98 protein-coding genes and 4 pseudogenes are annotated in these 111,251 nt (G+C 69.2%); 43 read left to right on the top strand and 59 right to left on the bottom strand.

The window, feature by feature from the left end; genetic code table 11:
• Nucleotides 1–194: 194 nt before the first annotated feature.
• Entirely contained in the window at nt 195–512 is a 318-nt protein-coding gene (locus tag NS2_RS04560; RefSeq protein WP_370737321.1) for a DUF3017 domain-containing protein, read from the bottom strand.
• Between the two features lie 26 nt (nt 513–538).
• On the opposite strand from NS2_RS04560, the gene NS2_RS04565 reads away from it, so the two are divergent.
• Nucleotides 539–1,015, top strand: coding sequence for a tRNA (cytidine(34)-2'-O)-methyltransferase (locus NS2_RS04565; RefSeq protein WP_155239976.1), 477 nt, complete (start codon nt 539–541; stop codon nt 1,013–1,015).
• Nucleotides 1,016–1,025: 10 nt separating this feature from the next.
• On the opposite strand, the gene NS2_RS04570 is transcribed toward NS2_RS04565, so the two are convergent.
• Nucleotides 1,026–1,256, bottom strand: a complete 231-nt coding sequence (locus NS2_RS04570) for a DUF167 domain-containing protein (RefSeq protein ID WP_033086041.1) — start codon at nt 1,254–1,256, stop codon at nt 1,026–1,028.
• Nucleotides 1,257–1,384: 128 nt separating this feature from the next.
• On the opposite strand from NS2_RS04570, the gene NS2_RS35810 reads away from it, so the two are divergent.
• Nucleotides 1,385–2,416 (top strand): hypothetical protein, encoded by a 1,032-nt coding sequence (locus tag NS2_RS35810; protein WP_052086025.1) that lies wholly within the window; start codon nt 1,385–1,387, stop codon nt 2,414–2,416.
• Between the two features lie 145 nt (nt 2,417–2,561).
• Here NS2_RS35810 and NS2_RS04580 read toward each other — a convergent pair.
• Nucleotides 2,562–5,899 (bottom strand): annotated as a pseudogene (locus NS2_RS04580) (error-prone DNA polymerase).
• A 247-nt stretch (nt 5,900–6,146) separates the two neighbouring features.
• Here NS2_RS04580 and NS2_RS04585 point away from each other — a divergent pair.
• From NS2_RS04585 to NS2_RS04605, 5 genes and pseudogenes are all read left to right on the top strand, one after another.
• A pseudogene (locus NS2_RS04585) lies at nt 6,147–7,082 on the top strand (SDR family NAD(P)-dependent oxidoreductase); the annotation flags it as partial.
• Between the two features lie 211 nt (nt 7,083–7,293).
• On the top strand, nt 7,294–8,505 hold the full coding sequence (locus tag NS2_RS04590) for a sensor histidine kinase (protein ID WP_052086024.1): 1,212 nt from the start codon (nt 7,294–7,296) through the stop codon (nt 8,503–8,505).
• 3 nt (nt 8,506–8,508) lie between these two features.
• On the top strand, nt 8,509–9,165 hold the full coding sequence (locus NS2_RS04595) for a response regulator (RefSeq protein ID WP_033086040.1): 657 nt from the start codon (nt 8,509–8,511) through the stop codon (nt 9,163–9,165).
• A gap of 132 nt (nt 9,166–9,297) precedes the next feature.
• On the top strand, nt 9,298–10,746 hold the full coding sequence (locus NS2_RS04600; protein ID WP_052486763.1) for a nitrilase-related carbon-nitrogen hydrolase: 1,449 nt from the start codon (nt 9,298–9,300) through the stop codon (nt 10,744–10,746).
• Between the two features lie 57 nt (nt 10,747–10,803).
• A complete protein-coding gene (locus NS2_RS04605; RefSeq protein WP_033086039.1) occupies nt 10,804–11,163 on the top strand; it encodes a hypothetical protein in 360 nt (119 codons plus the stop codon).
• Nucleotides 11,164–11,306: 143 nt separating this feature from the next.
• On the opposite strand, the gene NS2_RS04610 is transcribed toward NS2_RS04605, so the two are convergent.
• Genes NS2_RS04610 through NS2_RS04620 form a run of 3 tightly spaced genes read right to left on the bottom strand, consistent with a single transcriptional unit; the run spans nt 11,307 to nt 13,668 of the window.
• Nucleotides 11,307–12,305, bottom strand: a complete 999-nt coding sequence (locus tag NS2_RS04610; protein ID WP_033086038.1) for a ferredoxin family protein — start codon at nt 12,303–12,305, stop codon at nt 11,307–11,309.
• A 13-nt stretch (nt 12,306–12,318) separates the two neighbouring features.
• Complete coding sequence (locus NS2_RS04615; protein WP_033086037.1) at nt 12,319–12,879, bottom strand: YdeI/OmpD-associated family protein; 561 nt, start codon at nt 12,877–12,879, stop codon at nt 12,319–12,321.
• 24 nt (nt 12,880–12,903) lie between these two features.
• Nucleotides 12,904–13,668: an alpha/beta fold hydrolase gene (locus tag NS2_RS04620; protein ID WP_033086036.1), complete on the bottom strand. Its 765-nt coding sequence runs from the start codon at nt 13,666–13,668 to the stop codon at nt 12,904–12,906.
• 245 nt (nt 13,669–13,913) lie between these two features.
• Between NS2_RS04620 and NS2_RS04625 the strand changes: the two genes are divergently transcribed.
• On the top strand, nt 13,914–15,485 hold the full coding sequence (locus NS2_RS04625; protein WP_147207082.1) for an ArnT family glycosyltransferase: 1,572 nt from the start codon (nt 13,914–13,916) through the stop codon (nt 15,483–15,485).
• A gap of 14 nt (nt 15,486–15,499) precedes the next feature.
• Here the strand turns inward: NS2_RS04625 and NS2_RS04630 are convergent, their stop codons facing one another.
• Together NS2_RS04630 and imuA' are read right to left on the bottom strand one after the other, a co-directional pair.
• On the bottom strand, nt 15,500–17,110 hold the full coding sequence (locus tag NS2_RS04630; protein ID WP_033086034.1) for a DNA polymerase Y family protein: 1,611 nt from the start codon (nt 17,108–17,110) through the stop codon (nt 15,500–15,502).
• Between the two features lie 68 nt (nt 17,111–17,178).
• Complete coding sequence (gene imuA' / locus NS2_RS04635) at nt 17,179–17,952, bottom strand: DnaE2-dependent mutagenesis accessory factor ImuA' (RefSeq protein WP_033086033.1); 774 nt, start codon at nt 17,950–17,952, stop codon at nt 17,179–17,181.
• 266 nt (nt 17,953–18,218) lie between these two features.
• Here imuA' and mraY point away from each other — a divergent pair, with 266 nt between their 5' ends.
• Entirely contained in the window at nt 18,219–19,295 is a 1,077-nt protein-coding gene (gene mraY, locus NS2_RS04640; RefSeq protein ID WP_033086032.1) for a phospho-N-acetylmuramoyl-pentapeptide-transferase, read from the top strand.
• 218 nt (nt 19,296–19,513) lie between these two features.
• A complete protein-coding gene (locus NS2_RS04645) occupies nt 19,514–20,641 on the top strand; it encodes a serine/threonine-protein kinase (RefSeq protein WP_373867305.1) in 1,128 nt (375 codons plus the stop codon).
• A 23-nt stretch (nt 20,642–20,664) separates the two neighbouring features.
• Here NS2_RS04645 and NS2_RS04650 read toward each other — a convergent pair whose 3' ends face one another.
• From NS2_RS04650 to NS2_RS04660, 3 genes are all read right to left on the bottom strand, one after another.
• Nucleotides 20,665–21,306 carry a response regulator gene (locus NS2_RS04650; protein WP_033086030.1) on the bottom strand — a complete coding sequence of 214 codons (642 nt, stop codon included), beginning with the start codon at nt 21,304–21,306 and terminating at the stop codon, nt 20,665–20,667.
• A gap of 78 nt (nt 21,307–21,384) precedes the next feature.
• A complete protein-coding gene (locus NS2_RS04655; protein WP_147207088.1) occupies nt 21,385–22,689 on the bottom strand; it encodes an ATP-binding protein in 1,305 nt (434 codons plus the stop codon).
• Nucleotides 22,690–22,789: 100 nt separating this feature from the next.
• Complete coding sequence (locus NS2_RS04660) at nt 22,790–23,002, bottom strand: cold-shock protein (protein WP_036545150.1); 213 nt, start codon at nt 23,000–23,002, stop codon at nt 22,790–22,792.
• Nucleotides 23,003–23,314: 312 nt separating this feature from the next.
• On the opposite strand from NS2_RS04660, the gene NS2_RS04665 reads away from it, so the two are divergent.
• Both NS2_RS04665 and NS2_RS04670 read left to right on the top strand, forming a co-directional pair.
• Complete coding sequence (locus NS2_RS04665) at nt 23,315–23,959, top strand: MspA family porin (RefSeq protein WP_033086028.1); 645 nt, start codon at nt 23,315–23,317, stop codon at nt 23,957–23,959.
• A gap of 118 nt (nt 23,960–24,077) precedes the next feature.
• Nucleotides 24,078–24,491 carry a nitroreductase/quinone reductase family protein gene (locus NS2_RS04670; RefSeq protein ID WP_033086066.1) on the top strand — a complete coding sequence of 138 codons (414 nt, stop codon included), beginning with the start codon at nt 24,078–24,080 and terminating at the stop codon, nt 24,489–24,491.
• Here NS2_RS04670 and NS2_RS04675 read toward each other — a convergent pair.
• Entirely contained in the window at nt 24,488–24,988 is a 501-nt protein-coding gene (locus tag NS2_RS04675; RefSeq protein ID WP_052086022.1) for a hypothetical protein, read from the bottom strand. The genes NS2_RS04670 and NS2_RS04675 overlap by 4 nt on opposite strands.
• Before the next feature lie 100 nt (nt 24,989–25,088).
• On the opposite strand from NS2_RS04675, the pseudogene NS2_RS04680 reads away from it, so the two are divergent.
• From NS2_RS04680 to NS2_RS04695, 4 genes and pseudogenes are all read left to right on the top strand, one after another.
• Nucleotides 25,089–25,331 (top strand): annotated as a pseudogene (locus tag NS2_RS04680) (transposase); the annotation flags it as partial.
• A 57-nt stretch (nt 25,332–25,388) separates the two neighbouring features.
• Nucleotides 25,389–25,604: a WD40 repeat domain-containing protein gene (locus tag NS2_RS04685; RefSeq protein WP_033086027.1), complete on the top strand. Its 216-nt coding sequence runs from the start codon at nt 25,389–25,391 to the stop codon at nt 25,602–25,604.
• A gap of 111 nt (nt 25,605–25,715) precedes the next feature.
• Nucleotides 25,716–27,521 carry a PspC domain-containing protein gene (locus NS2_RS04690; protein WP_052086021.1) on the top strand — a complete coding sequence of 602 codons (1,806 nt, stop codon included), beginning with the start codon at nt 25,716–25,718 and terminating at the stop codon, nt 27,519–27,521.
• On the top strand, nt 27,514–27,723 hold the full coding sequence (locus NS2_RS04695; protein ID WP_033086026.1) for a hypothetical protein: 210 nt from the start codon (nt 27,514–27,516) through the stop codon (nt 27,721–27,723). The genes NS2_RS04690 and NS2_RS04695 overlap by 8 nt, the downstream gene beginning before the upstream one ends.
• Nucleotides 27,724–27,871: 148 nt before the next feature.
• Here the strand turns inward: NS2_RS04695 and guaA are convergent, their stop codons facing one another.
• On the bottom strand, nt 27,872–29,470 hold the full coding sequence (gene guaA / locus NS2_RS04700) for a glutamine-hydrolyzing GMP synthase (RefSeq protein ID WP_033086025.1): 1,599 nt from the start codon (nt 29,468–29,470) through the stop codon (nt 27,872–27,874).
• Between the two features lie 534 nt (nt 29,471–30,004).
• Here guaA and NS2_RS04705 point away from each other — a divergent pair.
• Nucleotides 30,005–30,847 (top strand): alpha/beta fold hydrolase, encoded by an 843-nt coding sequence (locus NS2_RS04705; protein WP_052086026.1) that lies wholly within the window; start codon nt 30,005–30,007, stop codon nt 30,845–30,847.
• Between the two features lie 267 nt (nt 30,848–31,114).
• On the opposite strand, the gene NS2_RS04710 is transcribed toward NS2_RS04705, so the two are convergent.
• Together NS2_RS04710 and guaB are read right to left on the bottom strand one after the other, a co-directional pair.
• On the bottom strand, nt 31,115–32,248 hold the full coding sequence (locus NS2_RS04710) for a GuaB3 family IMP dehydrogenase-related protein (RefSeq protein ID WP_033086062.1): 1,134 nt from the start codon (nt 32,246–32,248) through the stop codon (nt 31,115–31,117).
• 79 nt (nt 32,249–32,327) lie between these two features.
• On the bottom strand, nt 32,328–33,872 hold the full coding sequence (guaB, locus tag NS2_RS04715; RefSeq protein ID WP_045436493.1) for an IMP dehydrogenase: 1,545 nt from the start codon (nt 33,870–33,872) through the stop codon (nt 32,328–32,330).
• A 325-nt stretch (nt 33,873–34,197) separates the two neighbouring features.
• Between guaB and NS2_RS04720 the strand changes: the two genes are divergently transcribed.
• Nucleotides 34,198–34,602, top strand: coding sequence for a DUF5319 domain-containing protein (locus NS2_RS04720; RefSeq protein ID WP_033086024.1), 405 nt, complete (start codon nt 34,198–34,200; stop codon nt 34,600–34,602).
• A gap of 99 nt (nt 34,603–34,701) precedes the next feature.
• Here the strand turns inward: NS2_RS04720 and NS2_RS04725 are convergent, their stop codons facing one another.
• The 3 genes from NS2_RS04725 to NS2_RS04735 form a co-directional block, all read right to left on the bottom strand.
• Complete coding sequence (locus NS2_RS04725) at nt 34,702–35,841, bottom strand: anti-sigma-D factor RsdA (protein ID WP_033086023.1); 1,140 nt, start codon at nt 35,839–35,841, stop codon at nt 34,702–34,704.
• Nucleotides 35,834–36,415: a sigma-70 family RNA polymerase sigma factor gene (locus NS2_RS04730; protein ID WP_033086022.1), complete on the bottom strand. Its 582-nt coding sequence runs from the start codon at nt 36,413–36,415 to the stop codon at nt 35,834–35,836. The genes NS2_RS04725 and NS2_RS04730 overlap by 8 nt, the downstream gene beginning before the upstream one ends.
• Before the next feature lie 158 nt (nt 36,416–36,573).
• Complete coding sequence (locus tag NS2_RS04735) at nt 36,574–37,500, bottom strand: hypothetical protein (protein ID WP_045436462.1); 927 nt, start codon at nt 37,498–37,500, stop codon at nt 36,574–36,576.
• A 609-nt stretch (nt 37,501–38,109) separates the two neighbouring features.
• Here NS2_RS04735 and NS2_RS04740 point away from each other — a divergent pair.
• The 5 genes from NS2_RS04740 to NS2_RS04760 all read left to right on the top strand — a co-directional run bounded on the left by NS2_RS04740 (nt 38,110) and on the right by NS2_RS04760 (nt 41,328).
• Nucleotides 38,110–38,403: a WhiB family transcriptional regulator gene (locus NS2_RS04740; protein ID WP_033086020.1), complete on the top strand. Its 294-nt coding sequence runs from the start codon at nt 38,110–38,112 to the stop codon at nt 38,401–38,403.
• 625 nt (nt 38,404–39,028) lie between these two features.
• Nucleotides 39,029–39,604 (top strand): sigma-70 family RNA polymerase sigma factor, encoded by a 576-nt coding sequence (locus NS2_RS04745; protein WP_033086019.1) that lies wholly within the window; start codon nt 39,029–39,031, stop codon nt 39,602–39,604.
• 1 nt (nt 39,605) lies between these two features.
• Nucleotides 39,606–39,920: an RskA family anti-sigma factor gene (locus NS2_RS04750; RefSeq protein WP_228102516.1), complete on the top strand. Its 315-nt coding sequence runs from the start codon at nt 39,606–39,608 to the stop codon at nt 39,918–39,920.
• A gap of 150 nt (nt 39,921–40,070) precedes the next feature.
• Entirely contained in the window at nt 40,071–40,298 is a 228-nt protein-coding gene (locus tag NS2_RS04755; RefSeq protein ID WP_033086018.1) for a hypothetical protein, read from the top strand.
• A 49-nt stretch (nt 40,299–40,347) separates the two neighbouring features.
• The gene (locus tag NS2_RS04760; protein WP_033086017.1) at nt 40,348–41,328 is read left to right on the top strand and encodes a hypothetical protein; all 981 of its coding nucleotides are present in this window, start codon (nt 40,348–40,350) and stop codon (nt 41,326–41,328) included.
• 211 nt (nt 41,329–41,539) lie between these two features.
• On the opposite strand, the gene groL is transcribed toward NS2_RS04760, so the two are convergent.
• Together groL and groES are read right to left on the bottom strand one after the other, a co-directional pair.
• Nucleotides 41,540–43,147, bottom strand: coding sequence for a chaperonin GroEL (gene groL, locus NS2_RS04765; RefSeq protein WP_071344619.1), 1,608 nt, complete (start codon nt 43,145–43,147; stop codon nt 41,540–41,542).
• A 141-nt stretch (nt 43,148–43,288) separates the two neighbouring features.
• Nucleotides 43,289–43,591 carry a co-chaperone GroES gene (groES, locus tag NS2_RS04770; RefSeq protein ID WP_033086015.1) on the bottom strand — a complete coding sequence of 101 codons (303 nt, stop codon included), beginning with the start codon at nt 43,589–43,591 and terminating at the stop codon, nt 43,289–43,291.
• Between the two features lie 637 nt (nt 43,592–44,228).
• Here groES and NS2_RS04775 point away from each other — a divergent pair.
• Nucleotides 44,229–45,650: a DUF7159 family protein gene (locus NS2_RS04775; protein ID WP_052086020.1), complete on the top strand. Its 1,422-nt coding sequence runs from the start codon at nt 44,229–44,231 to the stop codon at nt 45,648–45,650.
• A gap of 149 nt (nt 45,651–45,799) precedes the next feature.
• On the opposite strand, the gene tsaD is transcribed toward NS2_RS04775, so the two are convergent.
• From tsaD to dapA, 6 genes are all read right to left on the bottom strand, one after another.
• Nucleotides 45,800–46,831, bottom strand: a complete 1,032-nt coding sequence (gene tsaD / locus NS2_RS04780; RefSeq protein ID WP_033086014.1) for a tRNA (adenosine(37)-N6)-threonylcarbamoyltransferase complex transferase subunit TsaD — start codon at nt 46,829–46,831, stop codon at nt 45,800–45,802.
• Nucleotides 46,828–47,337 (bottom strand): ribosomal protein S18-alanine N-acetyltransferase, encoded by a 510-nt coding sequence (rimI, locus tag NS2_RS04785; protein ID WP_045436465.1) that lies wholly within the window; start codon nt 47,335–47,337, stop codon nt 46,828–46,830. The genes tsaD and rimI overlap by 4 nt, the downstream gene beginning before the upstream one ends.
• Nucleotides 47,334–48,044 (bottom strand): tRNA (adenosine(37)-N6)-threonylcarbamoyltransferase complex dimerization subunit type 1 TsaB, encoded by a 711-nt coding sequence (tsaB, locus tag NS2_RS04790; RefSeq protein ID WP_033086013.1) that lies wholly within the window; start codon nt 48,042–48,044, stop codon nt 47,334–47,336. The genes rimI and tsaB overlap by 4 nt, the downstream gene beginning before the upstream one ends.
• Nucleotides 48,045–48,126: 82 nt before the next feature.
• On the bottom strand, nt 48,127–48,609 hold the full coding sequence (gene tsaE / locus NS2_RS04795; RefSeq protein ID WP_033086012.1) for a tRNA (adenosine(37)-N6)-threonylcarbamoyltransferase complex ATPase subunit type 1 TsaE: 483 nt from the start codon (nt 48,607–48,609) through the stop codon (nt 48,127–48,129).
• On the bottom strand, nt 48,606–49,742 hold the full coding sequence (gene alr, locus NS2_RS04800) for an alanine racemase (protein WP_045436468.1): 1,137 nt from the start codon (nt 49,740–49,742) through the stop codon (nt 48,606–48,608). Before alr ends, tsaE begins: the two co-directional genes overlap by 4 nt.
• A 36-nt stretch (nt 49,743–49,778) precedes the next feature.
• A complete protein-coding gene (gene dapA / locus NS2_RS04805) occupies nt 49,779–50,672 on the bottom strand; it encodes a 4-hydroxy-tetrahydrodipicolinate synthase (protein ID WP_147207084.1) in 894 nt (297 codons plus the stop codon).
• Nucleotides 50,673–50,742: 70 nt separating this feature from the next.
• Here dapA and NS2_RS04810 point away from each other — a divergent pair, with 70 nt between their 5' ends.
• Nucleotides 50,743–51,666 (top strand): LysR substrate-binding domain-containing protein, encoded by a 924-nt coding sequence (locus NS2_RS04810; RefSeq protein WP_147207085.1) that lies wholly within the window; start codon nt 50,743–50,745, stop codon nt 51,664–51,666.
• A 143-nt stretch (nt 51,667–51,809) separates the two neighbouring features.
• Here the strand turns inward: NS2_RS04810 and NS2_RS04815 are convergent, their stop codons facing one another.
• Nucleotides 51,810–53,342, bottom strand: coding sequence for an NAD(P)H-hydrate dehydratase (locus tag NS2_RS04815; RefSeq protein ID WP_147207089.1), 1,533 nt, complete (start codon nt 53,340–53,342; stop codon nt 51,810–51,812).
• 180 nt (nt 53,343–53,522) lie between these two features.
• Here NS2_RS04815 and NS2_RS04820 point away from each other — a divergent pair, with 180 nt between their 5' ends.
• Nucleotides 53,523–53,948, top strand: coding sequence for a plastocyanin/azurin family copper-binding protein (locus NS2_RS04820; RefSeq protein ID WP_045436471.1), 426 nt, complete (start codon nt 53,523–53,525; stop codon nt 53,946–53,948).
• Here the strand turns inward: NS2_RS04820 and glmS are convergent, their stop codons facing one another.
• Nucleotides 53,949–55,817 carry a glutamine--fructose-6-phosphate transaminase (isomerizing) gene (gene glmS, locus NS2_RS04825; protein WP_033086008.1) on the bottom strand — a complete coding sequence of 623 codons (1,869 nt, stop codon included), beginning with the start codon at nt 55,815–55,817 and terminating at the stop codon, nt 53,949–53,951. It lies immediately after the preceding gene.
• A 100-nt stretch (nt 55,818–55,917) separates the two neighbouring features.
• Here glmS and NS2_RS04830 point away from each other — a divergent pair, with 100 nt between their 5' ends.
• On the top strand, nt 55,918–56,781 hold the full coding sequence (locus tag NS2_RS04830; protein ID WP_033086007.1) for a dienelactone hydrolase family protein: 864 nt from the start codon (nt 55,918–55,920) through the stop codon (nt 56,779–56,781).
• A 98-nt stretch (nt 56,782–56,879) separates the two neighbouring features.
• Here NS2_RS04830 and NS2_RS35815 read toward each other — a convergent pair whose 3' ends face one another.
• The 4 genes from NS2_RS35815 to NS2_RS04850 form a co-directional block, all read right to left on the bottom strand.
• Entirely contained in the window at nt 56,880–58,946 is a 2,067-nt protein-coding gene (locus NS2_RS35815) for a hypothetical protein (protein ID WP_033086006.1), read from the bottom strand.
• On the bottom strand, nt 58,943–59,281 hold the full coding sequence (locus NS2_RS04840) for a hypothetical protein (RefSeq protein WP_033086005.1): 339 nt from the start codon (nt 59,279–59,281) through the stop codon (nt 58,943–58,945). Before NS2_RS04840 ends, NS2_RS35815 begins: the two co-directional genes overlap by 4 nt.
• A gap of 50 nt (nt 59,282–59,331) precedes the next feature.
• Nucleotides 59,332–59,661 (bottom strand): DUF6802 family protein, encoded by a 330-nt coding sequence (locus NS2_RS04845; RefSeq protein WP_033086055.1) that lies wholly within the window; start codon nt 59,659–59,661, stop codon nt 59,332–59,334.
• 104 nt (nt 59,662–59,765) lie between these two features.
• Complete coding sequence (locus NS2_RS04850; protein WP_045436474.1) at nt 59,766–59,984, bottom strand: PspC domain-containing protein; 219 nt, start codon at nt 59,982–59,984, stop codon at nt 59,766–59,768.
• A gap of 116 nt (nt 59,985–60,100) precedes the next feature.
• Here NS2_RS04850 and NS2_RS04855 point away from each other — a divergent pair, with 116 nt between their 5' ends.
• Both NS2_RS04855 and NS2_RS04860 read left to right on the top strand, forming a co-directional pair.
• Entirely contained in the window at nt 60,101–61,744 is a 1,644-nt protein-coding gene (locus NS2_RS04855; protein WP_033086004.1) for an ABC-F family ATP-binding cassette domain-containing protein, read from the top strand.
• 6 nt (nt 61,745–61,750) lie between these two features.
• Entirely contained in the window at nt 61,751–62,887 is a 1,137-nt protein-coding gene (locus NS2_RS04860) for an aminotransferase class I/II-fold pyridoxal phosphate-dependent enzyme (protein ID WP_147207086.1), read from the top strand.
• Between the two features lie 116 nt (nt 62,888–63,003).
• Here the strand turns inward: NS2_RS04860 and glmM are convergent, their stop codons facing one another.
• The 3 genes from glmM to rplM form a co-directional block, all read right to left on the bottom strand.
• Entirely contained in the window at nt 63,004–64,380 is a 1,377-nt protein-coding gene (gene glmM / locus NS2_RS04865; protein ID WP_033086002.1) for a phosphoglucosamine mutase, read from the bottom strand.
• Nucleotides 64,381–64,560: 180 nt separating this feature from the next.
• Nucleotides 64,561–65,076 carry a 30S ribosomal protein S9 gene (gene rpsI, locus NS2_RS04870; protein WP_033086001.1) on the bottom strand — a complete coding sequence of 172 codons (516 nt, stop codon included), beginning with the start codon at nt 65,074–65,076 and terminating at the stop codon, nt 64,561–64,563.
• Complete coding sequence (gene rplM, locus NS2_RS04875; protein WP_033086000.1) at nt 65,073–65,516, bottom strand: 50S ribosomal protein L13; 444 nt, start codon at nt 65,514–65,516, stop codon at nt 65,073–65,075. Before rplM ends, rpsI begins: the two co-directional genes overlap by 4 nt.
• Before the next feature lie 344 nt (nt 65,517–65,860).
• On the opposite strand from rplM, the gene NS2_RS04880 reads away from it, so the two are divergent.
• Nucleotides 65,861–66,466 carry a hypothetical protein gene (locus NS2_RS04880; protein WP_052086019.1) on the top strand — a complete coding sequence of 202 codons (606 nt, stop codon included), beginning with the start codon at nt 65,861–65,863 and terminating at the stop codon, nt 66,464–66,466.
• Here the strand turns inward: NS2_RS04880 and NS2_RS37140 are convergent.
• Both NS2_RS37140 and NS2_RS04890 read right to left on the bottom strand, forming a co-directional pair.
• Nucleotides 66,383–69,268: a hypothetical protein gene (locus NS2_RS37140; RefSeq protein WP_235263940.1), complete on the bottom strand. Its 2,886-nt coding sequence runs from the start codon at nt 69,266–69,268 to the stop codon at nt 66,383–66,385. The genes NS2_RS04880 and NS2_RS37140 overlap by 84 nt on opposite strands.
• Nucleotides 69,269–69,347: 79 nt before the next feature.
• Nucleotides 69,348–72,110, bottom strand: coding sequence for an ATP-binding cassette domain-containing protein (locus NS2_RS04890; RefSeq protein ID WP_033085998.1), 2,763 nt, complete (start codon nt 72,108–72,110; stop codon nt 69,348–69,350).
• A 157-nt stretch (nt 72,111–72,267) separates the two neighbouring features.
• Here NS2_RS04890 and NS2_RS04895 point away from each other — a divergent pair, with 157 nt between their 5' ends.
• Nucleotides 72,268–73,698: a neutral zinc metallopeptidase gene (locus NS2_RS04895; protein ID WP_033085997.1), complete on the top strand. Its 1,431-nt coding sequence runs from the start codon at nt 72,268–72,270 to the stop codon at nt 73,696–73,698.
• 148 nt (nt 73,699–73,846) lie between these two features.
• Here NS2_RS04895 and NS2_RS04900 read toward each other — a convergent pair whose 3' ends face one another.
• Nucleotides 73,847–75,223, bottom strand: a complete 1,377-nt coding sequence (locus tag NS2_RS04900; RefSeq protein ID WP_033085996.1) for an FHA domain-containing protein — start codon at nt 75,221–75,223, stop codon at nt 73,847–73,849.
• 155 nt (nt 75,224–75,378) lie between these two features.
• On the opposite strand from NS2_RS04900, the gene NS2_RS04905 reads away from it, so the two are divergent.
• From NS2_RS04905 to NS2_RS04930, 7 genes and pseudogenes are all read left to right on the top strand, one after another.
• Nucleotides 75,379–76,932, top strand: coding sequence for a serine/threonine-protein kinase (locus NS2_RS04905; RefSeq protein WP_071344624.1), 1,554 nt, complete (start codon nt 75,379–75,381; stop codon nt 76,930–76,932).
• An 88-nt stretch (nt 76,933–77,020) separates the two neighbouring features.
• Nucleotides 77,021–77,368: pseudogene (locus tag NS2_RS38705) on the top strand (DUF7373 family lipoprotein); the annotation flags it as partial.
• Nucleotides 77,369–77,380: 12 nt separating this feature from the next.
• Nucleotides 77,381–77,854 carry a DUF7373 family lipoprotein gene (locus tag NS2_RS04910; RefSeq protein WP_033085994.1) on the top strand — a complete coding sequence of 158 codons (474 nt, stop codon included), beginning with the start codon at nt 77,381–77,383 and terminating at the stop codon, nt 77,852–77,854.
• 43 nt (nt 77,855–77,897) lie between these two features.
• Nucleotides 77,898–79,130 carry a DUF7373 family lipoprotein gene (locus tag NS2_RS04915; protein ID WP_033085993.1) on the top strand — a complete coding sequence of 411 codons (1,233 nt, stop codon included), beginning with the start codon at nt 77,898–77,900 and terminating at the stop codon, nt 79,128–79,130.
• Between the two features lie 16 nt (nt 79,131–79,146).
• On the top strand, nt 79,147–80,373 hold the full coding sequence (locus tag NS2_RS04920; protein WP_033085992.1) for a DUF7373 family lipoprotein: 1,227 nt from the start codon (nt 79,147–79,149) through the stop codon (nt 80,371–80,373).
• 181 nt (nt 80,374–80,554) lie between these two features.
• On the top strand, nt 80,555–80,884 hold the full coding sequence (locus NS2_RS04925) for a WXG100 family type VII secretion target (protein WP_033085991.1): 330 nt from the start codon (nt 80,555–80,557) through the stop codon (nt 80,882–80,884).
• Between the two features lie 47 nt (nt 80,885–80,931).
• Nucleotides 80,932–81,234, top strand: a complete 303-nt coding sequence (locus NS2_RS04930) for a WXG100 family type VII secretion target (RefSeq protein WP_033086050.1) — start codon at nt 80,932–80,934, stop codon at nt 81,232–81,234.
• Nucleotides 81,235–81,429: 195 nt separating this feature from the next.
• On the opposite strand, the gene NS2_RS04935 is transcribed toward NS2_RS04930, so the two are convergent.
• A complete protein-coding gene (locus tag NS2_RS04935; protein ID WP_033085990.1) occupies nt 81,430–85,458 on the bottom strand; it encodes a type VII secretion protein EccC in 4,029 nt (1,342 codons plus the stop codon).
• Nucleotides 85,459–85,559: 101 nt separating this feature from the next.
• On the opposite strand from NS2_RS04935, the gene eccD reads away from it, so the two are divergent.
• Nucleotides 85,560–87,032, top strand: a complete 1,473-nt coding sequence (gene eccD / locus NS2_RS04940) for a type VII secretion integral membrane protein EccD (protein ID WP_033086049.1) — start codon at nt 85,560–85,562, stop codon at nt 87,030–87,032.
• 20 nt (nt 87,033–87,052) lie between these two features.
• Nucleotides 87,053–88,468, top strand: a complete 1,416-nt coding sequence (gene mycP / locus NS2_RS04945) for a type VII secretion-associated serine protease mycosin (protein ID WP_033086048.1) — start codon at nt 87,053–87,055, stop codon at nt 88,466–88,468.
• Between the two features lie 6 nt (nt 88,469–88,474).
• On the opposite strand, the gene eccB is transcribed toward mycP, so the two are convergent.
• A complete protein-coding gene (eccB, locus tag NS2_RS04950) occupies nt 88,475–89,959 on the bottom strand; it encodes a type VII secretion protein EccB (RefSeq protein ID WP_147207087.1) in 1,485 nt (494 codons plus the stop codon).
• 108 nt (nt 89,960–90,067) lie between these two features.
• Here eccB and eccE point away from each other — a divergent pair, with 108 nt between their 5' ends.
• Nucleotides 90,068–91,711 carry a type VII secretion protein EccE gene (gene eccE / locus NS2_RS04955; RefSeq protein ID WP_081985671.1) on the top strand — a complete coding sequence of 548 codons (1,644 nt, stop codon included), beginning with the start codon at nt 90,068–90,070 and terminating at the stop codon, nt 91,709–91,711.
• A gap of 24 nt (nt 91,712–91,735) precedes the next feature.
• On the opposite strand, the gene NS2_RS04960 is transcribed toward eccE, so the two are convergent.
• The 3 genes from NS2_RS04960 to NS2_RS04975 all read right to left on the bottom strand — a co-directional run bounded on the left by NS2_RS04960 (nt 91,736) and on the right by NS2_RS04975 (nt 94,821).
• Nucleotides 91,736–92,314, bottom strand: coding sequence for an NADPH-dependent FMN reductase (locus NS2_RS04960; RefSeq protein ID WP_033085988.1), 579 nt, complete (start codon nt 92,312–92,314; stop codon nt 91,736–91,738).
• Nucleotides 92,315–92,338: 24 nt separating this feature from the next.
• Nucleotides 92,339–93,658, bottom strand: coding sequence for an NAD-dependent epimerase/dehydratase family protein (locus NS2_RS37145; protein ID WP_256255891.1), 1,320 nt, complete (start codon nt 93,656–93,658; stop codon nt 92,339–92,341).
• Between the two features lie 329 nt (nt 93,659–93,987).
• Nucleotides 93,988–94,821, bottom strand: a complete 834-nt coding sequence (locus NS2_RS04975) for an S-methyl-5'-thioadenosine phosphorylase (RefSeq protein ID WP_033086045.1) — start codon at nt 94,819–94,821, stop codon at nt 93,988–93,990.
• Between the two features lie 94 nt (nt 94,822–94,915).
• Between NS2_RS04975 and NS2_RS04980 the strand changes: the two genes are divergently transcribed.
• Nucleotides 94,916–95,260: a metal-sensitive transcriptional regulator gene (locus NS2_RS04980; protein ID WP_033085987.1), complete on the top strand. Its 345-nt coding sequence runs from the start codon at nt 94,916–94,918 to the stop codon at nt 95,258–95,260.
• Here NS2_RS04980 and NS2_RS04985 read toward each other — a convergent pair.
• From NS2_RS04985 to infA, 16 genes are all read right to left on the bottom strand, one after another.
• A complete protein-coding gene (locus NS2_RS04985; protein WP_081985669.1) occupies nt 95,257–96,243 on the bottom strand; it encodes a nitrilase-related carbon-nitrogen hydrolase in 987 nt (328 codons plus the stop codon). The two genes, NS2_RS04980 and NS2_RS04985, sit on opposite strands and share 4 nt — an antisense overlap.
• Nucleotides 96,244–96,322: 79 nt before the next feature.
• A complete protein-coding gene (locus NS2_RS04990; protein WP_143837536.1) occupies nt 96,323–97,195 on the bottom strand; it encodes an AraC family transcriptional regulator in 873 nt (290 codons plus the stop codon).
• A 201-nt stretch (nt 97,196–97,396) separates the two neighbouring features.
• On the bottom strand, nt 97,397–98,251 hold the full coding sequence (locus NS2_RS04995) for a nitrilase-related carbon-nitrogen hydrolase (RefSeq protein WP_033085985.1): 855 nt from the start codon (nt 98,249–98,251) through the stop codon (nt 97,397–97,399).
• An 84-nt stretch (nt 98,252–98,335) separates the two neighbouring features.
• Entirely contained in the window at nt 98,336–99,316 is a 981-nt protein-coding gene (locus NS2_RS05000; RefSeq protein WP_033085984.1) for an AraC family transcriptional regulator, read from the bottom strand.
• A gap of 269 nt (nt 99,317–99,585) precedes the next feature.
• Nucleotides 99,586–99,882, bottom strand: a complete 297-nt coding sequence (locus NS2_RS05005; RefSeq protein ID WP_033085983.1) for a helix-turn-helix transcriptional regulator — start codon at nt 99,880–99,882, stop codon at nt 99,586–99,588.
• A 24-nt stretch (nt 99,883–99,906) separates the two neighbouring features.
• Nucleotides 99,907–100,509: an AraC-like ligand-binding domain-containing protein gene (locus NS2_RS05010; protein ID WP_071344632.1), complete on the bottom strand. Its 603-nt coding sequence runs from the start codon at nt 100,507–100,509 to the stop codon at nt 99,907–99,909.
• A gap of 104 nt (nt 100,510–100,613) precedes the next feature.
• Nucleotides 100,614–101,543: a hypothetical protein gene (locus NS2_RS05015; RefSeq protein WP_143837538.1), complete on the bottom strand. Its 930-nt coding sequence runs from the start codon at nt 101,541–101,543 to the stop codon at nt 100,614–100,616.
• A gap of 209 nt (nt 101,544–101,752) precedes the next feature.
• Nucleotides 101,753–102,049 carry a hypothetical protein gene (locus NS2_RS05020; RefSeq protein WP_033085980.1) on the bottom strand — a complete coding sequence of 99 codons (297 nt, stop codon included), beginning with the start codon at nt 102,047–102,049 and terminating at the stop codon, nt 101,753–101,755.
• A 346-nt stretch (nt 102,050–102,395) separates the two neighbouring features.
• Nucleotides 102,396–103,310, bottom strand: coding sequence for a tRNA pseudouridine(38-40) synthase TruA (gene truA, locus NS2_RS05025; protein WP_081985666.1), 915 nt, complete (start codon nt 103,308–103,310; stop codon nt 102,396–102,398).
• Nucleotides 103,311–103,329: 19 nt separating this feature from the next.
• Nucleotides 103,330–103,836, bottom strand: a complete 507-nt coding sequence (rplQ, locus tag NS2_RS05030) for a 50S ribosomal protein L17 (RefSeq protein WP_033085979.1) — start codon at nt 103,834–103,836, stop codon at nt 103,330–103,332.
• Between the two features lie 52 nt (nt 103,837–103,888).
• A complete protein-coding gene (locus tag NS2_RS05035; RefSeq protein WP_033085978.1) occupies nt 103,889–104,947 on the bottom strand; it encodes a DNA-directed RNA polymerase subunit alpha in 1,059 nt (352 codons plus the stop codon).
• Between the two features lie 106 nt (nt 104,948–105,053).
• Nucleotides 105,054–105,659 (bottom strand): 30S ribosomal protein S4, encoded by a 606-nt coding sequence (rpsD, locus tag NS2_RS05040; RefSeq protein ID WP_033085977.1) that lies wholly within the window; start codon nt 105,657–105,659, stop codon nt 105,054–105,056.
• A gap of 21 nt (nt 105,660–105,680) precedes the next feature.
• Nucleotides 105,681–106,094 (bottom strand): 30S ribosomal protein S11, encoded by a 414-nt coding sequence (gene rpsK / locus NS2_RS05045; RefSeq protein WP_029923717.1) that lies wholly within the window; start codon nt 106,092–106,094, stop codon nt 105,681–105,683.
• Between the two features lie 9 nt (nt 106,095–106,103).
• A complete protein-coding gene (gene rpsM / locus NS2_RS05050; RefSeq protein WP_033085976.1) occupies nt 106,104–106,475 on the bottom strand; it encodes a 30S ribosomal protein S13 in 372 nt (123 codons plus the stop codon).
• A gap of 181 nt (nt 106,476–106,656) precedes the next feature.
• Entirely contained in the window at nt 106,657–106,770 is a 114-nt protein-coding gene (gene rpmJ, locus NS2_RS05055; RefSeq protein WP_033085975.1) for a 50S ribosomal protein L36, read from the bottom strand.
• Nucleotides 106,771–106,890: 120 nt separating this feature from the next.
• Entirely contained in the window at nt 106,891–107,112 is a 222-nt protein-coding gene (gene infA / locus NS2_RS05060; protein WP_033085974.1) for a translation initiation factor IF-1, read from the bottom strand.
• A 340-nt stretch (nt 107,113–107,452) separates the two neighbouring features.
• Here infA and NS2_RS37150 point away from each other — a divergent pair, with 340 nt between their 5' ends.
• Nucleotides 107,453–111,094: a nucleotide-binding protein gene (locus NS2_RS37150; protein WP_235263939.1), complete on the top strand. Its 3,642-nt coding sequence runs from the start codon at nt 107,453–107,455 to the stop codon at nt 111,092–111,094.
• Nucleotides 111,095–111,251 lie beyond the last annotated feature (157 nt).

Genomic DNA, 111,251 nt, shown 5'->3' on the forward strand with positions numbered 1-111,251 from the left:
GTACTAGGCCGCCGCATCACCTCGGTCTAGCGATCGAGACCCGGCCGCCGGTCGACGCCGACGGCCACCCGTGACCACACTTCAGTGCCGCGACTCCGGTCGCGGCCACGACCCCGGCGAGAACGCCACGACCTCTGCGAGGTCCATAGGCGACACGCCTCGGCGAGGTCCAGGTGACTCGGCCTCCACGAGGTCTAGGTGACTCCCAGGCTGCTGATGGTCTTCGCCAGCACGATGATCGCGACGCCCAGCACCGTCAGCCACGCGACATCGAAGGCCTTGCTGCGCACCGCGAGCAGACCCGCCCGATCGGTCGGCAACACCAGCCGCAGCGCCGCGGCCAACAGCGTCGCCCCGCCGAAGAAGAACGTCCCGCGCCGCCACCGATCCCAAGCCAGGAACACCACCGCCACCACCAGCACCGCGGCCACCAGCAGCATGGGCAGATTGTCGCGGATGCACTCCCCCGCACGACTACTGCGACTCGCGGGTGCGGCATGGGCTGGACTCACCGCACGAGCTTAACCGCCCCTCTGGAATGCTGAACCCCGTGTTCCATCTCGTGTTCTTCGAACCGCGCATCCCACCGAATACCGGCAATGCCATTCGACTGGCCGCCGGTACCGGCTGTGAGCTGCACCTGATCGAACCGCTCGGCTTCGACCTATCCGAGCCGAAGCTACGCCGGGCCGGGTTGGACTATCACGACCTGGCCGTCGTCACCGTGCACCGCAGTCTGGCCGCCGCGTGGGAGGCCATTGCGCCCGAGCGGGTCTTCGCCTTCTCCGCGGGCGCCACCACGAACAACACCGAGATCGCCTATCGCAAGGGCGATGTCCTGCTCTTCGGGCCCGAACCCACCGGGCTGCCCGATGAGGTTCTCGCCGATCCGCGCATCACCGAGCAGCTACGCATTCCCATGCTGCCGGGACGCCGCTCGATGAATCTGTCCAATGCCGCCGCCGTCGCCGTGTACGAAGCCTGGCGGCAGCTGGGCTTCCCGGGCGCGGTCTGAGAAGCGCGAACTAGTCGTCGATTTCGAAGCGTTTGAAGCGGGAGGTCGCGCCGCCGGTGAGGCGGACCGAGGACTTGGGGACGCCGTAGTGGGCGGCCAGGAGTTCGATGGCGGCCTTGTTGGCCTTGCCCTCCACCGCCGGGGCACGGACGTACAGCTGGAGCGCCCCGTCTTCGAGAATCTCGACCAGGGGGCCTTTCTTGCTGCCGGGTTTGATGGTCGCCCGGACCACTGTGGACACGCCTTGCTCCTCTCCTGAAGTCAGCCCCATTGTCCCGGACGATATTCGGGTAAGCGATCGAGGTCCCGAAGCCGTAGTGTCGCGAGTGCCGCGGTGGCAGGGAGGTCGCCCGGGAAGGAAAAGGCAAGATGGTCAAGCGTTTCGTATTACTGCTGACGGCCGTGCTGGGGGTGATCCTGTTGGCGATGGGGACGGCCGCGGCCGGACCGGTCACCGTGCACGACGATTCGAAGGTGCTCGATGTCGCCAAGGTGACGAACGCGGCGAATCAGCTGTCGAACCCGGTGCAGATCTTCACCACCGAGAAGTTCGCCGGCGATCGCGGCAAGTTCGATCAGGAGACCCAGCGCAAGATCACGGGTCAGAGCGACGTGGTGCTGGCCATCAACACCAAGTCGAAGTACTTCACCGTTCGCACCGGCCCGAACTCGCACATCAAGGAAACCGATTCCGCCGGTGCGGCATTCAAGGCCGCCTTCGGCACCGGCGACTACACCGCCGCGACGATCGCCGCCCTCGGCGCGTTGAAGGTGGCCGGTGAGCAGTCCGCGCCGACCAGCGCCAAGGCGGGCAACCCTGCTCCGGTCCCCGCACCCGCGGCCAAGCACGAATCCAAGAGCGGCGGCTGGGGCTGGGTCGGCTTCCTGTGCCCGATCGTGATCATCGGCGGCATCATCGCCGCCGTGTTCGCCTTCATCCGCCGCCGTCGCAACCCGCCGCCTCCTGCCCAGTTCACCGGCGGTCCCGGCGGCGGTTACGCCCCCGGCGGCCCCGGCTACGGCGACCCGGGCTTCGGCGGCCCCGGCTACGGCCCGCCGCCCGGCCGTCCGGGCATGAGCCCAGGTGCGGCAGCCGGTCTCGGCGCGGTCGGCGGCGCTCTCGGCGGCGGCCTGCTCGGCTACGAGCTGGGCCGGATGGAAGGCGAACGCGAGGAACACGATCGCCACCCCGACAACCCGCCCCCGCCGCCCGGCGGCGAGTACGGCGGCTACGACCCGGGCCCCCAGCAGTGGGGCGGCGGTGGCGGCGACTACGACTTCGGCAGCGGCGGAGGCGATTCCGGCGGCGGAGACTTCGGCGGCAGCGATTCCGGCGGTGGCGGAGACTTCGGTGGTGGAGACTTCGGCGGCGATTCCGGCGGTGGTGGCGGCGACTTCTGACCCTCCGTACCACCGACCGACGCTCTCCGCCGCCCCCGGCGGAAACCCTTGGCGCGCCCCGCACTTCACTCGAAGTGCGGGGCGCGCCGATTCGGTGGTGGCGGACTTCCGAGGGAGGGCAGCCGAGCACTGAACCGGTCGGCGTTCAGCGGAAGTCGCGGGAGCGGCCCTCGATGCGCAGGTCCATGCGTTGCAGGTGGTCGGCGACGATGGTTACCGCGCCCTCGGCATTCTGGACGCGGCCGCGGATGAGCAGGGCGGGGGCGGTGGTGGCCAGGCGGCGGTAGCGGGCCCACAGGCCGACCGAGCAGACCACGTTGACCATGCCGGTCTCGTCCTCCAGGTTGAGGAAGGTGACGCCGCCCGCGGTAGCGGGGCGTTGCCGGTGGGTGACCGCGCCGCCGACGAGAACCCTTGCACCGTCGCGAATGTCGAGCAGGCGGGCGGCGGGGACGGCACCGAGCGCGTCGAGGCGCTCGCGCAGGAATTCGGTGGGGTAGCTGCCGGGTGAGACGCCGGTGGCCCACACGTCGGCGGCGGCCAGTTCCAGGGCGCTCATGCCGGGCAGGGCGGGTGCGGCGGTGGCCGCGCCGGTGCCGGGCAGGCGGTCGGGACGCTCCCCCGCGGCCGCGCCCGCCGCCCACAGCGCCTCGCGCCGGGTCTGGCCGAGGCTACCCAGCGCACCCGCCGTGGCCAGCGATTCCGCCTGCGGCACACTCAATTCCACGCGCCCGGTGAGGTCCAGGAACGAGGTATAGGGCCCGGTCTCACGGGCGGCCACGATCTGCTCGGCCACCTCGGTGCCGATGTGGCGGACCGACGCCAGCCCCAGCCGGATCTCCATGCCCTTCGCCTCGAGGGTCGCCTCGGCCAGGCTGTGGTTGATGTCGGGCCCGTGCACCGCCACCCCGTGCCGCCGCGCGTCGGCGACCAGGGACTGCGGCGAGTAGAACCCCATCGGCTGGGCACGCAGCAGCCCCGCGCAGAAGGCCGCCGGGTGATACAGCTTGAACCAGGACGAGTAGAACACCAGCGAGGCGAAACTCTGCGAATGACTTTCCGGGAAGCCGAAATTCGCGAAAGCGTACACCTTCTCGTAGATGCGGTCGGCGATCTCGCCGGTGATGCCGTGCAGGTCCCGCATGCCCCGATAGAACCGTTCCCGCAGCCGCTCCATCTTCTCCGGCGAGCGTTTGGAGCCCATGGCGCGGCGCAGCTGATCGGCCTCGGCGGCGCTGAATCCGGCGATGTCCACGGCCATCTGCATGAGCTGCTCCTGGAACAGCGGAATGCCGAGGGTGCGTTTCAGTGAATTCTCCAGTGCCGGATGGTCGTATTCGACCCGCTCCCGCTCGTTCCGGCGGCGAATGTAGGGGTGCACCGAGCCGCCCTGGATCGGTCCGGGGCGAATGAGCGCCACCTCCACGACCAGGTCGTAGAAGGTGCGCGGCTTCAAACGCGGCAGGGTCGCCATCTGCGCGCGGGATTCCACCTGGAACACACCCACCGAGTCGGCGCGGCAGAGCATGTCGTAGACGGCCGGTTCGCCGAGATCCAGCTGGTGCAGTTCGACGGTCTGCCCCTTGTGCTCGGCCACCAGGTCGATCATGTAGTGCAGCGCCGAGAGCATGCCGAGCCCGAGCAGGTCGAACTTCACCAAACCCGCTGCGGCGCAGTCGTCCTTGTCCCACTGCAGCACGCTGCGGTCGGCCATGCGCGCCCATTCGGTCGGGCAGACGTCGGCGATGGGCCGGTCGCAGATCACCATGCCGCCGGAGTGGATGCCCAGATGCCGTGGCAGCCCCTCCAATTCACCGGCCAGGGCGAGTACGTCGTCCGGGATCTCGGTGTGCTGCTCGGCCGCCACCCCCGTCCACCGGCTCACCTGCTTGCTCCAGGCGTCCTGCTGCCCGGTTGAAAAGCCCAGGGCGCGTGCGGCATCCCGGACCGCGGACCGGCCGCGATAGGTGATCACATTGGCCACCTGCGCCGCGTACTCGCGCCCGTACTTGGCGTAGACGTGCTGGATCGCCTCCTCCCGGCGATCCGATTCGATGTCCACGTCGATGTCCGGCGGCCCGTCCCGTTCGGGTGCCAGGAACCGTTCGAACAGCAGCTGATTGGCGACCGGGTCCACCTTGGTGATGCCGATGGCGTAGCAGACCGCCGAATTGGCCGCGGAACCCCTTCCCTGACACAGGATGTCGTTGTCGTGGCAGAACTTGACGATGTCGTGCACGACCAGGAAGTAGCCCGGGAACTTCAGTTCGGCGATGACTCGCAGCTCGTGCTCCAGCTGCCGATAGGCCGCCTCGTTGCCCGGGCCGCGCCCGCGAAGGTGAGCTCGCGCAGCCACGAGTTCTCGTCGTGCCCGGCCGGGACGTCGAAGGGCGGCAGTTGCGGCGCGATCAGGCGCAGGTCGAAGGCGCATTCCCGGCCCAGCGCAACGGCATTGGCCACCGCTCGGGGACAGGCCGCGAACAGTCGCGCCATCTCGTCGCCGGAGCGCAGGTGCTCGCCGCCGGTGGGGGCGAGCCAGCCCGCCATGTCGTCGAGGCTGGAGCGGGCCCGGATGGCGGCCAGCGCCATGGCCCGGCGGCGCTGCGGTGGCGCGGCGAAATGCGCTCCGGTGGTGGCGAGTACGGGCAGCCCGACGCGGTCCGCGCGTTCGATGAGCCGGGCATTGCGCTCGTCGTCCTCGGGGATGCCGTGATGGGTGAGCTCCACGCTCACGTGCTCGCGCCCGAAGCGCTCCACCAGCTCGCGCAGGGCCGCCTCGGCCGCCGCGTCGCCCTGTGCAAGCGCCTGCCGCACAGGGCCTTTCCGGCATCCGGTGAGAATGTGCCAGTGCCCGCCCGCCGCCTCGGTGAGCCGGTCCAGGTCGTAGCGCAGAATGCCCTTCTCCCCCGCCGCCATGTGCGCGGCGGCCATCTCCCGCGACAGCCGGCGGTAGCCTTCCTGGCCGCGGGCCAGTACCAGCAGGTGCGGTCCGGCGGGGTCGGGGGTGCCGGTGCGCGGTTCGGAATTCAGTGCGTCCGTGTCGTTTTCGCGGCCGCGTCGCCGACCGCGCGGCACCAGGTGGGCCCCGGCCCGGGCGGCGGTGCCGATGGACAGCTCGGCCCCGAAGATGGTCGGCATGCCCCATTCCCGCGCCGCCTCCGCGAACCGGACCACCCCGTAGAACCCGTCGTGGTCGGTGAGTGCGAGCGCCTCCAGGCCCAGCCGTACGGCCTCCTCCACCAGTTCCTCGGGCTGGCTGGCCCCGTCGAGGAAGCTGTAGGCCGAGTGCGTGTGCAGTTCGGCGTACGGCACCGCGGACCGTTCGACCCGCCCGAGTTCCCCCGCCTCGTACCTGTCCCGCTTCCGGGACCAGGCCGGACTGTCTCCTCCGTCACCGTCGACCTGCTTGCGCGCCGGATCGGGCCGCCCGGACAGCACCCGTTCCATTTCCGCCCAGGACGGCGGGCCGTTGTGCCAGCCCACGACCCACCTCCCTGCAAATCCGACCGGTCTCGAGTATCGAACATACATTCGAAACCGATTGGTCTCTACAGCGGCTCGCCGATCGGTCGTGGCGGACTAACTGACTCTGGAGTAAGTTCGAGGCAATTCCACCTGCAAGGGAGCCGAAATAATGACATCGCGAAGCGATTCGAACAGGGGCGGCGGCGGGGCGACGGGCGGGCCCGACCACTCCGTCGACAACGGCACCGGTTACCTGGCCCGTCGGCGCGCCCGCCGCGATCTGACCGGCAAGCATGTCGTCATTACCGGCGCGTCCTCCGGCATCGGCCGCGCGGCCGCCTTCGCCGTCGCGGAGAAGGGCGCGGTCGTCATCCTGCTGGCCCGCCGCGCCGACGAGCTGTCCACCGTCGTGGACGAGATCACCGCCGCGGGCGGCACCGCCTTCGGCTACCCGTGCGACGTCACCGATCAGGAGTCCGTCGACGAGACCCTGAAGACCATTCTCGACACCCACGGCCACGTGGACATGCTGGTCAACAATGCGGGTCGCTCCATCCGCCGCGCCGTGCACCGCTCCACCGACCGCATGCACGACTTCGAGCGCACCATGGCCGTCAACTACTTCGGCGCGGTCCGCATGACCCTGGGCCTGCTGCCCCAGATGCGGGAGCGCAAAGACGGTCACATCGTGAACATTTCGAGCGCGGGCGTGCAGGTCGCCACCCCGCGCTTCGCCGCCTACCTGGCCAGCAAGGCCGCCCTGGACAAGTTCGCCGAGGTGACCGCCGCCGAAATGCGTTCCAGCAATATCACTTTCACCACCATCCACATGCCCCTGGTGCGCACCCCCATGATCACCCCCAGCGGCGACCAGGGCGCGGGCACCCAATCCCCCGAATGGGCCGCCGCCCTCATCGTCCGCGCCCTCACCGAACGCCCCCGTCAGATCGACGTCCCCATCGGCACCCTCGCCGAATACGGCCAGCTCTTCGCCCCCGGCATCAAGGAGCGAGTCCTGCACCGCTACTACCGAGCCCTCCCCGACTCCGCCGCCGCCAAGGGCGAAACCGCCCCTCAGCCCGAACCCACCGCCATCGAAATCGTTGCGCCCCAACGCCGCCGACCGGTCCCGCCCGCCGTCCGCGCCACCGGCACCGTCCTCCGCCGCGCCGCCCGACTGGTGCCGGGAACCCACTGGTGAGCACCCTCGGAGCAACGAAACCCTGAGCCCGACGAAGTAGCGCCCGGATCGGCCGAGCATGTCGGCGCGGGCGGTACTCGCCATCCGGTGCGTTCAGCCGAGATCTCCCACGGCACGGCGAGTCCCGGCAAGCTAGCTCTCGCGTATGAGGTGGGGATCATCCTTGCGCGGGAGGCGGCTCGGGGCTGGGGCGGGGCAGACTCGATGGGCTATGGGTATTCGCGAGGGCACTGAGATTCGCGGCGGCGCCGGGACCGGGGTGCGGGTGTGGTTGCGGCAGGTGCCGGACCGGGTGGTCGATGCCGCCGTCACCGTGCTGGTGACGGTGTTGACGGTCGCGCCCCAGGTGGCGGCGGGGCGGCCCTGGTGGGTGGTTGCGGCGGCAGCGGTGGCGGCGGTGCCATTGTGGTGGCGGCGGAGAGCGCCCTTGCTGACCGGGGCGGTGGTGGGTACCGCGATCACCGTGCTGGCGTGTGCGCACGCGCTGCCGGCGCTGCCGTACGGAACCGTGGTGTGCGCGTACACGATTGCCGCGTACAGTCCGCCCGCGGCGCGGTGGGCGGCCATCGTGGTGGGGGGACTCGGGATTCTGGCGTCGCTGGCACTGCCCGCCGAACCGGTCGAGGCTTATGCCTATGCGGCGCTGTCATTTTCGACGGCTTGGACGCTCGGGACCGGGGTGCGGGCGCGGCAGGCGCAGATCGAGTTGTTGCGGGAGCGCGCCCGGCGGCTGGAAGAGGAGCGGGGAGCGGCGGTGGCGCGGGAGCGGGTCCGGATCGCGCGGGACGTGCACGATATCGTCACGCACGCACTGGGTTCCATGATCGTGCAGGCGGAGACGGGACCGCTGCTGACCCGCGCCGATTCCGGTCGGGCCGATGCTGTATTCGCCGGTATCGCGGATACCGGGCGGGCGGCGGTGCGCGATCTGCGGCACAGTCTCGCCGTGCTGCGGGACGGTTCGGTACAGGCGCGACATCAGCCGGGCATCGCGGCCATACCCGACCTGGTGGATGGCTCGCGGCGCGGCGGGATGAGCGCCGAACTGGTCGAGAACGGCACGCGCCGAACGATTTCCAGTGAGGTCGAGGTGACCGCGTATCGAGTGGTGCAGCAGGCGCTGGCGAATGCGCTCGAGCATGCGCGGGCCGGTCGGGTGGAGGTGACGCTCGACTGGTCCGAGGACCGGCTCTGCGTGCGGGTCGGCAACGACGGCCTCGCACCGGTAGGTATCAGCGGCAGCCGCCCGGCCGCCGGAAATCACCTGCGGACAGGACCGATTCCTGACGAACCTTTCCGTGCCGGGTCGGGTCTGGCCGGGATGCGCGAACGTGTCGAGTCCTGCGGCGGGCAGCTGACCTACGGCCCTTCGGGCTCCGGTTTCATCGTCCGCACCGAACTGCCTCTGGTCCAGGAGGATTGAGCGGTGCGCGTGCTCGTGGTCGACGACCAGGACCTGTTCCGCGGCGGGTTCTCCCTGATCCTGTCCGCCGAACCCGACATCACGGTGGTCGGTGAGGCCACGGACGGGCTCGAGGCCGTCGCCCAGGCCGAGACGCTCGCACCCGACGTAGTGGTCATGGACATCCGCATGCCCCGGCTGGACGGCGTCGAGGCCACCGCCCGGATCTGTGCCCGCACCGCCGCGAAGGTGCTGGTGCTCACCATGTTCGACGTGGATGAATACGTCTATGCCGCGCTGCGAGCCGGTGCCAGCGGGTTCCTGTTGAAGGATGCCCGGCGGGAGGAACTCGTCGCCGCCGTACGGGTGGTGGCGGCGGGCGAGGCGCTGCTGGCCCCGGCGATCACCCGCCGCGTCATCGCCCAGCTGGCCGGGCACGGCGGACCGCGACCGGAATTGGCGAATCGGCTCGCGGAATTGACCGATCGGGAACGCGACACCCTGCGCGAACTCGCCCGCGGGCAATCCAACGCCGAGATCGCGCGGGCTCTGACGGTCACCGAGCACACGGTGAAAACCCATGTGAGCGCCGTGCTTTCGAAGCTGGATCTGCGAGATCGCGTGCAGGCGGTGGTGTTCGCCTACGAGGCCGGGCTGGTGGTCCCGGGCCGCGAGGGCTGAACCTCACCCGTGGGAGCGAGGCCCGATTCGCTCTCGTCGGCGATGTGCGCGGACGGCGGCCGGACCAGCATCGATGGGGTGACGAATTCCTCCACCGAAGCTCGACCCTGGACTTCCGTTGCACTACGGGGTGTGTCGGCGGTTCTCGCGGTCGTGGTCTCCGCGGTGCTGTGGGCGCTCGGGACCGGAATGCATCCGTGGCCCGGCGCGGTCGCGCTCGCACCGCTGCCCGTCCTGCTGCTCGCACCGAGAGTATCGGCCCGGCTGTGCTTCGCCGCCGGATTTCTGTCCTGGTACGGCGGGGCGCTCCCCTATCTGCCCTACTTCCTCGGCACGGTCGAACAGCCGCCGTCGGCGGCGTACGGATTGCTCACGGGTACGGCGACGGTGTACGCCGGACTGGTCGTGTCGACCCGGGCGCTGATTCGCCGTGGCCGACTCGGTGCGGCAATGCTGGCCCTGCCGTCCGGGTGGGTTCTCATGGAGTACCTGATCTCCCTGGGCGGTCCGTTCGGGGCGTGGTGGAGCCTGGCCTACACGCAATCGGATGTGCTGCCGCTGATCCAGATCGCCGCGCTGACCGGGTGGCTGGGCATCTCCTTCCTGATCATGCTGGTACCGGCGACCCTGGCCGTGCTGCTCACGTCCACGACTCCGCTCAGGGCTCGAATGCGCTGCGCGGCAGCGGGACTGACAGTGCTGATCGCGGTGTTCGGCTACGGCTTCCGGCAGTTGTCGACGCCTTCCGGCGCCACGGTCCCGGTGGGCCTGGTCGCCGTATCGCAGCCCGAGGACTACGTCCCGGTCGATTCACCGGACGGCCGGGACATGATCACCCGGGTGGCGGCCGAGGTGGAACGCCTCGCCGATCGCGGCGCACAGGTCGTCGTACTGCCCGAAAAATCCTGGCGCGCCACCGAATCCAGTCTGCCGGCCCTCTCCGGTCCGCTCACCGAGGTAGCCACCCGCCGCCATGTCCACATCATCGCGGGCACACTCCTCACCCGCGGCGACGCCACCGTGAACGCCGCCATCGACTACCCCTCCGGCGTCATCTACGAAAAGCACTACCTGGTCCCGGGTCTGGAGGACGACCTGCGTCCCGGCCACACCTGGACGCAGGTCCCCGGCACCTCCTGGGCCCTGGCGATCTGCTTCGACCTGGACCGCCCCGCCCTGGTCCGCGCCAACCGGGCCCGCGGCGCAACCCTGCTCCTGGTCCCCGCCCTGGACTTCCGCGAAGACCGCTGGCTGCACAGCCGCATGGCAGTCCTGCGCGGTGTCGAATCCGGCATCGGCACGGCCCGCGCCCCCCAACTCGGCCAACTCGTGGCCGGCGATGCCAACGGCCGCATCCTCGCAACCGCCGACACCGACATCACCCGGACCCGTTCGGTCCTCGCCGCCATCCCCCAGCCCACCGGCGAAACCCTCTACGCCCGCTTCGGCGACTGGTTCGCGGCCACGGCCGCCCTCCTGTTCGCCTGCGCACTCGCCGCCCTACTGATTCGCCGACCGATCCGAATCGAGCCCGGGCGTGGCATCATGCGCCCCGGGGTGGAGCAACTCCCCCCGCTATGAGATCCCCTGTCCCGCAAGGGATGGTGCTAGTCCCGCAAGGGAATGAGAAGGACCCTGATGATCCGCAAGTTTGCTGCCGCCTCGCTACTCGGCTTCGCCGCCGTGGGAGTCGCGGCGGTGCCCGCCCACGCCGATGACGCCGACAAGGTCTATGAGTGGCCCATCGACTACTCGGGCGAGTCGTACGCCATCCGCCCCGGCTCGTGGCTGCTGGAGCCCTTGCCGCGCAGTTCCGAATGCCTCTACGCCTTCGAGCCGTACGCGGACGCGCCCAGCGACCAGTGGTGGGGCGGCGGCAGAATCACCGGCCCCACCTGGATCAAGATGCCCGCCAACGCCTACCTGATCTCCGACTGCTACCCCTTCGACAACGCCAACAACCGCCCGGCCCGCCCGAGCACCGGCTCGTTCGGCTAGTTCACACCCGTGACGGCCGCGGTGTGTCATCGCGGCCGTTCGCGCGCCGAAAGTCCGTGCGGCCCATGGGTTCGCGACATTCGCAGACGATCCAGCCCGCGACACCGGCGTATCGCGGTGCCGCTCGGCCGAGTTGGCGCCGTTCAGTCGAGTTGGCGGATTTCGTCGGCGACCACGGCGGTGGCGACCTTGGGTCCGGCACCGCAGCTGGCCTGCCGCGGCGGGTAGGCGAGGGTGCGGGTGGTGACCAGCCAGCGGCGGCCGTCGCGGTGGGTGACGTGCGCCGCGCCCGCGAAAGTGGCCGGGTCGGTGGAGTATTCGGTGTGATCGGGGGCGGGTTCGACGGTGAGGTCGTCGATGCCCGCGGACGAGTCCACGTCACCGGGCGGGGTGGTGTCCAGACCCGAGTCGTCGATGGTGGGGGTGGCCAGGGTGTAGGAGGCGTCCGCTATGCGTTGGCGGACAGCGACTTCCGCGACCTGTTCGACGGGGGTGTAGCAGCTGCGGCCGCGGAATCCGGTGAGCGAGACCTCGCCCTGGTCGGCGGCGGCGAGCATGACGTGCGCCGAATCCTCGTCCAGGCGGCCGTAAGTGAGGCCGGTGGGCAGGACGATGACGGCGGGCGCGAAGCGGTGGCCACCGGTGTGCGAGCACTCCCAGACCCGATCCGGATGGGATTCGGACAGACTCGCGGCGATCGGACGGCCCAGCAGCGCGCAGCACTGATCCCGCTTGCCGTGCGCGCAGACCAGCACCAGCGGATCCGTCACCGCCGCACCGATTCCCGGGGACGGGCCGTTCAGCAGGTGCAGGTCGATGTCCAGCAGCTCACGCAGGTCACTGATTTCGAAGCGCTCGCACCAGGAACCCTCGGGACGCGAGCTCGCGAGGAGAACCGTTCGGACACCGGTGAATTCATTGCGTCCCGGCCGCCGGATGAGCGTCGGCCGGACGTGCGCGGCCTTGGTGCGGGCCGCCAGCTCCGGCGTGATCGCGGGCCCCAGCACCTCGTCGCCGATCACATCGCGACCCCAGGCCCCGGGCTGCTCGACGCACAGCCAGCCGGTGATCCGGGTCGCGCTGCCCGGTAGCGGAATCTCCGCCGCCGCGGCCGAACACGACAATCCCTCGAATCCCGTCACAGTGCCTTCCCGATCACAGTGGCTTCCCGTCGATCAATTTCCGAATCACCTGCTCCAGCCGCCGCTGCCGCGTCTCCGGCCGCACCGCGCTGCCCAGGTGATAGCCGACCGCGATGCGGGACTGCACGGGCAGCGTCTCGAAGAAGGCGGCCGCCTCCGGATGCCGGGCCAGCGCGGCCAGGAAGTCCGGTGGCAGATCGCGGCCGACGGCGTTCTCCCAGCGACCGTCGGCCCTGGCCCGGTCGATCTCGGCCTGCCCGGCCGGGTGCATGAGCCCGGCGGCGATCAGCTCGCCCGCCAACCCGACATTGCGCTGCGACCATTGGCTGCGCTGCCGCCGGGGCGTGAAGCCCATGACGAAGAAGTCGTCGTCGAGCTTGCGCGACTGCCCGTCGATCCAGCCGAAACACAGGGCCTGCCGCAGCGCCCCGTCATAGCCGAGGGACACGAAGGCCGAGTCCCTGGTGGCGAATTTCAGCCAAATCCCGTCCACCGCCGCGTGATTGGCCGTCAGCCAGTCCCGGAAGGACTGCTCGTCGGGAAACCACAGCGTGGGACGCTCGGATGCGGACACCGTTCAACTGTAGATACCGGCAGCTCAATGCCCCAGAAAGGGGAGCACTTCGGCCTCGAATTCGCGATAGCGGTCGCGGTGGATGCTGTGGCCGGAACCGAAGCCGCGGACCGTGCAATCGGCGATGGCGGCCCGAACCTGTTCGAGTTTCTCAGGATCCACCATGCCGCCCGGACCGCCGCGCAGGAACAGGGTGGGCGCGGTGATCTCGTTCAGTCCCTCCCACCATTCGGGATAGGGTTTGCGGAACTGTTCGAGCGCCGCGCCGGTCATGGACCGGTCGAAGGCCAGTACCGCGCGCGGGTGCCGGATCAGGCTGGTGGTGGCGTGCCACAGTTCCGGCACCGACGGCAATCGGCGGGTGAATCGCAGCTGCTCGTCGCCCGAACGCAGCGGCAGCGGCTGCTCCTCGATCACCAAGCGCCGCACCAGCTCCGGGCGTTCCATGGCGACCCAGGAGATGGCGTATCCGCCCAGCGAGTGCCCGACCAGATCTACGACCCCGAGTCCGATCCGCTCGCACAATCGCAGCAGATCGGCCCCGAATTCCGGGAAGCGGTAGGAGGCGGCGTGCGCGCTGCGCCCGTGCCCGCGCAGATCGGGGATGATGACCCGGCGTCCGCGCCGCACCAGCTGTGCCGCGAACCGATCCCAGGTGTGCCCGTCGCCGCCCATGCCGTGCACCAGAATCACGGGGGTGTCGCTGTAGAGATGCCCGCCCGTCGCCCCGGAATCCCGGTAGGCGATCGCGACATCATCGAACTCGACCCTGCTGACCGCTGACTCCACGAGGATCCAGAGTACGGATCGGCGGGCTCGGGGTGACCTGGTTTGTGCGCACCCTCATATCGGGCCGAGCGGGTTCCGCTTCCTATTCATTCCCGTAGTGAATGACCGCGAAACAGTACTTGTCCTGCGGTAATGCGCAGCATTTCGGGCTGTGAAATATATCACTTTCACATCATGGAAAATTGGACAAGCGCCCCGGTAGCGTCTTCGGCAATTAGAAACACTGCCTTTTCTGTCGGGGAAATATGGTTCTCAATGCTGCCGCCCCCGCGGTCGATCTCGAGGAACCGAGCCCGCCGCGGCCACCCTTCGCAACGGTCTGGGTCCTTCTGATCGCCACGCTCAGCGGGGCATTGCTGGCCATTCCGACGCTGCGCTACGACTACTTCGGGGACGAACTGTACTTCGTCGCCGCCGGAGCCCACCGCAGTTTGACCTACGCCGATCAGGGCGTGCTCATCCCGCTCATCGCCCATCTCGCCGATGCGCTGGCCCCCGGTTCGGCCCCGGTGCTGCGCCTGCCCGCGGTGCTGATGACCATGGGCGCGGTCGCGATCAGCGCCGCGGTCGCCCACGAACTGGGCGGTTCGCGCACCGCGCAACTGGTCGCGGCCACCGCCTACGGCATCTCGCCGCTGGCCGCCACCCAGGCCGTCCAGCTCAGCACCTTCTCCTTCGACGCCACCCTGCAGGCCGCCATCATCTGGCTGCTGATCCGCTGGATCCGCACCCGCGACTACCGGCTGATCGTGGCGCTGGGCCTCGTCGCCGCCATCGACCTCCAGGTCAAATGGTTCATCCCCACGATCCTGCTCTGCCTGGCCGGGGGCGTGCTGGTCGCGGGGCCGCGGCAACTGCTGTGTTCGCGCGCGCTGTGGCAGGCCGTCGCCATCTTCGGGGCCTCCGCGGTGCCCGGTCTGTGGTGGCAGCACACGCACGGCTGGCCGGCGCTGGCCATGAGCAAGGTGATCGGGGCCGAACAGGACGCGGCGGGCGGCGGACCGCTCGCCTGCCTGCCGCAAATGATCGGACTGAGCGGTCTGATCGGCGGGTTGCTCGCCGGGTGGGCACTGTTCTGGTGCCTGCCCCGGCAGCGCTGGCTGCGGCCCTACCGGTTCATGCTCGTCGCCTCGGCGCTGCTGGTGCTCGTCGTGTTGCTCGGGCACGGACGGCCGTACTACACGGCGGGATTCCTGCCCGCGCTGTTCGGCATCGGCGCTGCCGCACTGCCCTATTCGGTGAACGACCGCGGCGGGCGGCTGCTGCGGGTCGCCGCGTGGCCGGTCATCGGACTGTCACTGGCCATCATCGCCGCACTGCTGGTCACCCTGCCGCAGCCGCCCTCCCGGGTGCACGGCGCCATCCGGTCCCAGGCCGACTTCGCGGTCCGGACCAGCATTTTCGGATATTCGGGCTGGTCGGAACTGACCGCGAAGGTGGCCGACGCCTACCGGCGGCTGCCGGAGTCCGAGCGGCCCAAAGCGATCGTGGCGCAGAACTATTGGCAGGCGGCCGCGATCCAGAACTTCGGCCGCGACTACGACCTGCCGCCCGTCTACAGCCCCAACCGCGGGTTCGGCTACTTCGGCCCGCCGCCCGCGGAGACCGGCGCGGTCCTCTACGTCGGCCTCGACAGCGCCGAGCAGACCCTGCCGCGGCAGTTCACCTCCGTGACCGTGCTGGCGCATCTGAACGTGCCGAACGGATTCCCGGGCGTCAACAACGACATCTCGATCTCGATCTGCCGCGGGCCCGTGCACCCCTGGCCCGAACTGTGGCCGGACATGATGGATCTGCGCCTGCCGCTGGGCATTTGAACCACTCTTCCGAGCTACTCGTAGAGCCCCTCCACATGCCAGGTCCGGTCGTAGCCGATCAGTAGCAGCGCGCGCAGGCGGCGCACATCCTCGGCGTGGATCTCGACCTGGGCGCGGGCGGAGAAACCGTGCCGATGGGTCCACCAGTGGTCGTCCAGCGGCCAGGGCCCAGCCCAGCCGGTGAGCCGCCACGAACTGCTACCCCAGTGCAGCAGCGCCGGATCGGCGGTGAACAGGCCGCGGTCGGTCACCCAGATCGGGGTGCCGTCGGCGGCCTCCAGGCGGATCTTCGGGTGATGGGTGAGCACCAGCGCGGGGGCGGGCTCGGGCAGCCTGCCCGGCCACGGCTGAGCCGGATCGGCGGCGGGCACGGGCTCGTCGCCGAGGGTCACCATGGTGATCCGCTCATCCGGGCCGCGCCCGCCGCTGAGCACGCCCATGCGGACGGCATCACCGCCCAGCAGCCCCTGCACCCGGATCAGCGCGCGCCGAGCCCGCTCCTCGTCCTCGCCGACACCGCCCCACAGGCCGAGCTGGAGCGCACCGGCCGAGACCACCTCGACCGGTTCCAGGCGCAGCAGGGTGACGGCGGCGTCCGGGCCGGAGTCCCAGTCGGCGTTGCGGTTTGCCCGGCCGCGGGCGAGGGCGCGGCGGGTGAGCCAGCCGTCGAGTTGCCAGCGGATGCGGTCGGCGGTGCTGTCCGGGGTGAGAGGTTCGGCGCAGCGCCAGATGCGGGAGAATTCCTCGCCCGCTTCGGTTTCGGCGTGGATGACCAGGCGGGTGCAGGCCACGGCGGCGGCGGAGAGCTTGGTGTGCAGTTCGGTGGCGAGCAGGCGGCCGACGAAGGCGGCCATGTCGACGCGTTCGATCGGGGGGTCGCAGCGGTGCTCGACGGTCAGATCGGCGGCGGGCAGCCGCGCCGCGGGCGGGCGCTCCGGGACCGCGCGGGCACAGCGGTGCGCGATGATCGCGTCCGCGCCGAAGCGCGAGGACACCTCGGCGGGGGTGAGCGCCGCGAAATCACCGATCCGGCGCAGGCCGAGGCGGTGCAGCAGATCCACCAGCTCGACCCGCTGCGGCGCGGCCAGCACCGGCTCCACCGCCAGCTCCGAGACCGGCATGGGCGCAAGGAATTCCGCCCCCTTCCCGGGCGGGACCAGGATGCCGCGCCGGGCCGCGAACACCGCCGTGGACAGCTCGTCGGCAATCCCGACCTGGCATTCCACGCCCACCGCCGCCACCGCGTCCACCAACCGCTCGGCGGCCGCTGCCTCGGACCCGAAGAACCGCGCCGCCCCGCGCGCCGACAGCGCCAGCATCCCCGACCGCAGCACCTCCACCCCCGGCACGGTCGCGTCCACGGCCGCCACCACGGCCTCGAACAGCCGCGCGTCCCGATCCGAATCCTCCGGCAGCACCAGCAGATCCGGGCACCGCCCCTGCGCCTCCCGCTTCCGCAGCCCGCGCCGGATCCCCTCCGCCCGCGCCACCGCGGTACAGGCCACCACCCGATTGTCGGCGATCACCGCCACCGCCCGCATGGCCTCCACCCCCGCCTCGGCCGCCGCCGCCACCGCGGGCCAATCCGGGCACCACACCACCAGCACCCGCCGCGCCTTCACCACAGCCCCGCTCTCGCGGCTCCACCGCGTACTCGAAAATTCATGCCGCGCAGCGCGTTCGCGGCGACCGGTCAGGCATGGCGTGCCAGCCGCAGCGGTTCGGGAGCGGCAGCGGGTTCGGCGGTGGAGATCCATTCGACGCGGCCGTCGGTGGGGCGCAGGGCCAGATGTCCGGAGCGGGGCTGGGCGGAGCGCCCACGAACGGAGACGTCGAGGCGGACGGTACGCAGTCGCCCGCAACCGCGGCCCAGACCGGAGTAACCGGCGACGCGGGTATCGATGTGCAGGGCCGACCCGGACCAGGAACCGTTGGTGACCAGCAGGGTGGAGTTCTTGCCGCGGGCACGGGCGGCCAGCACCCGGGCCCGGGACATGGGCACAGCCAGCCCGTTCAGCCCGAGCACCACCAGGTCCAGCCCATCCAGCAATACGGAGGCAACTTCGAGCGGATCCGGCCCGGGATCGGACACCACGGCCAGCCGATCCAGCCGCGCCCCCATCTCGGCGGCGGCCAGCCGATCCAGCCGCGCCCCCATCTCGGCGGCGGCCAGCAGCCCCAGCCGCGGCAGCCCCACCACGGCCGCATGCCCGCCCGCCCCCGTCACCGCGGCCAGCACCCCGGCGATCAGCGAGCCCGCGCCGTTGTAGACGACCACCGACCCCTTCGCCAATCCGCCGTCGGGCAGCAGGTTTTCGAGCGCGGCCGGCACCGGAAGCGCCTCCCGCCGCGCCTCCTCGGCCACCGGCGCCCGCCCCGCCGCCTCCACCCCCCGCGCCGGTATCGCGGCCATCCGCCGCCGCAACTCCGCCAACCGCTCCTCCCCGACCTCCGCAGCCGAACCCATCTATTGACCACCTCTCCCGGTCGACGGATATCAACCCTCGGAACCCACGAGCCAGCACCGACCCAGCTACCTGACATAATCGAAAGTATGTTCGATCAATGCACAGTAGAACTCGAGTCGCAGGACGCGTCAAGAGGCATGCCGCGAAGCAGCACAGTTGGCATTTCGGCAACTCGTGCGCTTGGCTAACATCCGACGGTTTCGGGTAGCGCGTCAGGTCGGAGCGCCGGGCCGGTCGGCCCGGTGATTGATCCCCAGGGGGACGGATGAGGCAGATCCTTTTCGCGGCGATGATCGCCCTGGTGGTGTCGATCGCATTGACACCGTTGCTGGTTCGGTTGTTCACCCGCAGGAACCTCGGCCAGGAGATCCGCGTCGAGGGACCCCGAAGTCACCAATCCAAGCGCGGCACCCCGACCATGGGCGGGATCGCCATCCTGATCGGCATGTGGGCCGGATATCTCGGATCCCACCTGATCGGCCTGCGTTACGACGCCCCCGGCGTGTCCGCCTCCGGGCTGTTGGTCCTCGGACTGGCAACGGCCATGGGCGTGGTCGGATTCCTCGACGACTTCATCAAACTGCGCAAACGACGCAACCTAGGACTAACCGCGACCGGCAAATACATCGGCCAACTCGGTGCCGCCATCGTTTTCGGCGTTCTCGTCCTCCAGTTCCCCGGCAACACCGGACTGACACCGGCCAGCCGGCACGTGTCCATCGTGCGAGATCTCTCCTGGCCCTCGCTCCTCCCGGTGCTGTTCCTGCTCTGGGTCGTCTTCCTGGTGGCGGCCTGGTCCAACGCGGTGAACATCACCGACGGGCTCGATGGACTGGCCGCCGGTTCCATGGGCCTGACGTTGGGCGCCTATGTGCTGATCACGTTCTGGCAGTACACGAATGCGTGCTCGACCCGCCCCGGCGCGGGGTGCTACAGCGTGCGCGATCCGCTGGATCTGGCGCTGGTGTGCGCCACGGCCGGTGCCGCCTGCGTCGGATTCCTGTGGTGGAACGCCGCACCGGCGAAGATCTTCATGGGCGACACCGGATCCTTGACACTGGGCGGACTACTGGCCGGACTCTCGATCACCACTCGCACCGAACTGCTGATGGCCCTCGTCGGCGCGTTGTACGTCGCCGAAATCCTCTCGGTCCTCCTGCAGATCATCGTCTTCCGCACCACCCGCAAACGCCTCTTCAAGATCGCCCCGTTCCACCACCATTTCGAGCTCGGCAACTGGCCCGAAATCACCGTGACCATCCGTTTCTGGCTACTGGCCGCCATCTCCGCAGCCGCCGGGCTCATGCTGTTCTACGGCGAACACCTCGCTGCCACCACGTAGCCGAGGAATACGGGCCCGCCGACGGCGCCGAGTCGTTTCGTCCGGAAGGTCGGAAAGTTCGGGAGAAACTCGCCGAATGTTCGGCGTGGGTTCCGGTGAGCGAAACGCGCTGTGTCCGTATGGGTCTGGAGGGGAGCTCGCGGGGCCCGGGGCGAAGGCCAGCAAACCTCAGGTTTCGAAGCAGGCCAGTCAGGATGGTTTTCCGATACCCTGCACCCGTGACCGAACGCGCCCGTCCCATCGTCGGCCCCGATTATCTGGTGGCCGGTCGTTACCGTCTGCAGTCCAAGCTGGGTGGCGGCGGCATGGGTGCCGTGTGGCTGGCCATGGATCGGCTGCTGCATCGGGATGTGGCCATCAAGCAGGTGCTCTCCACCGCCGGCCTGAGCGAGGAAGAGGCTCGGGAGGTGCGCTCCCGGATCATGCACGAGGGGCGGGTGGCGGCCAAACTGTCGCACGAGCACGCCATCGCCGTGTACGACGTGGTGCTCGAGGCCGGTGAGCCGTGGCTGGTGATGGAGTGCCTGCCCTCGCGCAGTGTGGCCAAAGCGCTTGCGCTGGTGGATCAGCTGTCGCCGATCGAGGTGGCACAGATCGGCGCGCAGGTGGCCGACGCGCTGTCGACCGCGCACTCGGCGGGCATCGTGCACCGCGACATCAAGCCCGGCAATATTCTGGTCGCCGATCGCGGTGACGAGGTCGGCATGGTGAAGCTGTCCGACTTCGGCATCTCCAGCGGCGCCAACGACGCCACCGAGGAGATCGGCGACGTCATCACCGGCACCCCGGCCTACCTGCCGCCGGAAGTCGCGCGCGGGGCCCGGCCCACCACGGCCAGCGACGTATTCTCGCTCGGCGCAACGCTGTACACCGCCATCGAGGGTCAGCCGCCCTACGGTTTCGACGAGGACAGCAATGTCATCGTGGAACGCGCCGCCATGGCCCAGATCATTCCGCCCGCCCGCAGCGGCCCGCTCACCGACGTACTGCTGCACATGATGGAGCCCGCCCCGCAGCGCCGCCCCACCATGACCGAGGCGCGCAATGAAATCCTCACCGCCGCCTTCGGACCCGGCACCGCGCCCTACATTCTGAACGCGCCGGTGCGCACCGAGGACGGCACGATTCCGGCGTGGGCGGCCCGCAATGCGGCGGCCGGACTGCGCAGCCCGCACTCCGCCCCGCTCCCCCGGCCGCAGCGCGCCCAAGCGGCTCCGGCTGCCCCGCAACCGAAGTCGAAGGGCTTCGACTTCAGCGCCCTGGGCCCCAACGCGGGCCCGCTGGCGGTGGCGATCGGCCTGCTCATCGGGCTGCTGATCATCATCGTGCTGGTTGTGCTGCTCTGAACCTCGAGCGGTGAACAGCGCCCTCAGTCGATGCGGCGGCGGTGGGCCCAGCGCGTGAGGGCATTCCGGTTGGACTGCTGGGTCTTTCGCAGCACGTTCGAGGCGTGGGTTTCCACGGTCTTCACCGAGATGAACAGGGTTTCGGCGATCTCACGGTAGGTGTAGCCGCGCGCCAGCAGCCGCAGCACCTCGAGCTCGCGCGGGGTGAGCGAATCCAGTTCCGGATCCAGCGGCGGCTCCGGCACCGGCGATTTGCCGGTGAAGGAATCCAGCACGAATCCGGCCAGCCGCGGAGAGAACACGGCATCGCCGCCGGAGACCCGCCGAATGCCGTCGGCCAGTTCGGGTCCTGAGATGGTCTTGGTGACGTACCCGCGCGCCCCCGCCCGGATCACCGCGATCACGTCTTCGGCGGCGTCGGACACGCTGAGCGCCAGGCACACCGGCCCCGGGTCGATCCCCTGCAGCACCGCGACCCCGCCCCCGTCGGGCATGTGCACATCCAGCAGCACCACTTCGGGCGCGGTCGCCTTGATCCCGGCGATGGCCTCGGCCACCCCGCCCGCCTCGCCGACCACTTCCATGTCGGACTCGCGGCTCAGCTCCGCCCGCACCCCGGACCGGAACACCGCATGGTCGTCCACCAGAAAGACCCGGACGCTCACCTAGTTCTCCTCATGTCGACGCCGACCCCACCCACATCGGTACCACAATTCCAGCATCCCAGCCGCGTGGCTCCACCATCACAGCTGCGCGGGATCCCCGGTGACCGGCTGCTCGGTCTGCACCACCAGCCGCTCGTCGCCACCGTCCTTGCGCGGCATATAGATTCGCACCTCGGTGCCGTTGCCGGGCGCGGATTTGATCTCCACGTGCCCGCCGCGGCGTTCGATGCGGCCGTGGATGGCTTTGGCCACGCCCTGCCGATCCTTCGACACCGCGTCCGGGTCGAAGCCCTTGCCGCGGTCGCGCACGAACACGCTCACCTGATGCGGCTCCACCTCGGCGTACAGGTCGATGGTCGGCACCCCGGCATGCTTGGCGGCATTGACCAGCGCCTCGCGCGCGGCCCCGAGCACCGCGGTGAAATGTTCCTTGGGCAGCCCGATTCCGCTGTCGTCGACGTCCATCGACACATCGCCCACGGTGACCGGCGTGACCTTCACCCCGTGCTGATCCTCCACCTCACCGGCGATGGTGCGCAGCGCCGCGGCCAGACTCGACTGTGCCGGACCGGTGTCCTCGAACAGCCACTTGCGTAGCTCGCGTTCCTGACTGCGGGCCAGCCGCACCACTTCGGTCGGATCGTCGGCCTGCCGCTGGATCAAGGCCAGCGTCTGCAGTACCGAATCGTGCAGGTGCGAGGCGATCTCCTCGCGCTCGTCATTGCGAATCCGCGCCGCGCGTTCGGAATTCAGTGCCCGCACCATGCGCAGCCACAGCGGCACGGTCAGCAGCCCGGCCCCGACCAGCGTCACGGCGACGGCCAGCAGCGCGGACCCGAGCGAGCTGAGATTGATCCGGCCCAGCACCACCACACCCAGCCCGACCACGATGAGGGTGGCCCCGCCGACAATGCGCGCCCACGTCACCACCGACGGTTTGGTGGGCAGCCCGATGACCGATCTCGGCCCGTCCGCGTCGAATTCGCGCCACACCAGCGCCGCGCCGATGGCGACCACGATGATCGGCCCCACCACCTGCGCGGCCGTCCCGCTGAACACCCAGGCCGTGGCGACCGACAACGCCATACCCAGCAACGCCAATCCGATGGCCTGCCGCCGCTCCGAGGAAGTCGGCGGGGATGCGTCCCCACCGCCGGGGGTGAAGATCCACAGCATCCCGTAGGCGACGATCCCGGCCCCGGCCAGCGCGGCCAGCAGCACGAACCCGATCCGCACCTTGAAGACGTCGACCCCGAGATGATCGGCGAGCCCGCCCGCCACCCCGCCCACAACCCGCCCGCCACTGCGCCGCACCAGCTTGGGCTGGGTCACGGGTGTGACCGCCCCGCGGGCAGGGTCATAGAAGGGCGCGGCCGGGTACATGCCTTCGATACTGGCACGGGCATCCGACACCCGACATCAGGAAACACCCGGATTCCGGCCCTGAGGCGGCGCAGCCGTCAGACTGCGGCGAACGCTCCCGTCACTCCGGAATGACCTCGTCGGCTTGCATGCCCTTCTGCCCCTGGACGGCGACGAACGACACCTTCTGCCCCTCCTGCAAAGACTTGAAGCCTCCGCTCTGGATGGCCCTGAAATGCACGAAGAGGTCGTTTCCTCCGCCGTCGGGGGTGATGAAGCCGAACCCCTTTTCGTCGTTGAACCACTTCACAGTTCCGCTCTGCCTCTCGGCCATGACAAACCCTTCGTGACGTAGTCGAGTGATGGCGGTCGGTCAGGATGCCTCGCCACTTGCATCGATCATCCTTGTCCCCGGCCTTCACGGTGCGGATTTCCGCGGCGGCGAGCCACGCCGCGATCGGGCATCTTGTCCGGTCCGGACAGCGGAACCCTCCGGACTCGACCGGTCCGGAGAACTGCTCTCACGCCCGTGAACAGCACTTTCCCGACGATTCCGGGCACCGACACGGGCCCGGGCCGGTGCCGCGTCCATACCTTCATCTCAGCGGAGCCACCGGGTTCCGCATCGAGAGTCGGGGAGGACTCAATGACCATCAAGACCGCTATCGCCGCTACCGCCACCGCCCTGGGACTGCTCTGCGGGGCAGCGGGCATCGCTCATGCGGACGGGGGACTCGCGCCGCACGAGAAGACATCCGCCGCACCGAACGGGATGTCGGTCACCGTCGGCAACAAGGACGCCTACTTCCACGTGGTCCCACCCCTGAACGGGATGCCGACCAGCCGGGAGCTGTACCTGAACAACACGGCCTACGGGCGGGTCGACGGCGGCACCGGCAAGATCCGCACCGGATACCTCGTCGCCTGCGCGGTGGACCTGGACGTGAAGTTCACCATTCAGGGCAACGCGGGCGTGACCCTGAACGCCGGCGTCGGCGTCCAGGCCGGGCTCACCGCGGTGACGCCGACCGCCAGCGTGACCATCTCACCCACCATCGGCGGCAGCGTCGGCTTCAATCTGGGCATCACGCCCGGCAAGATCGTCGACTTCAGACTCGGCGAGAAGCAGTTGCCCGCGGGCGACACCGGCTACATCGTCTACAACGACTACCAGCTGCAGGTGAACGGCTGCGGCGGCCCCCTGACCGTCCAGTCCTACACCATCATCGAGGGCACCTCCCCGGGAGCGGACGCAGCGGACTGGGTCGTCGGCGACCCGATCTCGCTGTAATCCGCCCGAAGCGGCGGCGCGGACTTCCGCGCCGCCGCTTTCGGCATTCTCACTCCCGTGGAATTTCCGCCCCGGCCGTCGGGTTGCCCCAGCAGCAGATCCGGACATGGAGGGTGAGATGAACGCATTCAACGAATCGGTGATCGAGGAGTTCCGCGCCAACAACGGCAAGGTCGGCGGCCCCTTCGAAGGCCGCGACAACATGGTGCTGATCACCACCACCGGCGCGAAATCCGGCCGCTCCGTAACCAACCCACTGGTCTACGTACCCGACACCGACCGCATCGTCCTCATCGCCTCCAACGGCGGCGCCGACAAACACCCCGCCTGGTACCACAACCTCCGCGCCAACCCCCAGCTCACGATCGAACTGGGCACCGAAACCTACACGGGTAAAGCCGAATTCCTCACCGGCCCCGAGGCCGAAGACCTCTACAACCGCATGATCACCCTCATTCCCGTCTTCGCCGAATACCGCGAAAAGACCACCCGGGCCATCCCCGTCGTCGCGGTCCACCGCGAAACCACCTAGGCCCCAAGCACGTCGAGCCAGATGTGCGGTGGATGCACGCGAGTGATCCACTCCGTCAGCCGCGCAACGCGGTAGCGAGGCAGCAGGGGAACAGTTCGCTCGAAGTCACCCTGATCCTTCGGGCGAACCGCCTCGGCCTTGAACAACAAGGCCGCCTCCGGAATGACATACGGGATCCCGGCGGCCCCAACCTCGATCAATTCCGCATAGGGAAGGGTGATCGAGCAATCCCGCCGACAGATCCACCGATCCCCCTCGTGCGGTTCACGAAACACATCAAGGTGGTATCGCCCGCTCGAAGGATCCCGCATCCAGGTCTGGTGCAACTCAGGATGATCCCCAGCATCCGCATAATCCCACACCATCCCCCACCCGACCACATCCCATTCGAACTCCCCGAACGCCGCCGCAACCTCCCCGAACCCCCACGCCTCCCACCGCCGACCACACTCGTCCGCGCCGATCGCCCCGCCACCCACCGTAAGCTCGCCAATCACCCACCCACCCCCACTTCATCGAGTGGCACACTCACGGGGCATTTGCCCCGATTTCACCTCCCAAAATGTGCCACTCGACGACTCGTCGACGGGGGGGTAGGAGTTTCGGCGCGTCATCTGCTCGACGAACGCAATCGAATCGGTCAACGCCCGCATCCGCCGCGCCGTGCGCGCTCGCGGGCACTTCCCCAACGAACAGGCCGCGATGAAATGCGTCTACCTGGCCGTCATGGCCCTCGATCCCACCGGCACCGGCCAGAAACGCTGGATCACCCGCTGGAAAGCGGCGTTGAACGCCTTCGACATCACCTTCGAAGGCCGACTCACCGCCGGACGGAAGTAACTCAACCAACCCGAGTTACACCGTTATCTGGACAGGCCCCACCCCGAACTCACCACCGTGCTCACCCAATCCGTCGCCTACAGCTGGAATGCCGCTCTCGCCCCCGACGAACGCCATATCGTCTCCACTTCCGACGACGGCACGGTTCACCTGTGGGACCTGGACGAGCAGCGGGTGGCGAACCGCATCTGCGCGATCACCGGCGGACTCTGGACCGAGGACCTCTGGCAGCGATACCTACCTCAGCTCCCCTACCGCCCGCCCTGTCGCTGAGTCACCCGTGCGGTCATCCCCGGGAGCACAGATCCCCCGGTCGAAGTTCAGGTTTGCATTCAGGGTGATCCCCGATGCGGGTGGGTGGGGCCGAACAGCACGATGGTTGGCATGACGAGAACGAGCGACTGGTCCAAGGGCGCCGGGCGTACCGGCTTCTCCGATCAGCTTCACGATCTGTGGCAGACCCGGCCGGTGCGGTTTCCCAAGGACGGGCCCGTCGCGGGTGTGGCCGTCGGGTTCGGGCGGCGGTACAACGTGGATCCCGTGGTGGTGCGGGTGGCGTTCGTGGTGTCGGCGCTGTTCGGCGGGGCCGGGATCGTGCTCTACCTGCTGTGCTGGCTGCTGCTGAATTCGGTGGGCGACCAGTCCTCGGCGGCGGAGTCGCTGTTCGGGCGCGGGCGATCCTCGCATTCCTCGTCCAAGACCATCGTGCTCATGGTGGCGTTGGGGATCGCCGTGAGCACGATGGGACCCGTTGGGGTCGGGCTCGGCGGATCCGGCGTCATCAGCTTCGCGCTCATGCTGGCCGGGTGGTGGCTGCTGCATCAGCGCCAACCCCAGCCGCCCGCGGCCTATTTCGAGCAGGCGTCCGCGGACAGCATTCTCAATACCGGCTATCCGGGCACCACCAACCCGTTCTGGACCGGCTACCCGGGCACCTTCCAGACCTACGGCCCGTACACCACCCTGCCCGACCACTACGAGCCCGACCCGAACCAGCCCGCCCCGGGATCCGTTCCCACCCAGAGCATGACGCAGTCCGATGCCGGACAGAGCATGTCGCAGAGCGCGGGCGACGCCGACACCGCGGTACTCCGCACCGACCCGGCCGACCCCGACACGGCCGTCCTGCACAAGGAATCAGCCGCCGCGCAAAGCCTTCCGGGCACCGAGGCCATGACCGAAGTGCTCGACACCCGCTACGCCCCCGCCTCCTCGGTCGCCGACACCGTGGTCCTGCGCAAGTCCGGCCCCGCCGCGAGCGAGACCGAGCAGTCCGGTGGCCCGGCGGATTCCGATCGGCCGGGCGGTGCCGAGGCGCCGGTCGATCTCGCCAAGTCAGCGAGCACCGGCGCACCGACGGAAGCCGCCGACGCGAAGGACGCGCCCGTGCCCGGCGAGCAGGCCGCTACCGGACCCGACAACCTCGGCGAACCCCGTGTCCTGCACCGCATCCCGTCCGCGAACGACCGGCCCCGGATCGGATACGGACCCGCCCCGATCTCCCCGGACTTCGGCCCCACCCCGCCCGGCTGGGATCCGCTCGGCGTGGCCCCGCTGGCCTGGGACCTTCCCGAACCGGGCGCGCCCGTGCAGCAGACCGCCGTCCAGGCGCCCCCGCGCCGCCCGCGCTCGCGGCTGACCGCGGTCACCATCGGGCTCGCGATCCTGGCCGCCGCGGCGGCGGGCGCGGTCGCCGCCTCGGGCGTGGATTGGATGACTCCCGGCCGCATCGGGGCCGCCGCGCTCGCGGTGATCGCCCTCGGCCTGATCGCCGGCGCGTTCCTGCGTCGCGGCTACGGCCTCATGGTGCTGCTGGCCCCGCTGGCCGGATTCGTCATCCTGGCCTCCTCCCTGGTCGGCCCGATCCAGTTCGACCAGGGCGCGATGGGCGACCACAAGTGGACCGCCACAACGGGTTCCGAGCTGCTGCCCGAGTATCACGTCTCGATGGGCTCGGGCACCCTCGACCTGAGCCACCTGCAACTGACCGAGGACCGCGCGGTCACGCTGAAGGTGCGCATGGGCGACGCCCGCGTCGTGCGGCCGACCAATCTGCGCGTCAACACGACCTGCAATATCCGCATGGGCGATCAGAACTGCCCCAGCGGAACATCCGGCCCGGCAACGGGTCCCGTCCTGAACCTGACCGTCGATGTGCAGATGGGAAACGTGGAGGTGAACCGTGGCTGAGAACAAGAGCAAGAACCGCCGCCCCTCGTTCGGGCTCCTGCTGGCCGGATTCCTGGGCTTGGGAGTGAGTATCTGGGCCTTCGTCGGCCCCGGCTCCTGGCCCGTCTCCGGCGGCCTGTCCCTGGGCTGGATCGTGGTGATCGCCGCCATAGTCGTCGGCATAGTCCTGGTTCTCACCCCGAGAAAGAACCGCGACGAGTAAGTCCGACCGCGCTGCCCCTTCCCCTCGCCGGGACAGCGCAACCCCTTCCCGGACTGCCCTCCGAGAAGGCCGAAGGCCCCGCACCATTCACAGGTGCGGGGCCTTCGTGTGCAGCGACATGACGCTGCGTCGTCTCAGCGGGAGACACTCACTCCCATTCGATGGTCCCCGGCGGCTTGCTCGTCACGTCGAGCACCACGCGGTTGACCTCCGCCACCTCATTGGTGATGCGGGTCGAGATGCGCTCGAGCACTTCGTAGGGCAGGCGGGTCCAGTCGGCGGTCATGGCGTCCTCGGACGACACCGGCCGCAGCACGATCGGGTGGCCGTAGGTGCGGCCGTCGCCCTGCACGCCGACGCTGCGGACATCGGCCAGCAACACCACCGGACACTGCCAGATCGACTTGTCCAGCCCGGCGGCCGTAAGCTCCTCGCGCGCAATGGCATCCGCCTGGCGCAGCAGCTCCAGCCGGTCGAAGGTCACCTCGCCGATAATGCGAATGGCCAGACCCGGCCCCGGGAAGGGCTGGCGCGCAACGATTTTCTCGGGCAGCCCCAGTTCGCGGCCGACCGCGCGCACCTCGTCCTTGAACAGCAGCCGCAGCGGCTCCACCAGAGCGAACTCCAGATCGTCCGGCAGACCGCCGACATTGTGGTGCGACTTGATGTTCGCGGTGCCCGCGCCGCCGCCCGACTCCACCACGTCCGGGTACAGCGTGCCCTGCACCAGGAACTCGACCTTCGGCGCGGAGCCTGCGGAGCGCCCATCAGACGCAGTCTCGCCCTCCGACCTCACCACCTCGGAGACCGCGTCCTCGAACGACCGGATGAACTCCCGGCCGATGATCTTGCGCTTCTCCTCCGGATCGGTGACGCCCTTCAGCTCACCCAGGAACTTGTCCACCGCGTCCACGGTGACCAGCTTGGCCCCGGTCGCGGCGACGAAATCGCGCTGCACCTGCTCGCGCTCACCCGCGCGCAGCAGACCGTGATCGACGAACACACAGGTGAGGCGATCCCCGATGGCCCGCTGCACCAGCGCCGCGGCGACCGCGGAGTCCACACCGCCGGACAGACCGCAGATGGCGTGCCCGTCCCCGACCTGCTCGCGCACCTGCTTGATCAGCGCGTCGGCGATGTTCGAGGCCGTCCACGCGCCCGGAATCCCGGCGATCTCGTGCAGGAACCGGCTCAGCACCTGCTGGCCGTGCGGCGAGTGCAGCACCTCCGGGTGGTACTGCACACCCGCGAGCTTGCGCGCCCGATCCTCGAACGCGGCGACCGGCGCGCCCGCGGAGGTCGCGGTCACCTCGAACCCGGCGGGCGCGTCGGTGACGGCGTCGCCGTGGCTCATCCACACCGGCTGCCGGGTCGGCAGCCCGCCGTGCAGGATGCCGCCGTCCACGCTCAGCTCGGTGCGGCCGTACTCGCGAGTCCCGGTGTGCGCCACCGTCCCGCCGAGCGCCTGCGCCATGGCCTGGAAGCCGTAGCAGATGCCGAAGACCGGCACCTCCAGATCGAAAAGCCGCGCGTCCAGCTGCGGCGCGCCCTCGGCGTACACGCTGCTCGGCCCGCCGGAGAGAATCACCGCCGCCGGGTTCTTCTCCGCGATCTCCTCCACGGTGATCGTGTGCGGAACCACTTCGGAATACACACTCGCTTCGCGCACCCGGCGCGCGATCAGCTGCGCGTACTGCGCACCGAAGTCGACGACAAGGACTGGTCGCTGGGGTTCTGCCACCGCCACAGTCTAAAGAGCGATACAGGACACACTGCCCCCGGGCAACGCTCCCCCGCCTCCCCGGAACTTCAGCGGACGGCCAAGTGCCGTTGACCATTGAGCACCCGTGCCGACGGTTGGGTGGCGAACCGATTTTTTGGGGGTACCCCAGGAGTTACCCCAACCGGCACGAAATCAGTTGTCACCTATCGATCGAGCTCGCTGGACCATCACCCCGGGCCGGGGGTACGCCGCGGCCTCGAAAGCGGGAGCCCGCCCGGCCCGGAAGTGGTGGCACCGGGACGGTATTCGCTCCCCTCGACCTTGGATAGAGACTTCCGGCCCATATCTCTCACATCGTCCCGGCCCCGAGCGAGCTGGACGGGTGACCGCGAAATCCCCCGCGCCACACGCTAGTCCCGCGAGCGCGCCGCCGATAGAGCCCACGGCCACCGGATGACGGGGAATCCGGCCTGCCCGATTGGGGACAAGCGACACTCGCTGTGGCGGTGGATGGTAAAGCTGAGCAAGTTGTCACCGCCGCTGGCTATTCTCTACCTCGTGCCATTCGCCCGTGCGATCGATGCAGAGATCCACTACGAGGACAGCGGGGGCGAAGGTCCGGTTGTGCTGCTGGGGCACGAATTCCTCATGGACCGAACGATGTTCGCGTCGCAACAGGCGGCGCTGACTCCGGAGTTCCGGATCGTGACCTGGGACGCGCGCGGGCACGGCCGCACCCGCGACGAGGGGCTGCCGTTCACCTACTGGACCTCCGCCCGGGACGCGCTGACCGTACTGGATCAACTCGCCGTGGAACGCGCCGTGGTGGGCGGGATTTCGCAGGGCGGCTTCATCGCCCTGCGCACCGCGCTGCTCGCCCCCGACCGCGTCGCCGCCCTCGTCCTGCTCAGCAGCGAGGCACACGAACCGACCCCGGCCGAACTCACCAATGCCCGGAAATTCCTGGACAAATGGTGCGAAGAGGCACCCCGCCCCGCCCTCGCCGAATACCTGGCCCGCTGGCTCATCGGCGATGACGACTGGTACCGCGCCGTCTGGGTGAAGCGCTGGCTGGCCCGCGACCCCAATGCCACCGAGGTGGCCGCCGGCGCCCTCCTGGGCCGCGACTCCGTCCTGGACCGACTACCCGAAATCACCTGCCCCACTTTGGTCATCCACCCCACCCGCTCCGGAGTCCCCCGCGCCCACGCCCGCGAACTGGCCGACCGCCTCCCCGACGCGCGCTACGTGGAAATCGAGGGCGCCCGCCAAACGGTGAACATGACCCACCCGGTAGCGGTCAACACCGCGATCCGAGAGTTCCTGCGCGACTTGGCCATACCGCCTCTCCGGGACTGCCGCTCCGCCTCCCCGCGCGGCGCCCGGCCCGGGATCCGCTGAGCTCCCCCGCCTCCCCGCAACTCCAGCGGACAGCCGAGAGCCGTCGACGTCGGCAATCCGTACCGCCGGTCGGGTGCCGACCCGATTTCGGACGTACCCGACGAGTTACCCCTATCGGCACGAAATCAGTTGTCGCCGTTATGGACGCAGGACCAGGTCGGGGCTTCGGTAGCGACCGACCGATCGGTAGCGACCGACCTTGGATACAGCTCGCGCCCTTGCGATTCCCGAAGAACGGGCCGCAAGCGCGCGAGGTCTGGGGCTCGTTCAGCCGCGGACGTTCAAACCGACCTTTTGGAATTCCTTGAGGTCGCAGTAGCCGGTCTTGGCCATCGAACGGCGCAGGCCGCCAACCAGATTCAGCGAACCGAACGGGTCGTTCGAGGGGCCGTTGAGGACCTGGGACAGCGGCACGCGCTCCTCGTCGACGGCGTAGGGCAGGACCGCGCCGCGCGGCACCGAGGGGTGGGCGGCGGCCGAGGGCCAGTACCAGCCGTTGCCCGGGGTCTCGCGGGCCATGGCCAGCGGCACGCCCAGCATGACCGCGTCCGCGCCGCAGGCGATCGCCTTGGCGATGTGGCCGGAGGTCAGGGTCTCCCCGTCGGCGATGACGTGCACGTAGCGCCCGCCGGTCTCGTCGAGGTAGTCGCGGCGCGCCGCGGCGGCGTCGGCGATGGCGGTGGCCATGGGCACGCCGATGCCGAGCACCTCACCGGTGGTGGTGGCGCCCTGCATGGAGCCGTAGCCGACGATGACGCCCGCCGCGCCGGTGCGCATCAGGTGCAGCGCGGTGCGGTGATCGGACACGCCGCCCGCGACCACCGGCACATCCAGCTCGGCGATGAAGGTCTTGAGGTTCAACGGTTCTCCGTCGCCCACGTGCTCGGCGGAGATGATGGTGCCGTGCACGACCAGCAGATCGATGCCCGCCTGTACCAGCGCGGGAGTCAGCGCGCGCGCGTTCTGCGGGCTGACCCGCACCGCGGTGGTGACACCGGCGGCGCGCACCTGCGCGACCGCGGCGGCCAGCAGATCGGGCTGCATGGGCGCGGCGTGCAGCTCCTGCAGTATCGCCACCGCCGCCTCGGTGCCCTCCTTCTCGCCGACCTCGGTCAGCTGCTGGATCTTGGCGTCCACATCGGCGTGCCGGGCCCACAGGCCCTCACCGTTGATGACGCCCAGCCCGCCGGCCTTGCCCAGCTCGATGGCGAACGACGGCGACACCAGCGCGTCGGTCGGATGCGCCAGGAACGGGATCTCGAAGCGGTAGGCATCCAGCTGCCAGGCCAGCGACACCTGCTTGGACGAGCGGGTCCGCCGCGAGGGCACGATGTCGATATCGTCCAGCTCGTAGGTGCGCCGAGCCGTCCGGCCCATGCCGATCTCGACCATATCGCGCATCGTCTTCATTCCTCTCTGAGTTCGTCTGCCAGACATGACAAAACCGGTCCGCGGCCAAGCGCGAACCGGTTATGTCCGGCTACGAACGGGTGGTGTAGTTGGGAGCCTCGACGGTCATGGTGATGTCGTGCGGGTGCGACTCCTTCAGGCCCGCCGCCGTGATCTGCACGAACTGGGCCGCCTGCAGATCCGGAATGGTCTGCGCGCCGGTGTAACCCATGGCCGCGCGGAGACCGCCGACCAGCTGGTGGATCACCTGGTCCAGCGGGCCGCGGAACGGCACCCGGCCCTCGATGCCCTCGGGCACCAGCTTCTTCTCCGACAGCACGTCGTCCTGGAAGTAGCGGTCCTTGGAGTAGGACTTGGCCTCGCCACGCCCCTGCATGGCGCCCAGCGAACCCATGCCGCGGTAGCTCTTGAACTGCTTGCCGCCCACCAGGATCAGATCGCCCGGCGACTCGGCGGTACCGGCCAGCAGCGAACCGAGCATGACGGTCGACGCACCGGCCGCGATGGCCTTGGCGATATCACCGGAGTACTGCACACCGCCGTCGGCGATGACCGGCACGCCGTGCGGCTTGCACGCCGCGGTGGCCTCGAGGATCGCGGTGATCTGCGGCGCGCCGACACCGGCGACCACGCGGGTGGTGCAGATGGAGCCGGGGCCCACACCCACCTTCACCGCGTCCACGCCCGCCTCGACCAGCGCCAGCGCACCCGCGCGGGTGGCGACATTGCCGCCGACGATCTGCACCCGGTCGCCGACCTCGGCCTTGACCTTGGAAACCATCTGCAGCACACCGGACTGATGCCCGTGCGCGGTGTCCACGATGAGCACGTCCACGCCGACCTCGGCCAGCGTCATGGCGCGCGCCCAGGCGTCCTCGCCGACACCGACGGCCGCACCGACGAGCAGTCGCCCGTCGCGGTCCTTGGTGGCGTTCGGGTACTGCTCGGTCTTGACGAAGTCCTTGACGGTGATGAGCCCGCGCAGCTTGCCGGACCCGTCCACGATCGGCAGCTTCTCGATCTTGTGTCGGCGCAGCAGGCCCAGCGCGGCCTCGGCGGTGACGCCCTCCTGGGCGGTGATCAGCGGCGCGGGGGTCATGACCTCCGACACGTGCCGGTCCTGGTCGACCTCGAACCGCATATCGCGGTTGGTGATGATGCCGATCAGAATGCCTCTGTCATCGACGACGGGCAGACCGGAGATGCGGAAGCGCGCACACATGGCGTCGACCTCCGCGAGGGTGTCGTCGGGGCGACAGGTGACCGGGTCGGTCACCATTCCCGCCTCGGACCGCTTCACGGTCTCGGCCTGCGCGGCCTGCGCCTCGACCGACAGATTGCGGTGCAGCACACCCATGCCGCCGGCGCGGGCCATGGCGATGGCCATGCGCGCCTCGGTCACGGTGTCCATGGCCGAACTCACCAGCGGGGTGCGCAGCGAGATGTCGCGCGTCAGCTTGCTGGAGGTGTCGACCGAGCTCGGGATCAGATCGGAGGCCGCGGGCAGCAGCAGCACATCGTCGAAGGTCAGGCCGAGCATGGCGATCTTGTTCGGATCGTCTCCGCCCGTATGGGGGCGGCCAGCGTTCTTTTCGCCCGTCACGGGACTGCTCATTCGGATCGACCCCTCCTGGACCTCGGCATCATCCGCCGGACCGGGCACCGGTGGACGCGTGGATGAATGGCAATGCCAGGCGTTTACCACCCGGCCTTCGAACAACCATGGTATCGGTCGCCGAATTCCACACCGCACCCACGCCCGGGCCCGCGTCAGCGGCCCTCACCGCGATGTTCGTGCGGCCACAACCGCTGCGGTTTGTCGGCTATGCCATTACTGTGGCGACTGCCACGACATCGATGTGTGCTGCGCCACCAGCGAAGTGAGGGCAAATCCCCTTCAGCGCTGGCGCACAAGGGGTGGTTCTGCGTACCGTGGGACTGTGCGTGACCATCTACCACCTGGCTTGCCGCCGGATCCGTTCGCCGGAGACCCCTCCGACCCGTCGGCCGCGCTCGATGCCATCGAGCCGGGGGAACCGCTGGATCCTCACGAGCGTCTAGCAGTTGAGGAGGATCTCGCCGATCTCGCGGTGTACGAGGCACTACTGGCCCACCGCGGCATCCGCGGACTCGTGGTCAGCTGCGAGGACTGCCGGCAGGATCACTACCACGACTGGGACATGTTGCGCGCCAACCTCCTCCAACTCCTGGTGGACGGCACGGTGCGACCGCACGAGCCCGCCTACGATCCGACTCCCGAGGCGTACGTCACCTGGGACTACTGTCGCGGCTACGCGGATGCTTCGATGAACGAGGCACTCCACGGCGACGGATTCGACGTCTGAAACATCGAGAAGGGCCTGCATCCCGAGGATGCAGGCCCTTCTCGTATGTCCAATGAAAAACCGACCGCCACATGACGATCGGGTCCAGCTGTTGTCCGCCTAGTGCGGCCCGGGCGCCGGCAGCCCCGGCACCGCCGGTGCGCCGGTCGGCAGGACCAGGGTGGTGGGGACGACCGCCCCGCCCGTGGGCTTGTCGACGGTCGGCACCTGGGTCGGCGGCACCGCGCCACCGCCCGTGGTCCCACCGGTGTTGCCTCCGGTCGGCACCACCACGGTCGTCGAGCCGGGGCCACCGGTCGGCGGGGTCGCGGGTTCGGTCGGTTCCGAAGACGGTTGCGCCGGAATCGTTGTCGCGGGCGACACGGTCGGAACCGTCGTATTGCCGCCGCCCGAGGACGGATTCGGGTTCGGATTGGTCGCGAGCACCGACGGGTCGATGGTCGTCGACGAATTGCCACCCGGCTCGGTCGCCGGATTCGTCGGGGCCACCGTCACATTCGGCGTGGTCGTCACGACCGGCACCTTGGTGGTGGACGGGATCAGCGGCTCGAGCGACTTCGCCACCGTCGGCGCCACCTGCTGCAACTGCACGAACAGCTGCTGCCAGCGATCGCCCAGGTCGTCCTTCTTGGTGGAGTCGTTGACCTGCGCGGCGTTGTCGGCGGCCCGCTCGAGCGCCTTCTTCGCCTCTTCCGGCTTGTCCTGCGCCAAGAGCTGCTGGGCCTGCTGCAGATTGTCATCCGCACGCGAGACCACGGTGGACTGCGCCTGCTCGCTGAACACGACCTCCTTGACCCGCCACAACGGATCACCGGGGCCCGCGTTGTAGGAGAACGCCGTCAGTCCGCCGATCACCAGAGCCAGCGCTGCAGCCGTGCCCATAATCGGCTTGACCAGCCGTAGTCGCCCCCGGTTCGATGCGCCGATCCGCGCCTGCCGAGCGCCTATCTCCTGATTGACCGCCGCGACAATGGCATCCAGATCCGGCCCGGCCGGCAACGGCTCGGCCATGATCTCCGCCCGCCAGTCCGCCAGCAAGGCCGCGAGCTGATACTCCTCCGAACTGCCCGTCTGCACGGGACCGTCGCCGGAGATGGCGTCGATCAGCGCATCGTCGCGGCGCACCGCGGCAATGTCCACCGGTCCGGTATCACCGGACGCCTCGGCGTAGGGACCGCTGTTCTGCGATCCAGGTCGCGCCTTCCAGTCGCCCCGACCGCGCTCGCCATCCCTAGCCATAGATTTCACCTGCCCTCGCCACTTGAGACTTGAGTTTCGCGAGTGCCCGGTGCTGGGCGACTCGTATAGCACCCGCGGTACTGCCCACCGCGACTGCAGTTTCTTCAGCCGACAAACCCATGACCAAGCGCAGGATCAGGATCTCTCGATGCTTTTCCGGCAAAGTCGCCAGCAGAGCGTTCATCTGCCGTGACGTTTCGGATTCGAGAGCGCGCTGCTCCGGCCCCTGGTCGGTGGATATGACATCAGGTACTTCGGCCATGGCGTCCGCCTTGTTACGGGCGGAATTTCGATGGGCGTCCGCGACCTTGTGCGAGGCGATGCCGTAGACGAAAGCCATGAACGGCCGACCCTGATCCTGATAACGAGGGAGCGCGGTCATTACGGCCAGACAGACCTCCTGCGCGACGTCGTCAGCGGAGAGCTGGCCACGTTCGGCCGATCCGATGCGCGCGCGGCAATACCGCACCACCAGCGGGCGGATGCTCTCCAGTACGTGGGAAAGGGCCGCCCGGTCGCCCTGCGCTGCGGCAGCGACGCCAGCGGGATCCAACTCCGCACCCGTGTTGTTCATCGTCAGAGCTGTTCCTGGCGTTTACAGAGTGGCACGACGGCGGGAGGGCCGGTGCTTCCGCGGAGGGGCGGAACGGTCCAACAATAGCGGCTGAGGCATTCAAGCCAGGCGTTACGGGGTCCAACTCGGGAAGGACTCAGGGAAGTCTCCGGGAGTGCTCAGGGATGACCGAGAACCTCGCTGGCCGAACGCAATCGCCCACCGCGAGCGTCCAGCAAACGGGCGCAGGCGGCGGCGACCTCCGCCCCGTCACCGGCCGGATCGACACCCGAGCGCAGCATGGCGCAGGCCCACCGCAGCGGCAGCAATTCGTGTTCGCGGCACTCGCGGTCGACTTCGATTGCGAGCGTGCGGGATCGATCGAGGTCGCCGGCGGCGGCGCCGGCGGCCGCGAGCAGTAGCCGGGATTTGACGCGATGCCGCAGCGAGGGCGAGTTTTCGGCGAGGGCCACCGCGGCCTCGGCATGGGCCAGGGCGGGGTCGGCGGGTCCCGCGGCCGTGGCGGCGGCGGGTGCGGAGATCAAACCCGAGCCGGGGGCCGACAGCGCCGTCTCGGCAGACACCCAGTGCAGGCGCAAGCGCGGGCGCCACGCGCTCGCGGCGTCGGGCAGATGAACGTCGAGGTGTTGGCGGCAACGATCCAGCAGCCGGGCGGCAAGCGCCGGGCGGAGAGTGCCGAGGGCGTCCGCGGCGAGTCCGGTCAACGCATCGCAAACCGCTTCGGCATGGGCGATGTCGGCGGGGGCCGCGGCGGGGACGGCGCCGCGGTCGCGCACGGCGGGCAGAACCGCGGCGGCGGCACGGCCATCCGCGACGGCGGCGTGACTGTGCCAGCCCAGCTGACGCAGCAGCGAGCCCTCGGTGCTGTGGGTCAGGGACAGCAACGCCGGATCGCCGGCGGCGGCCCGGCGAGCGCGGGCGAGCTCGGCCCGCGCGGCGGCGTAGTGCCCGACACCGGCGAGCGCGACTGCCCGCAGCCAGGATTCGCGCGCATCGGCCGCGGCGGGCAACCCGATGGCAGCGCGTTCGGGATGGACGCCGAAGGCGGCGTCGGCGAGTTCGGAGTTCACTTCGAGCACAGGCACAGCCGCACTCTAACCAGCGCGGAGCCAACTGCGGGCAGGTGCCATATCACACGCCGTCAGCAACCGGTCAGCATTCTCAAGTGGGTTTGTGTTTCCAGTCCGTAAATCTGTTCTCGCTATCGGCTAGCACGCCCGTAAGGAATTCGCATAGCGTTTCGCGCTATTAACCTGAGCGCCTCGAAGCGGCCACTTCTACCCTACTCAGTGCGAGATGTCCAATGGCTGAGATCACTCTGATCGCGATGCCTGCATAGATCGCGCGACAGGTATTGACCCTCGAAAATCCGCTGCCACCAGGGGTTTCGACCAGTCGGATGGGCTATCACAGGTTGGTCACAGTACTGGGCAACCTAAAAGTATCACCACAGTCGGGGCACTTTGTAAATAGCAAGGATGTTAATTCTCTAATGCGCTGGTATTCGACTCGAGTCGAATGAGGCTATTGACTCGATTTCGTTGTTCGACCTAACGTACGACATCGCCATCGTTGGCGTCGCGTTGAATTGCGGAGCCAATGAAGTGAGATCGCCGGGCCACGGCGATGCGGCCACCTGTTTGCCACCAGCACCGCTCGACAATGCCGACGAGCTCGCACCATGAGGAGTTCACATGCCTATGCCGACCCACCTCCCCGGTCCGAACGCCGACGTCTGGGATTGGCAAATGCGCGGCTCCTGCCGCGGCCAGGACTCGTCGGTGTTCTTCCACCCGGACGGCGAGCGCGGCCGGGCCCGCGCCCAGCGCGAGCTACGCGCCAAGGAGATCTGCAAGGCCTGCCCGGTGCTGCTGCACTGCCGCTCGCACGCCCTGAAGGTCAGCGAGCCCTATGGCATCTGGGGCGGCATGTCCGAGACCGAGCGCGAACTGCACGCCCGCCGCAACCGCCGCCGGGTGGTTGCCTGAAAAGCTGTGCCCAATTTGCCCTCCGCTTCGCTCCGGGCGGGTTCGCGGCCCTGAAGGTCTCGTTCTTCCCTCACTCCGCCTCCTCCGCTTCGCTCCCCCGCTCCACTCGGTCCAGAACGAGGCGGGCCGCGAACCAGAAAGCGGAAGTCCCCTTGACGCGAATCCCGGTGGGTTTCGGCCTCGGAGCGGGGGCGGCAGACGCGCCTTCCCGCGGTCGCCGACGGGGGCTCGGAGTGGGGTTTCGGAGTGGGCGAGCAAACCCGCGTGACTGGTGTTCACCAGCGGTGTCACTGATGCGGGCGGCGGGGTGAGCTCGAGATTTTTCCCATCCGCGGGAGCGGGCGTGCCGAATGTCTAGCAAACACTCGGCACCGCTTCGCGGGGGTCGGTGTCGCCCGACGCGTTCCGGCGTGTCCTTCATGCCACGATTGCGGCGTTTCGGTGCAAAACGGAAAATCGCTGTGCCACAGTCGCTTTGCCGATACCCCCACCCGAGAGGAGGTCATAGCGGCACGCTACCCTCGTGGCCGATGACACAGAACGGAGCGTTGTGACAACGCGGCCGCCTGCCGCAGAGGGCGACTCGTTCCAGAGTTCGAGGGACGGTCGGGTGGGAGCACCCAGCGTGGACTCTGCGGTGACGGCGCGCGCAGCCGAAAGTCTCGAACTCGCCGCACTTCTCGCGCGCTGCGGGCAGTCGGATCAGCAGGCGTTCGCCGAGCTGTACGACCGCACCAGCGCGCGAGTGTTCGGCCTGGTCCTACGTGTCCTACATGATCCGGGATACGCCGAGGAGACGACCCAGGAGGTCTATCTCCAGATATGGCGTACGGCATCCAATTTCGATCCCGCCAAGGGCTCGGCGGTCACCTGGTTGATGACACTGGCCCACAGACGCGCGGTCGACAGAGTCCGTGCCGAGCAGGCGCACGCCTTGCGTGAGGTCGCCTACGGCACCAGCACGCTCGGTAACGAATTCGATGAGGTCACCGAAGAAGTCGGACGACGGCTGGAGCAGCAGGCGGTACTCGCCGGCCTGGCCACATTGACCGAAACCCAACGGGAAGCCATCTCCCTCGCCTACTTCGGTGGGCGGACATATGCCGAGGTAGCAGCACATCTGGGCGTAGGGTTACCTACCGTTAAGTCCCGTATACGGGATGGCCTGACACGACTCAAGAAAAGTTTGGGAGTGACGTGAGATGAACGAAAGCCAGATCGATCTCGCGCACACTGTCGCGCTCGGATCGATCGGCGACGAAGATCAGCGCGCAGTGGCGGAAATATTGGATACCGACGATTCGGTACTGCGCGCCGCCTTCACCCAGGAAGTGCAGCAGACCCGAGAAGCGCTCGCCCTGGCCGCGACCGCGGCGGCGACCACCCCGCCCCCGGCCCTCCGCGACCGCCTTCTCGCCGCGATAGCTACAGACCAGGCTCCGCCGAACACGATTCACCACTCCCACACCACGTTCCACCACGGGAACGGGCGCTCCAGCCAGCCCGTGCGTGATTAGCCGCCTTTCGCTCGCATTCGAACCAGGTCGCCCGACCGGTTTCGGATGCGAGCTTTGCCGGTAACGACCACTTCCAGCCGGGCGATCCGACCCACAGAAGTCCGTGCGTGCCATGAGGATTCATGACGCCTCACGAACGGATCGTCCGGTTTGTATCTGCTCAGCCTCATCGTCCGCCCGTACCTGCGCACGGTCATGGGCGTGATCGCCGCCCTCACCCTGATCCTCGCGGGCCTCTGCCTCTTCGCGGATTCTTCCCCGCGCACCATGTGGGAACCCTCCCCCATCACCCCGCTCCCGGCGGTGTCGACGCCACTCGACTTCTATCGGCCCCCCTCGGAGCCATGCGCGGCACCGCCGGGTGCACTGTGCCAGTGAGGCCACTGATAGCGTGCGGCGGACGGATTCGGTTCAGGGGTTGGGCTTGATGGAATTGCGGGCACTGCGGGAATTCGTGCAGGGCGCGACGACGACCGCGGAGATCGAGTCGTTCACCTCGGGGCAGGGCATCCTGTTGCCCGGCGACGTGCGGAACGACATAGCGGAAGCGCAATCCGGGACCACGCCGTCGGAGCTGACCGCGGGCGTGGTGTCGCTGCGCAATCTCATGCCGGGCGGGGATCTGTTCCACACGTCGCTACTGACCCTGCTCTGCGGCACCATGGTCAAGCGCGGGGCCGACCCCGGCGCGGCCATCGACGCCACGCTGGACAATCTCGTCCGGCAGTTGGACGCGCTCGCCACCGGCCCGGACGAATCGACCCGCGCCGCAGCCCAACTGAGCATCCCGGCCGCCATGACCATGCTGGCCCGCTCCAAAGAGACTCGAAAGCGCTGGTACGAACGGTCCGAGATCATGGACCGGCTGGATCGATTGGAGGACGAGGAGCTCGTCCCGCTCTGGCTGCGCGACATCTTCACCCTCCACGACGACCTCGACCTGCTCGTCCTCGATCCGAAGAACCGCCGCGCCTTCGAATTCCGTCTGATCGGCGTGCGCGACCGCCTCTACCACTGCTACGCCCTGCTCCAGGACGCCCTGCTGCGCCACGTCGGTCCCGGCTACCTCGACGCCGAACCGGTGGACCCCTTGGCGGTCCGCTACGCCCGCAACGACCACCTCACCCACGCCGACCACGAGGCCGCCGCAACCCTTTCCGACCACCAGCGCTTCAACTTCGCCTACCCCGGCGTGGCCTTCATGCCCGGCTCCGGCTCCCCCGAGGAACTCCCGAAGCTCGACGGCAAACCCCTGCTCACCGTGGCCCCCAAGGGAATCCACTTCAACTGGCGGCCCTCCAACATGTACGGCGTCCTGCACACCGCCCTGCGATCCTCGGTCGAACTCACCCGAGAATTCCCCGCCGCCGAGGCCGAATCCCTCCTCACCCGCTGCGGCCTCGCCTGACCGGATCCCCGCACCCGGCGGTCTCCCACAGCCGCCGATGCGCCGCGCCCGCCGGTTCCACGCGCGCCCGCCGATGCGCCGGGGCAGCCCGATATTCCAGTGGCGCAATGCGGTCCGAAGCGCGGGTGTGGAAACGGCGAGGCCCCCGGACAGCTCGACTGTCCGGGGGCCCGAGTGACGTCGGCCGGAAGGCCGGGTCAGCGCGTCAACCTCAGTGCGAGTGACCGTGGTGGGCGTCGGCGGCCTCTTCGACCGGCTTGTCCACGATGGCGGACTCGGTGGTGAGCACCATGCGCGCGACCGAGGTGGCGTTCTCGACGGCCGAGCGGGTGACCTTGACCGGGTCGATGACGCCCTCGGCGACCAGGTCGCCGTAGGTGAGGGTGGCGGCGTTGAAGCCGTTCTTGCCCTCGGTCACCTTGGAGACCACGACCGCGCCGTCGACGCCCGCGTTGCTGGCGATCCAGAACAGCGGGGCCAGCAGGGCCTGGCGCACGACCTCGACGCCGACCGCCTCGTCGCCCGAGAGCGAGTCGCGCAGGGCACCGAGGGTGGCCGCTGCCTGCACCAGCGCGGTGCCGCCGCCGGGGACGATGCCCTCGGCGACCGCCGCCTTGGCGGAGGAGACGGCGTCCTCGACGCGGTACTTGCGCTCCTTGAGCTCGGTCTCGGTGGCCGCGCCGACCTTGATGACGGCGACGCCGCCGGCCAGCTTGGCCAGGCGCTCTTCCAGCTTCTCGCGGTCCCAGTCGGAGTCGGTGTTCTCGATCTCCTTGCGCAGCTGCGCAACCCGGCCGTCGATGTCGGCCTGGGTGCCGGCGCCCTCGACGATGGTGGTGTCGTCCTTGCCGACCACCACGCGCCGCGCCTTGCCCAGCACGTCCAGCCCGGCCTCGCGCAAGGTGATGCCCAGGTCCGGGTTGACCACGGTGCCGCCGGTGACGATGGCCAGGTCGTCCAGGAACGCCTTGCGGCGGTCACCGAAGAACGGGGCCTTCACCGCGACCACCTTGAGGGTCTTGCGGATCGCGTTGACCACCAGGGTCGACAGCGCCTCGCCGTCGACGTCCTCGGCGATGATCACGACCGGCTTGCCGGACTCCGCGATCTTCTCGAGCAGCGGCAGCAGCTCCGGCAGCGAGCTGATCTTCTCGCGGTTGAGCAGGATCCACGCGTCCTCGTAGACCGACTGCATGGTCTCCGGGTCGGTGACGAAGTACGGGGACAGGTAGCCCTTGTCGAACTGCACGCCCTCGGTGATGGCGACCTCGGTCTGCAGACCCGAGGACTCCTCGATGGTGACGACGCCGTCCTTGCCGACCTTGGTCAGCGCCTCGGCGACCAGCGCGCCGATCTCCTCGTCGCGCGAGGACACGGTGGCGACCTGCGCGATGGACTTCTCGCCGTTGACCGGGGTCGCGGCGGCGGCCAGGGCGGCGGCGACGGCCTCGGCGGCCTTGCTCATGCCCTTGCCCAGGGTCATCGGGTTCGCGCCCGCGGCAATGTTCTTCAGGCCGCCCTTGATGAGCGCCTGCGCCAGCACGGTGGCGGTGGTGGTGCCGTCACCGGCGACGTCGTTGGTCTTGGTGGCGACGCTCTTGACCAGCTGAGCGCCCAGGTTCTCGAACGGGTCCTCGAGGTCGATCTCGCGGGCGATGGTGACACCGTCGTTGGTGACGGTCGGGCCACCGAAGGCCTTGGCCAGCACCACGTGCCGGCCGCGCGGGCCGAGGGTGACCTTGACGGCGTCGGCGAGCTTGTCGACGCCGCGCTCCATAGCCCGGCGAGCCTTCTCGTCGAACTCGATCTGCTTTGCCATGTACCTACTCCTGAAATGAGTTGGGTCGGAACGCACTCCGCCCCGGGCCGATTGCTGTATTCGCAGCTGCGACTCCGGGGCGGTGTCTCTCGAAGGGGTTTCAGGGGGGAGCCCCCTGAGGCCCCGAGAGTTGGAGCGTTCCTACTTGGTGACGACGGCCAGCAGGTCGCGAGCCGAGAGGATCAGGTACTCCGAGCCGTTGTACTTGATCTCGGTGCCGCCGTACTTGCTGTAGATGACGACGTCGCCTTCCTTGACGTCCAGCGGAATCCGCTTCTCGCCGTCCTCGTCCCAGCGACCCGGGCCCACGGCGATAACGGTGCCCTCCTGGGGCTTCTCCTTCGCCGTGTCGGGGATGACCAGGCCGGAGGCGGTCGTCGTCTCGGCCTCGTTGGCCTGGACGAGGATCTTGTCCTCGAGCGGCTTGATGTTCACGCTCGCCACGTTGAGCCCTCCACTTTCAGGGGATTCTTCGCGCCCGGGGCTGTTCCCCGGGCTCACGGTTTCGGTCATGTCTAACCCTGCGCAATCGGCCCCGTCGTCGCGGGTGCCGGGACCCCTGCGTAGTAGTCATAAGCTGGCACCTGAGCACTAACCAGTGCCAACTAGCACTCTATACACGGGAGTGCCAGCGCTCAAGGGCAGGCACTGCTACGCGCAACTCCTCGTTACCCGTAACGCCGCTGGACACGGCGGTAACACCGCTGGACAGCACGACTCGCCGGTGCGACGGCCCGGGAATCTGAGGGCTTCCAAAGAAATCCGAAAATCTGTAACGTTCGGATAACGGATTGTGACACCATTGACGACGGCCGCGCGGCGGGATCGAATCGGTCGCATCACGTCACGCCGTCGACAGTCACACAACTGCTTCACCCCGCTATCCGCGCGGCAACCATCCGCGCGGGCTCGAGAAGAGAGCAAGACCGCAAGTGATCAGTGGCAGGTCCGGATGCCCCATCGGACAAGGTCCCGCCGCGATCCGTAGCTTCTCGGAAACGTCCGCAACCCATTGGGCGCGTCCGGAGTCCGTTCGAGATGGTCGTCTCCACCCGGACCATCCGCTCGAAGGGAGGTGAACATGCGAACATCCCTCGGCATCTCCGCCGGGAGCGAGGTGGTGTGCTCGGCAACGGTCGCCACCGCGCCCAACGGCGCCCAGAATTTCGACTACCGGGTCGTGACGGCCGATACCGCCCACTCCGATCTCGGCGATCTGGTTGCGTCCTCCATCGAGCTGATGACCACCCAGATCCCGCGCGACGCGGTGCACCCGGTCGGCGCGCACCCGGTCGCCCGGACCAACGGTCACCACGAACCCGAGTCCTCGGCCCCCGGCGACATCGCGGTCGCCTACCGGGACCGGGAACAGGCCCAGATCATCCGCTCGGCAATCGGCCGGCAACGCCACGGTGTGCATCTCATCCCGGAAAGCACCGCGGCCCTGGCCTATCTGCGGCACACCGGTCTGCTGGACCGCTGGGACACGGTCGCGGTCATCGATATCGGGGCCACCGGCACCACGGTCACCGTGGCCGATCACGCCGACGACACCGTGCTGCGCACCGAGCGCACCACCGCCATCAGCGGCAACGCCATCGACGAGCTGATCCTGCAGCACCTGCTGGACTGCCACCTGTCGCGTCGCGGCATCCGGCCCAACCGCGGCATCCTGCTCAATCGTTCACGCGCGGCCAAGGAGCACCTGTCGGTGGTTCCCGCGGTCACCATCGACCACGTGGCCGGGCAGCCGCTCAAGCTCACCCGGGTGGACTTCGAGGAGATCGTCGCCGACCTGCTACGCGAGCTGGCCGTGTTCGCGCGCACCGTCTTCGAGCGGGCCCCGAAGTTCCCGGAGGCGGTCGCGGTGATCGGCGGCGGCGCGAACGTGCCGATCATGGTGGTCGGGCTGGAGCGTCAGCTCGACGTGCCGGTGCTCACCGTGCCCGAGCCGGAGGCGGCCATCGCCAAGGGCGCTGCGCTGGTGGCGGATTCGACCACGTCGAGCGCGTTCCCGGTCATCGGGCTGGGCTCCGACGCGCCGATCGGCACCTTCACCAAGCTCGCGGGCACGCTGGCCGGGGCGGTGGTGGTGGTCGGTCTGATCGTCGGCTACGGGGTCAAGGAATTCGTGATCCCCGAACCGCAGAACACGCACTACACGCCCTCGACCACCGTTCCGCAGCAGCCGATTCCGACCTCGACGCCGTCGAACGGCCCGTCCAACGGCTCGACCGGACCGAGCGGCAACCGCACCACCACCGCGGTGGCACCGCCCCAATCCGGTTCGGCCACCGGCGTTCCCACCCTGCCCTCGGCCACCTCCATCCAGCAGCCCCCACTGCGCCCCGATCCGGATCTACCTCAGATCCCGTTCCCCGCCGACCTGCCCCGCCTGCTGGGCCCGCTGCTCGGCACGTCACTGCCGCCGATCGATCCGGAGACGAAGGTCCTGCCTTCGCCGCGCCTGACCCGCCTCCCCGAGCCTTCAGCGGCCGGCTGAGAGCCGTCGAGAATCCCACACCCGTGCCACCGGCCGGGTGCCGAAACAATGTTGGACGTACCCGGTGAGTTACCCCGATCGTCACGAAATCAGTTGTCGCGTTAGACATACGAAAATTCCCGCGGTTGGCGCTGCTTTCCGCCGCTGTCCTATAGGTAGCTGGTGGCGACCGAGAGGCCCGGGTCGGTGGCGACGGTGAGGGCGGAAGGCCTTGCGCCACCGGCGATCACGTGGGCGCCGAGGGTGGCGATCATGACGCCGTTGTCGGTGCACAGGCGCGGCTTGGGGACGCGCAGGGTGATTCCGGCCGCGGCGCAGCGTTCCTCGGCCATGGAGCGGATGCGGGAGTTGGCGGTCGCGCCGCCGCCGAGCACCAGGGTGTCCACGCCGACGTCCTGCGCGGCGCGCACGGCCTTCATGGTGAGCACATCGGCGACGGCTTCCTGGAAGGAGGCGGCGATATCCGGGATGGGCAGCTCGCGGCCTTCGCGTTGCGCCGCTTCGACATAGCGGGCGACCGCGGTCTTGAGACCGGAGAAGGAGAAGTCGTAGCGCGGGTCGCGGGGTCCGGTCATGCCGCGTGGGAAGGCGATGGCGTGCGGATCACCGTCGGCGGCAATGCCGTCCAGCACCGGGCCGCCCGGATAGCCGAGGCCGAGCAGGCGGGCCACTTTGTCGAAGGCCTCGCCCGCGGCGTCGTCGACGGTGCTGCCCAATTCGGTGATGGGGTGCGCGAGATCGGTGACCTGCAGCAGGTGGGTGTGGCCGCCGGAGACCAGCAGCGCGATCGCGGGGGGCATGGGCCCGTGTTCGAGGGTGTCCACGGCCACGTGCCCGCCCAGGTGGTTGAGCGCGTAGAAGGGGATATCCCAAGCCGCCGCATAGGCTTTCGCCGCCGCGACCCCGGCCAGCAGCGCACCGGCGAGACCCGGCCCGATGGTGACGGCCAGCGCGTCGGGCTTGCTGATTCCGGCCGCGGCCACCGCCCGGCGCATGGCGGGCACGATGGCCTCGAGGTGTGCGCGCGAGGCGATCTCGGGCACCACGCCGCCGAAGCAGGCGTGCTGGTCCACGCTGGAGGCGACCTCGTCGGCGAGCAATTCGCAAGAGCCGTCGGGCAATCGGCGCACGATGCCGACTCCCGTTTCGTCGCAGGAGCTTTCGATACCCATGACGATCATGACGAGACCTCGGCGTCGGTGGTGAATCCGTCCTGCGGGAACCCTGCCATGGCGGGACGCCGCATGGTGTACGCGTCGGCCCCGCTGGGCTGGTAGTAGTTCTTGCGCAGGCCGATGATGTGGAAGCCGTGCTTCTCGTAGAGCGTGATGGCGGGCGCGTTGTCGGTGCGGACCTCGAGGAACACCGGCCCGCCGCGGCGTCCGGCCTCCAGCAGCAGCGCCTCCAGCAGCAGTGTGCCGATGCCCAGCCGATGACAGACCGGGTCCACGCCGATGGTGTGCACCTCGGCCTCGGGGTGATCGTCGGTGCCCAGCAGCGCGATTCCGGCGTAGCCGACCATGCGGCCCGCGGCGTCGCGCGCGGTGATGTAGCGGTTGTGCGGTCCGGCCAGCTCCGACAGGAACGAAACCTCGTGCCAGGGATCGTCCTCCGGGAAGAGCACCTGCTCGAGTTCGGCGCAGCGGGTGACGTCCTCCGGCCGCATCGGTTCGATGCGGATGGTCATCGGCCCACCTGCGCGTAACTCTTGGCCACCGCGTCGGGGCGGCGCAGGTACAGCGGCACCAGCGGTTCGGGAGTCGCGCCGGACAGCAGTTCGGCGGCAGCGCAGCGCACCAGACCGGCGGGCGAGGGCGTCTCGACCGGCAGCACCGGCAGGTCGAAATAGTCGACGTGCGAGGCGGATCCGGCGATCAGGGTGGCGGCGGCCTGATCCAGCTCGGCGGGCTTGCTCACCTCCGGTCCCTCCACGCGCGCCAGGGTGAGGCCGTTGCCGGTGGCGCGGTAGCGGGCCCAGTACACCTCGCGGCGGCGGGCGTCGGTGACGACCAGCAGTTCGGTGGGTTCGGAGCTCTCGCGCAGATAGCTTTCGGTGTCGGCGGCAATGGCGTCGAGACTGCACACGCCGTACACCGGCACGCCGAGCGCATCGCCGAAGGCGGCGGCGGTGGCCATGCCGACGCGCAGCCCGGTGAACGGCCCGGGCCCGACGCCCGCGACGACCGCGGCGATATCGGCTCGGGAACGGCCGGATTCGGCCAGGCAAGCCAGGATCTGCGGGGTCAGCACCTCGTTGTGCGCGCGAGCGTCCACGGTCACCTTGGTGGTGATCGTGGTGATGTGCGGTGCGTCAGAGCCCGGTTGTGCCGGTTCCAGTTCCACCAGTCCCGCCGTGACTGCGGGGGTCGCGGTGTCGACAGCCAATATCAGCATGATTGCCCTTACGATACCGGGTGGTACAGCCCACTCGGCGTGGTGTCTGCCTGCGGGAACTTACTCGCGCATCAGTTCCGGCTCAGTTCGCCGATCGGTTGTCGCCGGATCCGGCGGATCGGTCCGCGGCGACCCACTCCCATTCGGCGGTGCGGACATCCGACTCGGGTTCGCGGCGCAGGCGCACCCGCAGGTGGCGGTCGGCCAGGTGTTCGGCCACGCCCAGACCCCATTCGACGACCACCACGGCGTGGTCCAGATCGGTATCCAGATCCAGAGCATCCAGTTCGTCGAGATCGCCGCCCAGGCGGTAGGCGTCCACGTGCACCATGCCCACCGCGCCCGGATGCGATCCGGCCCGATGCTGGCGGGCGATGATGAAAGTCGGTGAGCTGACCCGGCCTTCGACACCCAGGCCCGCCGCGATGCCGCGGGTGAGCGCGGTCTTGCCCGCGCCCAGCGGGCCGTCGAGAATGACCAGGTCGCCGGCCTGCAGCTGCCCGGCGAGTTCGCGGCCCAGCGCCTCGGTGTCCTCGACGGTGGCCAGCATGCGCTTGTCGGTCATCGGTTACCGCCCAGGTGAGTGCGGATCACGCGGCCGCGCGGGCCGCACACGATTTCGTAGTTGATGGTGCCGAGCGCGACGGCCCACTCGTCGGCGCGGGGGTGACCGGGCGCACCGCCGAACAGGATCGCGGTATCGCCCGCCCGGACGTCCGCGGCATTGTCGCCGAGGTCCACCACGATCTGGTCCATGCAGACCCGGCCGATCTGCGGGTGGCGTTCACCCCCGATCCAGACCGAGAACCGGCCGCCCAGCGGGCGCGGGACGCCGTCGGCGTAACCGGCCGGAACCAGGGCGACGGTGGTGTCGCGCTCGGCGACCCAGTCGTGGCCGTAGGACACGCCCTCACCCGCGGCGACCTTCTTGATGCGCAGTACCCGGGCGCGGAAGGTCATGGCCGGGCGCAGGCCGAAATCGGATAGCTCCGGAATCGGTGACAGGCCGTAGACGGCGATGCCGGGACGCACCATGTCGAAGGCCAGATCCGGACGGGTCAGTGCGGCAGCGGAATTCGCCAGGTGCACCAGTTCGGGCTCCAGGCCGTGCTGCTTCGCGGTGGCGATGAACTCCAGGAAGCGGCCGCGCTGCATGTCATTGACCGGATGCTGGGGCTCGTCGGCCAGCGCCAGGTGGGAGAAGATGGCGCGGAAACGGACCGTGCCGTCGGCGACCAGCTTCGCGAGCAGCTCGAGCACCTCGGGGAACTCCGTGCCCGGAATGCCATTGCGATTCAGGCCGGTGTCGACCTTCAGGGTGACGATGGCGGTGCGGTCCAGCCCGCGCGCGGCCGCGCCGACCGCCTCCAGCTCCGACAGCGTGGAAACGCCGAGTTCGATATCCGCGGCGATGGCGCTCGCGTAATCGGCATCGGAAGTATTGAGCCAGCACAGGATCGGCGCGGTGATGCCCGCCGCCCGCAGCTCCACAGCCTCGGCGATGGTGGTGGTCCCGATCTCACGAGCCCCGGCCGCCAGCGCCGCCCGCGCCACCTCGGCCGCCCCGTGGTTGTACCCGTCGGCCTTGACGACGACCATGACCGCGGCGTCTCCGGCATGCTCGGCCAGGATGCGCACATTGTGGGCGATGGCGTCCAGATCGACGAGAATTTCCACCTGGGGGTCGGGCGTGTTCACACGTCGATACTGCCATTTCGACCCGGGCGATCAGGATCACACCCGAATCGTGGCCCGCTCTCCGGGCAGAACCGCGAGCACCGCGGTCAATGCCTCGTTGCTTGCGGGGAGCAGTGGGAGGCGGACGTTCGGGGTGGGGATGCGGCCCTGGGCGGCCAGAACCGCCTTGACGACAACGGGATTGGGCTCGGTGAAGAGGGCCGCGGCCAGCGGGGCCAGGCGGTTGCCGAGTTCGCGGCCGCGGGGGAGGTCGCCGGTGCGCCAGGCGGTGACCAGATTCGCGTAGGCGGCGGGGGCGACATTCGCGCAGGCGAGGATCGCGCCCGAAGCGCCGAGTGCGAGCAGCGGGGCGGCGTAGAGATCGTCACCCGCCAGGATCGAGGTGTGGGCGGGGAGGCGGCTCAGGAAGGCGATGGTGGTGTCGTCGATGCCGCCCGCGGTGTATTTGAAACCCGCGATCTTCGGGAGTTCGGCCAGGCGGCACAGGGTTTCGGCGGTGAGGGTGCGGGCCGTGCGGTAGGGGATGTGGTAGATCAGCACCGGGACCGGGCTGGCGGCGGCGAGGGTCCGGAAGTGTTCCACCACACCGGCTTCGGAGGGGCGGTTGTAGTAGGGGACGACCGCGAGGGCGGCGGTGGCGCGGGGGTCGAGGGCGGCGAGGGTACGGGCGGAGTCGAGGGTGGCGTTGGAGCCCGCGCCGATGATCAGGGCGGCGTCGCGTTCGCGGCAGACCGTGGCGCAGATATCGATGACGCGGGCCTGCTCGGCGGGAGTGAGGGTGGTGGGTTCGCCGGTGGTGCCGAGTGCGACCAGGCCCGCCGCGCCCGCGTCGAGGACCTCGTGGGCGAGGGCTTCCAGGGCGTCGGCCGCGATCTCGTCGGCAGCCGTGAAGGGCGTGACCAGGGGCACGTACAAGCCGGTGAATGTCATGCCACCAGCCTGATCGCGACCATGCGTCAGGACCAGTTCACGTTTCTACCCGCGAGCGTAAGCTCAGCTGATGCTGGATGTCCGCCGCCTCCGCCTGCTCCGCGAACTCGCGCACCGGGGCACCATCGCCGCGGTCGCCGACGCGCTCACCTACACCCCCTCGGCCGTCTCCCAGCAGCTCACCGCCCTCGAACGCGAGGCCGGAACACCTCTGCTCGAACGCACCGGCCGCAGCGTCACCCTCACCCCCGCCGCCCTGCGCCTGGTCGAGCACACCGAAACCATCCTCGCCGTCCTGGAACAGGCCGCCGCCGAACTCGCCTCCGCCCGAACCGAACTCACCGGCACCCTCCGCATCGGCGCCTTCCCCACGGCCGTCCACACCATCCTCTCCCCTGCCCTGGTCACCCTCAGCCGCGACCATCCCCTCCTGGAACTCCTCGTCACCGAACTGGACCCGGCCGCCGCCCCCGCCGCCCTGCGCGCCGAAACCCTCGACATCGCCCTCCGCCAGGAATACGACTACGTCCCCCTGGCCCCGGAACCCGGCTTGGACTCCGAGCCGCTGTTCGAGGAGACGGTCCACCTGGCCACCCTGACGCAGACGGTCCACACCCGGGCCCCCACCGGCCGAGCCCACGCATCGGCCCCGGAACCACTTGCGGCGCATGCCGTTTCCCAGTGGATCGCCGGAACCCCCGGCACCCTCTGCCACGAGATGACCGTCCGGGCCTGTCTCGCAGCGGGATTCACCCCGCGTATCCGCCACCACGCCGACGACTTCGGCACCGTCCTCGCCCTGGTCGCGGCGGGCCAGGGTGTCGCGCTCGTACCCGACCTGGGCGCGCAGACGGTACCCGACGCGGTCGCCCTGACGCCGCTCCCGACCCGCCGCCGCACCCGCCTCGCCTACCGCCGCGGAACCGGCGAGCACCCGGTCATCGCCGCGGCCCGGACCGCCCTCCACACGGCCGCCGCCACCCCGCTGCCCTGATCCGGCTCGGCCGCAGCCATTTCGGCACTGTTCGCCGCCACCGGCCGATCCGATCCCGGCATACCGTCCGAGCACGACGAAGGCTCCGCGGAGCACCGAGCGGCGCAGAGCACGCCCGAAACGCAAGACGGCGCGCGAGCAGATCAGGTGGTGGCGAGTTCGCGGAGCGTGCCGATGGCGGCGCGGAGGTGGGAGAGCAAGGGGGAGGCGGAGATCGGGGCTCCGGCAGGGGTGTCGGCGTGGGCGGCGAGGTTGGCGGCGAGGGCGTGGGCGCGGGCGGCGGCCGCGGCGGCCCAGGCGGGGTGGGCACCGTGGGCGAGGAGCGCCGCGATGACGCCGGACAGGACGTCGCCGGAGCCCGCGGTGGCGGCCCAGGAGCCGCCCGCCTCATTGACGACGGTCGGGAAGCCGGGGCTGGCGATGAGGGTGGCGCGCCCCTTCAGAAGGACTGTGACCTGCCAGGATTCGGCGATTTTACGGACGGCGGCGACGCGGTCGGGTCCCGGTTCGGAGCCGGTCAGGCGGGCGAATTCACCGGCGTGCGGGGTGAGGACGGTGGGAGCCGCGCGGCCGGTCACCAGGCTCGGGTCGGCGGCGAGCAGGGTGAGGCCGTCAGCGTCGACCACGACCGGCAGGTCGGTGGCCAGGATTTCGGCGAGGCGGTCGCGCGCGGCGGTGTCGGTGCCCGCGCCGGGGCCGAATACCCAGGACTGGACGCGGCCGGTGGCGGAGATGGATTCGGCGGCAATCACTTCCGGGAAATGGGCGAGGACCTGGGGTGCGCCGGTGCCCGCGTAGCGGACCATGCCGGAGGTGGCGGCGATCGCGCCGCCGGTGCACAGCACCGCCGCGCCGGGATAGGTGGCGCTGCCCGCGCAGACTCCGGTGACGCCCTGGGTGTACTTGTCGTCGGACGGACCGGGGACCGGCCAGCCCGCGCCGATCGAACTCGGTTCCAGCGCAACCAGACTCGCGGAGGACAGCCGTAATCCGATGGGCACCAGCTCGACTCGCCCACAGTACGGCGCGGCCAGGGCGAGCACCGGCTTGGCCGCGCCGAAGGTGACGGTGACATCGGCGGTGACGGCTGGACCGGTGACGGCCCCGGTGTCCGGGTCGACGCCACTGGGCAGGTCGACGGCGATGATCGGACAGCGCACGCCCGCAACCACTTCCGCGGCGACCGGGCGCAGCGGCCCGCGGCCGGAGATGCCGACGATGCCGTCCACCACCAGGTCCGGATCGCTTAGCAGTTCGCGAACCGGCCAAGGCACATCCAGGCTGGTGTACATGTGGATGAATTCCCCCGGAGGCATCCGGTCCGGGCGGAGTTCGTCGGTGGACGCGGGGGCGTTCACCACGCGGCCGCCCGTGCGGCGCAGCGCGGCCAGCCCCGCCGCATGGGCGCGCTCGGGCGAGAGCAGGATCGCGCGCACCGCGACCCCGCGGCGGCGCAGGAACGAGCCCGCCCACAGCGCGTCGCCGCCATTGTCGCCGGAGCCGACCAGCAGCGTCACCGCGCGCCCGGCCACTCCCCCCGTGCGTTCGCGCAGTTCCCGCGCCACCACGTCGGCGAGTCCGAAGGCGGCGCGCCGCATGGGCATTCCGGCGGGGACGCGGGTGAAGAGCTCGGCCTCGGCGGCCCGTACTTCGTCGGCCGTGTAGTAGTCGGTCACCGCCGGTGCGGTCATCGTTCGCCTCCCGGGACTGGTCTCGGCGGAGCGCTGCGCGGAGATATCGGCATCTCGGCCCCGAACCTGCCTGCGCTTGTGGAGGCTACGCCTGCCGGATCACGGCGCAGGTCAGGGCGGGTGCCCGCGAACGGTCCGCTATCGGCGGGGACTAACCTGACCGGCATGCCGATTCGCCGCCAGTCGTCCTCGCGTGCCCTGCTTCTCGTCGCCGTCGTGGCGGGGGCGTTAGCGGCCGGGGGCTGCTCGTCGAACAGCTCGGACCAGGCGGCCACCTCCACCACGGCGGCCCCGGCCTCGTCGGCGGCTGCGACCTCCACGGGTCCGGCCGCGCCCGCCGCGGTCACGGTCGAGGTGAAGTACATGAAGTTCGCCCCCGCCGACATCACCGTCAAGGCCGGGGACACCGTGACCTGGAAGTTCGACGACCGCGCGCCGCACGCCGTGCAGGGCATCGGCGATACGGCGCTCGGCATCAACAGCCCGATCATTCACAAGGGCGAGTGGAGCCACACCTTCACGGTGCCGGGCACCTACCGCTACCTGTGCCCGCTGCACCCGGACATGAAGGGCACGGTCACCGTCCAGTGATCACTCGACGGTGACCGACTTCGCCAGATTGCGGGGCTTGTCGACGTCGTAGCCGCGGGCCTGCGCCACCTCGGCGGCGAAGATCTGCAATGGGACCGTCGACAGCAGCGGCTGGTAGAGCGTTGGGGCCGACGGGATCTCGATGAGATGGTCGGCGAAGGGGCGCACGGTGTCGTCGCCCTCCTCGGCGATGACGATGGTGCGCGCGCCGCGGGCCTGGATCTCGCGGATATTGCTGAGCAGCTTGGAGTGCAGCCCCGCGCGGCCCTTCGGCGAGGGCATCACCACGAAGACCGGCAGGCCGTCCTCGATGAGCGCGATCGGGCCGTGCTTGAGCTCGCCCGCCGCGAAGCCCTCGGCGTGCATGTACGCCAATTCCTTGAGCTTGAGCGCGCCTTCGAGAGCGACCGGGTAGCCGACGTGCCGCCCCAGGAACAGCACGGTCGGCACGTGCGCGAACCGCCGGGCGATCTCGCGAATCCGCTCGGCCGACTCCAGCACCTGGGCAACGAGTTTCGGCATGGACTCCAGTTCGGCGAACTCGCGCGCCACCTCGTCCGGGTACTTGGTGCCGCGCGCCTGCGCCAGCGCCAGGCCCACCAGGTAGTTGGCGGTGATCTGGGCCAGGAAAGCCTTGGTGGAGGCGACACCGATCTCCGGGCCGGTGCGGGTGTAGAGCACCGCGTCGGACTCGCGGGGGATCTGCGCGCCATTGGTGTTGCAGATGGCCAGGACTCGCGCCTTCTGCTCCTTGGCGTGGCGCACGGCCTCCAGGGTGTCGGCGGTCTCGCCGGACTGGGAGATGGCGACCACCAGGGTGGAGCGGTCCAGAACCGGGTCGCGGTAACGGAATTCGCTGGCCAGCTCGACCTCGACGGGCAGCCGGGTCCAGTGCTCGATGGCGTACTTGGCCAGCAGGCCCGCGTGATACGAACTGCCGCAGGCGACCACGAAGACCTTGTCGACCTCGCGCAACTCCTGATCGTGCAGTCGCTGCTCGTCGAGAATGATCTTGCCGCCGGCGAAGTGGCCGATCAGGGTGTCCGCGACGCCCTGCGGCTGCTCCTCGATCTCCTTGAGCATGAAGTAGTCGTGGCCGCCCTTCTCGGCGGCGGCCAGATCCCAGTCGATGGTGAAGGGACGGATGCGGACGCCATCGGTGCGGCCGTGGAAGTCGGTGACCCGGTAGCCGTCGGCGGTGATGACCACGGCCTGGTCCTGGCCGAGTTCGACTGCCTCCCGGGTGTGTTCGATGAAGGCGGTGACATCGGAGGCGATGAACATCTCGCCCTGGCCGACACCGACCACCAGCGGGGTGGAACGGCGGGCGGCGACGATGGTGCCCGGATGGTCGGCGTGCGAGAAGACCAGGGTGAACGCACCCTCGAGGCGGCGCACCACCGCGAGCGCGGAGGCCACGAAGTCACCGGCGGTGTCGCCCCCGGCGTAGGCGCGGGCCACCAGGTGCACGGCCACCTCGGTGTCGGTGGCGCGGCCCAGCTCGACCCCCGCCTCCTCCAGTTCGCGGCGCAGCGGGGCGAAGTTCTCGATGATGCCGTTGTGCACCACCGCGACCCGGCCGGTGCGATCCCGGTGCGGGTGGGCGTTGCGGTCGGTGGGCGCGCCGTGCGTGGCCCAGCGGGTGTGGCCCATGCCGGTGGCTCCGGCGAAACGCTCCCGGCCGGTTTCGGCGAGCTCGGCCTCCAGATTGGCCAGGCGGCCCGCCTTGCGCTCCACCGCGAGCCCGCCCGCGCCGTCCAGAATGGCTACGCCCGCGGAGTCGTAACCTCGATATTCCATGCGGCGCAATGCATCGACGACCACGCCGAGCGCATCCCGGTACCCCACATACCCCACGATTCCGCACATGCGCCATAGCGTAACGGGATGACCGCGGCACACGAATCCGAGTCGACAACCGACCGGGCGAAACGCCCCAAGTACATGTTGATCGGATAGGTTCTAGTCCGTGTCGGCGTCTGTGAAATCGCTCCTGAGCACTCTGACCCTGCGTGGCCCGCACGAGGTGCTGCGCGGGAATCTCGGCATCGCCGGGTTGCCCGGGGTGGTGTACACGCCCGGGAAGGGGCTCAACCTGCCCGCGGTGGCGTTCGGGCACGGATGGCTGACCGGGGTCGGGAACTACCGCCGCCTGCTGGAACACCTGGCCTCCTGGGGATATGTGGCCGCCGCGCCCGATACCGAACGCGGCCCGATCCCCTCGCACCTCAACCTGGCCACGGATCTGCTGACCACCCTGGACATCTGCACCGGGGTCCGGCTGGGCGCGGGCAATATCAGCGTCGACCCGCGCAAGCTCGCCCTGGCCGGGCACGGCATGGGAGCGGGCGCCGCCGTCATCGCCGCCTCCCAGCGCGAGGTCGCCGCGGTGGCGGCCCTGTATCCCTCCCCCACCGCTCCCTCCGCCGAAACCCTGGCCCCCAAGGTCGACGCCCCCGCCCTGATCCTGGCCGGCGCCACCGACATCGACTCGGTCAGCTCCAACGCCATCCCACTGGCCTCCGCCTGGGGCGAGGATGCCGTCCTGCGCTCCCTCGACAAGGCCACCCACAACGGCATGGTCGAAGGCCGCCGCGCCCTGGCCGCGTTCGGCGCGGGCAAACACGAACCCAAGACCGAACGCCTCACCCGAGCCCTCCTCATCGGCTACCTCAACTACACCGTCCTCGGCGACAAGAAATACAAGCCCTTCGCCGACCCCGAATCCGTCATCCCCCACACCCAATTCGTCGACCCCGACGCCACCGAGGACGAATCGGACCAGCCCCAGAAACTCCCGGTCCTCCAACTCATCCAGGCCCTCCGCAAGTAACCGCAAGACCAACCGGTCAGGTCGAATCTCGCGGCCACCCAGAACTCCGCGCCCTGCGGCATCGCGGCGCTCCGGCGGGGCGGCGAAAACGCGTGTGTTCAGGCCCCAGCGGACGGGGCGAGCGGTGCGACTTCGGGGATCTCGACACCACCCTCCGGGATTTCCAGCGCCGCGTCCGGGCTGCCAAGCGTGGGAACGGGATTCGGTGGCGTCGTCGCGGCTTCCGCGCCACCGGGCAGCGGATCCGCTGCCCCCGGGGGCACAGCGTCGCCGAGAGGCCTGGTCGGCGTGCCCGATTCGAGCGGCCCGGCAGATTCCAGCGGCACGGCAGATCCAGGCAGTGCGGAGGGCGGCACGGCGGATTCCGGCGGCGCGGCACATTTCGCGGGAGTCTGGTCGGGGGCGGCCTCGGGTTGGGGAGCCTCGGCGCACCTCGATACAGGCGGGTCGGCCGCGAGCGGTGAACCTGGAATCTCCGGTGTGGCAGCCTGATCCGGGACCGGCACGAGACATTGCGGCTCGGGCTGCGCCGACGGCGGGTTCGGCGTCACACACGTGCGCAGGACACAGTCGGGGTGAATCGGCACGGGAGGCGGCGGGCTGACACCTGTGGAGTCGGGCGGGGTAGCGCCGGTGGGGTCTGGTGCGGATGTCCCTGGCGTATCGGGGGTTCCACCGCCCTTCGCCGAAGGCCCGGCATCGCCCAGTGTGGCGGGATTCGGGTCGGGCTGGCTGTCGGTATGGGGTGTGGCTTGGGCATCGACCGAGGCTTCGGGGGTCAGGGACGGGAGGCCGTCGGGGCCGAAGGTTACGGCGTAGGTCTGGGTACGGCCGGATTCGTCGGTTATGGCGAGGGTCAGGTCGCTGTCGGGGGTGCGGTCGAGGGCGAAGTGCTTTCCGGCGAGGTCGAATTCGAGGTGGCCGGAGGGGATGTTCGCGGGCTTCGGCTCGTCGGGATCGGTCCCTGGATCGGGGTCGGTGCGGTCGTCCGGGGTGTCGGAGGCGTCCGGGGTTGGGGTGGTGAGTGAGCCGAGGTTTTCGAGGGCGGTGGAGATTCCCCGTTGGAGCCCGGCTTCGAGTTGGGTGAGGGCGTCTTTCAGGGTTCGGGTGAACTGGTCGGATTGTGGCTGTGCCGATTCCGGCGTTGTGGCGGGCTCGGTGGTGGAGATCGCGGGTGCCCCCGATGCGGCCGGTTCGGTGGAACCGGATTGGGCGGGTTGGGCTTCCGGTTCGGTGGTAGCGGGCGAGGATCCGCCTCGGCGCTCGGCCGCGGGCGAGTCGGGCGGGCTGACCGGTTCCGCAGAAGCGGGCGGATACTCGGGCGCGGCGGTCTGAGGCGTCGTCCGGGGATACACCGTGGGATTCGGGGAGGTCGCAGCGTAGGGCGGCGATGCCGGAGTGGGGTGGGACGGTGATGCCGGGAAGGGTTGGGAAGTGGGCGGATTCGGGACCGGATCCGGTTGGGGCAAGAGCGCTGGGGAGGGGTGGGGGTAAGGGTGGTCGACGATCCGGGAGAGGGCCGTGAGGATCGTGCGGTAGTGGGAATCGAAGGTGTGGTCGGCGGTTTCGCAGGCGGCGGCGAAGGTGGTGAGTTTGCGGTCTACGTCGGGACGGAAGGTGCTGGTGAGCCAGGGGTCGGTGGCATCGCTGATGAGGGTGGCGATGTCGGCGGGGGTTTTGCCGTCGATGGCGATGCGGCCCGCGCCGTCGGGGGTGGGCTCGAGCAGGGCGAGGGTGACCTCGGCCTTGGTGAGGGCTGCTCGGCGCAGGGGGTCCAGGGCGGAGGCGATGGTGGTGGAGGCGGTGCGGGCGGCGTCGAGGTCGTCGCGGGCCCGGCGCAGTTGGGAATTCACGATGGCGAGGGCCTCGGTGCCGGTCGCACCGGTCCAGGCCGTCGGCAGGGTTTGTGCCACCGCCTGCTGGGCGGACCAGCGGTTCTCGGCGTCGGTGAGCGCCTTGTCGAGTTCGGCTCTGGCGTTGTCGAATTCGGCGAGATCGGTGCCGCGCTGTTCGTCGTAGCGGGCGTAGAGGCCGGTGAGCGTGACACCGCGCGCTGCGCCGAAAGCCTTGGCGTACAGGGGCAGGAAGTGCTCCCAGTATTGGAGGCCGGGCGCTCCGTAGTCGAGGATCTGGTCGATGCTCTGGCCGGTCGGGTCGAAGCTCATCGGCCCGCCTCGGTCAGGGCGGCGGCGTGCGCGCGGTCGATACGGGTGTATTCGGCTGCGGCGCGGTCGAATATGTCCGCGGTGGCGGTCGCCGCCGCTCCCCAGTAGCGCAGGCAGGCGGCCACCCGCTCGAAGCCCTCATGTATCGCGATGCCCTGCGCCGCGTAGTTGCGACCGGCTTCGTCGCTGCCGATTGCGAATGCCCGGCCGACCCCGAAGGCATGGTCGCCAACCGCACGCGAATGCCGTTGCAGGGCATCCGCATTGTCGCGCAAGGTGGTCGCCGCGGCACGCAGGGCGGAAATGCGCACGCCGAAATCGCCGGATTCCCCCATTGGTGGTCCCCCCTCGAATCCCTGTGTCGTGTAACCCCTGATGCCCCGGCTCAGCCCAGCCCGAGCTGCCCGCCGTCCTTGCGCACCCATTCGGTGGTGCCGTCGGAGTTGTGGTGGAACCCCCAGGCCGCGTAGTCGCCGCCGCTGTCCACCACGGTCAGGTGATCGGCGTAGCCGTCGTGATCCAGATCCGTCCACACCTGCATGGCGTGGTCGGTGCCGGTGGTCACGGTGTCGAGTAGTCCGTCGCCATCGAGATCCTGTGTGAGATGGGATAACTCGACCGCGCCGAGCCCACCCAGCTCCGAATGCGCACCCAGGTCCGAGTGCACGCCGAGATCCGGCAGCTCCGACCCGGGCAGATCACCCGCTGTGACCATGGTGTGCGCTCCTCCGCTGTGACGTGGCTCCATCCTGTCACCCGCGATCACGCCCCGCACCACCTTCGATACCGAATGTGGATAACTCTCCCCCTGTGGATGATTCAGTCCTTCGGGATGAAGATCCACAGCGCGATGTAGAGCAGGAACTGCGGTCCCGGCAGCAGGCACGACACCACGAAGAGAATGCGGACCAGGTTGGCGCTCCAGCCGAGGTATTCGGCGAGCCCGCCGCACACGCCGCCGATCCACCGGTCGGTGCTGGAGCGGCGCAGCCGCTTGGGGGTCTGCTGGGGCAGCTGGGTCGAGAAGTCTGTTGTCATGACTCCACTGTGCCGAGTCCGGTCGCCGGGCACATCGGTCCTACGCCCCATTCCTACCCTGACTTTCGGCAGGGCCGGAATCAGGGTGGCACCCTGAGCACGGCAGAATCCCCCTGGTGAGCACCACTCTGCATGCGCGCGGCCTGGCCGCCGGACACGGCGAGCGGATCCTGTTCGCCGACCTCGACCTGATCCTCGCCCCCGGCGAGGTGATCGGCCTGGTCGGCGTGAACGGGGCCGGGAAATCCACCCTGCTGCGCATGCTCGCCGACGGCGACGCCCCCGAGGGCGAGATCGTGCTCAGCCCGCCCGACGCCACCGTCGGCTATCTGGCCCAGGAACCCGCGCGCATGGCCGGGGAGACCGTGCTCGAATGCCTGCGCCGCCGAACCGGCGTGGCCGCCGCCCAGCACACCATGGACGCCGCCGCCGAGCGCCTCGCCGATGGCGGCGAAGACGAGTACTCCCCCGCCCTGGAGCGCTGGCTCGCCCTCGGCGGCGCGGACCTGGAGCAGCGCGCCGAGGAGGTGGCCGCCGATCTGGGCCTGGCCGAGAGCCTCCCGCAGGGCCTGGACACCCCCATGACCGTGCTCTCCGGCGGCCAGGCCGCCCGCGCCGGACTGGCCTCGGTCCTGTTGTCCCGCTTCGACATCCTGCTGCTCGACGAGCCCACCAACGATCTCGACCTGGACGGCCTGGCCCGCCTGGAGCAGTTCGTGACCGGCCTCCGCGAACCCCTCATGGTGATCAGCCACGACCGGGAGTTCCTGGCGCGCACCGTGAATCGCATCGTGGAACTGGATCTGGCCCAGCAGCAGGTCGGCGTCTACGACGGCGGCTACGAGTCCTACCTGGAGGAGCGGGAGATCGCCCGCCGCCACGCCCGCGAGGCCTACGACGAGTACGCCGACACCAAGTCCGGCTTGGAAGCGCGCGCGAATATGCAGCGCAACTGGATGGAACACGGTGTCCGCAATGCCCGTCGCAAGTCCAAGCAGGACTCCGACAAGATGGGCCGCAAGGCCCGCGCGGAGGCCACCGAGAAGCAGGCGTCCAAGGTCAAGCAGACCCTCAAGCGCATCGAACGCCTGGACGCGGTGGAGGAGCCGCGCAAGGAGTGGGAGCTGCGCATGTCCATTGCCGCGGCACCCCGCAGCGGATCGGTGGTGGCCACCCTGTCCGCCGCCACCGTCGGCCGCGGCGACTTCACCCTCGGCCCGGTGACCGTACAGGTCGACTGGGGCGACCGCATCGTCCTGACCGGCGCGAACGGCGCGGGCAAGTCCACCCTGCTGGCGCTGCTGCTGGGAAAGACGAAGCCGGACACCGGTTCCGCCGCCCTCGGCTCGGGCGTGGCCATCGGCGAGGTCGACCAGGCCCGCGGCCTGTGCCGCGGCACCGCCACCCTCGCCGACACTTTCAGCGCCGAGGTCCCCGACTGGAACGAAGCCGACGTCCGCACCCTGCTCGCCAAGTTCGGCCTGCGCGGCCCACATGTGCTGCGCCCCAACGACACCCTCTCCCCCGGCGAGCGCACCCGCGCGGCCCTGGCCCTGCTCCAGGCCCGCGGCGTGAACCTGCTCGTCCTCGACGAACCCACCAACCACCTGGACCTGCCCGCCATCGAAAAGCTGGAACAGGCCGTCGAATCCTTCGAGGGCACAGTGCTTCTGGTGACACACGACCGCCGCATGCTGGACAATGTCCGGGCCACCCGCCGCTGGCACATCACCGACGGCAAACTCGAGGAAACGCTCTAACGCACCATGCTCGTCAAACGGCTCCGCCCTTACAGCACTTCGATATTCGGGGAGATTTCCCAGCTGGCGGTGACGCACGGCGCGATCGACCTCGGCCAGGGCTTCCCCGACTACGAGGGCCCGCGCGCCATGCTCGATCGCGCCCGCGAGTCCATCGCAACCGGCGTGAACCACTACACCTCGTCGAAAGGGCAGCCGGAACTGCGGGCCGCCATAGTCGCGGAGCGCGCCCGCCACCTGGGCGAAAAGTACGACGCGGCAACGGAGGTGGTTGTCACCTCGGGCGCCACCGAGGCGCTGACCGCCGCCATGCTCGGGCTGGTGGAACCGGGCGGTGAGGTGATCCTGATCGAGCCGTTCTACGACTCGTACCCGGCGGCGGTCGCCCTGGCCGGTGCCACGGCGCGCACCGTGGCGATGGTGTCCGACGGCGACGGCTTCACCCTGGATCTCGACGAACTCCGCCGGACGATCACGCCGCGCACGCGCGTGCTGGTGCTGAACTCGCCACACAATCCGACCGGTTCACTGCTGAGCGACGAAGATCTGCGCACGATCGCCGCATTGGCCCGAGAGCACGACCTTCTGGCGATTTCCGACGAGGTCTACGAACACCTCGTGTTCGACGATCTCCCGCATGGCTCGATCGCCTCGCTGCCCGGCATGCGGCAGCGCACGATCGTGGTGTCGGCCCCCGCCAAGACCTTCAATGTCACGGGATGGCGCATCGGCTGGGCGCTCGGCCCCCAGCGGCTGATCGACGCGGTGCACGCGGCGAAGCAATATCTGACCTTCGTGTCCCCGGCCCCGTTCCAGCCCGCCATCGCGTACGCGCTGGAGCGGGAACTGGATTGGGCCGCGGCCAATCGCACGGCGCTGCACGGCAAGTACCTGATGCTGTCGAACGCGCTGCGTGATCTCGGATTCGGCGTGAAGCGCAGCGCGGGCGGCTATTTCGTGTGCGCCGACGTCGGCTCGGACGGTACCGCCTTCTGCCGCGAGCTACCCGCCCGACTCGGCGTGGCGGCAATCCCGGTCGCCGCCCTGTCCACCCGCCCGACGTGGAACACGCTGGTGCGCTTCGCCTATTGCAAGAAGGATTCGACACTGCGGGAGGCGATCACCCGCCTCGGCGCCGCCTGAGCACCGGACCGCGGCCTCCTCACCCGGCCGCGCGTCCGACGTGCTCCCGGCCGGAATCCACTGTGCGTGAGCAGATCCCGGGCACGGGCGGGCAGGGATGACGAATAGAGGTCCCGTCAGACCGCAGCCACCAGCTTGGCGAGATTGTCGGCGAGGTGTTGCGCCTGGGTGGGATCGGTGGCTTCGACCATGACCCGGACAAGCTGTTCGGTTCCGCTGGGGCGCAGGAGGATTCGACCGGTATCCCCGAGCAGGCGCTCGGACTCCGCGACTGCTTCCAGCACGGGCGCGGCGACGGCGACGGCCGCCTTGTCGGAGACGGGAACGTTGATCAGCACCTGCGGGACGGTCTGCACGATGCCCGCCAGTTCCGCCAGGGATCGGCCGGTTTCGGCCATGCGGGCCATCAGCTTCAGACCGGTCAGTACGCCATCACCGGTGGTGCCGAACTTCGGGAAGACCACGTGGCCGGACTGTTCGCCGCCCAGGGTGTAGCCGCCCGCGCGCAGGTCCTCGAGGACGTAGCGGTCGCCGACGGCGGTGGTGCGCATGGTGATTCCGGCCCCGCGCATGGCGATGTGCAGGCCGAGGTTGCTCATGACGGTCGCGACCAGGGTGTTCGCGGCCAGCTCGCCGGAGTCGCGCATGGCCACGGCGAGGACCGCCATGATGGCGTCGCCGTCGACCACCGCGCCGGTGGCGTCCACGGCCAGGCAGCGGTCGGCGTCACCGTCGTGGGCCAGGCCCAGGTCCGCGTTGTGCTCCCGGACGGCGCGCTGGATCTGCTCCAGATGCGTCGAGCCACAGCCGTCGTTGATGTTCAGGCCGTCGGGTTCGGCATTGATGGCGATGACCGTCGCACCGGCCTCGCGGTAGGCGGTGGGGCCGACCTCGGAAGCCGCACCGTGCGCGCAGTCCACGACCACGGTGAGCCCGCGCAGATCCCGCCCGGTGGCCTGGACCAGGTGCTCGACATAGCGCTCGTGGGTGCCCTCGATGCTGTATCGGTCGTGAACGTCGAAGACGTGCCCGCCCAGTCCGGGCCCTCCGAGTACGCGCCCGATGGCGGCACCGGTGGGCCGGGTGAACGAGCCGTCGTCGATGAGCGCCTCGATGCGGTCCTCGATGGCGTCGTCCAGCTTGTGCCCGCCCGCGGCGAAGATCTTGATGCCGTTGTCCGGCATGGGGTTGTGCGAGGCGGAGATCATGACGCCCAGGCAGGCATCGTAGAGGGCGGTCAGGTACGCGACGGCGGGCGTCGGCAGCACGCCGACCGACAGCACGTCCACGCCCGCGGCGGTCAGGCCCGCGGTGACGGCGGCCTCCAGCATCTCGCCGCTGGCGCGCGGATCGCGCCCGACGACAGCCAGCGCGCGCTTCTTCCCCCGGCTGAGAACCTGCGCCGCGGCCGATGAAACCTTCAGCGCCAGTTCCGGACTCAGCGATTCATTGGCGAGCCCACGCACACCATCGGTGCCGAACAAACGTCCCATTACCTCAACACCCCTGCTGTCTATTGGTCGATACAGCACGAGAGCAGGCGCCCAGCCAGTCCGAAAACCGTTGCGGGGAGCCTGCTCTCGTACAGGTTGCCGTATAGACGGTACCGTGCCCGGCCTCCGAAAAGGCCGGGCACGGTAGAGCCGTACGGCGCGCAGTGCTTGCTGCAGTGATCAGCGCTTCGAGTACTGAGGCGCCTTGCGGGCCTTCTTGAGGCCGTACTTCTTGCGCTCGGTGGCACGCGGGTCACGGGTCAGGAAGCCGGCACGCTTGAGGGCGGGACGGTCATCCGGGGTGACCTCGATGAGGGCACGCGCGATGGCGAGGCGCAGGGCGCCGGCCTGACCGGACGGGCCGCCGCCGACCAGGCGGGCGTGCACGTCGAAGGTCTCGGTGCGCTCGACGGTGACGAGCGGGGACTTGACCAGCTGCTGGTGCACCTTGTTCGGGAAGTAATCCTCGATGGTGCGGCCGTTCAGCACGAAGTTGCCGGAACCCGGCACCAGGCGCACGCGGACCACGGCCTCCTTGCGGCGGCCGACGGTCTGCACCGGGCGGTCGATGACGACCGGGGCGGGGGTGTAGGAGGTGTACTCGGCCTCGGCCTCGTAACCGCCACCCTCCTCGACGACCTCGACGGCGGTGTCCTCGACGACGTAGTCGTCGTTGAATTCCTCAGGAGCGGTCACTGGGCCACCTGCTTGATCTCGAAGGGGATGGGCTGCTGGGCCGCGTGCGGGTGGTTCGGGCCCGCGTAGACCTTCAGCTTGCGAATGATCTGGTTGCCCAGCTTGTTCTTCGGGATCATGCCCTTGACGGCACGCTCGACCAGACGGTCGGGGCGGGTGTCCAGGATCTGGCCCACGGTACGGCCCTTCAGACCACCCGGGTGACCGGAGTGGGTGTAGAGGACCTTGTCGTCGCGCTTGTTGCCCGAGACGGCGACCTTGTCGGCGTTGATGATGATGACGAAATCGCCACCATCGACGTTCGGCGCGTAGGTCGGCTTGGTCTTGCCGCGCAGCAGGTTCGCAGCCTGCACGGAAAGACGGCCGAGCACTACGTCAGTGGCGTCGATGACGTACCACTTGCGGGTCACGTCACCGCCCTTGGGGCTGTACGTAGGCACAGTGCATCCCTTGTCTGTCGTAGGTGTTGCCAGCCAAGCGTGTGGTCGAGCTGATCCCGGCGGCCTGGCGGAGACCCGGGGCTCGCGCGACAACCGGTTGCCCGGCCGTACCGCACGCCAACCGAGCACCTTACTCCCCCGCCTCCCCGCGCCTTCAACGGGGGACCGAGTGCCGCCGCCAGTCGCGCATCCGCGTCGGCGGCCGGGTGTCGAACCGATTTTGGACCTACCCGGCGAGTTACCCGCCACGGCACGAAATCAGTTGTCACGCAGAATTCGAATCAAGTGAGTTGCATCACCCTATAAGCGGAATAGCAACCTCCGGTACGGACATTGTATCGACTATGGCGATCAGCATTCCGGCCTATCATCCGCGTCCGGCCGCGATGCGCCGGATTCTGCTGACCGTGGTAACCGGGAGTCTGGTGTTCCTGATCCCGTGGATCGTGTACCTGTCGGTCAGCCTGCCGTCCGAGCGCCAGGTGGATCAGTGGGATATCGCCTGGGTGGGCTTCGACTTCGCACTGGCCGGGGCGATCGGGATGACCGCGTGGACCGCGTGGCGGCGACGGCAGATCTTCATCCCCTGGGCCATGATCACCGGAACCCTGCTCGTCTGCGATGCCTGGTTCGATATCGCGCTGAACTGGAACACCCCGGAGCTGTGGTTCGCGGTGCTCTCGGCGATCGCCGGTGAGCTGCCGCTGGCCGCGCTGCTGTTCTACGCGGCCCGGCGGCTGCTGCGGCTCACCGTCGAACGAGCCTGGGCGCTGACCGGCCACACCGGGCCCGCGCCCCGGGTCTCCCGGATCGAAATGCTGGTCACCGCGAGCTGGTTGCAGCGCGAGCCGGAGGACCCGGACGGGTCAGATGTGCAGGGGCGGACCGGGATCGACGCCGCGGACCGGGCCCGGCAGGGTGTAGCGCAGCGTGTCGATGCCGAAGCGTAGGCAGTCCAGGTCCTTCGGATCGCCCACGGTGGCGATGCCCAGGTGCGGAACACCGGAGACCTGCGGGGTCACGGCGCAGGACTCACCGACCGGGTGCGCAGTGCTCACGCCGAGCTGACCGACGGTGCCCGCGCCCGTTCGGATCGCGGTGTCGGGCAGCTGAATCACAGTGTCCGGCACCGAAATCGCGTTGTCGCGCGCCGCATGATCGGCGTGCACGCCCATGACCGACAGGGCGGCCGCACCGACGATGATGGGCGCGCCGAACGGCTTGCGCATCTTGCCCCAGAGCTTGCCCTTGCGCTGCTTACGATCGCCCTCCGAGCCGGATTCCGAATCCGGCTGCCCTGCGGCATCTTCCGGTGATTGCGGATTCGACTGGCGCGCCCCCGTGGACATCGACCCACCGTACATCGCGCCGGGCTGACCAGGAGCGTTTCCGCCGGATCCAGCAAAACTCCCGCGACCCGAACCGGACGTATCCCCCTCGGGCCCATAGCCACCGGCCGCGCCCTGAGCGCCATGACCACCCTGGCCGTAGCCGCCCTGCTGCGGGTAGCCACCGGCCGCGCCGTATCCCCCGGCCTGGCCATACTGCCCACCCGCACCCGGCTGCGCGCCGCCCGGACCGTACGGCCCGGAACCGCCCTGCGCACCCGGGTCGGATCCCGGCGTGTTTGCCGGACCGTAGCCCTGCCCGCCCGGGTAACCGGAACCGCCTGCGCCGGGCCCGGATTGACCGGACGCGCCATAGGAACCACCCGGCCCGTAGCCACCGCCCGCCTGCCCGTACCCACCGGCGGACTGCCCACCGGCCTGGCCGTAACCACCGGCCTGACCATAGCCACCGCCGGACTGACCGGCTTGGCCGTAGCCGCCCGGCTGTCCCGTCACCGGGGCATAACCGCTACCGGTCGACGGACCACCCGGCCCGTATCCACCGGAACCGCACTGACCAGCCTGCGAACCCGATTGCGCACCAGCGGAACCCGGCCCGCCCTGCGAACCCGGTTGCGCGCCCGCGGAACCCGAACCAGCGGACGCACCCGGCTGGCCGTAACCCTGCGGTGCGGACCCGGCACCGCCCTGTTCGGGGCCCACGACGACGGTCATCTGATCATCGGCGGGCGACCCGGGCGGCCGCATGAACCGTCCGCCCACGCCTTCCAGACCGACCGGCAACGTCCCCCGTCCCGCCCCCGACGACTGCGCGCCGCTACCCGCAGCGTCGGCAGCCTCACGCGAAACCCGCTGTCCCGCCTCACCACCGACCTGCTGACCGGCAGCCGGAGCCTCGTGCCGCCCGTGCGCGAAGATCTCCGCCTGGGCGGTAACCGAGATGCCCGCCTGCGCCGCCAACCGCGCGATCTCCTCGGCGGTCATCCGCTGGGTCATCCCGCCCGGCCCGGTGGCCGCGGCCGCCGCAGCGGCCGGGGTCGAGCCCTGCCCGCGCTGAGCGGCGGCGTCCTGCCCGCCGAGTCGCTGCGTGAGTCCCCCGGCGGCCGGATCGACCACCGGCTGCGAACCCGTCCCGGTCGAGCGCTGCTGCTCCCCGGCCGCGAAGGCGGCGGCCTCCGCCGCAGTGATGCGCTGTGTCTGCCCCTCCGAACCCGCGATGTGCGCGGCGGCCGGATCGATTACCGGCTGCGCGCCGGTCGCGGGTCCCGCGCCGGTCCGCCGTGGGGCGGAATCGGGCGGTGAATCCATGTGCCGGGGGATCAATTCCGGCTGCTGGGCCAGCGGCTCGGGCTGGCGCTGCATCGGCTGCCCGGCGGCCGGGGTACTCGGCTGCCCGGCGGCCGGGGTACTCGGCTGCCCGGCGGCCGGAGCACCCGGCACGTGTCGCGGACCCTGTTCGACCGGACGCGGGTCGGGCCCCGCGGCCGCGTCGGCATCGCGCGAATCCTGTTCCGCCGGGCTCGATTCCGCCGCGGCGGACGCCTGCTGCGGGCGGTCGTAGGCCGGATCGCCCTCACTGTCGGCGACCAGCAGGTGGGTCGCGCCGAGGACCAGGGCGTGCATGGGGTGGTCGGCGACCTGGAAGCGGTGGCCGAGGTGGTTCTGGAAGGCCAGGCGCAGGGCATCGTTGAAGCAGACATTGCCGGTGAGCAGCACCGTCGAGGTGTCGGCATTGATGGCGCGGGCCGCGGCCATCACCTCGATGACCACATTGTCGGCGGCGCGCGCCTCGTGCAGGGCCTCGGCGGTGATGGCGACGCTGACCGATTCGGTGGGCTCGTCGTCATTGCCGTGGACGGCGACGACCAGGCATTCGCGGCCATCGGAGTAAACGCCGACCGCGCCCACGCCCGGACCGCGGCCGGGCGCGCGGACCAGGCCCAGGGCGCGCACATAGCCGGAGAGCGCCACCGATTCGGGCAGCGGTTCGGCGGGCACGCCGAGTTGCTCGACCAGGCGCACGAATTCGTCGACCTTGGGGTCGGGCCATTCGTCGGGAAAGGGCAGCGCGACCACGTCGGGCTGGGCGCCGAGGTGTTCCACGATGGCCGCCAGCGGATTGTGCATGCGCGCGCGGAACACCAGTTCGGCAGGCCAGGTCGCCCCGGCCACCACGATCTGCGGGTGCCCGATGATGTCGCGCACATCCGAGATGGCGATGCCGACATCGGGCCGCCGGTCCACCCCGGCGGTGTGCAGCCGCCCGGACGAATCCGCCAGCAGGTACGCGGGTGGCGTATAGGTGCTTTCAACCTGGACCGGGCGAATGGCCGAGCCGCCGCCACCGGCGGCCACCGACACCACGTCCCAGCCCAGATGCACTGCACCGACTCGAGCCGTCACAGTCATCAGTCTGCCTGCTCGCTCCGCCGCGTGCGCGACCGATTCATACTTCGCACCCCCGGCCTGCGCGAATCCCCGATCACGCCGCCGACTTCTTCAAGCGCAGCCGCGACCAGGTGAACAGGGAGAGCAGCACCAAGATCAGGACGAGCACGCCCATATCCAGCGACCACGCGGCCACGGTGTGCTTCCAGAAATGATCCTTCTGCGCCGCGTCCGAAGCCGAAAGCTCGGGCAGATTGACCGTGGACGCGCCGGCTGAATAGCCCCAACGCGACGGGAACAGCCACGAGACCTGGTCCAGCACAGCACGACCCGTCACCGGGATCAGGCCGCCCGCCATCACCAGCTGCGTCATGATGATCACCACCAGCAGCGGCATCACCTGCTCGTTGGACCTGGCCAGCGCCGAGAGCGCCAGGCCGACCACCACGCAGCAGACCGCGGTGAGCGCCACGTCGAGGTAGAGCTCCACGGGCCCGGACGGAATCACCGAACCCTTGCTCGGCGGCTTCTTCACCGCCAGCACGATGGCGATCATGACCGCCGACTGCAGCATCGCCGCGAGGCTGAAGACCGAGATCTTGGACATCAGGTATGCGCCGGAACGCAATCCGACCGCGCGTTCCCGATAGTAGATGGCTCGCTCGCCGACCAGGTCACGCACCGTGAGCGCGACGCCCAGGAAGCACGCGCCCAGAATGAGCACCACCAGCAGCTGCTGTGCCTCACCGTTGTTGGCGCGGATGAAGCTGCCGTCGGGCGCCTGTACGAACCCGACCGATTCGAACCCGTTCTTACCCGGCACCACCAGCGACAGCCCGGCCAGTACGAACGGCAGGATGCCGAGGAACGCCAGATAGCCGCGGTCGGCGAAGATGAGCCGCAACTGCCGCCGTGACAGCGTCGAGAACTGTTTGAACGGGCTCGATTTCGGCGCCTTGGCCCGTTCCACCGCCTGCACCGGCGCGGGCGGCTCCGCGAACGCCTGGCGGGAGCGGAAATTCGCGAAGGCCCGGTCCGGGTCGTCGGCGACACGGCCGAAGATCTCGGCCCAGTCGCTGGTGCCCATCACGTGCCCGACGCTGCCCGGGTGCCCGCAGAAGGCGGTCTTGCCGCCGGGCGCGAGCAGCAGCACCTGATCGCACATGTCCAGGCAGGCCACCGAGTGCGTGACCACGATGACCGTGCGCCCGGCGTCGGCCAGCTCCCGCAGCATGGTCATGACCTGGCGATCCAGCGCCGGGTCCAGGCCCGAGGTGGGCTCGTCCAGGATGAGCAGCGAGGGGCCGGTGAGCAGCTCCATGGCCACCGAGGCGCGCTTGCGCTGACCGCCGGAGAGCCGGTCCACGCGGGTGTCGGCGTGCTGGGTGAGCGAAAGTTCCTTCAGCACATCGGCGATGACCTGCTTGCGGTCGGCCTTGCTGGTGTCCGGGGGCAGGCGCAGCTGGGCGGCGAAGTTGAGCGCCTGCTTGACGGTGAGCTGCCGGTGCAGCACATCGTCCTGAGGCACCATGCCGATGCGGGAGCGCAGCGCGTCGTACTCGGCGTGCAGGTTGCGGCCCTCGAAGGTGACCACGCCCACGGTCGGATTCGTCGTTCCGGCAATGAGTTTGGACAGCGTGGACTTGCCCGCGCCGGACGGGCCGATCATGGCGGTCAGCGAGCCGCGCCCGGCCTGCATGTTCACGTCGACCAGCAGCTGCTTGTTGCCCTCGACGGTGAATCCGACGCCGTGCACGTGCAGGCCCTGTTCGGCGACCGGCCGCTGGCGGCGCACCAGCGTGCCTTCCTGCACGACGAAGTCGACGTTACCGATGGTGATGATGTCGCGTTCGCGCAGCAGCGCCCGCTGTTCGCGGCGGCCGTTGACGAAGGTGCCGTTGGCGGAGTTCAGGTCCTCGATGGCCAGGCCCTGCCGGTCCGGCACCAGGCGGGCGTGCCGGCGCGAGGCCATCGGGTCGTTGACCACGATCTCGTTGTCGCTGGTACGGCCGAGGTGCAGGCCGCCGCGCGGAATCCGGTCGGCGCGCGCGATGGCCGCGGTGGAAGCGCGGGCCCGGATCGGCGGCAGCGCCGAGGTGTCGGCCTTGGTGGTCATGTTGATGGCGTCGCCACCGCCGGGCGGCGGCGTATTCACCGGCGGGCGCGGCACATTCGGGGTCGGCGGGGTGCCGACCGGCGGAGCCTGCCGCTGCTGCAAGGGATTCGGCTGCTGGTGAGCCGGATTCGGCTGCTGGCGTTGCGGACCCGAGATCGGGCGATTGAGATTCGGCCGCTGCGCCGGGTTCGGGTTCGGCTGGGCCAGGTTCGGATTGGCCTGGGCCGCATTGGGCTGCGGCCAGCCGGGCTGCGGATTCGGCCGCGGCGCCGGCTGATTCACCGGCGGCCGCTGCTGCGCGAACGGCGACTGCACCGGCGGCTGCTGGGCCTGCTGCACCGGCTGCGGCTGCCCGCCCTGTGGCCGGTTCGGCGGCGGCACCATGCCGTGCCGCGGCTGCGACTGTGGCGCGGAGCCACCGCTGCGGGCGGCCTGCGGCAGCAGGTGCAGCAGCGGCCCGCTGATGGCGTCGCCCAGGCGCACCTGGGTGGGCCGGCTGATGACCAGCGGCGTGGTCAGCCGCCGGGCATCCACGAAAACGCCATTGGTGCTGCCATTGTCGGTGAGCATCCACGACCCGGTCTCGAAGCTGAGGGTCGCGTGCACCCGTGAGACCAGCGGACGGTCGACGAACAGCGTCACCTCCGGCGCCCGGCCCATGGTGATCTGCTGGGTCGCGTCGAAGACCCGTTCGGTTCCATCATGACGCACGGTGATCTGCTGCGCCCCCGGTGAAGACATGGTGGGATGATAAGCGAAGCCCCCGGAGTCCGGCGTTGCGCTTCTTGGCCACCCGTCCGATACCGGGGTAGAGAATCGATCTGCCGGCGAGGGAGTACACGTGGCGAGATGGCGGGGGGAGGCGGTCCGAACGCGCCCGTCCGTGAGGATTCGCCGCATGGCCGTGGTGGTCGGTGTGCTCACCGTCGCGGTCGCGCTCTTGTCCGGATGTACACGAACTGTTCACGGCCATGCCGTTTCCATCTATGACGACCCGTTCAAGGTGGCCGGTCTGCCCACCACCAGCGGGCCCAACGGTCCGCGCGCGGGCGTCCCGGATGCGGCGCTGACGGCGCAGGATACCGACGGCGGAAAAATCGACCGGCTGGTTTTGAACGCGCTGGACGATATCCAGACCTATTGGCAGGCCGAGTACCCCAAGGAGTTCGGCGGCGCCTTCGCCCCCGGCAACAAGTTCATCTCCTGGAGCGCCAAGACGCCGCGCTCGCAGGCCGGTCAGTTCTGCGGGGAGTCCAGCTACCGGCTCGTCAATGCGGGCTACTGCCGCCTGGACGGTTCGATCGGCTGGGATCGCGGCGTGCTGCTGCCCGCGGTGGCCGACGAGTTCGGGCAGATGTCGGTGGTGATGGTGATGGCCCACGAATACGGGCACGCCATCCAGGAGCTGGCCAAGATCGTGGGCCGCCGCACCCCGACCATCGTCAAGGAGCAGCAGGCCGACTGCTTCGCGGGCGCGTTCATCCGGAATGTGGCCGAGGGCAAGGCGAAACACTTCACCATCAACACCTCCGACGGCCTGAATCAGGTGCTGGCCGCGACCGTCGCCTTCCGCGACGCCGATCCCGACGATCCGCAGAACGTGCACGGTTCGGCGTTCGAGCGGGTGACCGCGGTGCAGATCGGTTTCACCGACGGCCCCAAGGGCTGCAAGGCCATCGACCAGAACGAGATCGACCACCGCCGCGGCAATCTGCCGCAGACCCTCGGCAACGACGCGCAGAAGGGTCAGTCCGAGGTGAATCAGTCCACCCTGCAAGAACTGGCCAAGGCCATGGCCGCGATCATGCCGATCCCGAACGAGCCCAAGTACAGCTACGATTCCGCGAAGCTGAACTGCCGCAACGGCGCCGACACCGCCCCGGTCACCTACTGCCCCGCCACCAACCTGATCGGCACCGACGTCCCGGCGCTGCACGAGCGCGGGGTCTCCAATGCCGACGACCAGGACGCCCTGCCCGCCAATGTGACCGGCGATTTCACCGCCTACATCGTCTTCATCTCCCGCTACACCCTGGCGGTCCAGCACTCCGCGGGCGAGGCGTTGAAGGGCGCGAAGACCGGACTGCGCGCCGCCTGCCTGTCGGGCGTGATCTCCGCGAAGCTGGCCGACCCCAGCCGCACCAAGGCCCAGGGCGACATCTCCCTGTCCGCGGGCGATCTCGACGAGGCCGTCTCGGGCCTGCTCTCCGACGGCCTGGCCGCGAGTGACACCGACGGCAAAACCGTCCCCAGCGGCTTCTCCCGCGTGGACGCGTTCCGCGCGGGCGTCCTCGGCAGCACCGACACCTGCTATTCGAGGTACGCCTGACCGCCTCTCCGCGCCTTCAGCGGACAGCCGAGTGCCGTGAACAGCACTGCATCCGTGCCACCGGCTGGGTGCCGAACCGATTCCGGCCGTCCCCGGGGAGTTACCCTCACGGCCCGAAATCCGTAGTCGCCCCGGGTACGAACCACCTTCAGCCGAACGGCGGCGGGGCGACCGGCTCGAGGCGCAGAACCCGGTTGCCGAGCATGATCTCGGTGCCGGTGACCAGGGTGAAAGGCTGATTCGGTTGCAGCCGAATCCAATCCCGGTAGCCCGGCGGGCGGACCCGGGTGCCGTTCGTCGAGCCGTGGTCCATGAGGGTGATATCCCAATTGACCAGGCGGATTTCGGCGTGCACGCGGGACATGCCGCCGGAGTTGTCGTCGATGCGCAGCGGCACCAGGCCCTCGGTGGCGGCCGCGGCGGGTTCGGGGTCGCGGCCGACCAGGGCGTCGGCGGCCACCATGTAGGTCATGCCGTCGTCGAGGACGAGCATGCCCAGCGGCGGGCGGATCACCTCGGCGACGTGCTGGGTCTGATCCACCGGCATGCCGCACACGGTGCAGAACGCGGCGCGCGGGTCGCTGGGATGCGCACGCGCGCACTTGAATCCGAGCACCTTCACGGTGAGGGCGTTGGCCTTGGCGGTCTGCTCCAGCCGTCGCTGCAGATCCGGGTCGGGCTTGGGGGCGGGGTTGGTGCCGCTCGTCTCGCTCGGCCCGGCGGTCTCGGTGGGCGCGTGATGCAGGTTCAGGCCCTCGGTGTCGGCCGTGAGCTCCGGGTCACCCGGGACGGCGGCCGCGCCGGTGGATGCGGTGGCCGCGAAGTCCGGATCCAGGCTCGCCGGAATCCGATTGGAGGTGCGCGTCGGAATCAGGTTGGGATCCAGGGACATCGGTTCCGGATCGCGTTCGGCGTCGAAGGCCGCGGTCGGCGGTGGCGGCTCCACCCGCCGCCGCGCCACGACCGCGCGCACCGGCCGCCGCGCGACCGGCGGCTCGCCCTCGAACCACAGCACCGCGCCCGCCGCCGGGGCGAGTCCCTCGATGAGGGAGCCGATTCCGCGCGCGGGCAGCTCCGGCGGCCGCCGCCGGTTCTCGTCGATGAACAGGGCCGCGGCCCGCGCGGGCGATTCGGCCACCCGGTCCACGGTGAACGCGGCGTCGCTGCCCCGGTAGTACTCGACCACGGATCCGGCCAGCACGGCCGTCACCGATCCGTGCAGGAAGATGGCCAGACCACCGGTATCGGCCGCACACAGAATCCCGAACTCGACGGGTTCCCCGGGCGAGATCTGCTCGGCCTCCTTCATCAGCCACCGGGTGGCCTGCCGCGCGACCAGCCGCCCGGGCCCCTCCGGAGCCAGATCGGTGGCATCGGCCACCAGCTCCCCCAGCGCCCGCGCCGCCACCACGGCCCGCGAATCGGGCGTGAGCTTCCCCCGCTCCCGATGCGCCACCAGAATGACCGCCCCCGCCACCCGGCTCAGCACATGGTCACCCGCGACGACCTCGACCTGCCGATCCATCACAGGAACCGGCCCCCGTGGACTACGCGGCTCGGGATGTTCAGCACACCGACCAGGTTACGTGGCCGCCGAGTTCGGGCCCCGCCGAGGCCGAAACGGTCCAGTATGCTCCGGCATGCACGGCTGCCCCAGCGAACTGTCCAGGAGTCCTGTCTATGCCGATGAGTCCCGGCACCATCGTCGGTGGATACCGGATCGTGCGCGTGCTGGGCTCGGGCGGCATGGGCACCGTGTACCTGGCCAAACATCCGCAGCTGCCGCGCATGGACGCGCTCAAGGTGCTCTCGGTCGATCTGACCCGCAATGAGGAGTTCCGGGGTCGCTTCGAGCGCGAGGCGAATGTGGTTGCGGGCATGGACCACCCGAATATCGTCGCCGTGCACAATCGCGGCGAGGAGAACGGGCAGCTGTGGATCGCCATGCAGTATGTCGAGGGCACCGACGCCTCGGCCGAGCTCAAGCGCGATCCGGCCGCGGTGCCCCCACTGCGCGCGCTGTCGATCGTCACCCAGATCGGGCGCGGCCTGGACTACGCGCACCGCCGGGGCCTGCTGCACCGCGATGTGAAGCCCGCCAACTTCCTGCTCTCCAGCGCCGACGGCGAGGAGGAGCGCGCCCTGCTGGCCGACTTCGGCGTCGCCAAGTCCACCGAGGACACCACCGAGCTCACCCAGACCGGCAGCTTCGTGGCCACCATCGCCTACGCGCCGCCGGAGCAGCTGTCCGGCCAGCCGCTGGATCACCGCGCCGACATCTACAGCCTCGGCTGCGCCTTCTTCAAGCTGCTGACCGGCCGGAACCCTTATCCGGCAACGCAGCCGGCACTGGTCATGATGGGCCACCTGCACGAGCCGCCGCCGCGGGCCACCGACGTCGACCCGCAGCTGCCCGCCGCGCTGGACCAGGTGTTCGCCCGGGTCATGGCGAAGAACCCGGCGGAGCGCTACAACTCGTGCCGCGAGTTCACCGAGGCGGCGACGGCCGCGCTGGTGCCCGGATACCACCCGGTCACCAGCACCTCGCCCACCTATCCGATCCAGGTGGCTCGGCCCGGTCCGCTCGGCGGCGAAACCCAGGGCGGGATACCGGTTTCCGCGACCGAGCTCACCGAGCAGGTCCGGCCGCCACGCAATCGCAACCGGCTCTACGCGGGTGTCGGCGCGGCCGTGGTGGCGGTGGCGCTGGCGGTCGGCATCGGCATCGCGACCACCGGCGGCGGCGGGAACGACCACGCCGCAACGACTTCCACGGCGGCCGACCCCGGCCTGAGCCCGGTGGACAAGGCGCGCAAGGACAATCCCGCCTTCCAGGGCAAGACGGTCACCATGGTCGATGTCACGGGCGCGCAGTTCAACACCAAATACAGCATCTACCTGGCGGGCAGTCCGCAGGCGAAATTCCTGGAGAGCCTCGGATTCGTCTACAACACCCAGTACCAGGGCTCCGTGGACGAGACCTCGCCCCGGCCCGCCGAGGGCTACGGCTCGCTCAAGGTGCCCGACGGCTCCTACATCATCGCGGTGCGCAGCGATGAGAAGGCCGGCGGCGGCGGCCTGCTCGGCCTGCCGAGTGAGCTCTCCAGCTCACGCGGCATCGTCATCCCCGTCGACGACGCCGCCGCGGTGACCGCCGTGCGCAGCTGGACCCAGGACTCCACTCAGACCCTGGTCGCCAAGCTGGTCCCGGCCCTCCAGAAGCAGATCAAGTAGGGTTACGCACGATCGTTCGTTTTCCGGACGGGGGGAACCATGAGCAAGCTCGTGCGCGCGGCCGTCTGCGCGGCAACCGCGGTCGCGATTGCGGGCAGCACCGCCTGCGGCTCCGACACGCCCGGTCCGGTCCAGCCGACCGAACCCGCCATCGATCTGTCCCGGTTGGACACCGGCAATCTGCAAACCCGGCCCAAACCGTTCGGCACCGCCGTCGACCTCGACCAGGCCAGGATCCTGGAGGCCGAGCGGCTGGCCAACTATCTCCCGCTGCCGCCCGAGATCGAGCCCGCCGTTCCTGGCCCACGGCAGCTATGTCGTCAACACCCTGGTCGGGGTCAAGGATCCGGACCTCGCACAGCTGACGGACCTCACCCGCAAGGTCTACGACGCCCAGCTGCCGCTGCTGGATGCGCTGAAACCGCTGGACCGCGAGGGGATCCTGCGCATGAAATCGGATCCCGACGGGATGCTGCACCAGGCGCTGAACACCGAGGACTTTCCGATGCCCGACTACCAGAACGAATTCACTTCCGGCGCACGCGGATTCCTGGGCCGGGTCACCGATCAGGAGCACTGGCGGCAGGTGCTGTCGGACAGCGGCGTCGATCGTTTCGCCCTGAGCGGCCCGGCCTACCTGGGGTCGACCATGCTGTTCCGCGCCGGCGATCCGGAGGCCGCCCGCAAGCTCTGGTCGACGATCCTGGAGCCCGCCTTCCCCGGACCTGTCGAGCCCCCGGCGAGCCGGGTGCCCGGCACCCGATGCGGTGAGGGCACGGCCGACAGCCTCCACGACAAGAAGCGGTACCGCTGCGCGATCGTCTATCGCCGCCATGTCGCGACGGTGGATTCGGACCAGCTCGCGGACGTCTACCAGCGGGCGGCCGCCCAGTACGCGCTCATGGCGAACAGCACCTGGTAACCGTTAGGGTGTTGCCCGGTTGTTTGCTGACGGGAGGGGAAGCATGCGCACGGTGCGGCGCGCGGCCATGGCGGCCACGCTGGCGATCGCGGTGGTGACGACCGCCGCCTGCGGTTCGGACTCGTCACCGGGCCCGACCATGGCCGCGGAACCGACCATCGACCTGGGCAAGCTCGACACCGGCAATCTGCCCACCCAGCCGAAGATCTACGACAGGGCCGGATCGCCGGAACTGGGCAAGGCGGTGGAAGCCGAGCGGCTCGCCAATTACATTCCGCTGCCGTCCGAAGTGAACCCGGAGATCAAGTATGCGGCTCCGGCAGTGAGCGCCGCCATCCGGCCCTTCATCGATTTCGGTTCGGGCGCAATGAAATTGCGCACCAAGGCCGATGCCGACACGCTGACCGCGGCCGCCCCGGGCTTCGTCGCGGGGTTCGTGACGACGGGCTCCTCCGATCCGACACCGAACCTGTCCTACGAGTTCGAGAACCTGGTGTTGCTCTTCACCGACGACGCTGCCGCCGGTGCCGCCGCCCCCGCACTGGGACAGGCGGATTTCGACGCGGCTCCCGGCAGTCGGCCCCTGACCATCGAGGGCCATCCGAATGCCTTCGCGTACCTCGATACTCAGCTCGGCTTCGATGCCTCGGTCCGATCCTGGTACGCCACCGGCAAATTCGTCATTCTCACCTACGTCTGGGACAACGTGATGGCCGAGACCGGCGTCAGCGATCCCGCCAAGCTCACCGCCCGCGTCAAGCGCGCCCTGGACGTCATACCGCCCGCCCTCGCCAAGTTCCCCGCCACCGCGCCGGACCGGCTGAGCGAACAGCCCGTGGATCTGGACGGTGTCCTGGGCCGCACCCTGCCCACGGTGCAGGATGACCGATCCGAGCGCGGCGTGCCCGGCGTCTACGACGGACACGGCGGCCTGCAACTCTTCCCCGGCGAGGAGATGGCGGCCCTGTTCGAGCGGGCCGGGGTCGACCGGGTCGGCTACAACGGCGGGGCGGTTTTCCGCGCCCGCGACGCCGCTGGTGCGGCCGCCATCGTCGCCGCCCGCGCCGAGACCTCGCGCACCTTCCGTGCCGTCGACCCACCGGCGAATCTGCCGAATGCCCAGTGCCGCAAGTACACCGGGCCGGTGCCGATGTCACTGCCCTACTACTGCTACGTCCGCCACGACCGCTATGCCGCGGAAGTGGCGGCCAGTCAGCTACTCGACGCGCAGCAGCGGATCTCGGCCCAGTATGCCCGGCTGGTCAACGCGCACTGATCGGGAGAGAACGACAATGACACTGTCACACCGGATTCGAGCGACCGCGCTGCTGGCGATCACAACCGCGGCCATCGCGGGCTGCGGGTCGAGCGTCGAAGGTTCGGCCCGGCCGGGCGAGATCGACGTCCGCGCACTGGATATCGGCAACTATCCGACCGTGCCGCTGGACGAGCGCTACCTCTATTCCCCATCCATGGGCAACGGCTTCAATCTGGCCCTGCAGCGGCTGGGCGATCACGTGGTGAACGGGACCGATATCGATCCGAAGTTCGGCTACGGGACCGGCGCGGTGCCGTTCCTCGATACCGACCGGGCCACCACCGTCCTGGCCAAGGCCACCGCGCCGGTGCTGGAGGCCAACCGGATGATGTTCGGATTCTCGGTAGGACACAGCGAGAAACAGCCCGACAGGTCGGGCAAGCCCCCGGCCGACAGCGCGTTCACGACGGTCACGGTCATGCAGTTCCCCGATGCCGCAGCCGCGTCGAAGGCGGCCGCGGAATTGGACGAGGCCGATTTCGCGGTGGCCCCGGACCGGAATCAGCGGGTGCCGGTGCCGGATTACCCCGACGCCCATACCCATTGGCGTCCCGGTGTGGCCAGTATCGGTTCGACCATGGCCCACGGCAGTTATGTCGTCGATATGTTCGTGGGCGGAAAGGATCCGGAGCCGTCGCAATTGACGGCGCTGGTGGCGTCGGTCTACAAAGCCCAAGTGCCGCTGCTGGATTCCCTGCCGCCATTGGATCGCGAGGGCGTCCTGCGGCTGCCGTACGACGCGAATGCCATGTTGCGGCGGACTCTGAATTTCGACACCAGTTTCCAGCCCGACTTCGCCTCCCAGGCCGTCGCGGACCCGCGTGGATTCCTGCACCGGGTGACCGATCAGAATTTCTGGCGACGGCTCGTCACCGATGCCGGTGTCGAACGTTTCTCCACCTCGGGCATGGCCTTCTCCGGTGTCAGCATGCTCTTCCGCACCCGCGACGCGGACGCGGCCCGGCGGCTGTCCGCCGCGATTCTCGAACACGGCTATTCGGCCGTCGCGGACAAACCGGCCGGAATTCCGGGGGCGAACTGCGGCGAGCTCCAGAACCAGAGCCAGGGCGGCGGCAACAAGCGCTACCGGTGTGTCCTCAGCTACCGCGGCTACGCCGCCGTGGTGGAGTCCGACCAGATTCTCGACACCCAGCAGCGGGCGGCCGCCCAGTACGCATTGTTGGCGAATAGCACCTGGTAGTGCGTTTGTGAGCTTCCTCTCGCGTGGAGGATGTCACCCGTTCGACGTCAGCACTGGTCAGGGGTACCGATCCTTGGATAGTGTGCTGACGAATAGCTGAACCAGGGGTGGAACCGCGGGTGCGTGACCTGCGTCCAATCTTGCGAACGGGTCGTCCGCCCGCGAATCGAAAGGAGGCACCGTGGCCGGTGCATTCGAAGCCAGTAATGATCTCATCCAGGCCAAGGCCCAGGAGTTCCAGAAGACCCACGACATGCTGATGCACGCCATCGCCGATCTCAAGCGCGATGAGGACAGCATGGTGGCCGGTTCCAAGTGGCGTGGCGGCGCGGCCGACGCCTTCAACGCTTTCATGCAGCGTTACTACTTCCAGGCCGACAAGCTCAACGACAAGTTGATGCACACCGCCGAGAACCTGATCAAGGTCGGCTCCAACTACGAGGAGCACGACAAGGACTACCAGTCCAAGGTCAACGCGCAGATCTCGAGCCTCGACCTCCCGGCCGTCTGACCGGCCCGGCCCTCCCTTTTTTCGGACACTTGGCAAAGGAATTCACCATGGCAGCAGCAGACGGCCAGATCATCTCCGCCCATTTCGAAGGCGTCGCCGACGGCGCGAATTCGATCATCCGCCGCGCGGAGACCATTCGCGACCAGCTCGAGGCGTTCCACCGCAGCGTCGAGGAGTTCGTCCAGAACAACTGGAAGGGTGACGCCAACGAGGCGTTCGCCGACCTCCAGCGCATGTGGAACCAGCACGTCATCCAGCTCAACACCACCCTCAATGGCGCGGCCAAGCTGGTCCACACCGGCAATGCCGAACTCCAGGCCAAGGACACGGCTCTCGCGGGCCTGTTCTGATCCGCCTCCCCGGGACTTCAGCGGGCGGCTAAGTGCCGCCAACAGTCTCGCATCCGTGCCGCCGGTTGGGTGCCGAACCTATTTTGGACGTACCCGGTGAGTTACCCCGGTCGGCACGAAATCAGTGGTCACGCCGGGATACGAAGAACTTCATAGCGAGCGGCCCCGGCACTGTTGCCGGGGCCCAACGCATTTCTACAGCTCGGCCGGGGGCAGCCAGCCGGTTTGGATGAGTTCCTCGCCCGCGCGGGTGCCGTAGGTGCCGCGGCCCGGGGGCATGAGGGACGGGCGGGTGTTGCCGAAGAGGACGCCCTCGTCGCGGCTGCAGCTCATGATCAGGGACGCGGAGTTGAGTTCCTTGAGGCGGTTGAGGGTGGCCTCGTACATGGCGCGGCCCGCGCCGCCCGAGCGGCGGGCCAGGATGACATGGAATCCGAGGTCGCGGGCGTGGGCCAGATGGTCTACGAGGGCGTGCAGCGGGTTGCCGCTGGCATTGGCGACCAGGTCGTAGTCGTCGACGATGACGTAGAGCTCGGGGCCGCGCCACCAGGAACGGTCCTTGAGCTGCTGCGGGGTGACGTCGGGGCCGGGCATGCGCTGGGTGACGTAGGCGGCCAGGTCTGCCATGTGCTGGGTGAACTGGGGCGCGGTGGTGCCGTAGCCGGCGAGGTAGCCCTGCGGGACGGTGCCCAGCATGGTGCGGCGGTAGTCGCCCATGATTATACGGGCCTGGTCGGGAGTGTTGGCCGCGCAGATGGATTGGACCAGCGAGCGCAGCACCGTGGTCTTGCCGCATTCGGAATCGCCGATGATGACGAAGTGCTGGCTGGCGGCCAGGTCCAGAGTGACCGGGGCCAGCTGGGATTCGTTGATGCCGAGCGGGAACCGCAGACACGCCTGGGACCGGTCCACCTGCGACGGCCAGTCACCTGCCATGCGCAGCAGTTCTTCTCGCGGCAGCCGCTCGGGCAGCATACGCACGGCCGGTGCCGGGCGTCCGGGGGTGAATCGGGCGATGGCCGAAACCGACTCCGCCACACCGGTTCCCAAGCTGGCGGGATCCGAGCTGCCGTCCACCCGGGGCAGCGCGGTCAGCATGTGCAGCCCGTCGGCGGTCATGCCGCGACCGGGGCGGCCCATGGGCACCAGAGCCGCGAACTTGCGGCCCAGATCGGAGTCCATGGGATCGCCGAGCCGCAGTTCGATGCGGGTGCCGATCTGGTCCTTGAGCGCGGGCCGCGCCTCGGCCCACCGGTTCAGCGACATGACCACGTGCACGCCGTACGAAAGGCCCTGCACCGCAAGGTTCATCACCGTCTGTTCCAGGATCTCGAACTCCTGCCGAAACGCGCCGTAGCCGTCGATCACCAGGAACACGTCGCCGAACGGATCCTCGCGCACACCCGCGGCGATGCTGTCGGCCCCGTCAGTGGCGCGCAGCCGCCGGAACTCGGCCATGGATTCCACACCGAGCCTTCGGAACTCGGCCTCGCGGCGGCGCACGATGCCCACCATCTCGGCCACGGTGCGGCGCACGGTGTCCTCTTCCATGCGGCTGGCGACCGCCCCCACGTGCGGCAGCCCTTCCAGGCCGACCATGGTGCCGCCACCGAAGTCCAGCAGGTAGAACTGCACCTGTTCGGCGGTGTGCGTCAACGACATCGCCATGACCAGCGAGCGCAGCGCGGTCGACTTGCCCGACTGCGGACCACCGACCACGGCCGCATTGCCGCGGGAACCCGACAGGTCCACCACCATGGGATCGCGGCGCTGATCGTAGGGCCGGTCCACGATGCCGATCGGAGCCCGCAGCGCCGCAAGGGGATTCCAGTCGCCGGTCAGGATCGAGCGCGGCAGCAGTTCGTCCAGGGTCGGGGCTTCCCCGAGCGGCGGCAACCAGATCTCGTGGGCGGGACGGCCGTGCCCGCGCACCCGCGATACCAGCATCTGGAGATTGGAGACCTGGTCGGTGTCCACCGGCTCCTCGATCAGTTCGGGCAGCTCGGGCACCGGAATCCGGTCGGCGGCACGGAACTCCACGTGCCCGGCCGTGAACGGGCGTGCGCTCGAGTCGATCTCGACCGATTGGGAGGTGACCGTGACCTCCCGGTAGGACCCGCCGCCCGCATAGGCTCCGGAGACGTACGCGGACTGGAACCGCTGGATCTCCCTCGAATCCGATTTCAGATAGCCGCCACCGGGATTGTTGGGCAGGTTGTAGGCGTCCGGCACCCCCAGCACCTGCCGGGATTCATTGGCGGAGAACGTCTTCAGACCGATCCGATAGGACAAGTGGCTCTCCAGCCCTTTGAGCCGTCCCTCCTCCAGCCGCTGCGAGGCCAGCAGCAGATGCACGTGCAGCGAACGCCCCAGACGGCCGATCATGGTGAACAGCTCGGCGAAATCCGGGTGTTGCGACAGCAATTCGGAGAACTCGTCGAGCACCACGAACAGTGCGGGCATGGGGTCCAGGTCCGCGCCCGCCGCGCGCGCCTTCTCGTATTCGGAGACATTGGCGAAATTGCCCGCGGCGCGCAGCAGTTCCTGACGGCGGTTCATCTCACCGGCCAGGGCGTCGCGCATGCGGTCGACCAGGTCGGCCTCTTCCTCCAGGTTGGTAATGATGGCCGCGACGTGCGCGACGCCCTCCAGCCCGAGGAAGGTGGCACCGCCCTTGAAGTCCACCAGCACGAAGTTGAGCTGATCCGGCGAGTGCGTGGCGATAAACGAAAGCACCAGCGTCCGAAGGAATTCCGACTTACCGGAGCCGGTCGCGCCGATGCACAGCCCGTGCGGGCCCATACCGGCCTCGGCCGCCTCCTTGATATCGAGCACCACCGGCAGCCCGTCGGCCCCGACCCCGAAGGGCACCCGCAACCGCTCCCGGCCGTAGCGCGGCTTCCACGCGGTCTCGGGGGTGAAGGCCCCGATATCGCCCAGGCTCAGCAGCTGCGACCAGCTCGAAATGACCTCGCCCTCATCGCCGCCGGTCTCGGCGGTCCGCTGGGCGGCGGCCCGGTACGGCGCGAGCCGCCGCGCCGCCTGCTCGGCCTCCTTGGCCGTAATACGGTCGATGACCGCGAAGCGTTCCATCACCCCGGCCGCACCGCGCCCGGCGCACTCCCCGTTCTCCACCACCAACCCGATGCCCCGGGAGACGGCCAGCCGCGGCGCGTACCCGCACAGGTCGATGACGGTGACGCCCTCGAACCCGGTCTCCCGCAGGGGATCTTCGTCGGCTTCGAGCAGTCCGCCGTCCACCACCAGCACGATCTGGGTCAGGTTCGGATTGGGCGGCTGAGTGCGGGAGTAGCGAACCCGGTTGTACAGCAACGGATTCAGGTCGGCGTGCGCCTCCCGGATGGATCCGTACACCATGCGCCCGCTGCCCACCCCGTCCTGGGAGTCCGGGTGCTGGGTGTGCGGCAGCCACTTGGTCCACTCCCATTCGCGGGCGGTGTCGGGTCCGCAGACCACCGCGATCAGGACCTGGTCGGGCCCCTGGAACATGGCCAGTTGCAGCAGCATGGCCCGGGTCATCTCGCGGGCCTGGGCCCGATCGCCGGTGAGCTGGACCGCGGCGAAGCCCTTGACGGCGATGGCGGTGGGCAGATCCGGCACGGTGGAGTGGGTGCGCACGAACCGCCGCAGGGAGACCGCGGCGATGGGTTCGAGCTCCTCGACGGGACCGGTTTCCGGGGCGACCAGTCTTGTAGCAAGCCTCTGGCTACCGAGCCCGATGCGGGCGTGGCAGAAGTCCTTGTCGCCGGGCCGGCGCTCCCACATGCGCGTGGTCCCCGCCAGCATCCAGATCAGCCCGGGCTCGGGATGACTCCACTCCACCGCCGCCCGCTGCTGCCCGGCGGTGTCCTCCACATCCCGGCGGACCTGATCGAGATAGCGCAGATAATCCTTGCGGTCCTCGTTCGCCTCGGCCGCCTTCTGCCCCTTGCCGCCCTGCCCCGCATACATCCCGACCATGGAAAACACCATCATCATCGGAAACATGAGGCTCATCGGATTGGTCGCGATGCCGCTGCCGGAGGTGATCATCAACGCGACCATGCCGAGCATGCCGACACCCATCACCACGGGCATGAGCTTCGAGAAGAGATTGGCCGGAACCGCCCGGGGGATCTCCGGCGGCGGCTGGAGGGTCACCTCGCCGCCGGGTGAGCGGGGCATCTCCCGACGTGGACGACGCTGGAACCGTACGGTGCTCATCGCTGAAAATCACCCATCGAATCCGTCGGACATGCGGCGCCGGGGTGCACACATGTGGTCTCAGTGTACGGACGGCAACCATCATGCCGTACAGTGCGGGCGTGACGCACTCGCGTACGGATCATCTCGATGAACTCCGCTCGGACCGGGCTGGGACCGTCCGCGCGCCCGACCTGGCGCGAGTCACCATTCTCGCCAAGCACACCCAGGTCGACATGGCCATTCCGGTGGACGTGCCGGTGGCGCTGGTCATCCCGAGCGTGGTCGACATGGTCGATCACCACAATCTGGTCAATGACTTCGACACCGACGGCGAACAGTTCGAGCCGCACGAATGGGTGCTGGCCCGCATCGGGCAGCCGCCCTTCTCCAATTCGCTGAGCCTGTCCGAACAGGGCGTGCGCGACGGGGAACTGCTCATGCTGGAGAGCGCCGAGCACATCGCGCCGACGCCGCTGTTCGACGACATCATGTACAACGTCGCCATTGCCGACGCCGACCACTTCCGCGGCTGGACCCCGCGCACCGCCCGGCTCACCGGATCGATCCTGGCCGTGGCCATCATGCTGACCGGCTGCTTCGGCCTGCTGGCCGCGCCGACCGCCATTCCGGGCTGGGTGAGCGGCATCGTGGCCACCTTCGTGTCGCTGCTGCTGGTCACCGCGAGCATGGTGCTCAGCCGCATGTACCGCGATCACGCGAGCGCGCTGGTGCTGGGCGGCTGCGCGCTGCCCACCGCCTTCAGCGCGGGCATGCTGTACGTGCCGGACCACTACGGCTGGGCCAATGTCCTGCTCGGCGCGGTATTGGCCGGGGCCACCGCGATTCTGGCCTGGCGGGTGAGCGGCGTCGGGCTGGGCCTTTTCATCGGCGTGACCGCACTGGCCGTGTACGCCATCCCGGCCGCGCTGGTCGGCCTGCTGACGGAGGTGTCCACCCACGCCATCGGCGGCGGCGTGGCCACCCTGGGCTTGGCCGGATTGTCGCTGGCCCCAAGGCTTTCCATGCTGCTGGCGAAACTGCCACTCCCCCCGGTCCCGGCCCCGGGCACCCCGATCGACCCGACCGAGGACGATCCCGACGACCATCGCGCCCTGCCCACCATGAAAGTGCTGCGCGCGAAATCCGAACGGGCACGCGAATATCGGGCCGGGTTGGTGACCGCCACCACCGTGGTCGTCATCGCCGGTGCGGTCGCGGCCGTGGACCCGACCGCGGACAGTCCCTACTGGCCCGGCCTGGCATTCGCCCTGGTATGCGCGGTCGTGCTCATGTTCCGCAGCCGCACCTACGCGGGCGCGGAACAGGCCGTCGTACTCATCGCGGGCGGCACCGCCATTGTGCTCCTGGTCCTCATCGGCGCTGCTCTCACCCAGCGCCAGCCGCTCACCATTTTCGGTGTCGCCCTGCTGCTTTTCGCCGCGGCGCTGGTACTGGGCATCCTGGTGCCGCGCCAGCAGGCGACCCCGCCCATGCGCCGGGCGGTGGAATTGCTGGAGTACGCCTTCGTGGCCGCCGTTGTGCCCCTGGCCTTCTGGGTGACCGACCTCTACACGCTCGTCCGCGGACTGTGACCGAGACCGAGACCGAGACCATGCGCGTTAAGGCACCGAGCACCAAGGGATTACGCGTCCTCGCGGCGGCAGCGGCGCTGGCGGCGGGAGCCGGGGCGGGCATGGCGTCCGCGGACCGGCCGCCGCCCATCGACGCGGGCCTGCTGCCCCCGGGCGGTCCGGCCGTGCCGCCCACCGAGACCGAGCATCCGGCGAACTCGCCGTGCTTCAGCACGCAGGCGGGCGGGGACGGGCCGACCATTCCGCCGACCCAGCGCACCCTGGAACTGCCGGACGCATGGCAGTTCTCCAAGGGCGCAGGGCAATTGGTGGCGGTCATCGACACCGGGGTGTCACCGCACCCCCGGCTCCCAGGTCTGATTCCGGGTGGCGACTATGTCGCGGCGGGCGGGGACGGCACCGAGGATTGCGATGCGCACGGCACCATCGTCGCGGGACTGATCGCGGCCACGCAGGTCGACGGTCAGGGTTTCGCGGGGGTTGCCCCAGAGGCGCGGATCATGACCATTCGCCAGACCAGTGCGCTGTATCAGACCAAGGGCGCGGGCAAGGAAAAGGGCCCCGACGATATGCCCGACGGGTACGGCAAGATCTCCGCGCTGGCCTCGGCCGTGCGACGGGCCGCCGACGCGGGGGCGCGGGTCATCAATATCTCCCTGGTCGCCTGTCCCACCAGCGAACCCGGCAACGCGGAGATGGGGGCGCTGGGCGCGGCCGTGCAGTACGCCGCCGAGGCGAAGGACGCGGTCATCGTGGCCTCGGCGGGCAATACCGACACCTGCAAGGCGAGCAATCCGGGCCTGGCTCCCTTGCACCCCATCGATGATCCGTGGAATCACGTCACGTCCTATGTGGTTCCGGCGTGGTGGGATGCCTATGTGCTGTCGGTCGGCTCGGTGGACGCGTTCGGCCAGCCCTCCAAGTTCACCGTGCCCGGCCCGTGGGTGGGAGTGGCCGCGCCGGGCGAGAACATCATCTCGCTCGACCCCCGCAATACCGGGCTCACCACCGCCAAGGTCACCAATCAGGGCCAGGTCGTCCCCTACAGCGGAACAAGTTTCGCCGCACCGCAGGTCTCGGGCGTGGCCGCGCTGGTGCGCTCCCGATTCCCGGATATGCGCGCGAGCGAGGTCATCAAGCGCATCGAGGCCACCGCGCACGCACCCGGCGAGGGCTGGAATCCCTATATCGGTTACGGCACAGTCGATCCCGTCGCGGCCCTCTCCGACCAGGTGCGAACCGAACTGCCACCCAAACTCCCCGCCGGACCACGCGACCAGCAACTGACACTCCCGAAACCACCGCCCGCCCCCGACAACACCGCGCGCAATGTGGCCTTGATCGGCGCCGGAATCGTCTCGCTACTGCTGGTTCTCGGCTTCCTCGCCTCGTTCCCACTGCGCCGCAGGTTCGGCGTCCAGGACACCGACGCCTGATCGGCGTCAATTCGGTCCGGGGGCTTGGGTTTTCACCGGCTCCTTGGCCGGCTGCGGGTCCGGTGCGACACCGTCGTGCGCGACCATGGCGGCGTCGCGGCTCAAAGTCGGTCCGGGCGCGAGCAATCCGAGGATGGGCCAGGGCGCGGGTTCCGGGCGCACCTTCTCCGGGTCCATGCCCAGCGCCTTGGCTGCGTCCAGGTTCTTGATGCCGAAGCGAACTCCGTAGTCGGACACGAAGAACAGGCTGTCGTGGCGCTGGCTGTCGGGCTCGATACCGGTGGACTGCACGTAGGCGCCCGCGCCCGGTTTCATGTAGAAACTGTCCACGTTGGGCCCGCTGCCGTCGGCCTGCGCCAGCGGAACCAGCTTGGCCCCGTCAGGAATCGGCATGGCGTGCCCGGTGAGCACGCTCAGTTCGGCGTGCTTGCTGCCGTCGGAGGTGTCGGCCGAGCTCAGCGGCTTCCAGGACAGGCAGTCGATGGGCTGGTCCTTGCCGTCGACGATCTCGGGAGCCTTGTCCGGATAGTTCGCCACCCGCAAGGCCGAGGACACTGGCGCGCCGGTCCGGTCGGCCTGCGCGATGTAGTTGTCTGCGGCCGTGGACCGGTAGGTATTGCGGATGATGTCGGCGGTCAGCGGCGAGACGGCCTGCAACCCGTCGGGCAGCACCACATAATACCTGTTGTCGGTTCGCACCTGCACCACATCGCCGATGCGGTGATCGCCGAGCGGGTAACCCGGTGCGGCACCGGCATTCTCGATGCGCGGCGGCACCAGCGGCAGCACCTCGGGAATGGCGTTGAGCAGGCCCTCGCTGATCGGGCGCGGGGTGAAGCCGCGGATATCGAGGGCATCCACCACGGCCCGGTCGTTCATGTCGACCTGGGCGCGCTCATTGTCGTAGATCAGATAGGCGTGGTCGCGGCCCTGCACCAGCAGCGCCTTGCCGGAGCCCAGCGCGGATGCCTTGTCCGCCAAGTTCAGACCGCCGACCAGCACCGAAGTGGTGAGGTTGCGGCTGCCGTCGTTGGACAGGGCGTCGCACACCGTCCAGGTGCGGCTCTCGGCGTCGAAGTTCAGCGACGTCGGCGCGCCGGGGATGCCGATCAACTGCCCGCGCGGCCGCTTGGCCAGCTCGGATTCCTTGATGGTGGCGGGCTTGGCGGCGTCCCCGGCGGCCAGCCGGGCCGAGGCGATATTGAGGGCGGGGTGGACCACGTTGTCGAGCACCACGTAGACCGCGCCGGTGTCCTTGCCGATGAGGATCTTGCTGGACCCGATCTGCCCCTGCGGACGCAGCAGAGCCAACACCGCGCAACCCGCCAGCGCGACACACGCGAGAATCAGTCCGGCGGTGAACGCGCGGGACTGGGAGCGCATGGGATCGTGCAGCATTCGCACGTCCCTGCGGACCAGGGCGTGCTCCATGCGACGGACCAGGAAGCGGTAGCCGCTCACCTGCCATCGGGTCGTGGGTTTCGAAGGCATCCAAGTCCCGGAAGGTCGTTGCGTTCGCCGAACACAGTACAGTTACCAGGACCTTCGTTCGCACGCGACCGCCACGCGCGGCCGATTTCGAGGAGCCGGGGACAGCCGATGACGACCGATTCCGGGGCGACGGCGGGGCGGCCGTTGCTCGGCCGGATCTCCTTCGCGAACCTGGTCTGGGCCCAGGTTTCAGGACTGGTCGTCATGGTTGTCGCACTGCGGTGCGGGCTGGTCTGGTGGGGTGCGCTCGCCCTCGGAATAGTGGTCGGTCTGGTTCTCTTGTTGCCGCTCGGCAAACGCACAGTTTCCGACTGGATCGCCACCCGCGGCCGCTTCCGCGCCCGTCGCGGCCACCCGCCCGCCGACATCATCGACTTCCGCGCCCCGGACGGCCGCTCGCTCGGGCTCTACTGGGACGGCAGCCGCGTGGTCGCCGTCGTCGAGGTGCTCGCCCCCAAGGGCGGACTGACCCGTCTGGGGCGTTCCACCGTGGCTTCCACCCATCTGCTGCCGCTACCCGAACTCGCGAAAAGCCTGAGCCGGCACGACATTCTGCTCTCGGGCATCGATGTGGTCTCGCACGGCTACCGCAGCCGCTCCGGCACCCCGGCGGGCGCGATCTACGAATCCCTGCTCGGCCCGCTGCCCGCCACCGCGCATCGCACGGTCTGGCTGGCCATCGCCTTCGACCCGATCGTCTGCCCCGAGGCCGCGGCCCGGCGCGGCGGCGGGCTGAGCGGCGCGTGCCGGGCGGTCACCATCGCCACCCAGCGCATCGTGCGCACCCTCGAGGACGCCGACTGCGCGGCCCGGCTGCTCACCGCGCCCGAGATCCGGCAGGCGGCGCTGCTCGTCACCGCGGGCGTGGATCCCGGTGAGCTGAGCCAGCACTGGCGCTACGCCGAACTGGGCAACAGCGTGAACATCGGCGCGGCCGTGGACCCGCACCGGCTGGCCTCGGACCTGCTGGCCCAGCTGTGGGTGCCCGCCTCGCGCGGCACCACGGTGGCGGTCCGGCTGCGCCCGGGCCGCGACGCCGACACCGTGCGGATCGGCGCGTCCTGGCGGCTCACCGCCCGGGAGCTGCCCGAGGAGCCGGTGCAGCAGCACATGATCTCCATGAACGGCCGCCACCGCGAGGGCCTGCTCGCGCATCTGCCGTTCGCGGTGCCCGGCCTCGACGACACCGTGCCCACCGAGATCCGCGAGATCGCCGCCCTCGACGCCCTGCACCTGCCGTCGGCCGGGTGCGGTCAGCTGCTCGGGTCCGACGACGACGGCAATGGCGTGGCGATCCGCCTTGTCGGACAGGGTATTTCGAGCGTCTACGTGGCGGGCGAGCTCTATCTGGCGCAGCAGCTCGTCTTCCGCGCCCTGGCCGTGGGCGAGCGCGTCCTGATCCGAACCGACCGGCCCCACGCCTGGCAGCAGCTGGTCACCACCATCGGCAATCCGGACCGGCTCACCGTCGCGGTCGAAACCCACCAGTCCGACGCGGATTTCACCGCCACCGTCGTCGACGGTGTGCTGGCACCCGCACCCCACGCCGGCCTGACCACCATCTACCTGACCGGCGACCCGCTCGGCTGGCCGGCCTCCAAACCGGACCTGTCGATTCAGCAGCCCGGTGCCACCGGAAACCGCATCACCCTGCGCACCGGCAACACCGAGGTCCCACTGACCCTGGTCTCCATCCCCCGCGAGTCCACCTACATCGGAACACCCCGGGCGGCGGCCGTCTTCGCGCGCTGACCGACCTCGTCGGCCCGGCAGCGGTCAGCTCCCCGGATACGGTTCCGCGGCCCGGGCCGTGTGCAAGGCCGTTCCCCACCAGGAAAATTGGCGAAGCATGCGGTCGGCGGCGTCGATCGCAGCGCCGTCGTGAGTCTCGCCGTCGGCATCGAACCTGCGCTTGGCCTCGTGGAAGCTGACGGTCTCCCGGATCGAGACCATGTGGATCTCGGCCACCACCTGACGCAGCTGCTCGACCGCGCGCAGACCGCCGGACCGCCCGCCGTAGCTGACGAATCCGATGGGCTTGCCGCGCCATTCCCGCTTGACGCTGTCGAAGGCCGTCTTCAGCGAGGCCGGATAGCCGTGGTTGTACTCGGAGGTGACGGCCACGAAGGCATCGGCGGCCGCGATGCGCCGCTGAAATGCCCGGACCTCCTCGTCCTCGGTCAGGTCCGTGGGCAGCGGCGTATCGATGAGGTCGATGACCCCCACCTCGAAATCCGCGTCCGCCCGTGCCCGCCGCAGGAACCAGTCCGCGACCACCGGCGCGAAGCGCTTGGGCCGCACGCTGGCGATGATGACCTCGAGCCGCAGCGGGGTGTCCTTCGAAAGTTCCGCCATGCCGCGAGCCTATCGGCCCGCCCGTCAGCGGTGGCCGACCCCGCGCGCGGCGTACTCGGCCAGGCCCGCGGCGGGCGGGGTGGGCGCGGTGAAATCGAGCGCGTGCCTGGCCCGTTCCGGATTCGCGACCAGATGCCGGATATCGGTGACCCGGCACTGGCCGGTGACCAGCGGGCTCGGCCCGTCCACGGCCTTGGACATGGTGGAGGCCACCTCCCACAGGGTGAGCGGGCGCCCCGAGGCGATATTCAACGGCAGGAATCCGGCCAGCGGCCGTTCCACCGCCGCCACGGTCGCCACCGCGGCATCGCGGACATGCACGAAATCCCGCACCTGCCCGCCGTCTTCGAAGACGCGCAGCGGTCGCCCCGCCCGCAGTTCGGCCCGGAACCGGGCCGCCACACCGGATTCCGCCGACCGCACCTGCCGCCCATCGGCCACCGGGTCGCCGTAGAGATGGTGATACCTCAACACCGCGGCGTCACCACCGGTATTGGCCACCCACGCCAGCGCATAGTGCTCCTGGGCGACTTTGCTTGCGGCATAGGCGCTCCGGGGCCGCAGGGGCGCGTCCTCGAGCAGCGGCTCCCAGGTCAAGACCTCACCCGACCGGGGCGCGCGGTGGTCGTACAGGCCCCGATCCAGGTCGGCCCGCCGCCGCAGTCCCGGATAGAACGGCCCGCCGCGCTGACCGCGATAGCGCCCCTCCCCGTAGACCGCCACCGACGAACCCAGCACCAGACGCGGCACCGACACTCGCTCCATCGCGGCCAGCAGCGTCGCCGTGCCCGCGTCATTGTGCGTGGCATACAGGGCCGCCGAACGCATCCCCTCGGCCCCGAACCGCATGCGCTCGCCGGCCCGGCGCAGTCTTTCGGCCGCCCGGCGGCTCGCCTCCGGATCCGGCCGTGGACCCGCGGATCCGCGCACGCAGGGCCCGGCCCCGTGACCGTCGCCCACGCCGGACTCGGCCGCGCGAGCGGGATCGGACACCCCGCGAGCAGCGTTCGCCCCTTCCTCCCGGCCTCGTCGAGCCACGGGAAGGTGTTGCTGGAGAGCCGGATTCAGGCCGCTCGCGGACGCCGGGCGACCCGGGTCGCGCAGCTGGGGCAGGGGCACCGCGGCGGCCAGATGACAGACCACGTCGATACCGTCCAGCAGCGGCTCCAGCGCATCGGCATCACGAATGTCGACGCGGGAAACATGGTCGGGGACTACCGGATCGACGCCGTGCACGGTGGCGAGCAGGGCGTCGATGGCGATCACCTCGTGCCCGGCCCCCAGCAGCGCCCGGTGCACATGCGAGCCCAGGTAACCTGCCGCGCCGGTCAGCAGCACGCGCAGGGGTTCGGGACCGCCCGCATTCATGCCCTCAGCGTATTCGACGAACACGGACCGCTCACGTCCAGCGGTCCCCGTAACCCGAATACCTATTTGGTGATGGACATTCCGGGCGGAACAACGCCCCGGGATGCCGCCGCGAGCAGGTGCAACGGCGCACATCGGGGTACAACGTCGTACCCCGGTTGCTCGGGCGGCAACGTGGCAATGCCCGGGGGCTCTTCGAATCTCACGCAACAACTGATCTCGTGCCGACCGGGGTAACTCCCCGGGCACCCCCAAAATCGGTTCGGCACCCAACCGCCGGCACGGGTTGCCAAGGCGGACGGCTCTCAGCCCTCCGCTTGAGTCCCGGGGAGGCGGAAAGGCAGTTGCACGCCGGTGCCGGTCAGGACGCGGCACTTGTCGCAGGTGTCGTCGCCCTCGACGGCGGCTACGGCGCGGCGCACCAGGGCCTTGAACGGGACCAGGTTGCGTTCGAACTCGGCAAAGACGGCGGCGGCGCTGACGCCCTCACCGGACTCCAGGCCCGCGTCCAGGTCGGTGACGAGAGCGATTGCGGAGTAGCACATTTCGAGTTCGCGGGCGAGCACGGCCTCCGGGTGGCCGGTCATATTGACCAGCTCCCAGCCCTGGCCGGCGAACCAGCGGCTCTCGGCGCGGGTGGAGAAGCGCGGGCCCTCCACCACGACCATGGTGCCGTAGTCGTGGGCGGGCAACTCGTCGCCGAGGGAAGCGATTGCGGCCGTGCGCAGTTCGTCGCAGTACGGGTCGGCGAAGGAGACGTGCACGCCGCCGGTGTCGAAGAAGGTCTGGGGGCGGCCCGACGTGCGGTCCACCAGCTGGTCCGGCACGGCCACGGTGCCCGGGCCCCAGTCGGCGCGCAGGCTGCCGACGGCGCAGGGGCCGAAGATGCGGCGCACGCCCAGCGAGCGCAGCGCCCACATATTGGCGCGGTACGGCACGGTGTGCGGCGAGAACTCGTGCTTGCGGCCGTGCCGCGGCAGGAACGCCACCGACCGGCCCTCCACCTGGCCGATGGTGATGGGCGCGCTGGGCGCGCCGAAGGGGGTCTCGACCTCGACCGTGGTGGCGTCATCGCCGAAGAAGTCGTAGAACCCGCTGCCTCCGATAATGGCGAGCGATGCCCGTGGATCCGAACTCATGCCCCGATTCTTGCGCATGCGCGCATGAGTGGTGGTAGCAGGGCGAACCATGTACCCTAGGGGGGTATTAATGCCGGGAGTGAGGACAGCGCAGGTGACCAACGACCAGCCCGCCACGCCAGAGACCACCGCCGATCCGTCCTGCCACGACCACGCCGCACACGGCTACATCACCGCCCAGGACGACTACCTCAAGCGCCTGCGCCGCATCGAAGGCCAGGCCCGCGGCCTGCAGCGCATGGTCGAGGAAGAGAAGTACTGCATCGACATCCTGACCCAGGTCTCCGCCATGACCAAGGCGCTGCAGGCGGTCGCCATGGGCCTGCTCGAGGATCACATCAGCCACTGCGTGGTCGACGCGGCCGTCGCCGGTGGCCCCGAGGCCGAAGCCAAGATCAAGGAAGCCACCGACGCCATCGCGCGGCTGGTGCGGAGCTAGCAGGCGGCGATGCCACCCGGGTAGGCGCCGAGGGTCATGGGGAGGGCCCAGCGGTCGGGCCCGGACTGCCAGCCGGTGGCGGCGCGGCGGGAGTTGCGGCGGGTGACGGCCGGTTCCTTGCGGTCGCGGGTGACTCGGGGGGACTCGCAGGGCTGGCTGTCGGCGGCGGACGCGCCGATTTCCAGGTCGGCGTAGAGGATTCCCCGTTCGCCCTCGGGGAGGGCGCTCACCAGTTCACTGCCGTCCGGGGCGTAGATGCGGGCGCGGCCGGTGGGACCGGTGGTGCGGGGCTGGGGCGCGCCGCCCCAGGCGGCCGCGGTGACCACCGCGGCGGGGGCCAGCACGAAGGCCCCGACCTCCAGGGCGTACATGCGGCTGACGGTGACGGCCGAATCCGGGCCGGGCGCATCGCCATCGGGGCCGGCGGGCCAGGCGGCCACGTGGATCTGCTCCTCGTCGGCGCGCAGCGCGCGGGTGAGCAGCGGGCGCTGGTTCTCCTGACCGGAGAGCGCCCCGTACATCCCGATCGGGGTGCGATGCACCGCGGGCAGATTCGGGGTTCCGGAGGCGAATATCTTGCGTTCCACGCTGTTCAGCCCGGCTTTCCGGCGTACCGACAGCAACTCGCCGGAATCGTCGATCACGGCCTGCGACAGATAGATTCGCCGATCCTGCCGTTCCCCGAATCCGAGCACGACGTGAATGCCGTGTGCGGCCGCCGCATCGGTGATCGCGCGCATTTCCGCACCGTCCCGGGTCATCGAATTCTCGCGGCAGCGAGTCGAGTATTCGACATTCCACTGATTGGTATCGATCCAGCGCCACCACGGATATCCCGGTAGAAACGCCTCCGGGAATGCGATCAGCCGAGCGCCCCGCATCGCGGCAGCTCCGATCAGTTCGACGACCTGTTCCACGCCGTCGGAGAGCCGCAGCCAGCTGGGTTCGGCCTGGACGGCGGCGACTCGCACCGTAATCCTCATCGCTTATCCCTCATGGAACGTGATGCTTGCCAAGAGTTTCCGGTCAAACAATGGCGATGAGTGCCGGATCACCGACTGATCATGCCAAAGCGCGAAAAGCGCCCGGCGTCGTTCCCATTTCCAGCCGGAAGCTGCGGTAGAAACTACGCTCCGTGAGGAATCCGGACGCTTTCGCCACCGCGGATAGCGGCAACTGTGGCGCATTACGCAACAGATCGCATGCACGTTCGATTCGCATGCGCCGCAACACCGTTCCCGGACCGCCCTCGAACTCACCGAATACGCGGTAGAGAGTACGCCGCGACATCCGGCAACCCTCCGCGATTCGGTCCACCCCGAGTTCGGGATCGGAACAGTGGGCGCGCATGAAGTTCAATACCCGTTGCCTATTGAGCACATCGGCCGACTGATCACGCGGAATACGCCCGGACGCGGCCACCACGGCGGCCGCCATCAGATCCATCCCGGGGGCGGCCAGCAGGGCCGCCTCGCCGGGATCGTGACGCTGCAATTCCGCCAGCCCGCGAAAGAATTGGCCCACGACGCCGGGGGCGGTATTTTCGGAAAAGACTGTCGCCGTGGGTAATTCGAGTTTGTCGACGCCATAGCGCTCACGCAGCCGACTCAATGGCACCTGGACGACGACTTGTTCGAACTCCTCGGCCGCGTCCCACCGATACGGACGGGTACTGTCGTAGAAGACAATTCCGCCGGGTCCCACATCGGCCACTCGATCGTCTTGGCGCAACTGCGCCGTTCCCGCGGTCGGAATGCTGGCGAGCAGATATTCGTCGCAGCCGCGGCCGATCAGTCCATCGGTGCGCCGAATGACCTGCGGCATCGATCCGATTACCGAGAGATCCACATCCCCGTGCCGAGCGTGTTCGATATATCCACGAAAACGACCGGTCGGTATTGGTTCCACGGCCAACGGCACATACGCCGCACTCACCAGCGCTTCCCAGCGCTCGAATGCCTCGCCCGCCGATTGTTCCGGTCCGGATCGCACCTCGATCCGATCGACCGCTTCTGACCCGTCCACTCCCCGTCCCTCGATGACAATGGTCGGCCCATGTACGGCCGAATACTTGGGGGAAGTGTGTCAGATCGGGAGAGACCGGGCCAATGCACCGGATCGGTCCGCGCGATACCACTAGGCCGCCGACTCGAAACTCAGATCCAGTTCCAGATCCGCGTACAGCAAACCCTGTTCGTGCCCGCTCAACGGCGAAGCCAGCTCTTCTCCGCCCGGCGCGAAGATGCGCGCGTGCCCGCCCGGCCCGCGGACCAGCTGCTTGGCCGGCTCCGAACCGCGACGGCTCTCGCTGCCCGCCACATCCATCACCGAGCACGCCGCGACCACGTTCAGCTGCCCGACCACCGCGTACCAGAGGGTGGCCGCATTGTTCACGCGCACACCCCAATCCACGTCCCGCGCCACGATGAAACCCGGCCAGGACACCACGTGGATCTGCGCCCCGGTGCGTTCCAGCTCGCGCCGCGCCGGGAGATGCAACTGCTCGGAGCCGCCCTGCACCGCGATGCGGCCGATGCCGGTCTGGAAGACCTCGGGCTCGCCGGGCTCGCCGCAGCGGAAGATCTTGTGCTCCAGCGGCGTCAGCTCGGGCTTGCGGCGGACTCCGAGCAGTACCCCTCGATCGTCGATGAGGCACTGCGACATGTAGAGCGCAGTGCCGCAGCGTTCACTGAAACCGAGCAGCACGTGAATACGATGCCGGCGCGCGGCGTCGGCGATGCGCCGGAACTCGGTGCGGCCCACCGTCATCGAATTCGTGCGGTAGCGCGCGAAGAACCCCTGACCCCAGCTCACCGACTCCAGCCACAACCACCACGGATAGCCGGGCAGGAAGGTCTCCGGGAACGCCACCAGTTGCGCGCCACCGGCGGCCGCGTCCTCGATGAACTCGACGGCCTGCTGGACACCGGCACGCAGATCCAGCCATCGCGGCTCGGCCTGCACGGCTGCGACTCGCACCTTCGTCGGCACCTCGGCTCCTTCGACAGGATCGGATGATCTGTGCAATCACCCTTCGCCGAACGCGTGCCGCTTTCAGCGACATACCGTGCCGAGCTACCGACCGCGCGTGCCTGCGTCCAGTTGGGACCGGAATTGCCCGGGCGTCACGCCGGTTTCCTGCCGAAATGCCCGGTAGAAATGCCTATCGGTGGCGAAACCGGAGGCCGCGGCAATCCCCGAGAGTGGCCGGTTCGGATCGGCGCGCAGCAACCGGCGCGCATGCTCGACCCGCATCCGGCGCACCAGCGCGGCCGGGCCGCCGATGTCCTCGCACAGCCGGTACAGGGTGCGCCGCGACACCAGGCAGGCGTGCGCCACCTCGTCGACGGTGAGATCGGGATCGGTATAGCGCTTGCGCAGCACCGCCAGCACCTGCTGACGGGTGAAGACCGAATCGGCCGTGGCCGGTGCGCTCTGGCCGTTCGCGAGCAACACCGCCGAGGAGAGCATGGAGGTGACCTGCGACTCCAGCATGCTTGCGGCCCGGTCGGTTTCATCGACGGGCAGCACCGCCATGCCCCGGAAGAAGTCGGCCACCACTCCCATCGCGCCGGTGGCCGGGAGTGCCTTGGCGATCGGCAACTCGTGGCGCGCCAGCCCGGCGTGCTCGAGCACCTCGGACATGGGCGCGCGCACGATGGTCGACACCGCGTTCTCGGTGGTGCGGCTCTCGATCGGCCGGGCGCTGTCGTAGAAGGCGATGGTCCCGGCCCCGCCCTCGGTGAGCCGGCCGTTCTGCTCGGTCCAGTTCGCGCCCTCCACAACAATGTTCACCAGCAGGAAGTCTGCACCGGCCTGTTCGAGCTGGCGTCGGGTGCGGACCACGCGCTGGGCGCTGGAGGTCATCAGGGTGAGGCTGGTGCGGTCGAATTGGGTCGAGCGCAGCTTGCCGTGCCAGCTGCCCTTGCCGAGCGGTTCGATGATCGAGGGCAGCACGGCGTCGGCGACGATCGACTCCCACTGTTCGAAGGCCTGGCGCGCGGATACCTCGGAGGTCGTTGAGACTTCGGCGCTGGCCGTGGAGGCGGTACCCACACCGCCATCATTCCACTACCGAGCCGCTGGCAAACTGCGAATGAAGCCGACCAATGCGGCAAAACATACCGACTGGCCCTGATTGTGCAGTGGCACAGTGGAATTGCGGAGTGGCACCGCCGAAAAATTGAGGCCGCCTGCCCGGTCACCGGCGGCTCGAGGCGGCGACCGGGCGGCGCGAGTCCAGTATTCCGATCTCACGCCGCGCTGTGACTGCCCGCCCGTGCCAGATCACTGCCAATTGGCGTCAGCCCCGATTCACCCCCTGATCAGCCACGATGTGAGCGGAATTCGCCAGGGGTCATGCCGGTCTCGCGTTTGAAGGCCCGATAGAACTGCCGCTCGGAAATGAAGCCCGACGCGCGCGCCACCGACAGCAGCGGCCGGGTGGGATCGGTGCGGATCAATGCGAGCGCGCGCTCCACCCGCATCCGCCTCAGCATGGCCGCGACACCGTCCTCGCCCTGCTCGAACAGGCGGTACAGGGTGCGCCGGGAGACACTGCACGCCCCGGCCACCTGATCGATGGTGAGTTCCGGGTCGGCGTAGTTACTTTGGATGTACATCAGGGCCCGCTGTTTGGCCAGCGCCTACGCCGGCTCGTCGCGCGGCAGGTCCCCGGCCGCCAGCTGCACCACCGAGGCCAGCAGCCCGGTGCCGTGCTTGGCCAGCTCCGCCGCCTGATCCGGTGCGGTGTACTGCAATTGGGCCAGCCCGCAGAAGAAGCGGCCGACGATGCCCGCGGCGCCCTCGGGCGGGAACCGCACCGCCGTCGGCATCCGGTCCGCGGGCACCCCTGAGGCGCCCACCACCTCGGCCAGTGGCACCTGCACCGCCACCACGCCCCAGGACTGCTCGAAGTGCGCGCTGAACGGCCGCGAGCTCACGTGCAGCGTGAGTCCCCCGTCCGCCAGCTCCCCCACCCTGCCGTCCTGCTCCAGCCACCCGTGCCCGTGCGTGGTCACACTGGCGAACAGGATTGCTTCCTCGGGCTCGTGTATCAACCGCGGGATCCGGCTCAGGTGCTGCCCGCTCGCGGTCACCATCGACACATCGATCCCATCGAATCGCGATTGCACGATCCGCGCCCGGAACTCCCCCGCCCGCACCGGCGTAACCACCAGCGGAACGTAAGCCGCCGCGACCGCGGCCTCCCACTCCTCGAACGTCTGTTGCTGGGAGACCTCCGGCATGGATCGAACCTCCACCACCGCAGGCTCAACGCCGCCCCTCATCGCCCGATTCTCGCACCCCGGCCCCACCCCAACCCCCCAATTCCCTTAACAAACTCCATCTTTCACCCGCCGCCCGAATTACCCCGTTCCCCGCAACCCGCACCACGAATCTCCATAGCGGGCATGCTCTTTGACTCGCACCCACCGTCCGCAATCGCGACTGCGAACTCGATTGCCCGCATATGAGCCCGCAGCACCGCCGCCACTTGCGCATAGGGCGGTTCGTCGCCTTCTTCGTCCTCGATCGGGGACACACCCCGGTGCAGATCCGCGCGATCCCGCCGCACCCGGCGACCGAGCGCCGACTCGAGTTCGCGGCGAAACTCGTCCGGTGTCAATCGCTGTGTGACACCGGGCAGACCAACCCCGGCCAATTGCCGCTCCACGTCCGATTCATCACCCTCGAGCGGAAGTATGCGAGCGGCGACGCCCCCGTCCCGGAGATCCACCAGAACCAGGAATCCATGGATGTCACCGCCACGCTCGAAGCTGCCCAGGAGCACGGCGAGGTGTGCCGCGGCGGAGCGGGTGAATTCGATCGCCCGGATCGGTGCGAGGAGCCGATCGCACCAGCGCGGCGCCGCTACCCCGTTGGCCTCCAGCCGATCCGCCGCCGCCCCGGCAGCCCGGGACAGCTCACCGGAGCTGAGCCGGGCGATGCCGCGCAGCAGGCCCACCGACGCCTCGGTCGCCCGGGCTTCCAGCACCAGCACCGCCCAGGCCCCGAACAAGGCCGTGAGGCCCAAATCTTCGTTGCGGCTGGGCGTGAGCAGCTCGGCGATGAGCAATTCGACTCGGAAAATGTCCACGTCGTCACCGAATTCCGACGCCACCGCGAGGGCGGTGTCGACCGGCCCGTGCGGATCGAACTCCTCACCCCGACATCCCGGGCAGTCCTCCCGATGCCGTGCCGCTTGCCCCGTGGAAGGGCACCCGCCACCACGTCCGGCCTTCCGCTTACCGCGCCCCCGGGCGCGCTTCGATGTGCTCATGACACGAACGATCCGCCGCCATGTGACTCGAACCAACGGACAATGAAACTTCGCACCCCCGAAGCGCATTCGGGTGATATCGCCGAATGCGCGTCTTCACGCCCGTGACCAGGGCGGCAGCGGCAGCGCCGACCGGATCGGGAGAATCGCGCCGCGGTGCCGACAAGGAAAACTTCGCGCCCCGCGAAAAGGCCGGGCGACCGCTGGATTCAGCGTTCGGTCGCGGGGCGGACGGCACGGCGGACGGTCAGGGCCGCGGCGGCCAGGACCAGGGCGGCCAAGACGAATTCCGAGATGAGGAATTGGAGGAAGTGGTGGCCGGTGATGCCTCCGATGAGGATGGGTCCGACCAGGACGGGGACCAGTAGGACGCCGTAGGCGCGCCAGATTTCGGCACGGCGGGTACGGGGGTCGGCGTCGGTCGTGCGACGGAGGGTTACGTAGACGACCACGGCGCCCAGGACGAGATAGAGAATTACCGGGACGGCGTAGAGGAATGCGTGCACTGGGTTCTCCTGGTGGTCGAAAGTGGTCCGGCGCAGAGGATTCCGGGGTCGGGGCCGGCTATTTCGGGATCTGGGCGCGTAATTTCGCGGGCGTCATGCCCATGCCATTGCCGAAGGCGCGTTAGAGCCGGCACTCGCCCCCCCCCCGCTGAAACCCTATGCGCCACAGGAGTCCTCGGTCTTGCGCACGCCCGCGACCGATACGGAGCCGCGCACAGCCGACGCCGCGCCACAGCCGCCTTCGGACCCGGGCACGGCTGCCGCGAATGTGGCGGTACCGATGAAAGACACTGCGCCACAGCTGCCCTCGGAGCTGTGTCCGGCCGGAGCACAGGTGGGGGTTCACCTATTCGCCACAGCAATCTCCCCCGCCAGGCACGCTGCGTACCTCGCGGGTCTGGAGATTGCGGGCCGCCAGGTCCGAGTCGGCGGGATAGTCGACGGCGATGAGGCTGAGGCCGTGGGCGGGAGCGACGGTCACCGAACTGGCGCGCTGGCGCTCGTCGAGCAAACCGGCTATCCAGTCCGGGGTCCGGCGACCCTCGCCGACCGCCAGCACACCGCCGACCAGGCTGCGGACCATGGACCAGCAGAAGGCGTCGGCGCTGACGTAGGCGGTGAGCAGATCGCCGTCCTGGACCCAGTCGAAGCGCTGGAGTTCGCGAATGGTGGTCGCGCCCTCGCGGCGGCGGCAGAATGCGGCGAAGTCGTGCAGGCCCAGCAGATTTCGCGACGCCGCGCGCATGGCCTCGACATCGAGGCCGGGCCGCACGGGCACGACGCCGCGGGCCTGGAGGGGTTCCGCGCCGTAGGGGGCGGTGGCGAGCCGGTAGGCGTAGTGGCGGCGGACGGCCGAGAAGCGCGCGTCGAATTCCGGCGGCGCGAGGCGGACGTCCTTGACCCGGACATCCTTGGGAAGGAAACGGGCCAGTCGGTGCACCAGCTTCGGGCCGTCCACTTCGGTATGCGTATCGAAGTGCGCGACTTGCCCTTCCGCGTGCACCCCCGCGTCGGTGCGCCCGGCCACGGTGAGTTGGATGGGCTCGCGCTGCACCTTGCTCAGCGCCTCCTCCAGCACGCCCTGCACGGTGCGCAGGCCGGGCTGGCGGGCCCAGCCGGTGAAATCGGTGCCGTCGTAGCTGATGTCCAGCCGTACCCGAATCGAAACCGGTTCGGGCGTCGGAACCTCAACCGTCACAGCGATCTCCTGGTTAACATGGAGAAAGCCCGCCGACCCGGAGGGGACGGCGGGCTCACTCATGGAATCCGAAAGGGCGGGATTACTCCGCGTCCTTGGCCTCGGCGGCCGGGGCGTCGGCCACGGTCTCCTCGGCGGCATCCTCGACCTTGGCCTCTTCGGCGGCGGGGGCCTCGACGGCCTTCTGCGAAGCCGCGACGCGACGGGCACGATCGGCCTCGTTGGTCACGGTCTTCTCGCGGACCAGCTCGATGATCGCCATCGGGGCGTTGTCGCCCTTGCGCGGGATCGTCTTGATGATCCGGGTGTAGCCGCCGTCACGACCCTCGAACGAGGGGCCGATCTCCGCGAACAGGGCGTGGACGATGTCCTTGCTACGGATCACCTTCATCACCTCGCGACGGTCGGCAAGGGTGCCGCCCTTCGCCTTGGTGACAAGCTTCTCGGCGTAGGGGCGCAGCGCCTTGGCCTTGGCCTCGGTGGTCGTGATGCGACCGTGCTCGAAGAGCGCCTTCGCCAGGTTGGCGAAGATCGCCTTCTGGTGCGACGCCGTCCCGCCGAAGCGGGCACCCTTCTTGGGCTTGGGCATTGTTGAATCTCCTGTGTTGAAGGCCGATTCGGGGCGCTACACCCCGAATGACCTAAAGCTGTTCGGTTTCGGCGTAGTCCTGCTCGCCGCTGTCGGTGTCGCTGAACGAACCGCTGTCGCTCCAGGTGCCGCTGGCCGCGTCGTAGCCGACGACGGAGGACGGATCGAAGGAAGCCGGGGAGTCCTTGAGGGACAGGCCGAGCGAGTGCAGCTTGACCTTGACCTCGTCGATGGACTTCTGGCCGAAGTTGCGGATGTCCAGCAGGTCCGACTCGGTGCGGGCGACCAGCTCGCCGACGGTGTGCACGCCCTCACGCTTGAGGCAGTTGTACGACCGAACGGTGAGATCCAGGTCCTCGATCGGCAGGCCGAACGAGGCGATGTGGTCCGCCTCGGCCGGGCTCGGGCCGATCTCGATGCCCTCGGCCTCGATGTTCAGCTCGCGCGCGAGACCGAACAGCTCGACCAGGGTCTTGCCCGCCGACGCCAGCGCATCCCGCGCGGAGATCGAGTTCTTGGTCTCGACATCCAGGATGAGCCGGTCGAAGTCGGTGCGCTGCTCGACACGGGTGGCCTCGACCTTGTAGGTCACCTTCAGAACCGGCGAGTAGATCGAGTCCACCGGAATCCGGCCGATTTCCGCACCCGACGCCTTGTTCTGCACGGCCGGGACGTAGCCGCGACCGCGCTCGACCACGAGCTCGATCTCCAGCTTGCCCTTGTCGTTCAGGGTGGCGATGTGCATGTCCGGGTTGTGCACGGTCACGCCCGCCGGGGGGACGATGTCACCGGCGGTGACGGTGCCCGGGCCCTGCTTGCGCACGTACATGGTGACCGGCTCGTCCTCTTCGGACGACACGACCAGGCCCTTGAGGTTCAGGATGATGTCGGTGACGTCTTCCTTCACGCCCGGGACGGTGGTGAACTCGTGCAGCACGCCGTCGATGCGAATGCTGGTGACAGCCGCACCAGGAATCGACGACAGCAGCGTGCGCCGCAGCGAGTTGCCGAGGGTGTAACCGAAACCCGGCTCCAGCGGTTCGATGGTGAACCGCGACCGGTTCTCGGACACGACCTCTTCGGTCAGCGTCGGTCGCTGTGAAATCAGCATTTCTTCCTCCTTCGGACGCCCACTATTTGACGCCCACTGTTGGGAGCCGTTGCGGCCCTGAATGATTCAGGGCCACAACCAGCGGTGCGCTTGACGCGCAACCTGATTACTTCGAGTAGTACTCGACGATCAGCTGTTCCTGGAGCGGAACATCGATCTGCGCACGCTCGGGGAGCTGGTGCACCAGGATCCGCAGACGGCCCGGCACGACCTGCAGCCAGCCCGGGGCGGTGCGGTCGCCGATGGTCTCGCGAGCGACCTGGAACGGCAGCATGCCGGCCGACTTCGGCTTGACGTCGATGATGTCGTACTGCGACACCTGGAACGACGGGACATCCACCTTCACGCCGTTGACGACGAAGTGGCCGTGCGAAACCAGCTGACGGGCGGCACGACGGGTACGGGCCAGACCGGCGCGGTACACGACGTTGTCCAGCCGGGTCTCGAGCAGACGCAGCAGGTTGTCGCCGGTCTTGCCCTTCTGGCGGTTCGCCTCTTCGTAGTAGCGGCGGAACTGCTTCTCCATGACGCCGTAGGAGAAGCGGGCCTTCTGCTTCTCCTGCAGCTGGAGCAGGTACTCCGACTCCTTGATCCGCGCGCGGCCGTGCTGGCCCGGCGGGTAAGGACGACGCTCGAACGCCTGGTCGCCTCCGATGAGGTCGACGCGAAGACGACGCGACTTACGGGTGAGGGGTCCGGTATAACGGGCCATTTCGTTCTACTTCCTTTCCCGCTAGACGCGACGCCGCTTGGGCGGACGGCAGCCGTTGTGCGGCTGCGGAGTGACATCGGAGATCGTGCCGACCTCCAGGCCGGCGGCCTGGAGCGAACGGATCGCGGTCTCACGGCCCGAACCCGGGCCCTTCACGAACACGTCGACCTTCTTGACGCCGTGCTCCTGCGCCTTGCGGGCAGCGTTCTCGGCAGCGAGCTGCGCGGCGAACGGGGTGGACTTACGCGAGCCCTTGAAACCGACGTGGCCCGAGGACGCCCAGGAGATGACGTTGCCCTGCGGGTCGGTGATGGACACGATGGTGTTGTTGAACGTGCTCTTGATGTGCGCGTTGCCGTGGGGGACGTTCTTCTTGTCCCGGCGACGCGACTTCTGAGTCTTCTTCGGGCCAGCGGCCCGGCTCTTCGGAGGCATGCGCTATCCCTACTTCTTCTTGCCGGCGACGGTCTTCTTCGGACCCTTGCGCGTGCGGGCGTTGGTCTTGGTCCGCTGGCCACGCACGGGCAGGCCACGACGGTGGCGGATGCCCTGGTAGCAGCCGATCTCGATCTTGCGACGAATGTCGGCCTGCACCTCGCGGCGCAGGTCACCCTCGACCTTCATGTCCGAGGCTTCGATGAAGTCGCGGAGCTTGGTCAGGTCGTCGTCGCTGAGGTCCTTCGAACGCAGGTCCGGGCTGACGCCGGTCTGGTCCAGGATCTCCTTGGCGCGGGTACGGCCGATGCCGAAGATGTAGGTCAGCGCGATCTCCATGCGCTTTTCGCGCGGGAGGTCGACGCCCATCAGACGTGCCATGTTTGGCGATTCCTTACTTTTGCGGAGGTCTGCTCCCTGTCCGTCCCCGCGAAGTGGGGCCCCGGCCTCCGTACCGGGGGTAGGCCGCCGTCCGTCCCGCTAGGGACTCGCCGACGGCGACTGGAGCTGGGAGTTCTTCTTCATTGCCAGTCCGAACCGCGATTCGGTGCTTGGCGGTGAATCAGCCCTGGCGCTGCTTGTGGCGCAGGTTCTCGCAGATCACCATGACTCGCCCGTGACGGCGAATCACCTTGCACTTCTCGCAGATCGGCTTGACGGACGGCTGAACCTTCACGTCAGATCCAATCTGGGTTGGTGTTCACTGGCCGTGAACACAGTTTTTCCCCGGCCGGTTTGACCGGGGAAAACCCGGGAATCGAGGCCCCGGAAGTCTTTGCGCACCCGCGGGGGTGACTCACTTGTAGCGGTAGACGATGCGCCCGCGAGTCAAGTCGTAAGGCGACAACTCAACGACGACGCGGTCCTCGGGCAGAATGCGGATGTAGTGCTGCCGCATCTTGCCGCTGATGTGGGCCAGAACCTTGTGCCCGTTCTCCAGCTCGATCCGGAACATCGCATTGGGCAACGGCTCGCTGACTCGGCCCTCGACCTCGATGGCCCCTTCCTTCTTCGCCATATCCTCCGCGATCCCGGTTAGGCTGAACCTGGTTGGTTCAAGCTCATTACGGCAGGTCGGCCGGAAGTTCGTGGTGCATGACGGCCAACCCGGTGACATACTCACTGGAGGCGGCACTAAGACATGCCACAGCCACTATGTAAGTCACCAGCCGCCTAGCTTACCCGTTTCCCCAGATCCGGCCAAATACGGGGCACTGTGACGTGCTCTGTCACGCGCGAAGACTCGCTCGATCATGCGCGAAGTCGGCTGCCCGCACCGACATGCCGGGCACAGCCGCGCCGGAGATCGCTAAACTACGGCCTGTCCAGCAAGATCGGTCGAGCACCCGGGGGTAGATGTGAGTCGCGAGAACGACGGCCTCCCCATGCTCCCGCCCTGGCTGTCCGAGAGCGACGTCACCGACACCGCCTACGAGGCTCCCCCGGTCCAGAACCTCCCGCAGGACGAGGTCATCCCGAAGGCCAAGGGCAGCCGCGGCCTCTTCGGCAAACGCCCCTCCTGCAAAGCCGACCCCGCACCCCAGGCCTCCGCACCTGCTCCGGACCGACAGCGCCCAACCGCCTCGGACCGCAAGCAACCCGCCGCCCCGGCTCCCCACTCCCCCGCGGCCGACCCGACCACGACGCCCCCGGGCACCCCCATCCCCCAACGCGACCCGGGCACCCATTTCAACCTCCCCTCCCGCGGCACCCAACCGACCCCGCCGGTTCCGCAGCCGGACGGCCCGGCCACCCCCAACGGCCAGCGCCCCACGCCCGCACAACCAGACGGCCGAGGCTTCGTTCCACAACAACCGAACGGCAAGGGCACAGCCCCCGCCCAGCCAGATGGCCATGGCTTTTGGCCTGCCGGCCAAGGCGGTGCGCAGCCCAACGGTCAAGGTTTCGGCCCCGGGCAGCCGAGCGGCCAAGGCGGACAGCCGCTTCCAGGTCAACCGTCGATGCCGCCGCAGGCGCCGGGCCCGCGCTTCGACGCCCCGCCCACCTCCGGCGGCCAATTCCCGCAGCCGCGGACCGCCCCGGAACCGCCTCGCCCGGGCCCGGATTCGGGCCCCGTCGCACCGACGACGGGTCCGCAGTTCTCGGCTCCGCCCGCGCCGGATGCTGCGGCCGACCAGTCCGCGCATGCACGGCCGCAGCACAGCAAGCCCGGTTTCACCCCGCCGCCGCTGCCGCCGTCACCCGCCACGCGCCACGGTTCGACAGCCCCGGAGCCCGCCCAGGCGGGCCCCGGACCGGCGCACTTCGGCGCGTCTCTCGCGGGCACGCCGGACTCGGCGTCCCCGGCCCACACCCCCGCCGATCCGGCCAGTCGCCGTCCGCTGCCGCCCGCCCCGGGTGAATCCGGTTCGGCGGCAGCCGATTCCGCGCCCAACGCTGTGCGCCCACCGCTGCCGCCCGCCCCCGGCGAGGCCGACTCCGTGACTCCCGGCGTCGACGATCCCGCCGGTGTGACGACCAAGATCTCGCAGCCGCCCCTGCCCCCGGCACCGGGCGAACTCGACGCGCCCGGCCCCGACCTCATCGCCCCCTCCGCGCCGGCGACCCGTCAGCCGCTTCCCCCGGCCCCCGAAACCGCCTCGGGCACAGCCCAATCGGACGACGTCCCAACCACCGCACAGGGTGCGACCGGCGAGACCCCCGCCATCGATCCAGCCACCGGCATCCCCGGCTCGACCACCGGCGTCGCAAGCCCGGTCACCGGCGTACCGGCCTCCGCTGCCGACCCCGATCCGGTACCGAACACGACCGCCGCCGCCCACGGTCTGCTGGACGCGCAACTGGCCACCCTCGGCGGCACCCTCGCCGGCCCGAACCCGCTGTCCCCCAACGGGGCCGCGGACACGTCCCGGAACCAGCCGACCGGCTTCCCCTCGGCCGCACACCGGCACAGCACCGACCCCACCGGCAACGACACCGAGCAGCCCGAACCCGGCACCGACTTCGATGAGCCGATGACCCCGGGCCGCCACCGCGCCATGGACGTCCCGCTTCCCCTGTCCACCCAGCACGGTTCCGGCCCGCTACCCCAGATCCCCGGCCCGGGCCCGCAGGGTTCCGCCCCGATGCCGCAGGCACCCAACCAGATTCCGCAGGCGCCCGGCCCCGGTCCACACGGCTCCGGCCCTGTCCAGCAGGTTCCCAGCTCTGTTCCGCAAGACTCCGATCCGAATTCGCACGCGCCCGGCCCGCGGGGCTCGGGAGCGATGCCGCAGGTCCCCGAGGACGGGGCGCAGGGTGGTGGCCAATGGATGCCGCCGGCTCCGCCCGTACCGGGTCAGGTTCCGGGCGCAGCGGGTCGGCAGTCCGGCGCTGACTCGAATGTTCCGCCATTGGGCTCCGGGGCCGGGTTCCCGCCGGGAACCGTTCCGCCGCAGCTGAACCCATGGTCGCAGGGCTCGACCCAGGTCGGGGCAGTTCCGGAAGGGATACCCGGGGCTGCGCCGGTACCGGGTCAGGGCAGCATGCCGGGCCCCCGGTCCATGGGCGGGGCAGCCGATGTTGCGGACCCGGACGAGAATCCTTGGGCGAGCGCGCCGCTTTCGGAGGCGGCGGCCGCCGGTCTCACCGGGCCGCATCCGAGCGCGCCCGCTCCGGCGGGCCCGCCGGGACAACCGCATTGGGGTCCGGGTGGTGCCGGGCAGCAGGCCGATGGTTCCGTACCGGGGCAGATGCCTTGGGGCGCACCGGGACAGCAAGGCGGTCCGGTACCGGGCATGGACGCACCCATGCCGTGGAACGCACCGGGTTACGAGCAGGCCCATCCGGGCGGGCCGGGGCAGGGCGGGGTTCCGGGGCAGCCCGGAGTCGGCGCGCCCGGGCAGTCGCACTGGGCCGCGCCGGGGCAGCAGTCGACGGCTCCGGCCGCGTACGGACCGGGCGAAGCCGGACAGGCCCCGTGGGGCGGTCCGGAACAGCCCTCGGGGTATCCCGGTGGGCCGGTGCAGAATTCGAACTTCGCGCCCGGGGCGGGTCCGGCGCAGTACGGTCCCGCGGCCGGGCAGTATGGTGCGCCGGGGCAGACGTGGGGAGCGAACGGTCCTGGCAGGCCCGCGCCTTCGCTCGACGATGTGCATGTGCGGCGGGCCACGAAGGCCCCCGGTTCGGGGTGGCGTCGGGCCGTGCACCACATGTCCGGTGGTGCGATCAATCCCGGGATGTCCGCGGAGGAACGGCGGCTACAGGAGTTGGTGGCTCGCATTCGCCAACCCGTGCGCGGGGATTACCGGATCGCGGTGCTCTCGTTGAAGGGTGGCGTCGGCAAGACGACGACCACCATGGGGCTGGGCTCGATCTTCTCGTCGATTCGCGGTGACCGCGTTATCGCCGTCGATGCGAATCCGGACTTCGGAACCCTGTCGCAGCGCGTCCCGTTGCAGACCCGCTCCACCGTGCGGGATCTATTGCTGGACGAGCACATTCAGCGGTATTCCGATGTCCGCCGCCACACCTCGCAGGGCAGCAGCCGACTGGAAGTGCTCGCAAGTGAACGCGATCCGGCCGCCTCGGAAGCCTTCAGCGAGGACGAGTACCGCGCCGTGGCCCGCATCCTCCAGCGCTTCTACAACATCATCCTCACCGACTGCGGTACCGGCCTGATGCATTCGGCCATGGCGGGCGTCCTGGACCTGGCCCACTCCCTGGTCCTGATCTCCTCCTCGGCCATCGACGGCGCCCGCAGCGCCGCCGCCACCCTGGACTGGCTCTCCCTGCACGGCCACGACCACCTGGTCCGCAATGCCGTGGTGGTCATCAACCTCCCGCGCCCCGGTGCCCCGAATGTCGGAATCAACCAGCTGCGCGACTATTTCCTGTCCCGTTGCCGCGCGGTCCACATCATCCCCTACGACGCTCACCTGGGTGAGGGCGCCGAAATCGACCTGCACCGCCTGAGCAAGCCGACCAAGCGCGCCTATGTGGAATTGGCGGCGACGGTCGCCGACGATTTCTCCGCCGACCACCGCCGTTATCGCGGCTGAATTGAATCGGTTCGGCGGCATCGAGTTCAGTCCCCTCACCCGCACATGACATAGCACCCAACCGGTGCTAATTTGTGGCTCGCGCCGGTCTTCTCGTCGCGGTACGGGCTCGCATGGTTCGGCGGCCCGCGGCTGTCCGGTGATGAGGGTTAGTACT

Source organism: Nocardia seriolae NBRC 15557 (assembly GCF_007990715.1).
Taxonomy (GTDB): domain Bacteria; phylum Actinomycetota; class Actinomycetes; order Mycobacteriales; family Mycobacteriaceae; genus Nocardia; species Nocardia seriolae.

Bases quoted from the DNA above. Each gene is read 5' to 3' on its own strand.
- NS2_RS04565 (WP_155239976.1), top strand. From the start codon at position 539: ATGCTGAACCCCGTGTTCCATCTCGTGTTCTTCGAACCGCGCATCCCA.
- NS2_RS35810 (WP_052086025.1), top strand. From the start codon at position 1,385: ATGGTCAAGCGTTTCGTATTACTGCTGACGGCCGTGCTGGGGGTGATC.
- NS2_RS04590 (WP_052086024.1), top strand. From the start codon at position 7,294: ATGGGTATTCGCGAGGGCACTGAGATTCGCGGCGGCGCCGGGACCGGG.
- NS2_RS04605 (WP_033086039.1), top strand. From the start codon at position 10,804: ATGATCCGCAAGTTTGCTGCCGCCTCGCTACTCGGCTTCGCCGCCGTG.
- NS2_RS04625 (WP_147207082.1), top strand. From the start codon at position 13,914: ATGGTTCTCAATGCTGCCGCCCCCGCGGTCGATCTCGAGGAACCGAGC.
- imuA' (WP_033086033.1), bottom strand. From the start codon at position 17,952: ATGGGTTCGGCTGCGGAGGTCGGGGAGGAGCGGTTGGCGGAGTTGCGG.
- mraY (WP_033086032.1), top strand. From the start codon at position 18,219: ATGAGGCAGATCCTTTTCGCGGCGATGATCGCCCTGGTGGTGTCGATC.
- NS2_RS04655 (WP_147207088.1), bottom strand. From the start codon at position 22,689: ATGTACCCGGCCGCGCCCTTCTATGACCCTGCCCGCGGGGCGGTCACA.
- NS2_RS04660 (WP_036545150.1), bottom strand. From the start codon at position 23,002: ATGGCCGAGAGGCAGAGCGGAACTGTGAAGTGGTTCAACGACGAAAAG.
- NS2_RS04665 (WP_033086028.1), top strand. From the start codon at position 23,315: ATGACCATCAAGACCGCTATCGCCGCTACCGCCACCGCCCTGGGACTG.
- NS2_RS04670 (WP_033086066.1), top strand. From the start codon at position 24,078: ATGAACGCATTCAACGAATCGGTGATCGAGGAGTTCCGCGCCAACAAC.
- NS2_RS04690 (WP_052086021.1), top strand. From the start codon at position 25,716: ATGACGAGAACGAGCGACTGGTCCAAGGGCGCCGGGCGTACCGGCTTC.
- NS2_RS04710 (WP_033086062.1), bottom strand. From the start codon at position 32,248: ATGCGCGATATGGTCGAGATCGGCATGGGCCGGACGGCTCGGCGCACC.
- guaB (WP_045436493.1), bottom strand. From the start codon at position 33,872: ATGAGCAGTCCCGTGACGGGCGAAAAGAACGCTGGCCGCCCCCATACG.
- NS2_RS04725 (WP_033086023.1), bottom strand. From the start codon at position 35,841: ATGGCTAGGGATGGCGAGCGCGGTCGGGGCGACTGGAAGGCGCGACCT.
- NS2_RS04730 (WP_033086022.1), bottom strand. From the start codon at position 36,415: ATGAACAACACGGGTGCGGAGTTGGATCCCGCTGGCGTCGCTGCCGCA.
- NS2_RS04740 (WP_033086020.1), top strand. From the start codon at position 38,110: ATGCCTATGCCGACCCACCTCCCCGGTCCGAACGCCGACGTCTGGGAT.
- NS2_RS04750 (WP_228102516.1), top strand. From the start codon at position 39,606: ATGAACGAAAGCCAGATCGATCTCGCGCACACTGTCGCGCTCGGATCG.
- NS2_RS04760 (WP_033086017.1), top strand. From the start codon at position 40,348: ATGGAATTGCGGGCACTGCGGGAATTCGTGCAGGGCGCGACGACGACC.
- groL (WP_071344619.1), bottom strand. From the start codon at position 43,147: ATGGCAAAGCAGATCGAGTTCGACGAGAAGGCTCGCCGGGCTATGGAG.
- NS2_RS04775 (WP_052086020.1), top strand. From the start codon at position 44,229: ATGCGAACATCCCTCGGCATCTCCGCCGGGAGCGAGGTGGTGTGCTCG.
- tsaD (WP_033086014.1), bottom strand. From the start codon at position 46,831: ATGATCGTCATGGGTATCGAAAGCTCCTGCGACGAAACGGGAGTCGGC.
- rimI (WP_045436465.1), bottom strand. From the start codon at position 47,337: ATGACCATCCGCATCGAACCGATGCGGCCGGAGGACGTCACCCGCTGC.
- tsaB (WP_033086013.1), bottom strand. From the start codon at position 48,044: ATGCTGATATTGGCTGTCGACACCGCGACCCCCGCAGTCACGGCGGGA.
- tsaE (WP_033086012.1), bottom strand. From the start codon at position 48,609: ATGACCGACAAGCGCATGCTGGCCACCGTCGAGGACACCGAGGCGCTG.
- dapA (WP_147207084.1), bottom strand. From the start codon at position 50,672: ATGACATTCACCGGCTTGTACGTGCCCCTGGTCACGCCCTTCACGGCT.
- NS2_RS04810 (WP_147207085.1), top strand. From the start codon at position 50,743: ATGCTGGATGTCCGCCGCCTCCGCCTGCTCCGCGAACTCGCGCACCGG.
- NS2_RS04820 (WP_045436471.1), top strand. From the start codon at position 53,523: ATGCCGATTCGCCGCCAGTCGTCCTCGCGTGCCCTGCTTCTCGTCGCC.
- glmS (WP_033086008.1), bottom strand. From the start codon at position 55,817: ATGTGCGGAATCGTGGGGTATGTGGGGTACCGGGATGCGCTCGGCGTG.
- NS2_RS35815 (WP_033086006.1), bottom strand. From the start codon at position 58,946: ATGAGCTTCGACCCGACCGGCCAGAGCATCGACCAGATCCTCGACTAC.
- NS2_RS04840 (WP_033086005.1), bottom strand. From the start codon at position 59,281: ATGGGGGAATCCGGCGATTTCGGCGTGCGCATTTCCGCCCTGCGTGCC.
- NS2_RS04845 (WP_033086055.1), bottom strand. From the start codon at position 59,661: ATGGTCACAGCGGGTGATCTGCCCGGGTCGGAGCTGCCGGATCTCGGC.
- NS2_RS04850 (WP_045436474.1), bottom strand. From the start codon at position 59,984: ATGACAACAGACTTCTCGACCCAGCTGCCCCAGCAGACCCCCAAGCGG.
- NS2_RS04860 (WP_147207086.1), top strand. From the start codon at position 61,751: ATGCTCGTCAAACGGCTCCGCCCTTACAGCACTTCGATATTCGGGGAG.
- glmM (WP_033086002.1), bottom strand. From the start codon at position 64,380: ATGGGACGTTTGTTCGGCACCGATGGTGTGCGTGGGCTCGCCAATGAA.
- NS2_RS04880 (WP_052086019.1), top strand. From the start codon at position 65,861: ATGGCGATCAGCATTCCGGCCTATCATCCGCGTCCGGCCGCGATGCGC.
- NS2_RS04890 (WP_033085998.1), bottom strand. From the start codon at position 72,110: ATGTCTTCACCGGGGGCGCAGCAGATCACCGTGCGTCATGATGGAACC.
- NS2_RS04895 (WP_033085997.1), top strand. From the start codon at position 72,268: ATGGCCGTGGTGGTCGGTGTGCTCACCGTCGCGGTCGCGCTCTTGTCC.
- NS2_RS04900 (WP_033085996.1), bottom strand. From the start codon at position 75,223: ATGGATCGGCAGGTCGAGGTCGTCGCGGGTGACCATGTGCTGAGCCGG.
- NS2_RS04905 (WP_071344624.1), top strand. From the start codon at position 75,379: ATGCCGATGAGTCCCGGCACCATCGTCGGTGGATACCGGATCGTGCGC.
- NS2_RS04910 (WP_033085994.1), top strand. From the start codon at position 77,381: ATGAAATCGGATCCCGACGGGATGCTGCACCAGGCGCTGAACACCGAG.
- NS2_RS04915 (WP_033085993.1), top strand. From the start codon at position 77,898: ATGCGCACGGTGCGGCGCGCGGCCATGGCGGCCACGCTGGCGATCGCG.
- NS2_RS04920 (WP_033085992.1), top strand. From the start codon at position 79,147: ATGACACTGTCACACCGGATTCGAGCGACCGCGCTGCTGGCGATCACA.
- NS2_RS04930 (WP_033086050.1), top strand. From the start codon at position 80,932: ATGGCAGCAGCAGACGGCCAGATCATCTCCGCCCATTTCGAAGGCGTC.
- NS2_RS04935 (WP_033085990.1), bottom strand. From the start codon at position 85,458: ATGAGCACCGTACGGTTCCAGCGTCGTCCACGTCGGGAGATGCCCCGC.
- mycP (WP_033086048.1), top strand. From the start codon at position 87,053: ATGCGCGTTAAGGCACCGAGCACCAAGGGATTACGCGTCCTCGCGGCG.
- eccB (WP_147207087.1), bottom strand. From the start codon at position 89,959: ATGCCTTCGAAACCCACGACCCGATGGCAGGTGAGCGGCTACCGCTTC.
- eccE (WP_081985671.1), top strand. From the start codon at position 90,068: ATGACGACCGATTCCGGGGCGACGGCGGGGCGGCCGTTGCTCGGCCGG.
- NS2_RS04960 (WP_033085988.1), bottom strand. From the start codon at position 92,314: ATGGCGGAACTTTCGAAGGACACCCCGCTGCGGCTCGAGGTCATCATC.
- NS2_RS04975 (WP_033086045.1), bottom strand. From the start codon at position 94,821: ATGAGTTCGGATCCACGGGCATCGCTCGCCATTATCGGAGGCAGCGGG.
- NS2_RS04985 (WP_081985669.1), bottom strand. From the start codon at position 96,243: ATGAGGATTACGGTGCGAGTCGCCGCCGTCCAGGCCGAACCCAGCTGG.
- NS2_RS05005 (WP_033085983.1), bottom strand. From the start codon at position 99,882: ATGTACATCCAAAGTAACTACGCCGACCCGGAACTCACCATCGATCAG.
- NS2_RS05010 (WP_071344632.1), bottom strand. From the start codon at position 100,509: ATGCCGGAGGTCTCCCAGCAACAGACGTTCGAGGAGTGGGAGGCCGCG.
- NS2_RS05015 (WP_143837538.1), bottom strand. From the start codon at position 101,543: ATGAGCACATCGAAGCGCGCCCGGGGGCGCGGTAAGCGGAAGGCCGGA.
- truA (WP_081985666.1), bottom strand. From the start codon at position 103,310: ATGAGTGAGCCCGCCGTCCCCTCCGGGTCGGCGGGCTTTCTCCATGTT.
- rplQ (WP_033085979.1), bottom strand. From the start codon at position 103,836: ATGCCCAAGCCCAAGAAGGGTGCCCGCTTCGGCGGGACGGCGTCGCAC.
- NS2_RS05035 (WP_033085978.1), bottom strand. From the start codon at position 104,947: ATGCTGATTTCACAGCGACCGACGCTGACCGAAGAGGTCGTGTCCGAG.
- rpsD (WP_033085977.1), bottom strand. From the start codon at position 105,659: ATGGCCCGTTATACCGGACCCCTCACCCGTAAGTCGCGTCGTCTTCGC.
- rpsK (WP_029923717.1), bottom strand. From the start codon at position 106,094: ATGCCTCCGAAGAGCCGGGCCGCTGGCCCGAAGAAGACTCAGAAGTCG.
- rpsM (WP_033085976.1), bottom strand. From the start codon at position 106,475: ATGGCACGTCTGATGGGCGTCGACCTCCCGCGCGAAAAGCGCATGGAG.
- infA (WP_033085974.1), bottom strand. From the start codon at position 107,112: ATGGCGAAGAAGGAAGGGGCCATCGAGGTCGAGGGCCGAGTCAGCGAG.